96 protein-coding genes, 1 other RNA gene and 3 pseudogenes (2 of these 100 running past the window's edge) are annotated in these 115,343 nt (G+C 65.2%); 39 read left to right on the plus strand and 61 right to left on the minus strand.

What is annotated here, in order from left to right:
- From FLG15_RS16485 to gap, 8 genes are all read right to left on the minus strand, one after another.
- Positions 1-741: the 5' portion of a class I fructose-bisphosphate aldolase gene (locus FLG15_RS16485; RefSeq protein ID WP_003487259.1), read on the minus strand. It extends 264 nt beyond the left edge of the window; 741 of the gene's 1,005 nt are visible here — the first part of the coding sequence; it begins with the start codon at positions 739-741; the stop codon falls past the left edge of the window.
- Between the two features lie 702 nt (positions 742-1,443).
- Entirely contained in the window at positions 1,444-2,910 is a 1,467-nt protein-coding gene (gene pyk / locus FLG15_RS16495; RefSeq protein WP_011348424.1) for a pyruvate kinase, read from the minus strand.
- Between the two features lie 258 nt (positions 2,911-3,168).
- Positions 3,169-3,813 carry an HAD family hydrolase gene (locus tag FLG15_RS16500; RefSeq protein WP_008574673.1) on the minus strand — a complete coding sequence of 215 codons (645 nt, stop codon included), beginning with the start codon at positions 3,811-3,813 and terminating at the stop codon, positions 3,169-3,171.
- A complete protein-coding gene (locus FLG15_RS16505) occupies positions 3,810-4,985 on the minus strand; it encodes a phosphoglycerate kinase (RefSeq protein WP_017159180.1) in 1,176 nt (391 codons plus the stop codon). The genes FLG15_RS16500 and FLG15_RS16505 overlap by 4 nt, the downstream gene beginning before the upstream one ends.
- Before the next feature lie 319 nt (positions 4,986-5,304).
- Positions 5,305-6,660, minus strand: coding sequence for a DUF3999 domain-containing protein (locus FLG15_RS16510; protein WP_150146826.1), 1,356 nt, complete (start codon positions 6,658-6,660; stop codon positions 5,305-5,307).
- Positions 6,657-9,503: a DUF2339 domain-containing protein gene (locus FLG15_RS16515; RefSeq protein WP_209228189.1), complete on the minus strand. Its 2,847-nt coding sequence runs from the start codon at positions 9,501-9,503 to the stop codon at positions 6,657-6,659. Before FLG15_RS16515 ends, FLG15_RS16510 begins: the two co-directional genes overlap by 4 nt.
- Before the next feature lie 181 nt (positions 9,504-9,684).
- Positions 9,685-10,155: a hypothetical protein gene (locus FLG15_RS16520; protein WP_057677514.1), complete on the minus strand. Its 471-nt coding sequence runs from the start codon at positions 10,153-10,155 to the stop codon at positions 9,685-9,687.
- Between the two features lie 209 nt (positions 10,156-10,364).
- Positions 10,365-11,366 carry a type I glyceraldehyde-3-phosphate dehydrogenase gene (gene gap, locus FLG15_RS16525; protein WP_057677526.1) on the minus strand — a complete coding sequence of 334 codons (1,002 nt, stop codon included), beginning with the start codon at positions 11,364-11,366 and terminating at the stop codon, positions 10,365-10,367.
- A 465-nt stretch (positions 11,367-11,831) separates the two neighbouring features.
- Between gap and FLG15_RS16530 the strand changes: the two genes are divergently transcribed.
- The 8 genes from FLG15_RS16530 (at position 11,832) to modC (ending at position 18,051) form a co-directional block, all read left to right on the plus strand.
- Positions 11,832-12,344 (plus strand): SgcJ/EcaC family oxidoreductase, encoded by a 513-nt coding sequence (locus FLG15_RS16530; RefSeq protein WP_057687087.1) that lies wholly within the window; start codon positions 11,832-11,834, stop codon positions 12,342-12,344.
- Positions 12,345-12,628: 284 nt separating this feature from the next.
- The gene (locus FLG15_RS16535; protein WP_057678796.1) at positions 12,629-13,252 is read left to right on the plus strand and encodes an OmpW/AlkL family protein; all 624 of its coding nucleotides are present in this window, start codon (positions 12,629-12,631) and stop codon (positions 13,250-13,252) included.
- A gap of 117 nt (positions 13,253-13,369) precedes the next feature.
- A complete protein-coding gene (locus FLG15_RS16540; RefSeq protein WP_039571106.1) occupies positions 13,370-13,984 on the plus strand; it encodes an OmpW/AlkL family protein in 615 nt (204 codons plus the stop codon).
- A gap of 286 nt (positions 13,985-14,270) precedes the next feature.
- Positions 14,271-15,044, plus strand: coding sequence for a S1/P1 nuclease (locus FLG15_RS16545; protein ID WP_335338819.1), 774 nt, complete (start codon positions 14,271-14,273; stop codon positions 15,042-15,044).
- A gap of 13 nt (positions 15,045-15,057) precedes the next feature.
- Positions 15,058-15,882 carry an MBL fold metallo-hydrolase gene (locus FLG15_RS16550; RefSeq protein WP_057678809.1) on the plus strand — a complete coding sequence of 275 codons (825 nt, stop codon included), beginning with the start codon at positions 15,058-15,060 and terminating at the stop codon, positions 15,880-15,882.
- Between the two features lie 75 nt (positions 15,883-15,957).
- Positions 15,958-16,734 carry a molybdate ABC transporter substrate-binding protein gene (gene modA / locus FLG15_RS16555; RefSeq protein WP_057678798.1) on the plus strand — a complete coding sequence of 259 codons (777 nt, stop codon included), beginning with the start codon at positions 15,958-15,960 and terminating at the stop codon, positions 16,732-16,734.
- 16 nt (positions 16,735-16,750) lie between these two features.
- Positions 16,751-17,437, plus strand: a complete 687-nt coding sequence (gene modB / locus FLG15_RS16560) for a molybdate ABC transporter permease subunit (RefSeq protein WP_017156905.1) — start codon at positions 16,751-16,753, stop codon at positions 17,435-17,437.
- The gene (gene modC / locus FLG15_RS16565; protein ID WP_057678799.1) at positions 17,437-18,051 is read left to right on the plus strand and encodes a molybdenum ABC transporter ATP-binding protein; all 615 of its coding nucleotides are present in this window, start codon (positions 17,437-17,439) and stop codon (positions 18,049-18,051) included. The genes modB and modC overlap by 1 nt, the downstream gene beginning before the upstream one ends.
- 94 nt (positions 18,052-18,145) lie before the next feature.
- On the opposite strand, the gene FLG15_RS16570 is transcribed toward modC, so the two are convergent.
- The 10 genes from FLG15_RS16570 to FLG15_RS16615 form a co-directional block, all read right to left on the minus strand.
- Positions 18,146-18,730 carry a hypothetical protein gene (locus FLG15_RS16570; protein ID WP_057678800.1) on the minus strand — a complete coding sequence of 195 codons (585 nt, stop codon included), beginning with the start codon at positions 18,728-18,730 and terminating at the stop codon, positions 18,146-18,148.
- Complete coding sequence (locus tag FLG15_RS16575) at positions 18,727-20,025, minus strand: TonB family protein (RefSeq protein WP_057678801.1); 1,299 nt, start codon at positions 20,023-20,025, stop codon at positions 18,727-18,729. The genes FLG15_RS16570 and FLG15_RS16575 overlap by 4 nt, the downstream gene beginning before the upstream one ends.
- A complete protein-coding gene (locus tag FLG15_RS16580) occupies positions 20,015-20,380 on the minus strand; it encodes a BlaI/MecI/CopY family transcriptional regulator (RefSeq protein WP_057678802.1) in 366 nt (121 codons plus the stop codon). The genes FLG15_RS16575 and FLG15_RS16580 overlap by 11 nt, the downstream gene beginning before the upstream one ends.
- A gap of 100 nt (positions 20,381-20,480) precedes the next feature.
- Complete coding sequence (locus FLG15_RS16585) at positions 20,481-21,842, minus strand: ATP-binding protein (RefSeq protein WP_150147721.1); 1,362 nt, start codon at positions 21,840-21,842, stop codon at positions 20,481-20,483.
- Positions 21,843-21,859: 17 nt separating this feature from the next.
- A complete protein-coding gene (locus FLG15_RS16590; RefSeq protein WP_057678803.1) occupies positions 21,860-22,558 on the minus strand; it encodes a response regulator transcription factor in 699 nt (232 codons plus the stop codon).
- Between the two features lie 22 nt (positions 22,559-22,580).
- Positions 22,581-23,243: a tetratricopeptide repeat protein gene (locus tag FLG15_RS16595; RefSeq protein WP_057678804.1), complete on the minus strand. Its 663-nt coding sequence runs from the start codon at positions 23,241-23,243 to the stop codon at positions 22,581-22,583.
- On the minus strand, positions 23,224-24,063 hold the full coding sequence (locus FLG15_RS16600; protein WP_057678805.1) for an SDR family oxidoreductase: 840 nt from the start codon (positions 24,061-24,063) through the stop codon (positions 23,224-23,226). Before FLG15_RS16600 ends, FLG15_RS16595 begins: the two co-directional genes overlap by 20 nt.
- Entirely contained in the window at positions 24,063-24,737 is a 675-nt protein-coding gene (locus FLG15_RS16605) for an iron-containing redox enzyme family protein (RefSeq protein WP_057678806.1), read from the minus strand. The genes FLG15_RS16600 and FLG15_RS16605 overlap by 1 nt, the downstream gene beginning before the upstream one ends.
- A complete protein-coding gene (locus FLG15_RS16610; protein ID WP_057678807.1) occupies positions 24,734-26,233 on the minus strand; it encodes an AMP-binding protein in 1,500 nt (499 codons plus the stop codon). Before FLG15_RS16610 ends, FLG15_RS16605 begins: the two co-directional genes overlap by 4 nt.
- Positions 26,230-26,877 (minus strand): thermostable hemolysin, encoded by a 648-nt coding sequence (locus tag FLG15_RS16615; protein WP_057678808.1) that lies wholly within the window; start codon positions 26,875-26,877, stop codon positions 26,230-26,232. The genes FLG15_RS16610 and FLG15_RS16615 overlap by 4 nt, the downstream gene beginning before the upstream one ends.
- Before the next feature lie 175 nt (positions 26,878-27,052).
- Here FLG15_RS16615 and FLG15_RS16620 point away from each other — a divergent pair, with 175 nt between their 5' ends.
- From FLG15_RS16620 to FLG15_RS16640, 5 genes are all read left to right on the plus strand, one after another.
- Complete coding sequence (locus tag FLG15_RS16620) at positions 27,053-29,011, plus strand: acetyl-CoA hydrolase/transferase C-terminal domain-containing protein (protein WP_150146829.1); 1,959 nt, start codon at positions 27,053-27,055, stop codon at positions 29,009-29,011.
- Between the two features lie 134 nt (positions 29,012-29,145).
- The gene (locus FLG15_RS16625) at positions 29,146-30,321 is read left to right on the plus strand and encodes a phosphatidylinositol-specific phospholipase C1-like protein (protein WP_150146832.1); all 1,176 of its coding nucleotides are present in this window, start codon (positions 29,146-29,148) and stop codon (positions 30,319-30,321) included.
- Between the two features lie 116 nt (positions 30,322-30,437).
- Positions 30,438-33,152 carry a TonB-dependent receptor gene (locus FLG15_RS16630; protein WP_057679426.1) on the plus strand — a complete coding sequence of 905 codons (2,715 nt, stop codon included), beginning with the start codon at positions 30,438-30,440 and terminating at the stop codon, positions 33,150-33,152.
- A gap of 384 nt (positions 33,153-33,536) precedes the next feature.
- Positions 33,537-34,466 (plus strand): L,D-transpeptidase family protein, encoded by a 930-nt coding sequence (locus FLG15_RS16635; protein ID WP_039572088.1) that lies wholly within the window; start codon positions 33,537-33,539, stop codon positions 34,464-34,466.
- Between the two features lie 2 nt (positions 34,467-34,468).
- The gene (locus FLG15_RS16640) at positions 34,469-35,188 is read left to right on the plus strand and encodes a M23 family metallopeptidase (RefSeq protein ID WP_057679427.1); all 720 of its coding nucleotides are present in this window, start codon (positions 34,469-34,471) and stop codon (positions 35,186-35,188) included.
- A gap of 475 nt (positions 35,189-35,663) precedes the next feature.
- Here the strand turns inward: FLG15_RS16640 and fhuE are convergent, their stop codons facing one another.
- Both fhuE and FLG15_RS16650 read right to left on the minus strand, forming a co-directional pair.
- Positions 35,664-37,844, minus strand: a complete 2,181-nt coding sequence (fhuE, locus tag FLG15_RS16645) for a ferric-rhodotorulic acid/ferric-coprogen receptor FhuE (protein ID WP_057679428.1) — start codon at positions 37,842-37,844, stop codon at positions 35,664-35,666.
- 119 nt (positions 37,845-37,963) lie between these two features.
- Positions 37,964-38,186: pseudogene (locus FLG15_RS16650) on the minus strand (hypothetical protein).
- 45 nt (positions 38,187-38,231) lie between these two features.
- Here FLG15_RS16650 and FLG15_RS16655 point away from each other — a divergent pair.
- Positions 38,232-38,672, plus strand: coding sequence for an alpha/beta fold hydrolase (locus FLG15_RS16655; protein WP_150146834.1), 441 nt, complete (start codon positions 38,232-38,234; stop codon positions 38,670-38,672).
- Between the two features lie 171 nt (positions 38,673-38,843).
- Here FLG15_RS16655 and tkt read toward each other — a convergent pair whose 3' ends face one another.
- The 13 genes from tkt to FLG15_RS16725 form a co-directional block, all read right to left on the minus strand.
- Complete coding sequence (tkt, locus tag FLG15_RS16660; protein WP_057679431.1) at positions 38,844-40,844, minus strand: transketolase; 2,001 nt, start codon at positions 40,842-40,844, stop codon at positions 38,844-38,846.
- Between the two features lie 253 nt (positions 40,845-41,097).
- Entirely contained in the window at positions 41,098-42,378 is a 1,281-nt protein-coding gene (locus FLG15_RS16670; protein WP_081023038.1) for a dicarboxylate/amino acid:cation symporter, read from the minus strand.
- An 841-nt stretch (positions 42,379-43,219) separates the two neighbouring features.
- Positions 43,220-44,968: a BatD family protein gene (locus FLG15_RS16675; RefSeq protein ID WP_057679433.1), complete on the minus strand. Its 1,749-nt coding sequence runs from the start codon at positions 44,966-44,968 to the stop codon at positions 43,220-43,222.
- Entirely contained in the window at positions 44,965-46,782 is a 1,818-nt protein-coding gene (locus tag FLG15_RS16680; RefSeq protein WP_057679434.1) for a VWA domain-containing protein, read from the minus strand. The genes FLG15_RS16675 and FLG15_RS16680 overlap by 4 nt, the downstream gene beginning before the upstream one ends.
- Positions 46,770-47,786, minus strand: a complete 1,017-nt coding sequence (locus tag FLG15_RS16685; protein WP_057679435.1) for a vWA domain-containing protein — start codon at positions 47,784-47,786, stop codon at positions 46,770-46,772. Before FLG15_RS16685 ends, FLG15_RS16680 begins: the two co-directional genes overlap by 13 nt.
- Entirely contained in the window at positions 47,783-48,250 is a 468-nt protein-coding gene (locus FLG15_RS16690; protein ID WP_150146837.1) for a DUF4381 domain-containing protein, read from the minus strand. Before FLG15_RS16690 ends, FLG15_RS16685 begins: the two co-directional genes overlap by 4 nt.
- Before the next feature lie 2 nt (positions 48,251-48,252).
- Entirely contained in the window at positions 48,253-49,215 is a 963-nt protein-coding gene (locus FLG15_RS16695; RefSeq protein ID WP_057679437.1) for a DUF58 domain-containing protein, read from the minus strand.
- 20 nt (positions 49,216-49,235) lie between these two features.
- Positions 49,236-50,255, minus strand: a complete 1,020-nt coding sequence (locus FLG15_RS16700; RefSeq protein WP_057679438.1) for an AAA family ATPase — start codon at positions 50,253-50,255, stop codon at positions 49,236-49,238.
- Positions 50,256-50,689: 434 nt separating this feature from the next.
- Entirely contained in the window at positions 50,690-52,639 is a 1,950-nt protein-coding gene (locus FLG15_RS16705) for a type IV pilus secretin PilQ (protein ID WP_057679439.1), read from the minus strand.
- 19 nt (positions 52,640-52,658) lie between these two features.
- Positions 52,659-53,192, minus strand: a complete 534-nt coding sequence (locus FLG15_RS16710; protein WP_007974439.1) for a pilus assembly protein PilP — start codon at positions 53,190-53,192, stop codon at positions 52,659-52,661.
- Positions 53,189-53,854 (minus strand): type IV pilus inner membrane component PilO, encoded by a 666-nt coding sequence (locus tag FLG15_RS16715; RefSeq protein WP_017156875.1) that lies wholly within the window; start codon positions 53,852-53,854, stop codon positions 53,189-53,191. Before FLG15_RS16715 ends, FLG15_RS16710 begins: the two co-directional genes overlap by 4 nt.
- Positions 53,851-54,633: a PilN domain-containing protein gene (locus FLG15_RS16720; protein WP_017156874.1), complete on the minus strand. Its 783-nt coding sequence runs from the start codon at positions 54,631-54,633 to the stop codon at positions 53,851-53,853. Before FLG15_RS16720 ends, FLG15_RS16715 begins: the two co-directional genes overlap by 4 nt.
- Complete coding sequence (locus FLG15_RS16725; RefSeq protein WP_011348458.1) at positions 54,633-55,691, minus strand: pilus assembly protein PilM; 1,059 nt, start codon at positions 55,689-55,691, stop codon at positions 54,633-54,635. The genes FLG15_RS16720 and FLG15_RS16725 overlap by 1 nt, the downstream gene beginning before the upstream one ends.
- A gap of 212 nt (positions 55,692-55,903) precedes the next feature.
- Between FLG15_RS16725 and FLG15_RS16730 the strand changes: the two genes are divergently transcribed.
- Positions 55,904-58,330, plus strand: coding sequence for a penicillin-binding protein 1A (locus tag FLG15_RS16730; protein ID WP_057679440.1), 2,427 nt, complete (start codon positions 55,904-55,906; stop codon positions 58,328-58,330).
- Positions 58,331-58,553: 223 nt separating this feature from the next.
- Here FLG15_RS16730 and FLG15_RS23560 read toward each other — a convergent pair whose 3' ends face one another.
- Positions 58,554-58,796 carry a hypothetical protein gene (locus tag FLG15_RS23560; protein WP_342344121.1) on the minus strand — a complete coding sequence of 81 codons (243 nt, stop codon included), beginning with the start codon at positions 58,794-58,796 and terminating at the stop codon, positions 58,554-58,556.
- On the opposite strand from FLG15_RS23560, the pseudogene FLG15_RS16735 reads away from it, so the two are divergent.
- Positions 58,728-59,319: pseudogene (locus tag FLG15_RS16735) on the plus strand (hypothetical protein). The gene FLG15_RS23560 and the pseudogene FLG15_RS16735 sit on opposite strands and share 69 nt — an antisense overlap.
- Positions 59,320-59,611: 292 nt before the next feature.
- Here FLG15_RS16735 and FLG15_RS16740 read toward each other — a convergent pair.
- The 9 genes from FLG15_RS16740 to FLG15_RS16780 all read right to left on the minus strand — a co-directional run bounded on the left by FLG15_RS16740 (position 59,612) and on the right by FLG15_RS16780 (position 69,637).
- Positions 59,612-60,901: a citrate synthase gene (locus tag FLG15_RS16740; RefSeq protein ID WP_003486167.1), complete on the minus strand. Its 1,290-nt coding sequence runs from the start codon at positions 60,899-60,901 to the stop codon at positions 59,612-59,614.
- A 229-nt stretch (positions 60,902-61,130) separates the two neighbouring features.
- Positions 61,131-61,373, minus strand: a complete 243-nt coding sequence (locus FLG15_RS16745) for a type B 50S ribosomal protein L31 (protein WP_057680147.1) — start codon at positions 61,371-61,373, stop codon at positions 61,131-61,133.
- A 71-nt stretch (positions 61,374-61,444) separates the two neighbouring features.
- Positions 61,445-62,383, minus strand: coding sequence for a nucleoside hydrolase (locus FLG15_RS16750; protein WP_057678151.1), 939 nt, complete (start codon positions 62,381-62,383; stop codon positions 61,445-61,447).
- Positions 62,384-62,521: 138 nt separating this feature from the next.
- Positions 62,522-64,675 (minus strand): ATP-dependent DNA helicase RecG, encoded by a 2,154-nt coding sequence (recG, locus tag FLG15_RS16755; protein WP_057678150.1) that lies wholly within the window; start codon positions 64,673-64,675, stop codon positions 62,522-62,524.
- A 20-nt stretch (positions 64,676-64,695) separates the two neighbouring features.
- Entirely contained in the window at positions 64,696-65,076 is a 381-nt protein-coding gene (locus tag FLG15_RS16760) for a RidA family protein (protein WP_005911914.1), read from the minus strand.
- A gap of 79 nt (positions 65,077-65,155) precedes the next feature.
- Positions 65,156-67,327, minus strand: coding sequence for a RelA/SpoT family protein (locus FLG15_RS16765; protein ID WP_008575831.1), 2,172 nt, complete (start codon positions 67,325-67,327; stop codon positions 65,156-65,158).
- A gap of 128 nt (positions 67,328-67,455) precedes the next feature.
- The gene (rpoZ, locus tag FLG15_RS16770) at positions 67,456-67,755 is read right to left on the minus strand and encodes a DNA-directed RNA polymerase subunit omega (protein ID WP_002812428.1); all 300 of its coding nucleotides are present in this window, start codon (positions 67,753-67,755) and stop codon (positions 67,456-67,458) included.
- 263 nt (positions 67,756-68,018) lie between these two features.
- Positions 68,019-68,630, minus strand: coding sequence for a guanylate kinase (gene gmk / locus FLG15_RS16775; RefSeq protein WP_005996765.1), 612 nt, complete (start codon positions 68,628-68,630; stop codon positions 68,019-68,021).
- 152 nt (positions 68,631-68,782) lie between these two features.
- Positions 68,783-69,637, minus strand: coding sequence for a YicC/YloC family endoribonuclease (locus FLG15_RS16780; protein ID WP_150146840.1), 855 nt, complete (start codon positions 69,635-69,637; stop codon positions 68,783-68,785).
- 109 nt (positions 69,638-69,746) lie between these two features.
- On the opposite strand from FLG15_RS16780, the gene rph reads away from it, so the two are divergent.
- The 8 genes from rph (at position 69,747) to FLG15_RS16820 (ending at position 77,737) form a co-directional block, all read left to right on the plus strand.
- Entirely contained in the window at positions 69,747-70,472 is a 726-nt protein-coding gene (gene rph, locus FLG15_RS16785) for a ribonuclease PH (protein ID WP_008575825.1), read from the plus strand.
- Entirely contained in the window at positions 70,469-70,861 is a 393-nt protein-coding gene (locus tag FLG15_RS16790) for a VOC family protein (RefSeq protein ID WP_017156863.1), read from the plus strand. Before rph ends, FLG15_RS16790 begins: the two co-directional genes overlap by 4 nt.
- The gene (rdgB, locus tag FLG15_RS16795) at positions 70,858-71,457 is read left to right on the plus strand and encodes an RdgB/HAM1 family non-canonical purine NTP pyrophosphatase (protein ID WP_057678147.1); all 600 of its coding nucleotides are present in this window, start codon (positions 70,858-70,860) and stop codon (positions 71,455-71,457) included. The genes FLG15_RS16790 and rdgB overlap by 4 nt, the downstream gene beginning before the upstream one ends.
- 15 nt (positions 71,458-71,472) lie before the next feature.
- Entirely contained in the window at positions 71,473-72,630 is a 1,158-nt protein-coding gene (gene hemW / locus FLG15_RS16800; protein ID WP_057678146.1) for a radical SAM family heme chaperone HemW, read from the plus strand.
- A gap of 298 nt (positions 72,631-72,928) precedes the next feature.
- Entirely contained in the window at positions 72,929-75,358 is a 2,430-nt protein-coding gene (locus FLG15_RS16805; protein ID WP_057678145.1) for a DUF1631 domain-containing protein, read from the plus strand.
- Complete coding sequence (locus FLG15_RS16810; protein WP_017156859.1) at positions 75,355-75,702, plus strand: PilZ domain-containing protein; 348 nt, start codon at positions 75,355-75,357, stop codon at positions 75,700-75,702. The genes FLG15_RS16805 and FLG15_RS16810 overlap by 4 nt, the downstream gene beginning before the upstream one ends.
- Before the next feature lie 203 nt (positions 75,703-75,905).
- Positions 75,906-77,228 (plus strand): Xaa-Pro dipeptidase, encoded by a 1,323-nt coding sequence (pepQ, locus tag FLG15_RS16815; RefSeq protein WP_150146842.1) that lies wholly within the window; start codon positions 75,906-75,908, stop codon positions 77,226-77,228.
- A gap of 110 nt (positions 77,229-77,338) precedes the next feature.
- Positions 77,339-77,737, plus strand: coding sequence for an XVIPCD domain-containing protein (locus FLG15_RS16820; protein WP_150146845.1), 399 nt, complete (start codon positions 77,339-77,341; stop codon positions 77,735-77,737).
- Positions 77,738-77,899: 162 nt separating this feature from the next.
- Here FLG15_RS16820 and FLG15_RS16825 read toward each other — a convergent pair whose 3' ends face one another.
- The gene (locus tag FLG15_RS16825) at positions 77,900-79,228 is read right to left on the minus strand and encodes an aminopeptidase P N-terminal domain-containing protein (protein WP_057687084.1); all 1,329 of its coding nucleotides are present in this window, start codon (positions 79,226-79,228) and stop codon (positions 77,900-77,902) included.
- A gap of 9 nt (positions 79,229-79,237) precedes the next feature.
- Entirely contained in the window at positions 79,238-79,780 is a 543-nt protein-coding gene (locus FLG15_RS16830) for a YecA/YgfB family protein (RefSeq protein WP_017156855.1), read from the minus strand.
- A 236-nt stretch (positions 79,781-80,016) separates the two neighbouring features.
- On the opposite strand from FLG15_RS16830, the gene FLG15_RS16835 reads away from it, so the two are divergent.
- The 8 genes from FLG15_RS16835 to FLG15_RS16870 all read left to right on the plus strand — a co-directional run bounded on the left by FLG15_RS16835 (position 80,017) and on the right by FLG15_RS16870 (position 84,594).
- Positions 80,017-80,238, plus strand: a complete 222-nt coding sequence (locus tag FLG15_RS16835) for a TIGR02449 family protein (RefSeq protein ID WP_003486122.1) — start codon at positions 80,017-80,019, stop codon at positions 80,236-80,238.
- Positions 80,235-80,534 (plus strand): cell division protein ZapA, encoded by a 300-nt coding sequence (locus tag FLG15_RS16840; protein ID WP_003486119.1) that lies wholly within the window; start codon positions 80,235-80,237, stop codon positions 80,532-80,534. Before FLG15_RS16835 ends, FLG15_RS16840 begins: the two co-directional genes overlap by 4 nt.
- Before the next feature lie 95 nt (positions 80,535-80,629).
- A non-coding RNA gene (ssrS, locus tag FLG15_RS16845) (6S RNA) lies at positions 80,630-80,813 on the plus strand.
- A gap of 314 nt (positions 80,814-81,127) precedes the next feature.
- On the plus strand, positions 81,128-81,718 hold the full coding sequence (locus FLG15_RS16850; RefSeq protein WP_057677949.1) for a 5-formyltetrahydrofolate cyclo-ligase: 591 nt from the start codon (positions 81,128-81,130) through the stop codon (positions 81,716-81,718).
- Positions 81,715-82,191, plus strand: a complete 477-nt coding sequence (locus tag FLG15_RS16855) for an EVE domain-containing protein (RefSeq protein WP_039572009.1) — start codon at positions 81,715-81,717, stop codon at positions 82,189-82,191. The genes FLG15_RS16850 and FLG15_RS16855 overlap by 4 nt, the downstream gene beginning before the upstream one ends.
- Positions 82,192-82,285: 94 nt before the next feature.
- Positions 82,286-82,933, plus strand: a complete 648-nt coding sequence (gene rpiA / locus FLG15_RS16860; RefSeq protein ID WP_057677950.1) for a ribose-5-phosphate isomerase RpiA — start codon at positions 82,286-82,288, stop codon at positions 82,931-82,933.
- Between the two features lie 161 nt (positions 82,934-83,094).
- A complete protein-coding gene (locus FLG15_RS16865; protein ID WP_057677966.1) occupies positions 83,095-83,544 on the plus strand; it encodes a DUF192 domain-containing protein in 450 nt (149 codons plus the stop codon).
- 168 nt (positions 83,545-83,712) lie between these two features.
- Entirely contained in the window at positions 83,713-84,594 is an 882-nt protein-coding gene (locus FLG15_RS16870) for a SirB1 family protein (RefSeq protein WP_014090972.1), read from the plus strand.
- Positions 84,595-84,739: 145 nt separating this feature from the next.
- Here the strand turns inward: FLG15_RS16870 and FLG15_RS16875 are convergent, their stop codons facing one another.
- The gene (locus FLG15_RS16875; protein ID WP_057677952.1) at positions 84,740-84,979 is read right to left on the minus strand and encodes a rubredoxin; all 240 of its coding nucleotides are present in this window, start codon (positions 84,977-84,979) and stop codon (positions 84,740-84,742) included.
- A 23-nt stretch (positions 84,980-85,002) separates the two neighbouring features.
- Here FLG15_RS16875 and thiE point away from each other — a divergent pair, with 23 nt between their 5' ends.
- Positions 85,003-85,620: a thiamine phosphate synthase gene (gene thiE, locus FLG15_RS16880; protein WP_057677953.1), complete on the plus strand. Its 618-nt coding sequence runs from the start codon at positions 85,003-85,005 to the stop codon at positions 85,618-85,620.
- Between the two features lie 911 nt (positions 85,621-86,531).
- On the opposite strand, the gene FLG15_RS23565 is transcribed toward thiE, so the two are convergent.
- A complete protein-coding gene (locus FLG15_RS23565; RefSeq protein ID WP_209228191.1) occupies positions 86,532-89,711 on the minus strand; it encodes a TonB-dependent receptor domain-containing protein in 3,180 nt (1,059 codons plus the stop codon).
- A 302-nt stretch (positions 89,712-90,013) separates the two neighbouring features.
- Here FLG15_RS23565 and hemL point away from each other — a divergent pair, with 302 nt between their 5' ends.
- Both hemL and FLG15_RS16900 read left to right on the plus strand, forming a co-directional pair.
- On the plus strand, positions 90,014-91,303 hold the full coding sequence (gene hemL / locus FLG15_RS16895; RefSeq protein WP_057677955.1) for a glutamate-1-semialdehyde 2,1-aminomutase: 1,290 nt from the start codon (positions 90,014-90,016) through the stop codon (positions 91,301-91,303).
- Between the two features lie 504 nt (positions 91,304-91,807).
- On the plus strand, positions 91,808-94,579 hold the full coding sequence (locus tag FLG15_RS16900; protein ID WP_150146847.1) for a winged helix-turn-helix domain-containing protein: 2,772 nt from the start codon (positions 91,808-91,810) through the stop codon (positions 94,577-94,579).
- Between the two features lie 81 nt (positions 94,580-94,660).
- Here the strand turns inward: FLG15_RS16900 and azu are convergent, their stop codons facing one another.
- From azu to FLG15_RS16930, 6 genes and pseudogenes are all read right to left on the minus strand, one after another.
- Positions 94,661-95,110, minus strand: a complete 450-nt coding sequence (azu, locus tag FLG15_RS16905) for an azurin (protein ID WP_017156846.1) — start codon at positions 95,108-95,110, stop codon at positions 94,661-94,663.
- A gap of 202 nt (positions 95,111-95,312) precedes the next feature.
- Positions 95,313-96,496 (minus strand): annotated as a pseudogene (locus FLG15_RS16910) (pyridoxal phosphate-dependent aminotransferase).
- A 30-nt stretch (positions 96,497-96,526) separates the two neighbouring features.
- Positions 96,527-97,030, minus strand: a complete 504-nt coding sequence (locus FLG15_RS16915; RefSeq protein WP_057677958.1) for a RidA family protein — start codon at positions 97,028-97,030, stop codon at positions 96,527-96,529.
- A 24-nt stretch (positions 97,031-97,054) separates the two neighbouring features.
- Complete coding sequence (locus tag FLG15_RS16920; RefSeq protein ID WP_057677959.1) at positions 97,055-97,480, minus strand: c-type cytochrome; 426 nt, start codon at positions 97,478-97,480, stop codon at positions 97,055-97,057.
- Positions 97,477-99,084: a flavin monoamine oxidase family protein gene (locus FLG15_RS16925; protein ID WP_057677960.1), complete on the minus strand. Its 1,608-nt coding sequence runs from the start codon at positions 99,082-99,084 to the stop codon at positions 97,477-97,479. The genes FLG15_RS16920 and FLG15_RS16925 overlap by 4 nt, the downstream gene beginning before the upstream one ends.
- Positions 99,085-99,153: 69 nt before the next feature.
- Positions 99,154-101,436 (minus strand): TonB-dependent receptor, encoded by a 2,283-nt coding sequence (locus tag FLG15_RS16930; protein ID WP_057677961.1) that lies wholly within the window; start codon positions 101,434-101,436, stop codon positions 99,154-99,156.
- A 297-nt stretch (positions 101,437-101,733) separates the two neighbouring features.
- Here FLG15_RS16930 and FLG15_RS16935 point away from each other — a divergent pair, with 297 nt between their 5' ends.
- On the plus strand, positions 101,734-102,351 hold the full coding sequence (locus FLG15_RS16935) for an HAD-IA family hydrolase (protein WP_150146849.1): 618 nt from the start codon (positions 101,734-101,736) through the stop codon (positions 102,349-102,351).
- A gap of 183 nt (positions 102,352-102,534) precedes the next feature.
- On the opposite strand, the gene FLG15_RS16940 is transcribed toward FLG15_RS16935, so the two are convergent.
- Positions 102,535-103,761 (minus strand): acetylornithine transaminase, encoded by a 1,227-nt coding sequence (locus FLG15_RS16940; RefSeq protein WP_057677963.1) that lies wholly within the window; start codon positions 103,759-103,761, stop codon positions 102,535-102,537.
- A 72-nt stretch (positions 103,762-103,833) separates the two neighbouring features.
- Here FLG15_RS16940 and FLG15_RS16945 point away from each other — a divergent pair, with 72 nt between their 5' ends.
- Positions 103,834-104,706: an ion transporter gene (locus tag FLG15_RS16945; RefSeq protein WP_057677964.1), complete on the plus strand. Its 873-nt coding sequence runs from the start codon at positions 103,834-103,836 to the stop codon at positions 104,704-104,706.
- A 296-nt stretch (positions 104,707-105,002) separates the two neighbouring features.
- On the opposite strand, the gene FLG15_RS16950 is transcribed toward FLG15_RS16945, so the two are convergent.
- The 3 genes from FLG15_RS16950 to FLG15_RS16960 form a co-directional block, all read right to left on the minus strand.
- Positions 105,003-105,944: a YiiG family protein gene (locus tag FLG15_RS16950; protein WP_237377039.1), complete on the minus strand. Its 942-nt coding sequence runs from the start codon at positions 105,942-105,944 to the stop codon at positions 105,003-105,005.
- A gap of 392 nt (positions 105,945-106,336) precedes the next feature.
- Positions 106,337-107,152 (minus strand): SDR family oxidoreductase, encoded by an 816-nt coding sequence (locus tag FLG15_RS16955; protein ID WP_057687083.1) that lies wholly within the window; start codon positions 107,150-107,152, stop codon positions 106,337-106,339.
- Positions 107,153-107,286: 134 nt separating this feature from the next.
- On the minus strand, positions 107,287-107,946 hold the full coding sequence (locus FLG15_RS16960) for a serine/threonine-protein kinase (RefSeq protein ID WP_039572695.1): 660 nt from the start codon (positions 107,944-107,946) through the stop codon (positions 107,287-107,289).
- Positions 107,947-108,097: 151 nt separating this feature from the next.
- Between FLG15_RS16960 and FLG15_RS16965 the strand changes: the two genes are divergently transcribed.
- The gene (locus tag FLG15_RS16965; protein ID WP_057679821.1) at positions 108,098-110,179 is read left to right on the plus strand and encodes a bifunctional DedA family/phosphatase PAP2 family protein; all 2,082 of its coding nucleotides are present in this window, start codon (positions 108,098-108,100) and stop codon (positions 110,177-110,179) included.
- A 591-nt stretch (positions 110,180-110,770) separates the two neighbouring features.
- Here the strand turns inward: FLG15_RS16965 and FLG15_RS16970 are convergent.
- The 4 genes from FLG15_RS16970 to FLG15_RS16985 all read right to left on the minus strand — a co-directional run bounded on the left by FLG15_RS16970 (position 110,771) and on the right by FLG15_RS16985 (position 114,689).
- Complete coding sequence (locus FLG15_RS16970; RefSeq protein ID WP_057679820.1) at positions 110,771-111,655, minus strand: bestrophin family protein; 885 nt, start codon at positions 111,653-111,655, stop codon at positions 110,771-110,773.
- 148 nt (positions 111,656-111,803) lie between these two features.
- On the minus strand, positions 111,804-112,400 hold the full coding sequence (locus FLG15_RS16975; RefSeq protein ID WP_057679819.1) for an LON peptidase substrate-binding domain-containing protein: 597 nt from the start codon (positions 112,398-112,400) through the stop codon (positions 111,804-111,806).
- On the minus strand, positions 112,400-113,767 hold the full coding sequence (mpl, locus tag FLG15_RS16980) for a UDP-N-acetylmuramate:L-alanyl-gamma-D-glutamyl-meso-diaminopimelate ligase (protein WP_170922378.1): 1,368 nt from the start codon (positions 113,765-113,767) through the stop codon (positions 112,400-112,402). Before mpl ends, FLG15_RS16975 begins: the two co-directional genes overlap by 1 nt.
- A gap of 358 nt (positions 113,768-114,125) precedes the next feature.
- Positions 114,126-114,689, minus strand: a complete 564-nt coding sequence (locus tag FLG15_RS16985; protein WP_003483308.1) for an adenylate kinase — start codon at positions 114,687-114,689, stop codon at positions 114,126-114,128.
- Positions 114,690-114,849: 160 nt separating this feature from the next.
- Here FLG15_RS16985 and FLG15_RS16990 point away from each other — a divergent pair, with 160 nt between their 5' ends.
- On the plus strand, positions 114,850-115,343 hold the 5' portion of the coding sequence (locus FLG15_RS16990) for a 6-phosphofructokinase (protein WP_057679818.1). It continues 763 nt past the right edge of the window; the window shows 494 of its 1,257 coding nt (coding positions 1-494); it begins with the start codon at positions 114,850-114,852; its stop codon lies off the right edge, out of view.

Consider the following 115,343-nt stretch of genomic DNA (forward strand, 5'->3'; position numbering starts at 1 on the left):
CTTCAGGCACATCACGGTGGACTCGGCCACCTCTTCGATGCTGGCCTGCTCTTCGCAGCTCTTGCCGGAGATGACCATCGACGCCTTCAAGATGGTGCCTTCGAGCACGACGTTCTGCTCATACAGCGCACCGAACAGCGAGCGCAGCGTGGCTTCGGTCACTTCATAGCAGGTTTCGATGTCGTGGCTGCCGTCCATGATCACTTCCGGCTCGACCATCGGCACCAGGCCCTGCTCCTGGCACAGCGCGGCGTAACGCGCCAACGCATGCGAGTTGGCCTCGATGCAGGTACCGGACGGGATGTCTTCGCCGATGTTGATGACCGCACGCCATTTGGCGAAGCGCGCACCCAGCGTGTAGTACTCCTCCAGCCGTGCACGCAAACCGTCCAGGCCTTCGGTGACCAATTCGCCCGGCATGCCGGCCAGCGGCTGCGCGCCCTTGTCGACCTTGATGCCCGGGATGATGCCGTGGGCAGTCATGTACTCGGCGAACGGCACGCCATCCTTGGTCTTCTGACGGATGGTCTCGTCGAACAGGATGGCGCCGGAGATGTAGTCGCTCAGCTTGGGCGTGGTCAGCAACAGTTCGCGGTAGGCGCGACGGTTCTCTTCGATGTTCTCGATGCCGACGCTGGCAAAACGCTTGGCGATCGTGCTGGTCGATTCGTCGATGGCGATGATGCCCTTACCCGGGGCGACCATCGCCTGGGCGGTTTCAGCAAGCTGTTCGATGCTCATGTAGTTCCTGTGGCAGCTGCGGGGGAGAACGAAAGTATAGCGACGAAAGTCGTACACATTCCTTCACGGAATGCCTGCAACCGATTACACGTGATCTGCGTGACAGGATGTGTGGTGATGCTCGCATCGCGGGAATCGGGAATCGGGAATCGGGAATCGGGAGTCGGGAGTCGGGAGTCGGGAGTCGGGAGTCGGGAGTCGGCAAGCAGAGCATGAGGTGCTGCTTGTTGCTTGCAGTGCTGATGCATTGCTTACATGACGTGCGCTGGCGCGGCTGGAACTGCGCCACGTCTGCGTTGATTGGCGTTTGTAGGTGTTGGCCTGTTGCATAGAGCCGGCTGCGGCCATAGAGCCGGCTACGGCGCGTGCTACGTCACGACGAGCACCTGCTAAGCGTCTATCCGGTCGTACCGCGCGTCGTTCAGCGTTGTTCCGTTTCGTCGACGCGCAGGAAAACCGAATCGCCGTCGTGGGTGGGCGTCGCCTTGCGGCATGCATGGCGCGCCATACCAGCGCCGTTATGGCGCGGCGACGATGCTGGGCTGGCTTTGCAGCCGCCGAACCCGGTCGTTGAGCAATACGCCGACCCGAGCACTCGCCGGTGCCCGGCAGTTCCACACAGCACGACGGCGGCCCTGGGGCCGCCGTCGTGTGTCGCGTCTGTTCCGGCTCAGGTCATGCGCCGGATGCAGTCGACAGGCGTTAGAGCTCGCCCAGACCGGTGGCGCGGCCGTCTTCGCCCACTTCCAGCAGGCGCAGCGTATTGGTGGCGCCGTGGGTTTCCATGTGCTCGCCACTGGTAAAGACCACGCGGTCGCCAGGCCCCATGCGCTCGTTCTCCACCAGCAGGCGGATCGCCGCACGTGCGGCCTCGCGCGGGGTCAGGCCGCGGCTGTCGAAGCTGATCGGGAACACGCCACGCATCATCGCCATCTGACGGCGCGCGCCATCGTGACGGGTAAAGGCGTAGATCGGCATATTGGAGCGGAAGCGCGACAGGAAGCGCGGCGTGCCGCCGGATTCGGTCAACGCCACCACGCCGCCCAGGCCGATGTGCTCGGACAGGAACATGGTCGCCATCGCAATCGCCTGGTCGGCGCGCTGCAGATTGCGTTGCGCCGCTTCGAAGTCGGTGTCGAATTCGAACTGGTGTTCGGCCCCCAGGCAGATGCGCGCCATCGCTTCCACCGCACGCACCGGATAGGCGCCGGCGGCGGTTTCGGCCGACAGCATCACCGCGTCGGTGCCGTCGATGACGGCATTGGCCACGTCCAGCACTTCGGCGCGGGTGGGGATCGGGCTTTCCACCATCGACTGCAGCATCTGCGTGGCGGTGATCACCACCTTGTTCTGCGCCAGCGACTCACGAATGATCTTCTTCTGCAGGCCCGGCAATTCGGCGTCGCCGATTTCCACGCCCAGGTCGCCACGCGCCACCATCACCACATCGGAGGCTTCGACGATCTCGACCAGGTTTTCGATCGCCTCGGTGCGCTCGATCTTGGACACCAGCTGTGCATCGCAGCCGTGCTGCTGCGCGATCTGACGCGCGTCGTGCATGTCCTGCGCATTGCGACAGAACGAGACCGCGATGAAGTCCACGCCGATCTTGGCCACGATACCGATCAGTTCCTTGTCGCGCTCGGTCAACGCGCCCAGCGACAAACCGCCGCCCTGCTTGTTGAGACCCTTGCGGTCGGACAGCACGCCATCGTTCAACACCTTGGTGACGATGCGCTCGCCCTGCACATCGGTCACCTGCAACTGCATCAGGCCATCGTCGAGCAGCAGCACGTCGCCGGCGGTCACGTCCTGCGGCAGACCCAGATAGCTGACACCAACCTGCGTCTGGTCGCCAGCCGGCGCGTTGGCATCGGCCACCAGGTCGAAGCGATCGCCCATGGTCAGCTTGATCTTGCCTTCGGCAAAACGTTCGATACGGATCTTCGGGCCCGGCAGGTCGGCCAGGATGCCGACTTCGGCACCGACGCGGGCCGCAGCGGCACGTACCTCGGCGGCGCGCTTGGCCTGGCCGGAGGGGTCGCCATGGCTGAAGTTGAGGCGCACCACGTTGACGCCCGCCTTGAACAGCGTATCCAGCACACCGGGCGCATCCGTTGCCGGTCCGAGGGTGGCGAGGATCTTGGTGCGGCGTTGACGTTCTTTCATGATGGCCTCCCTGTAAAAGCCGCGAAACTTAACACACACGTCACGTACCGAGGATGGCATTGCGGCATAGCCTTCCTCCGATTCCGGCATGTCTTATAGACAGTGCGGGACAGTACGTACGCCTGCGCCCGCGCTGCCATGAGCAATGCGAACGGTCGCCACCCTAACCCGGCAGCGGTGAAGCGTGTTCTGCGCGCTGCGAACCGCAGCTGCGGGCGCGGCGACCAAGCGAACACAACGGTCGACGCGCACCGCTCATCACTGCAGCAACGCCGCCAGTTCAGCCGGCGTGCGTGCCAGCGCACCGGCGCCGGCGGCGCGCAATTCGCCCTCGTCGCCGAAGCCCCACAACACGCCAATGCTGTGGATGCCGTGGTGATTGGCGCCATCGATATCCATGCGCCGGTCACCGATCATCACGCAGCCAGCCTTGTCGATCTGCAAACGGCGCAGCGCTTCGGCAATGAGGTCCGGCTTGAAGCGACGTTCGCCATCTTCGCTGGCACCGATCACCTCTTCGAAGCACGCGCCGAAGGGCAGGTGCTCGACGATGCGCCGCGCATAGCGCTCATTTTTCGAGGTCACCACGGCCAGACGATGACCGGCACGCTGCAGGCCGGTGACAACCTCGCCGATGCCGTCGAACACGCTGAGTTCGGTCCAGCCCACCGCGTCGTAGCGTGCGCGGTAGAGCCCGAGCGCGCGCTGCACCAACTCCGGATCGTCCGGGAAACATTCGGTGAAGCTGTCGCGCAACGGCGGGCCGATCCAGGCGCGCAAGGTCTGCGCCGACGGACGCGGCTGGCCGAGTTCGTCGAAGGCATGCACGATGCTGGCAACGATGCCTGGCTCCGAATCGACCAGCGTGCCGTCCAGATCGAAAAACAGCGTGGCTGCACTCACTGGCCGCGGGCCTGGAGTGCGGCCACCGCCGGCAAGGTCTTGCCTTCCAGAAACTCCAGGAACGCACCGCCACCAGTGGAAATGTAGGTCACGTCCTTGGCGATCTCGTATTTGTCCACTGCGGCCAGGGTGTCGCCACCGCCGGCGATCGAGAACGCCTTGGAACTGGCGATCGCGCGCGCCAGCGTCTCGGTGCCGTGGCTGAAGGACTCGAATTCGAACACGCCGACCGGCCCGTTCCACACCACCGTCCCGGCATTGGCGATCAGCTCGGCGTAGCGCTGTGCGGTGTGCGGGCCGATATCCAGGATCAGATCGTCCGCGTCGACCGCATCCAGCGACTTCACGCTGGCTTGCGCCTCGGGCAGGAACTGCTTGGCAACGACCACATCGGTGGGCAGCGGAATCTCCGCGCCACGCGCCTTGGCATCGGCCACGATCTGGTTGGCGGTCGGGATCAGGTCCGGCTCGTTCAACGACTTGCCCACGGCATGCCCGGCTGCGGCGATGAAGGTGTTGGCGATGCCGCCGCCGACGATCAACTGGTCGACCTTGTTGACCAGGTTGGACAATAGCTCCAGCTTGGTGGAGACCTTGCTGCCGGCCACGATCGCCAGCAGCGGCTTGGCCGGGTTGTCCAGCGCCTTGGCCAGGGCGTCGAGTTCGGCCATCAACAGCGGGCCGCCTGCTGCGACCGGCGCGAAACGGATCACGCCATGCGTGGAGGCCTGCGCACGGTGCGCGGTACCGAAGGCATCCATCACGAACACGTCGCACAACGCGGCGTACTTGCGCGCCAGCGTCTCATCGTCCTTGCCCTCGCCAACGTTCATGCGGCAGTTTTCCAGCAGCACGACCTGGCCAGGCGCAACGTCCACGCCGTCGACCCAGTCGCGCACCAGCGGCACGTCCACGCCCAGCAATGCGGCCAGACGCGTGGCCACCGGCGCCAGCGAATCTTCTTCGGTCCAGCTGCCTTCCTTGGGGCGGCCCAGGTGCGAGGTCACCATCACGGCCGCGCCTTTTTCCAGCGCCAGCTTGATGGTGGGCACCGAGGCGGTGATGCGCTGTTCGGAGGTGATCTGGCCGTTGTCGATCGGCACGTTGAGATCCTGGCGGATCAACACGCGCTTGCCGGAGAGATCGAGGTCGGTCATGCGGACAATGGACATGGGCTCAGCTCGTTCGGTCTAGGGAGGGGGAATGGGAAATGGTCAGGCAGAAGCACCCAGGACGCGCGCCCGGGCAACCAGGTGAGCGCTGTGCCGTTGGCGGCAACTGGCCGTAAAACGCCAGCGCGATGTCGTTGCGCCCGCGGGCGGATCGCGTGGCGCGCAGCTTGCCCAGCACGCGCGAGGCCGCCAAGACGGTCGGCGAGGCGCGGGATGCTTGGTCGAACACGACGGGCAATACGGCTGCCTTGGTCACGGGGGACGCCCATTGTCCGACCTTCGCGCTGCAGCGGCAAACCGCGATGCGAAGCGGCCGCAATCAGCCGTTGCGATTGGCCGATGCGCTACGCAACAGACTCACCGCGAAACCGCCGACCAGCAAGGCGCCGCCGACCAGCAGGCCCCACAGCAACCAACGCTTCCAGTCGCGCGGCGTGGCGGCCGCTTGCAGCGCGGCATCGCCGGCAAGCGGCTGCGCCTGCGCAGCCAGACTGGCCTGCGCCGGCTGCCACTGTGCGCCGCGTTCGCGCCGCAGTGCCTGCAGCATTGCGCCCAGCGGTGCGTCGGTGCGCTGCGCACGCGCACTGCCGGCGACCAATGCATAGGGTGGCTGGCCTTGGGCGAGAAACATCAGCCGCTCCGGCCGGTAACCGACGCGCAGCGTCGGCACGGCGGTGCTGCGACCCTGCGCAGCGACCAACCGCCATTGGCGATCGCGCACGGGCGCAGACAGCAGTTGCGGCGGCGACGCGGCGGCCGCGCCCTGGCCCAATCGATACGCCAACCATGGGCCGGCACGTTGCAGCCACGGCGCATCGTCGGAATCGCGACTTGCCACGATCCACTCGACCGCCTCGGCCTGACTGCCGCCGACATCCAGCTGGCTGATCGGAAAGCGACCAGGCAAGGCATACACCAGCGCCGCATCTTGCGTGGTGCCGGGCAAGTCCAGCCACTGCGGCGGTGTGGACATGGCGATGCCCTCCAGCTCCGCCTCGACCACGCGTAGTGCCGGCAGCGCGCCGGACGCGGTGACCAGGCGCAGGTAACGCGCCCCATCGTCCAGCGCGATACGGCGCTGCTGCAGTCGCTGCGCCTGATTGTCGAGTGCCATGACCATGGCGTTGGAGGCGAGCACGCGCCAGTCGCGCAGATCGTCGCTGCCTTCCACACGCACCTGGGCCTGCACCGGCATGTCGCCCTCCCAGTCCAGCACTAGCGCACGCGGGCGATCGCGCAGCGCGCTGGCATCGATCAGCCAGCTGACACCGCGGCCCGCAGCGACAGCTCCGGTCGCAAAGCGACCTTCCAGGCGGCGCACCGCACCACTGGCATCGCGCTCGGCAATCAACTGCAGATCGCCGTTGGCCGGCGCGGCACCGGCGGGCAGCGCAAACAGGGGCAAGCGCTGACGGCGTACCGCAGCCGCCGGTGCCGCATCCATCGGCAGCCAGGCGGTGGGCAGCTCTTGTCCACGCGCATCGATCACCGTGACATCGCGCAACGCCGCGTCGTGCGCAATGCGATACACCGCCGCATCCAAGGTCAGCTGATAGAGGCCGGCATCCGAGCCGGTGACCTGCAGCGGCCACTGCCGGCGGTAGTCCTGCCGCACATCGGCGGCCTGCGCCAGCAGCGGTACCAACAGCAGCAGCGCCCATCGCATCGCGTTCATGCCTGATCCTTTTCGACGCCGTTCTCTTCGGCAGCACGACCTTCGGTCGCGACCGCCCGTGGCGGCGCCGGCGCCAGATAGCCCACCACGGTGCACAACAGGCCATAGGCCATGAACGAGCCGATGCCGAGAAGATTGCCCAGATGCTGGCGGTCGACCAACACCAACTTCGCCAGGACCAGCCCCATCAGCAACGCGCCGCCCAGCCACAGCCCGCGTTGCCCACGACGCGAGCCGATCACCCAGCCCAGCACGCCAAGCACGCTCCAGACGATGGTGAGGCTGGTCTGCGACAAGGTGGCGCCGATCAGCGCCCGATCCCACGCCACACCGCCCCAGTGATGCACGCTGTGCAAGGTGCTGCCGGTGATCAACGCCCACCCCAGCACACCCAGCGCACCCACGCGCGAACGCTGCAGCACTGTCGGCGCAGGTGCGGACCAGGCCCAGCGCGCAAGCAAGGCCAGGACCGCCAATTGCGCCAGCTCGGCGGGATTGAGCAACGGCAGCCAGGGCAACGGCGCGGCGCTCACCGGGTCCAGCAACGCGAGCAGCCAGCCGAGCCCCAGTACCGCGAACAGGCAGCTCAGCAGCGCGTTGCGTGCAGGATCAAAGCCGGTTCCCTGCGGCCAGGCCAGCCACGGCCAGCGCAACAGCCCCAGCGTCGCCACCAGCAACCATGGCGCCGCCAGCAAGGCGCAACGCCAGCCATTGGCCAGCGAGAACGCATCGGCCAGCCAGGCCGCGCCCAGCGAAATGACCAACGGCCACAGCAGCCACCAGATGAACTGCGCCGCCATCGCACCAGCGCCCTGCTGCGTGCGCAGGCACCACAGCGCACGCGCGCCCGCCACCGCAAATACACCCCATGCCAGCGCGCCCCAATGCGCGAATGGCTGGGTGTGCGCTGCGTCTTGCCACAGCGCCAACGGCGCCGCCAGCGCCAGCCCCGACATCACCGTCCATACCAACGCCGCTGCAGGACGGCGCCGATGCACTTCCGCCGCCAGCCATACACTGAGTGCGACCAAGCCCAGCAGCAGATCCGGTTCGCTGCGCAGGTCGGCAAAACGCACGATCTCGTGCACGCCGCACAGCGTCCACCAACCCAGTCCCCACAGATATGCCAGCAGCGCACGCCGCCGATGCCCGGCATCGCGCAGAAACCAGGCACTGGCCCAGCCGGCCAGCGCCAGCAGCATCGTGCTCATGCAGGTTGCATTGGCCACCGCAACCGCATCGTGGCGCCAGGCATCCACGCCGAAGGCGACACCCACCGCCGCAAACACCTGCAGCGCAACACCGCTGACCTGCGAGACCCGTCGTTGTTGGCGAAGCCCCAGCCACAGCAAACCGACGCCTTCCAGCGCAAACACGCTCGCAGTGGCACGTGCCGACAGCGCCAGCGGTACGGCCAGGGTTGCAAACCCGACCGCCAGCATCGCGTGCGCCTGGCCCAGCACGCGGGTAGACGCGCGGCGCAGCAGCCAGCTGCCCAGGCCCGCATACAACGCGGCCACCGCCACCGCGCACAACGCCAGGGGCAGCCGGTCGCCCTCAAGCAGGCGCGCCTGCAACGCAAACGCCACCAGCGGCGTTCCGAACAACAGGCTGCCATCGATGAGCCTGCCGGCACTGCCGTCGCCGCGGCGCGCATGCAGCACCGGGATCGCCACGTACATCGCGAAGAACAGCAACAGGAACGGCTCGGTCGTGGCGAATTTCGCCGGGGAATACTGCAGCGCCCCCCACACGGTGCCGATGCCGAAGGTGAAAGCAAACCCCAGCAGGTTCAGCACGCGCCACGGACGTGTCCATGCAATCGCCACGATGCCGGCGTTGAGCACGGCGTAATACGAAAACAGCGCCACGTGATTGCCGCTGCCGGTAGACAACCAGATCGGCGCAAGAAAACCGGCCAGCACGCCCAGCACCGCCAACGTGCGCGAATCCTGCAGCACCGCCAGCACGCACATGCCTGCGATCAGCACCACGCTGATGCCCAGCGCCATTGCGGCATCGAGCAAGCCATACAACTTGAACGCCGCGAACACCGTCAACAACAAGCCACCGATGGCGCCGCCCTGCAACGCCAACGCAAAGCCCGGCCGCTGCGCGCGCTGCGTCCAACCGAAGATCAGGCCGGCTAATGCCAGGACGCTGATGCCGGCCAAGCGCAGCTCGATCGGCATGCGCATCCAGCCCTGGTCGCTGGCGTACTTCAACAGCGATGCCACGCCGGCCAGCAACACCAGCATGCCGACCTTCACCGGCACATTGCCCTCGGTGAACCAACGCTTCAAGGCGCTGGCTGCGCGCGCGATGGCGCTGGGCGCGGCCGGAAGCTGGGGCGGTTGCGGTTGCGCCGATTGCGGTTGCGCCGGCTGGGCGCGCGTTGCCTGCGCTTGCGGGCTGGGACGTTCCGACGCCGCGATTGCACTGCGCGCCATCGCATCTGCAGGCGCCTGCGCCGGCAACGGCGGCGGCATCGCCGAGGCAGACACACCAACCGCCTCGTGATCCGCGCCCGGCGCATGCCAACCGTCGTCCTGACGCGCCGCATCGGAGGTGCGGTACCCCGAAAGATCGCTGTCGGCCACGACGCCCGGACCAGTGCCGGCAGCGGGAGCCTCGTCAGGTCGCTCCCATGCCCTGCCCTGCGCGTCCGCGGGTGCTTGCGCCTGCGCATCCGCACGCCCGGCACCACTGCCCTGCCACTGCGCGAGCCGCTGCTCCAGCGCCGCCACCCGTCGCCGCAGCCCGGCAATCCACACCAGCGCAATCACCACACCCACCGGCACGGCGAGCAGCACCAGGGCCACCAACACGATTATCGTTTCCAACGCAGCAATCCCCGAACCGGCGTCCAGCCGAATGCGCGCACCATACAGCCTAGGGCTGCGGCTGGGCAGCTAGCCTATCGCTTGGACGACGGATGGAGCGTCGGCAAGCATGCGGTCGCATGCGTGCTTGCGTGGATGCCTCACACAAGAAAACGCCCGGAGAACCGGGCGCTTTGAACGGTTATTCGCGGTAGCCGCTGTCGTTCTTGTTATGGATGATCCAGATCAGGTTGCCGCCGGTCCCCATCGACTTGCCAGCGAACACCAGGCGTCCCTGGCCCTTATAGGCCATTTCGTAACGGTAGCGGTCGCCACCGAAGAAAAACGGGATAAATGCCTTGCCGGTCACGTAAGCACCCTGGTCGTCCGGTTGACCAATCAGGTCGGTGACCTGCTTCATCGGCATACCGATTTTCAGCTGGGTGAACTTGCTGCCAGGCGCCGGCTTGCCGGTGATCTCGCCTTCGTAATCATTGACGCCCTTGACGGTCTCGCCGTAGCCCGCCTCGACATCGGACGACTTGATCACCTCGCCATCGGCATTCATCCAGGCCGGCGTACCGGTCTGCTTTTTTGCAGCCCAGCTGGTCGACGGCACGGAAAACGCAACAACCACACTCAGCGCCAAGGCGCCTGCAAAAAACTTATTCATCACTTTTCTCTCGATCCATGGAGTTCCCCGATCCTTCGTACACGACACGGGAACGGCCGCCGTGCGTGCAAATTAGCGCACGTGAGTCCCGCAAAGTCCACTTCCGGGCAGCCGCCGAAGGCGTCGCAGTGCAAGAAACGCAACATCCATCGCCTACGAATGAAAAAGCCCCGGCATGCCGGGGCCTGTTTCATCACTGCACCAGAAACTTACTTTGCCACAACCCGCACCATCTCCAGGCACTTGTTGGAGTAGCCCCACTCGTTGTCGTACCAGGACACCAGCTTGACGAAGGTGGAGTCCAGCGCGATGCCTGCGTCGGCGTCGAACACCGAGGTGCAGGTTTCGCCGCGGAAATCGGTGGCCACGACCTTGTCTTCGGTATACCCCAGCACACCCTTCAGTGCACCTTCGCTCTGTGCCTTCACTTCGGCGCAGATTTCGGCGTAGGTGGCCGGCTGTTCCAGCTCGACCGTGAGGTCGACCACCGAGACGTCGGAGGTCGGCACGCGAAAGCTCATGCCGGTGAGCTTCTTGTTGAGCTCGGGGATCACCACGCCCACGGCCTTGGCCGCGCCGGTGGAGGACGGGATGATGTTCTCCAGGATGCCGCGGCCGCCGCGCCAATCCTTGTTGGACGGGCCGTCCACGGTCTTCTGCGTCGCAGTGGCCGCATGCACGGTGGTCATCAGGCCGCGCTTGATGCCCCACTTGTCGTTGATCACCTTGGCCAACGGCGCCAGGCAGTTGGTGGTGCACGAGGCGTTGGAGATGATCGCTTCGCCCTTGTAGGTCTTGTCGTTGACGCCGTAGACGAACATCGGGGTGTCGTCCTTGGACGGCGCCGACAGGATGACTTTCTTGGCACCTGCATCGATGTGCTTCTGTGCGGTTTCCTTGGTCAGGAACAGGCCGGTGGACTCGATCACCACGTCGGCGCCGACGGCATCCCACTTGAGGTTGGCCGGGTCGCGTTCCTGGGTCAGGCGGATCTTCTTGCCGTTGACGATCAGCGTGTTGCCGTCGACCGAGACATCGGCCTTGAAGCGGCCATGCACCGAGTCGTACTGCAGCATGTAGGCCAGGTAGTCGGGCTCGAGCAGGTCATTGATGGCCACGATCTCGATGTCATTGGCGAAGTTCTGCACCGCAGAGCGCAGCACGTTGCGTCCGATGCGACCGAATCCGTTGATGCCAACCTTGATTGCCATGTTCACTAGCTCCTGCGGCCGCGACAGCGCGGCGGATGGAAAGGGGCTGTCATTCTAGCAGCGTCACTTGTCTGCAGCCGTGTTGGTGTGGGCCGTGATGGGGGAATGGGCATTCGGGATCGGTGAGCGGTTCGCCAGTGAATGAGCTCTGTGCGTCGCTTGGTGAGCCATCGGACCGCAAACGCGCTCGGCCTCTGCGGGAACGCGCGTGAGCGGCCGATCCGCGCGCCATCGCATCGATGACCGACGGTTTCCGGATGAGCTCATGCCAGCCGCATCAAGCGCCGCTGCATCGAGCATGGTGAAAGAGGCCATACCTCCATATATTTCATCCACTTAAAGACGAATCGAATACGCTGAAAAGCATATTCACCGCTATGCCGAACAGCAGAATTTCGGCACTCCGTGGATTTCGATACTGGCGCTGCCTGCTGAGGCAACCCATCAATCACACGGAGATTTCCCATGCGTCGCACCCTGTTCTCTCTGGTTCTGGCTGTGGCTGCCACCCCGGCGCTGGCTGGCGGCGTGATGCATTACACCGACAAGGCCAAGCTGCCGGCCGGCGGCGAAGAGCGCGAAGTCGCTGCGCTGTTCGACACCTGGAACGCGGCGCTGGCCACCGGCAACCCGCACAAGGTGGCCGACCTGTACGCACCGGACGGCGTATTGCTGCCGACGGTCTCCAACGAAGTGCGCGCCTCGCGCGAGCAGATCGAAAACTACTTCGCGATGTTCCTGACCAAGAAGCCGCAGGGCGTGGTCAACTACCGCACCGTGCGCGTGCTCGACGACGACAGCGCCGTGGATGCCGGCGTGTACACCTTCACCTTGACCGACGAGGCCGGCAAGAAGAGCAACGTGCAGGCCCGCTACACCTTCGTCTACGAAAAGCGCGACGGCAAGTGGTTGATCATCAACCACCACAGCTCGGCGATGCCGGAAGTGGATGCACCCAAGGTCGCCAAGGTCAAGTAAGCGGTACATCGCACCGGCGATCGATCGCTGTCGACGCCACTGCGCACGCAACCGTCGGCGCTCCTCCCGCGCCGACAGCCGCGGCCAGCCCATCGCGCGATGCCGCACGTGCGATCCCGCTGCGAGCATCGGCATAGCGCGTATCGCGGTCGTGCGCGCAGGGTGTGACTACAGCCATTGCAGGCCCGCACACCCGAGCGCACGGCCAAATTGATCAGGATCAAGGCAGCGGCGACGCCAAGCGCGAAGACTTCCCACGTCCATTGCACCCCACGAGGCTTCCCATGCATCTTCGCTCTACCTTTCTGTTCACCGCGCTGGCCGCTTCTTGCGTCAGCCTCCCCGTACTGGCGCAATCCAAAGGCGACTGGACCGTTGCCGTCGGTGCCCACCAGGTCGCCCCCAAATCCGACAATGGCCGCCTGGTTGGCGGCACGCTGGAAGCAGACGTAGGCAAGGACATCAAGCCGACCTTCACCGCCGAATACTTCATCGCAGACAATCTCGGCATCGAGGTCCTGGCCGCGCTGCCGTTCGAGCACGACATCGCGCTGCGTGGACTGGGCCGCGTTGGCAGCACCAAGCACCTGCCGCCGGTGGTGTCGCTGCAGTACCACTTCAACAGCCAGGGCAAGGTGTCGCCCTTCCTCGGCGCGGGCATCAACTACACGCGCTTCTTCGACACCGATACCCGCGGCGCGCTGGCCGGCAGCACGCTGGAGCTGGACGATTCCTGGGGCCTGGCACTGCATGCAGGCGTGGACTACAAGCTCAGCGACCGCGGCGCGCTGCGCGTCAACCTGCGCTGGATCGATATCGATACCCAATCGCGCCTGGACGGCAACCGTATCGGCACGGTCAATATCGACCCGCTGGTCTACGGCGTGGCCTACGTGCACCGGTTCTGATCCTGCGGCGTGGGCGGCGCATCTCTGGCACACTTGCCGTCCAGGGACGTGCATCCACCGCCGGAGTTGCGGACAGGTCGGTCACGTCGCCCGTCTGTCCGACCTACCGGGGATTCCATGAACACGCTGACTCGCACCGCCCTCGCCATCGCACTGGCCGCCTCGGCCGCACCCGCCCTTGCACAATCGGCCGGTCACTGGACGACCGGTTACGGTGCGGGCTATGTCTCGCCCAAGTCCAATAGCGGCACCTTCGGCGGCACCCAGGCCGAGATCAAGGGCGCGCCGGCACTGTCGTTCACCTACGAATATTTCCTGCGCAACAACCTGGGTATCGAAGTGCACGCCGCAGTTGCAGGCAAGCACGATCTCGAACTGCAGGGCATCGGCAAGGTGGGCAGCTATTGGTCGGTGCCACCGAGCGTGCTGCTGCAGTACCACATCAATGGCTACGGCACGGTGTCGCCGTTCGTGGGCGTCGGCATCAACTACACCGCGTTCCTGGGCGAAGACACCGAGCCGACGGTGGCTGGCGGCGATCTGCGTTTCGACGATTCGGTCGGCGCCACTGCGCATGTCGGTGTCGACTTCATCTTCAACGACCGCAGCGGCCTGCGCGTGGATGCGCGCTGGACCGATTCGCGCAGCAATGTCGACCTCAACGGTGCGCGGCTGGGCAAGGCACGGATCGATCCGTTGACCTTCGGCGTGTCGTACCTGGTGTATTACTAAGAGCGTCTGGCAATAAGAGCATCTGGCAACACGACTGCGTTCATCGCCAAATGGGCGCGGCCGGCACCGGTGCGGCATGCCCCATGCGAATGCTGCAGTTGCCGCGTTGCGTGCAAACCCGCCCGACGACTGCCTGCACCATCCGGGCGTGCTCCAGGCACGCATTGGCGCCATGCTGAGGCGTGGCTGTCGCAACTGCCGGATGGCCATCAAACCGTCCCGGATCGATGCGTACAATCGCCGGATGAAGACACTTTCCCTCTCTGCATTCGTAGTTGCCGCGGCAATGGCCGCCGCGATCCACCCCAGCACCGCCCTGGCCTGGGGCCCGCAAGGCCACCGTCTGGTGGCGCGTATCGCCGAAACCGAACTGAGCCCGCAGGCACGCACGCAGGTGGCGCAATTGCTGGCCGGCGAGCCGGACCCGACCCTGCACGGCGTGGCCACCTGGGCCGATGAGTTGCGCGAGCACGACCCGGACCTTGGCAAGCGCTCCGGGCCATGGCACTACGTCAACCTGGGCGAACACGACTGCACGTACGTGCCACCGCGCGACTGCCCGGACGGCAACTGCGTGATCGCCGCGCTCGACCAGCAAGCCGCTCTGCTCGCAGATCGCAGCCAGCCGTTGGACGTCCGCCGCCAGGCCTTGAAGTTCGTGGTGCATTTCGTCGGCGACATCCATCAGCCGATGCACGCCGGCTATGCGCACGATAAGGGCGGAAACGACTTCCAGCTGCAGATCGATGGCAAGGGCAGCAACCTGCATGCGCTGTGGGACAGCGGCATGCTCAACGACCGCCACCTGGGCGACGATGCGTACCTGCAACGCTTGCTGGCATTGCCGGCCGCCACTGCGGTGTCTGCGGCCCTGCCGCCGCCGGCTGCGGCATGGGCGCAGGCGTCGTGCAAGATCGCCATCACGCCCGGCGTTTACCCGAGCGCACACGTGCTGCCCGCCACCTACATCGCCACCTATCGCCCGATCGCCGAAACCCAGCTGCGCATCGCAGGTGACCGGCTCGCCGCCATCCTCAACGCGGCACTGGCCAACCCCTGACGTGGAGACGCAGATGCAGCCCCAGGTGCTTGCCTTCTTTCATGCCGACAGCAACACCTTCACCTACCTGGTCGCCGATGCGGCCAACGGTGCGGCGGCCGTGATCGACCCGGCGCTGGACTACGCGGCCGAGAGCTGCGTCGTCGGCAGCCAGGCGGCGCAGGCCATCCTTGCGGCTATCGAGCAACACGGATGGCAGTTGCAGTGGCTGCTGGAAACCCATGCGCATGCCGATCACCTGTCTGCGGCGCAGTGGCTGAAGCAGCATTGGCCGCAGGCGCGCATCGGTATCGGCGAGGGTATTTGCCAGGTGCAACGCACCCTTGCCCCGCAGTACGCGTTGCCGGACGACTTCCGCGCCGATGGCTCGCAATTCGATCATCTGTTTGCCGACGACGAGCGCTTCAAGCTAGGCGGTGTCGAAGCACGCGTCATCGCGGTGCCCGGCCACACCAGCGACAGCATTGCGTATCTGATCGGCGATGCACTGTTTCCTGGCGATTCGTTGTTCATGCCGGATGCGGGTACGGCACGTTGCGACTTCCCCGGCGGCGATGCACGCCAGCTGTTTGCGTCGATCCAGCGCCTGTATGCGCTGCCGGAAAGCACCCGCGTGTTCGTCTGCCACGACTACGGCCCTGGCGGGCGCGCGGTGGCGCATCAGACCAGTATCGGCGCGCAGCGGCGCAGCAACATCCACGTGCGCGACGGCGTGGACGTGGAGACCTTCGTGGCGCAGCGGCAGGCGCGCGATGCCACCTTGCCCGAGCCCAAGCTGATCCGCCCGGCCCTGCAAACCAATCTTCAGGCCGGGCGTTGCGCCGGAGTGGTCCTGTAGCGCGCGCAGGCTCGCCACGCGGTGCGCATCGCGTAGCCGCTATGATCGGGGCCCTGTCCTGGTGAGGAGCATTCGATGCGCATGATCGGTTTCTGGCAGCGCGCGTTGTGCGTGCTGATGCTGGCGTTGCCTATGCTGGCAAGTGCGCAGACCGCCCCGGTGACGGTGTTTGCGGCCGCCAGCCTGAAAGAATCGATGGACGAAGCCGCTGCCGCGTACGAAAAAGCGACCGGCACGCCGGTACGGGTCTCGTATGCAGCCAGTTCTGCGCTGGCACGCCAGATCGAACAGGGCGCACCGGCGGACGTGTTCTTTTCGGCCGACCTGGAATGGATGGACTATCTGCAGCAGCGTGGGCTGGTGCTGCCGGCGCAGCGGCACAACCTGCTCGGCAACACGCTGGTGTTGGTCGCGCCGGCGAGCAGCAGGCTGCGCGTTGACCTGCGTGCGCCCGGCGCCATTGCCAAGGCGCTTGGGCAGGGCGGGCGCCTGGCCGTGGGCCAGACCGCCAGCGTGCCGGCCGGCAAATACGCCGCCGCTGCGCTGCGCACGCTCGGCCAATGGGACAGCGTCAGCAACCGGCTTGCCGAATCGGAGAGCGTGCGCGCGGCATTGATGCTGGTCTCGCGTGGCGAGGCGCCGCTGGGCATCGTGTATGGCTCGGATGCGCGCGCCGATGCCAAGGTGCGCGTGGTCGCCACCTTTCCCGACGACAGCCATGAGGCCATCGTGTATCCGGTGGCTGCATTGAAGAACAGCCGCAATCCCGCCGCCGCAGCGTTCGTCACCTGGCTGGGAAGCAAGCCGGCCAAGGCGATCTTCGCGCGCCGTGGTTTTTCGTTGAAGGATTGAGGCACACCGTTTGTCGATGTTTACCCCAGAAGAGCTGACCGCGATCGGCTTGAGTCTCAAGGTCGCGATCGTGGCAGCGCTCGCCAGCCTGCCGCCGGGCATCGCCTGCGGCTGGCTGCTGGCGCGCCGCCGCTTCCCCGGCAAGGCCCTGCTGGACGCGTTGCTGCATCTGCCCTTGGTGATGCCGCCGGTGGTCACCGGCTATGCGCTGCTGGTGGTGCTGGGCACGCAGGGGCCGGTGGGCAGCTGGTTGCTGGAACACCTCGGTATCCAGTTCGCCTTCCGCTGGACCGGCGCGGCACTGGCGTGCGCGGTCATGGGATTTCCGCTGATGGTGCGCGCGATTCGTCTGTCCATCGAAGCCACCGATCGTCGCCTGGAAGCGGCGGCCGCCACGCTCGGTGCCGGGCCGTGGCGGGTGTTTTTCAGCATCACCTTGCCGCTGGCCTGGCCGGGCCTGGTCGCCGGCATGGTGCTCGCGTTCGCCAAGGCGCTTGGCGAGTTCGGTGCCACCATCACCTTCGTGTCGAATATCCCTGGCGAAACGCAGACCTTGTCGTCGGCCATCTACGGGCTGATGCAGGTCCCGGGGATGGAATCGGGCATCTGGCGGCTGGCGGGCGTGGCGCTGGCGATTTCGCTGGCGGCGCTGTTGCTGTCCGAATGGCTGGTGCGTCGGCCGCATCCGCGCGAGGACACGTGATGCTGGATATCGACCTGCAGCTGCAGCGCGGCACCTTCGAACGCCGCATCCGCATCCATGACGATGCGCGTGTGGTGGCGCTGGTGGGGCCCTCCGGCGCGGGCAAGACCACGGTGCTCAACGCAATTGCCGGCCTGGTGCGCCCGCAGGCCGGGCATATCCACATCGATGGGCGCTGCCTGTACGACGCCGGGCAAGGCATCGACCTGCCGACGCACCAGCGCCGGATCGGTTACGTGTTCCAGGATGCGCGGCTGTTCCCGCATCTGGATGTGCGGCGCAACCTGCGCTACGGCCGGCATGCGCGCGGCACGGCGCCGTTCGGTTTCGAAGATGTGGTGGCCCTGCTCGGCATTGCCCCGCTGTTGCAACGCCGGCCGCGCAACCTCTCTGGCGGCGAAGCGCAACGCGTGGCGATTGGCCGCGCGTTGTTGGCGCAACCGGCGATCCTGCTGTTCGACGAACCCCTGTCGGCCCTGGATCAGGCGCGCCGCGAAGAATTGATTCCTTATCTGCAACGCGTGCGCGACGAGATTCGCCTGCCGATGCTCTACGTCAGCCATAACCCCGATGAAGTCCAGCGCATTGCCGACAGCGTGCATGTGCTGGATTGAAGGCGGTGTGGGCTAAATAGCGCTTGGGTGTGACATGTCGTGAGAGGACGCAGTGTTGCTGGTGACTGGACACACTGCGCCACGGCTGCAGCAGCTATCGCACCACCTTCCCGGTCCGCACGCTCACCTTGCCCTGTCGCATCTCGAAGGTGAACGCGAACGACAATGTCACCGGCACCGGCTCGATCTGCGTCGCATCAGTGCAGTCGTCTTGCGCTGCCGGTTGCGCAACCCCTGAGGGGTAGGTGCACATCGCTGCCGGAACAAACTGCCATCGCAGCGCGGTCGTGCGCACTGCTTGCATGAGGTCGGCGTTGTCCGGCAGCAACCCGGCGGCGCATTCGTCGCGGTCGGACATCGGATCCACGCGTTGCACCGAACCCTCTGCGCTCAGAATGAGATGTGCGCAAACCGTGGTGGGCGCCAGGCTCTGGCGCGGCGAATCGGCGGGCAGCATCGGGGCATCGCTGCGCACCGCGCGTGGCATGCGGAAGCGTTGCGTTGGTGCCCGCGTGTAGGGTTGGACACCCGCAGCGCCGGCGCCGTCCGGCTGTGAGGGCAGCATGCGTTGATCCACCGAATCCTCGCGCTGGCTGCGCTGCTGCTCCGCGAGTTGACGCGTGGCGCAACTACTCAGGGCCAGCATCAGGGCGAGGCTGCCGATCAGGCAGCGGTTCATTGCAACGCACCGCGTAAGGCGCATCCCGCTGGTGCACAGCTGGCAATACGTTCGGACTGGTCGGCAGCGTGTGGGCTTGCGGTGGTTTCGGGACCGGAATGGATATCCGCAACCGCCGATACCGTCTCTGGCGGATCCAGTTCGAACTTCACCGGCACGCGCACCTCGGACGCCACTGCCTTGCCATCCTCCAGCGCAGGTGTGAAGCGCCAGTGGCGTGCTGCGTCGAGCACGGTCTGATCGAACACACCCGTGGGCGTGCTGCGCACGATGGCGATGTGCTCGGGCGCTCCAGTCGCGCTCACTGCGATCTGCAGTTCGACAAATCCCGCCAGGCCTGCAGCGACCGCGTCAGGCGGATACCTGGGCGGCTGCATGGTGCGGAAATCCAGCGCGTTGCCGGGCACGCGCATACCCTGCATTTGTGCAGGTTGGAACGCCCAGCAGAAGCCACTGACCATCACCGCCAATGCCACTACCATGCGCAGGTTCCATCGCGCACGGGGCGCCTCTACGGCAGGCTTCAGCAAGGCAGCCACGCGTTGGGTGAGCGCGTGCGGCGCATTCCAACGGCAGGCCACTGGCGTCCAGCCGGCACCAGCGTGGGTCTTGAGCATCGCGGTAGCGTAACTGCGGCGCTTGCCCGGGTAACGCATCAGCACCTCCGCGTCGCAGGCCAGTTCCTGATCCAGCCGGAACGCGCGCCATGCCAGATGCATCAATGGATTCCACCAGCCGATGCACAGCAACAGTGCGGCCAGCAGGTTGGCATGCAGATCGCCGCGCCGCAGATGCAGGCGCTCGTGCGTCAGGATCAAGGTGCGTTCGGCGGCGCTGTAGCGCGTATCGAAATCCATCGGCAGCACGATGCGTGGGCGCCAGATGCCCAGCGACACTGGTAAGCCCACGTCATGCATCGCAGTCCACACTCCAGCGCCGACCGCATGCAATGCGCCCATGCTGCGCACGAAGCGCCGTTGCCGCCAGCAGAGCGCTACAGCCATCGCAGCTGCACCAGCCAACCACGCAGTCAGCAGCCCCGCCGCCCATACGGATTCGCTAGCTTGCAGGTTGAGCGGCATCGCGACCAACGCCGGCATCGTCGGCAATGCGCTCGTTATCGGCGGCCCCGGCATCACAGCTGCCAATACGGCAAGCGGCACGGCGGCCCAGATCGCATACGCCGCTGTTGCGCCCAGCCATGCACGCAGTGCACGACGTAGCACCAGACATGCCAGCAACGCGGCGCTGCTGTACAGGGTGACGTGCAAGAGCAATTGCAGGTCAAGGTGCATCGTCCAACTCCTTGAGCAGACGCTTCAATTCCGCGATGTCCGACGCGCTGAGTTGCCCGCGCTCGCTGAAGTGCGCGACCAGCGGCGCCACTCGCCCGCCGAACAGTCGCTGCAGCAACCCTTCGCTCTGCTGCTGCACCCAGTGCGCGCGTGTCAGCAGCGGCGCGTAGTGATATTTGCGACCGTGCTTTTCCGCCGCGACGGCACCTTTGGTGAGCAGCCGATTGAGCAAGGTCTTGATGGTCGGCTCGGCCCAGCCGGTGTGCGACAGCGCGGCGATCACCTCTTCTGCCGTGCGCGGTGCGCCATCCCAGAGCACCTGCATCACCACTGCTTCGGCATCGCTGATGGACATACGATTACACCCGTAATTTTTACCGATTACGCGCGTAATTGAATCCGATGTCAAGCACCGTTCGTCGGTGCGTTACCGCACCTGCCCTACGGATCGTTGGTCAACTGGCCGCGTCGCCGGCAAATTGCACGCTGACGCGCAAACCGCCCAGCGCGGGCGCCTGGTCCAACTGCACGCGTGCTGCATGTGCCACGGCGATGTCGTGCACGATCGACAAGCCTAGCCCGCTGCCCTCCACACCGGTGCCCAGTTCCCGATGGAAGCGATGAAACACCCGCGCGCGCGCCGCTTCGGGGATGCCGGGACCGGAATCTTCCACCACCAGCGTTGGCGACGGCGCGCTGTGCGTGCTGACCAGAATGCGTCCACCGGGCGGTGTGTAGCGCACGGCATTCTCCAGCAGGTTGCGCAGCAGCAACGACAACGCGGTTTCGTCGGCGATGACCTGCACCGGTTGCAGTGCCAGTTCCAGGGTCTGCTGTCGCTGCGCTGCAATCGCCAGCACGTCTTCGGATTCACTGCGCACCAGGGTGTCGAGGTTCACGCTGCGGCGGGGCAAGGCAGCCACCGCTTCGACCCGGCTCAAGGCCAGCAATTGCGCCACCATGCGTTCGATGCGCAGCACGTTGGCATCCAGCTGCTGTTGCGATTCGTCGCGTTCCCGCGCATTGGCGGCCAGGCGCAGATTGGCCGCATGCACCTTCAATGCCGCAATCGGCGTGCGCAGCTCGTGTGCGGCATCGGCGATGAAGCGACGTTCGCGTTCCAGTCCCTCCTGCACGCGGTCCATCAAACCGTTGACCGCACGCACCAGGCCGTGTACTTCGCGCGGCATGTGCTGCGGCTGCAGCGGTTGCAGACGCTTTGGGTCACGCTCGCCGATCTCGTCGGAGACGCGCACCAGCGAACGTGTGGCCCAGTTCACCACCGCCCAGATCAACAGCCCCATCAATGGCAACGCCATCAGCAACGGCAACAAGGTTCCCAGCGCGATATCTTCGGCAAGCTCTTGACGAATATCGGCGCGTTCGGCCGATTGGAACCAGCGCCCGCCCGGCGAGCGCAAGGTAAATGTGCGCCATTGGCCATCGGCAAGTTGCACGTCTGCATAGCCGGCACGCAGCGGTGCCAGTGGTTGCGCCGGTGCGCTGTCCGATCGCAAGAGCAGCGCGCCGGCCGCATTGCGCACCTGGAATGCCAGTTTGGTTTCGTAGGCATGGCCGTCGTTGAACGCCAATGCTTCGCCCACGCCTTGCGCCTGCCCATGCCATCCGCGGATCACGATCGGCTCGCCCGCTCGCAGATTGTCCAGGGGTTGATCCACCAACGAGAGCAGCACGCGCGCGGACTGCACGAGCCGTGCATCGAACATCTCACCGGCTTCCTGCAGGCCTGCGCGATAGCTAAAACCGGCTGCGGCCAGCATCAGCAACGACAACACGCCCAGCAAGGCCAGCAACAACACACGCCGAATCGAATTCATTGCGGTGCCTGCGGCGGGGCCGCGGCCGCCTCGGCGGCCTGCTCGTCCAGCGCGTAGCCAATACCGCGAACGGTGCGGATCACGGCTGCCGACAGCTTGCGACGCAGCTGGTGCACATGCACGTCCACCGCATTGCTGGCGACGTCTTCGTCCCAGCCATAGAGATGCTGCTGGATGCGTTCGCGACCGATGGGCCGGCCACGCTGCTCCATCAACAGCCACAACAGTGCGAACTCGCGACGGGTCAGGTCCAGATCGCGGCCGTGCCAGCGCACCGACATGCCGGCCGGATCCAGCCGCAATGCGCCGGCCTGCACTGCCGGCTGCGCGCGCCCGGCCGAGCGGCGCAGCAAGGCACGCGTGCGCGCCAGCAGTTCATTGGTGTCGAAGGGCTTGCCCAGATAATCGTCTGCACCGACATCCAGGCCCAACGCGCGGTCGGCTGCACGCTCGCGTGCGCTGAGCACCAGGATCGGCGTGTCCACCGCACGTGCGCGTGCGGTGCGAATGACCTCGATGCCATCCATGCGCGGCAAGCCCAAATCCAGGATGACCAGATCCATGGTCTCTTCCTGCAAGGCCATCAACGCACTGACGCCGTCATGCACCCAGTCCACTGCATAGGCGGCACGCCGCAGCGCGGTGCGAATGCCCTCGCCCAGTGAAAGATCGTCTTCAACCAGCAGAATGCGCATGCAGTGCAGTCTGGAAGCCCGCTCAGTGCTTGGCAAGCTGCGCCCGCACATCTGCCAGCTTGGCGGCCAGTTCTTTGCGGCGGCCGGCGTCGGCAACTTGCCGGCCAGGGCGCGGCGCTGCGGCCGCGGCCTTCTCGAAGGCCTTCTCCGCGCCAGCCCAGTCCTTTTGGTCGCGCAGGAAGTCGCCGACGAAGTAGTTGCTGTCCAGTCCGTCAGGGTCGATCGCCAAGCCCTGATAGAGCAAGGTGCGTGCCTTGGCATCGTCACCGAAGCCGATCGGCCAACCAGGCACCTGGTAATACAACGCGCCCAGACTGGTGTAGGCCGCGCCGTCGAGCGCACGCGGTGCGCGCTTGATGGCCTGTTCGAAATCCGTGCGCGCGAGCTTGACCTGCGCCAGGGCACCCAGGCCGCCTTTTTCTCCCGCAAGACTGGAGCGCACGATGCCGTCCCAGATCAATGCATCTGCATCCTCTGGCAGGGCATGGCGCACCTGATCGGCTTGCTGTGCCAGCGCCTCCAACGCGGCAACCCGCTGCGGTTTTGGCAGTTGATAGGTGATCACTGCCCAGCGGTCCTGCAGCTGCGCCACCTGTGGCGACAGGCCTGCCGCCCAGCCGGCACCGGCGATCACGCACAAGCCCAGCGCAGTGACGATGCGCGACTTACGGCAACTGCGGTTCATGCGAAAACTCCTGGTTGGCGGCAGTGCCGCTGGGCCGCGCATGGCGACGGATGAGGTGAAGCTGTTTGTACAAGGCGCGATCCACCAGTTCGGGCAGCAGCCCGTTGAGCCGGGCGAACAGCTTTTCCGGCCATCCCAACTGACGCCGTGCATCGCCGCGCACGATCGATTGCAAGAGCGCTGCGGCCACGTCCTCGGCACGATCCACCGCCGTCCCCAACTCTGCATTGAGCGCATCCACCGCCGCCGGATTGAACGTCGTGGCCGTGGCACGCGGCGATAGATACTGAAAACGCACGCTGGTCCCGGCATGCTCGCGCGCCAGTGCCTCGAACAGACCGCGCAGACCGAACTTGCTGGCGCTGTAGCCGGCAAAACCGGCAAATCCAATGCTGCCGAAGGTGGAGCCCACCGCCACCATCGCTGCCTCCGGCTGACGCGCGAAGGCCGGCAGCAACGCCTGCACCAGCAGCATCGGCACGGTGAGATTCAGATGCACGACGGCCGCCAAGTCCGCCGGGTCTTGATCCTGCAGCAATCCGAAATGGCTTTGCGCATGCGCAAGCACCAGCACCGACGGTGCCGGGCGCATCTCATGCGTGCGTGCCAGCAACACGGCACGGCCCGAGTCGCTGGCCAGGTCCGCGACCACCGGCACGACGCGCCCAGGCGCATGCGCGGCAGCCAGCCGCTGCAAGGTCTGCTCTGTTCGCCCCACCGCGACGACGGTTGACCCCGCCTCCACCAGGCCGGCGCAAAGTACGCTGCCGATGCCGCCAGTGGCGCCGGTCACGATGACGCACTTGCCATGGAGATCCATTACGCCGCCTCCGCCAGGCGCACGCCGTCACTGCGCAGCGTGCGAAACAGATCGCCGTACAGCACGTAGAAACGCTTGGCTGCATGCACCACCGCCTGCTGGTCGAGTGGGTCCTCGAGCCGGTTCATGAGTTTCTCGAAGAAGCCGGCATGTTCGATATCCAGATCGCCATGCGACAACAAATAGCTGAAGGCATTGCGTGGCAATTCCAGCGACTGCGCAATGCTATTGGCCGCACGCGTGGCCAACGCCACGCTGGTGCCTTCCAACACCAGCACCATGCCGAAGAAGCCGACCGGGTTGCCGCGCTGGATGGTGTCGTAGGCGTAGCTGACCAACAACTCGGTGGCCAGCGACGGGCCGGCCAGCACAGTGGCTTCGCGCGCCTGCCCGCACGCCACAAGATCATCCAGGATCCACTCCTGGTGCCCCATCTCTTCCTCGATGTACTCGCCGATGGCTTCGCGCAGCCATTCCAGCCGCGCCGGCAGGCGTGCACCGCAGGCCATCAGCAACGGCACCGTATGCCGCACGTGATGATAGGCCTGGCCGAGAAACGCAACGTAGTCGGCGCGCGCGATGTTGCCGGCCAGGGCCGCCTGGATGATCGGCACCTGGGTCATGCGCTCGCGTTCGGCCTGGGTCTGCGCCAGCAGGGATGCATAAAACGTCATGGAGAAATTCCTTGAGAGACGACGGTGGCCGGCGACAGATAGCTGCGATCGACGGCAGATTGATAGCGCGCGAGGATCGCGTCGCGGCGGGGGCGCCCGTTGGCCGTGAGCAGGCCTTCGCGTGCGCTGAAAGGTGCATCGGCGCGGACGAAGCGCGCCACCCGTGCGTAGTCGGGCAAGCCGGCATTGACCTCGGCCAGTGCTTTGACGAGCGCTGCGTCGTCGCTGTCGGGCCGGCGCGGCCATAGCACTGCGACGTTGTCGGCCTGCGCCTCGCCCCACACCACTGCCTGTGCAAGCAACGGGTGCTGCAGCAGTTCGCTTTCCACCCATTCGGGCGAGACGTTGCGGCCGAAAGCGGTGATGAAGACATGCTTGCGACGCCCAGTGATGTGCACGAAACCGTCCTGGTCCACGTGCCCCAGATCGCCGGTGCGCACCGGCCCTGGCGGTGGCGCGTCCTCACCCAGATAACCAAGTGCCTGCACGCCATCGACCTGAATTTCGCCATCGACAATCTGCACCTGCGCATGCGCCAAGGGCTGACCGACGCTGCCGGCACGCACCGCACCCGGCCGGTTGAGGCAGACCACCGAGCCGCATTCGGTCAAGCCATAGCCCTCGAACACCGGCAGCCCCAATGCGGCGGCACGCGCAAGCAAACTGGGGCCGATGTGCCCGCCACCGACGGCGATATAGCGCAGCGATGCCGGCAGTGCCACGCCTTGTTCGGCAGCACTGACCAGGGCCAGCAACAACTGCGGCACCAGGATGACGCTCTCGGGTTGATACTGGTGCAGGCAGCGCAGCAGCGTCGGCACATCCAGGCCGCTGGCACCGGTGTACCCGATCTGCGCCAGCGACGGCAGCGCCACCTGCGCACCGGACAACAAGGTCGCATATAGCCCGGCCACATTTTCCAGCAAGGTGGACAACGGCATCAGGCACAGATGCCGACGCGGGGCGATGGCAGCGGAGGCATCCACCAGCGACGCTGCCACCGTGAGCAAACTGTCAGCGGACAGGCACACGCCCTTGGGGCGGCCGGTGGTGCCGGAGGTATAGGTGATGCAGGCCGTTGCATCCGGCAACGTCGGTCGCTCGACGGCCGCAGCCACCCGCCACAAGCGCAGCCCATCGTGCTGCAGCGCCGGGAGCGGGCCGCCGGTACCGGGTGGCGCAGCAGCGGCCGCGTCGGTGACCACGCATTGCGCGCCACTGGTGGTCAGCGCGTGCACTACCTGGGCGTCGGAGAAGAACGTCGGCAATGGCACATGCACGGCATCGACCAGACGAAGCGCCAGATCCAGGATCAACCAGTCCGGGCCGTTGTCGAGCCGGCTCGCCACCCGCGTCAACCCCGCGGCCTGCAGGCCAGCGGCCAACCGCGCGACCGCATCGGCAAGCGTCTGCGCGTCCAGCGCGCCGGTAGCGCTCAACACCCGCGGTGCCTGCGCAGGTGGCTCACTGAGCAACTGGGCGAAACGTGCATTCATGCGCTCACTCTCATCAGGTAAGGCGTGGGTTCGACGCCCAGGCGTGCGGACTGCGGGTGCAGCGCCTGTCGCTCCAGCAAGAAGGCATGGCCGGCGGCCACGTCGCCGCATACCACCTGCGGGTGCGTGGCGTAGTAACTGCCCCAGTCGGTGCCATCGTCGCGAAGGCGCGACTGCAGGGCCGGCGCCAGCACCAGCGGCCGAAGCTGCAGCCGGTCGAAGGTATTGCGTAGGCCACGGGTCGCGGCGAACAACACCCAGCGCACGCCGGCGTTGTGCAGCGCATGGGTCATCTGCGGAATCAGTGCGCGTGCGCTGCCGGAGCTGATCGCCGCGAAGTTGCCCACCTCGGCCAAGCCAGAGCGTGATACCGGCGCAGCCATGCGGGCCGCCAGGGCCGACTCGGCAGGTTCGTCCAGGTACTGCTCCACGAATAACGCGCCAGCACTGCCGATCCGCATGCCCACGGCGGCCATCAGCGCGCCATCAGCATCGCGATAAACCAGCAATTGCGGCAGGAAACTGTGTAGCTGCGCGCCGTAACGCCGCAGGTAGACCGCTGCGATAAAGCGTTCCACCTCCTGGCGCTGCGGGTGCCCCGCCTTGACCAGGCTGGCACTGGCAAAGCCGTGGCGGGAATACAACCTGGAAGTTGTGGAAGTGATCATGCAGCGCATGCTGGGCCAGCTCGATTAAGTGACCATGAGCCATGTGTTATCGAGTTGTAATTTCTGCAATAGCAATTCGTTGCGCGGTGTCGGGCCTGGCCTGAAGGCTGTCGGTGCCTGCCCGACAACACTTTCGGCTACGCTTTCGCGCATGAGCACCTATGTCAGTGATTTGAGCACGGCGGTTTCGCACATCCTGCAGCGCATCGACGGCCCGCTGCGCGTGGGCGCGCCGCTGGGCATCGGCAAGCCGCACCGTCTGTTGAACGCGCTCTACGCAGAACTCAAGGACACGCCGGCGCGACCACTGGCAATCTACACGGCGCTCTCGCTCAATCCCCCCAGCCCGGGTGCCGGAATCCAGGCGCGCTTTGCCGCACCGTTCATTGCGCGTCACTTCGGTGAGAATTTCCCTCGCCTTGCCTATGTCGACGCCATGCTGCGCGATGCATTGCCCGCGCATGTGCAGGTGGAAGAGTTCTACATGCAGTCCGGCGGGCTATTGCATTCCACCCAGGCCCAGGCCGACTACACCAGCCTCAACTACACGCATGCCGCCGCAGCGGTGGCGCAGCGCGCGCCCAACCTGATCGTGCAAAAAGTGGCGCGCGAACCGGGCAGCACGCGGCTGTCGTTGTCGTGCAACAACGACATCACCCAGGACACGCTGGATGCGGTAGAGGCACTCGGCCTGCCGCGCCCGATGCTGGTGGCAGAAGTCGATCCGCAACTGCCATGGATGGGAGGCACCGCAGCGGTAGATGCGGCGTTCTTCGATCTGATCATCGATGTGCCAGGCCCGTTCCCCCAGCTGTTCGGCTTGCCGCGGCAAGCGGTGAGCAGCGTCGACTACGCCATCGGCTTGTATGCCAGCGCCCTGGTGCGCGACGGCGGCACCTTGCAGATTGGCATTGGCACGCTGGCCGATGCACTGAGCCATGCATTGGTGCTGCGGCATACCGACAACACGACCTACCGCCGCGTGCTGCATGCGCTGGATCCTGCACTGGAACAGCACCCGGCCGTGCAGGCCAGCGGTGGCCTGGAGCCGTTCGCCGTCGGCTTGTACGGCTGCAGCGAGATGCTCAACGAAGGCTTCAAGCAACTGGTGGACAGCGGCGTGATCCGTCGCAAGGTGCACGACGATCTGCCACTGATGCAACGCATTGCCGATGGAAGCGCCGACTTCGCCGACCACGCACGTCTTGCTGCCGAAGGCGAGTTCCTGCATGGCGCGTTCTATCTCGGTTCGCCTGCGTTCTATCAATGGTTGCGCGATCTGGATGCGCCGACACGTGCGGCGATCGGCATGCGCCGCATCAGCGAGATCAACCAGCTCTACGGCGGCAACGAGACATTAAGCCGGCTCAAACGCAAGGACGCACGCTTCTTCAACTCCTGCATGATGGCGACCGCGCTGGGTGCGGCAGTCTCCGACGGGTTGGAAGATGGCCGCATCGTGTCCGGGGTTGGTGGGCAGTACAACTTCGTGGCGATGGCGCATGCGCTGCCCCACGCACGCAGTGCCTTGATGCTGCGCGCCACGCGCGAGGCTGGTGCACACACCGCCAGCAACGTGCGCTGGAACTACGGCCACACCACCATTCCACGTCATCTACGCGATCTCTACATCACCGAATACGGCATCGCCGATCTGCGCCACAAGACCGACCAGGACTGCGTGCTGGAAATGGCCGCCATCTGCGATGCCCGCTTCCAGGATGAATTGCTCGTCCAGGCGGAACGGTCGCGCAAGCTGCGTACCGCGCCGGAATTGCCGCCACGCGCGCAGCGCAACACACCACGTGCACTGGAACAGGCACTGGCGCCATTTCGACGCGACAGCAGCTTGCCCGACTACCCCCTCGGCAGCGACTTCACGGAGATCGAACAGCGCCTGCTGCCCGCATTGGGCTGGCTCAAAGGCGCAACCGCCAGCACTGGCGGAAAGATCGCCACGGTGGCCCGCGCACTGCTCGCGCGCGACGCGTCGGATACTAACCAGATCGCCTGCCTGCAACGCATGGCACTGGATGCGCCAGACAGCCTTGGCGATCGCCTGCAGGCCCGGCTGCTGACCTATGCCTTGCGACAGACCGCCGCTTCATAAAAAACAGTGCCGCGCTTTGCCACCGGCACGAACACATCGCGGCAAGCACTGACGCATCACGGACACACAGCGGAAAGATATGCGTCAAACTGGGCCGTGATGATGGCGACCTCGTCGCTTTCCGGCTGTGCTGCATGCATCTTTTTCGCGCGTTTACTGCTGTCACGTCAGGCATCAATCGCAAAACGAAGTTGTTGCGTGCAAAGCGAAGAAAGACGCCGCGCCCCGCCATTTGCGCCGCGTTGTTGCTGAGCAGTCTTGTCGCGCAAGCCGCGCCGCGCCTGAGCGACCTGCAGTACATCGGCAGCCACAACAGCTACCACGCCGGCTTTGCGCCCAGCGAAGCGGCGTTGTTGAAGCAACTGGACCCAGCCCTGTTTGCCGCACTGGATTACCGCCATCCCGCCTTGACGCAGCAACTTGACGATGGCGTGCGCCAACTCGAACTGGACGTCTTCGCCGATGCACAGGGTGGGCGCTACGCACACCCGGCCATCGTCGCGCAGATCGCCAAGGCCGGGCTGCCGACCGCACCGGCGAGCGCGCCCACTGGAGTGATGGACAGGCCCGGCTTCAAGGTCATGCATGTGCAGGATCTGGATCAACGCAGCAACTGCCAGCCCTTGATTGCCTGCCTGCAGGAAATCCGCAGCTGGTCGAAGCAGCACCCGGGCCACGTGCCCATCTTCATCTTGCTCGAAACCAAGCAGGCGCCGATCCAGTTGGCGTTTCCCACCGTGCAACCCGAACCCTTCGATGCAAAGGCGATGGATGCGCTGGATGCCGAAGTGCGCTCGGTCTTCAAACCCGGCGAATACATCAGTCCCGACCAGGTACGCGGCCGCGCGCCGACGCTAAACGCGGGCGTGCTCGCGCATGGCTGGCCGTCGTTGGCCCAGGCTCGCGGCAAGGTGGTGTTCCTGCTCGACCAACGCGCTGCCGGCGCCAGTTACCTGCCCGGCCACCCGTCGCTGCGCGGCCGGGTGTGTTTCACCAATGCGGTGCCGGGCGAAGACGATGCGGCCTTCGTCGAGCGCAACGACGGCCCTGCCGATGACATCACCAAGCTGGTCAAGGCCGGCTACCTGGTGCGTACGCGCACCGATGCGGATTTGAAGGAAGCGCAGCACAACGACACTGCCCGGCGCGACGCTATGTTGGCCAGCGGCGCACAGTTGCTCAGTACCGACTTCCCGATCAATGAGCCGGCCGATAACGGCTACGTGGTGCGCTTCGAGGGCGACGCGGTGGCGCGTTGCAATCCGCAGCGACCCGATGTGGGCTGCGACAGCATCGACCTGCACCACTGAGGGCAGCGCACGCGGTCCGACACATCAGCCCTGTAGCAATGGAAGCGTCGGCGATCCATGACCGTGCCCGCTGACCGGGCGCGCGCCCCACCTCCCCCATCACGCGAGCCTCCAAGATGCAGTTTTCCCGCCCCCTCCATCGCTTGAGCTGCGCCATTGCCGCGGTGCTTTGCGCACCATCGCTTGCATGCGCTGCAGAGATGACCACCACCACGTTGGACTCGGTCAATGTGCAAGCCACCCAGGCCGCGGCGCCGGGCTCGCTCAACGAACAGCGCCTGTCCAATAGCGTCAACAGCGTGATGAGCAAGCAGCAGATCGACGCAATCCCCTCTGGCGGCATTGCCGATGTGATGGCGCACATGCCGGGGTTGTCGTCCTACAGCGACATGCATCTTGGCCAGGCGACCACCGGCGAGAACGCCTACATCAGCATCCGCGGCATGGACGCCAGCTATAACGCGTACACGCTCAATGGGTTCGGCATGCCGGAAACCGACTCCTCCACACGCGCCATCTCCTTGAACATGCTGGCACCGTTCGGCATCCAGTCGGTGCAGGTCTCCAAATCGCCAACGCCCGACATGCCCGGCGATTCGATCGGCGGCGCGATCGATATGCGCACCCCCAATGCATTCGATTTCGACCAGGACGTCTATGCCAAGAGTACCGCGCAAGGTCAGTTCAACGCATTGGCCCACCACCTGGGTGGCAAGGACAGCGGCGGCACGTTCCAGCAAGAGCTGGCCTGGAAGTTCGGGCAGGGCGATGCCTTCGGCATCTACGCATCGGCCTATTACGGCAAGAACAACAACATGGCGCAGGCCCCGGCGCCCAACAGCAAATACGTACCCGCCGACCCTGCGCTCGCCGCAGCCACCGATTTGCGCGATGTCGGCCCGTTGATCAGCACGCGCTACAAATACAGCGTGTACGCCAGCCAGATCGAACGCTATGGCGGCAACCTGTCGATGGATTGGCAGGGCGAGAGCAGCGCGCTGTATGCACGTGCCATCTACGGCAGTTACGGCGTCACCGGCACGCAGGACCAGTCCAGTGCGCGCCTGGAGACCTATCGCAACCAGCCCACGGCGGTGCGTGGCGGATACTTCAATACACACGATATCGACGAGACCCTGGCCACGGTGCAGTTGGGTGGGCAGACCACGTTCGACCGCCTGCATTTCGACTACGGCACCTCGTTCGGCCGCGGCACCCGCAGCCGGCCGGATTACGTATCCGCCAGCCTGTACGGGTTCACCCCGGGCAGCTTCGCCTTCGACCTCAGCGACCCGACCTACCCGAGCATCGGCCCAAGCTCGCCGGCGTTGAAGGACTTCTTCTACAACCTGGATTCTTCGCTGTTGTGGAAGGTGCAGGGCCACGACGCCGGCAGCCACGATAACCGCTTCAACGCGCATATCGATATCGCGTACCAGGTCGATGGCGCGGTGCTGGACAGCGTCAAACTTGGCCTGTCGGCCGATCACTCCGCGCGCGACGCCTATGACCACCCGTTCTTCCACAAGGATGGCAACTTCGTCACCAACGGCCCGTACTTTGGCGGACCCAATTACGCGTTTCCCACCGCCGGCGGCCCGCCACTGAGCGCGATTCCCGGCCGCATCACGTACAACGCATTCGATGGTCATTACGCAGGGCCATTCAAGCTGCTGGATCGCGGCTGGATGCGTGCGCAGGCGCTGCCCTACAAATACGTCGACGACCCGAACGGCGCAGGCATCTATACCGCCAACGATTACAACGCCAACACCACTTCCAGCACCGAGGCGATCTATTCGGGCTATGCAATGGCCGCGCTGCATCTCGGCAAGATGAGCATCCTGCCCGGCGTGCGTTACGAACTGACCCAGTATTCGGCCGACTCCTGGCAATCCAGCGGCGATGGCAGCACCGGCAGTTTCGTCGGCAGCGGCAGTACCTACGGCAAGGTCTTGCCCGGCATCAGCGTCAATTATCGGCCGGACGATCTCACCGTGTATCGCGCATCGTTGCGCCGCAGTTTCAGCCGCCCGGCATTCGGGCTGATTTCCGGCGAGACGGTGTACTCGATCGACGACACGCAAAAAGTGGTCGGCATCTCCAAGCCCAACCCCAACCTGCAGGCCAGCACCGCCGACAACGCCGACCTGTCTGCCGAGTTCTACGACCACGCGGGCGGCGTGCTCAGCGCCTCGACGTACTACAAGCGCATCAATGGGTTCATCTATACCTCGCAATCGGCCACCAGCAACGACAGCACCCTGGGCGGCCTGGTGCCAACCGGCACCACTTTCGAAAATGGCGTGCCGGTGACCATGCCGCAGAATGGCGGCACCGCAAAGCTCTATGGGCTGGAGTTGGCAGCGAGCAAGCGGCTGCAGCAGTTGCCCGGCCTCTGGAGCAATTTCGGCGTCACCGCCAACCTGACGCTGCAGCACAGCCAGGCAGATAGCAAACGCAGCGACCAGCCGGAAACGACCTGGCTGCCGCGCGCACCGGAGCGCATCTACAACCTGGATCTGTTCTACGACGACACGCACCTGCGCACGGACCTGAGCTACAACTACACCGGCCTGCAACTGCTGGGACTCACCACCGACCGTCTCAATTACTACCTGCAGCCGGTGAAGTCGCTGGATTTCAACGCGACCTATCACCTGCCGCACCATATCGATGTCGGTGTATCGGCAAAGAACCTGCTCAATGCCGCCACGTTCTACGAAACGCAGGGCAAGTCCAAGCGCTACATGGCCTACGATCCCGGCGCCGACGGTGCCTATGTGCAAACCGGGCGCACCTACATGCTGACCTTGGGCTACACGTACTGATCGACAACGCCGGGTACGCTGCAGCGGCGATCTTTCAACGGAACGTGCGCCGCTGCGGCGATTGCCTACGTACTACTTGGCGGTTGGCGCAGCGCGATCGCGCGATAGGCGAGTGCACGGCCGCATGATCGCGCCGCGGTACCGGTAACGGTATCGGCTCGTGGAGCTCCATCACGACGGTAGGCTGCGTCAGTCGATTGCGCGGCGGCAATGCCCTCAGCAATGCCGCATCGCCACGCTTGCCCAGTCAGTACCGGTGCAGCGATTTCACGCCGAAAACGCAGGCAGCTGCGGCAAGGTGCGCGCATGCCTCTTACGGACCTGCACATGCCACCACGCTCCTACGCTCGCGTCTGCCTGCTTGCCCTTGCATTGGGCGCTTCCTTGTCTGCGCTGGCGCAAGCGCAGCAGCCCGCGCCTGCCGCTGCGCCTGGATCGGCCGCCGCTCCTGCGGCCAAGGTCGTCCCGACCGGCGCACGCTCGGATCTGCACGCGCAGGTGTTGCTGGATCGCGCGCATTTTTCGCCGGGCCAGATCGACGGCGAGCGCGGCTCCAATCAAAAGCGCGCAGTGTCCGGGTTCCAGGCCGCCCACAACATCAAGGTCACCGGCGAGCTGGATGACGCGACCTGGCAAGCCCTGCAGGCCGACACCACGCCGGCCCTGGTGCAGTACACGCTCACTGACGCCGATGTTGCCGGCCCCTTCCAACCCATTCCCAAGGGGCCTGCCGAACAGGCCAAGCTGACTGCGCTTGGCTACGCCTCCGTCGATGAAGCTCTGGGCGAACGTTTCCACGCAGACCCGGCGCTGCTGCGCCAACTCAATCCTGGCGTGGATCTGAGCAAGGCCGGCAGCGTCATTCAAGTACCCAACATCGACGGCGTGCCGCCGCTGGCCAAGCCAGCCAAGCTGGTGGTGGACAAGTCCGATTCGACCCTGCGGCTATTCGACGCCGACGGCAAGGTCTATGCGCAATTCCCGGTGTCTTCCGGCAGCAAGCATGATCCGCTGCCCATTGGCCGGTGGAAAATCCTCGGCATCTCGCGCGACCCGGTGTTCAAGTACAACCCCAAGCTGTTCTGGGACGCGAAAAAGGGCGAGCAGAAGGCTACCTTGCCCGCGGGTCCGAACAATCCGGTCGGCCGCGTCTGGATCGATCTGTCCAAACCGCATTACGGCTTGCATGGCACGCCGGAGCCCGGCCATGTCGGCAAGACCGAATCGCACGGCTGTGTGCGCCTGACCAATTGGGACGTGGTCAACCTCGCCAGCGTGGTGGGACCGTCGGTGCCGGTGGTGATGCAGGAATAAACATGAAACTGCTGATGACCTTGGTGGTGGGCGTTGTACTGGGTGCGGCCGGCTACTGGTGGCTGGAACGCACCGCGCCGGAAGCAAACGTAGAGCCGTCATCGGGCGCTGCACCCATCGCAGCAGACCGCAACGCAGCGAGTTCCGCGCCGGTGGCGGCCTCGACACCGGCGGCCGCGCCGGCACCGATGGTTGCCTCGGCGCCAGTCGCCGACGTCGCGCCTGCCAGCATGCCGGTCGCCACCACGCCGACGCAGTCGCCCGACGCCGCCCCACCGGGCAGCGGCTTGCTGATTCCGGTACAAGGCATCAGCGCCAACCAGCTGCAGGACACCTTCACCGATGCGCGCAGCGAAGGCCGCGTGCACGATGCCATCGACATCCTCGCTCCCACCGGCACACCGGTTGTGGCAGTTGCTGACGGCACGGTGGAAAAACTGTTCACCAGCGACCGGGGCGGCCTGACCGTCTACCAGTTCGAGCCCGGCGGCAAATACTGCTATTACTACGCGCACCTGGAGCGCTATGCCGACGGCCTGGCGGAGAAGCAATCGATCAAGCGTGGCCAGGTCATCGGCTATGTCGGCAGCACCGGCAACGCCAATCCCGCCGCACCGCATCTGCACTTCGAGATCCATCGGCTGGGGCCGGAAAAACAGTGGTGGAAAGGCGAGGCGCTCAACCCCTATCCGGTATTGCATGGGGACCAACCCCTGCAATGAAGCAGTCGCACCAGTGGGTCTGGCTAGGGCCTGCGCCTGTGGCTCAGCGCCGCCATCGGCCGCAACGCGTGCGCGCCTGCGGGGCCTGGATGGCAGAAGTGATGGGACCGCATCTGCAACCGCTTTTGCGATAAGCAGCACGTACATCGGCGCAGCGTGCTGCGCCGATCGGCAGTCATGCACAGCGAGCCCTTTGCATTGTGTACTTCGCAGCACATGTGCGGCGCTGATGTTGAGTGCATCGCATGCCGGTCGACTCGATGACGCAGCAAGCTACCTCACGACAATTGATGTCTCCATGCATGACGTGCCGGTTTGCGCACTCAGCGCGGCTGACGAACGTCCCTGTTCGGCAGCGCGATTTCCTGCAGTCGGCTGAAAATCGGAATACGAAAAAGCACAGGCACCTTTCGCAAGATGCCTGTGCCCTAGCGCAATCGCAGCGAGCGTTGCAAACGCCCGATGTCGCTTCAGATCAGAACGTGTAGTTGAAGGTCAGCATGCCGTTGCGCGATGCGCCCCACGCGCCATAGCCATTGTTGAACTGCGCGTAGTAACGCTTGTCGAGCAAGTTATCGATGTTGAGCTGCACCGAGAACTGCGGCGACAGGCGATAGCGCGCAAATGCGCTGACCAGTGCATACGCGCTCTGCTGGAAAGTGCCATACACAGGGTCCACATAGTACGAACGGTTCTGCCAGTTGACCCCACCACCGACGGTCAGATCGCTCCACGCGCCCTGCGGGGTGTAGCTACTGAACAGCTTGATGGTGGTGCGCGGCAGTTGCGTGTTGATCGAGGCACCGCTGTCGTCGCGTGCGGTGTAGTGCGAGGCGCCCAAGGTCGCGTTCCAGCCCTGGGCCAGGCGGCCGGAGAGTTCGAAATCGAAGCCTTCGCTGACCACACCGTTGGCAGCGACGTAGGCAAAATCGCTGCTGCCCGGCACCAGGGTGCTCGTCGCCACACCCAGGTTGTCCTGCTCGATGCGGAACAGGGCCAGCGAGGCATTGAGCTGATCATCGAACCAGGCCGCCTTGACGCCAGCTTCGTAGCCCTTGCCACTCAACGGATCCAGGTAGCCGCCAGTGGCATCGCGCAAGGTCTGCGGATTGAAGATCTCGGTGTAGCTGACGTAGGTCGACCAGACATCGTCGATGTCGTAGACCAGTCCGGCGTATGGAGTGACTTCGGTCTGGGAGTCGGAGAACGGCACAAGCCCCTGGGTCCCGGCGTTACGGCCATCAATCTGCCAATCGGTATAGCGCGCGCCCACCAGCAAGGTCAGCGGATCGGCCAGCGAGAACCGTGCAGCCACGTAGGCGGCTTTCTGCGTGACGGTGCCTTCGCTCTGTACCGTGCGCGGGCTCCAATTGGGCTCCGGGTACGCGCCGTTCCAGCCCAGGTAGCTGTCCAGCGGTGCTGGGAAGTCGAAGGTACCGTTATTGACGTACTCGCGCCGGTTGTAGCTGGCGCCGGCCACCAGCTGATGCTCGCGGCCGAACAGCTGGAACGGACCTTCCGCATAGACATCGGCACCATCGGCCTTGCGCTCGGTCTGGTAGTTGCCCGAATACGGCACCACGCCACCGCCGGTGGTGCGGTCGAAACCAAAGATCGTGTAGTACGGATAGAACAGGTGGTTCGTCGCTTCGGTCTTTTCGTGGCTCACATTGGCCTTGAGGGTCCAGCCGCTGTCGAAGCTCTGCTGCAGGCTGGCGAAGGTGCGCTGCAGACGCGTGTCCCAGAACGTCCAGTCGGCCGCCGGATTGAACGAGCGCTTGTAGTCGGTACGCGTGCCATCGCTGTAGAACAGCGGGAAGCCGCCCCAGGTGACATCGTCCGATTCCTTCTTCTGGTACTCGTAGCCCACGCTCAACAGCGTGCTCTCGGTGAGGTCGGCATCGATGATCGCCGAGCCGATCTTCTTGCGCAGATTGTAGCGATCCATGTCCGATTCGCCGTCCTGATACACGCCTACCACGCGTGCGCGCACGGTACCTTCAGGGCTCAGCGGCACGGTGACATCGGCCACGCTGCGGGTCTTGTTGAAGTCGCCGCCGCCCACCGACACGGCGCCGGTGAAGTTGCGGCTCACTGCATGCTTGCGCACCAGATTGATCGAGGCCGACGGGTTGCCCGAGCCGGTCAGCAGACCGGTCGCACCGCGCACCACTTCCACGCGGTCGTACAACGCCAGGTCCAGCGCCGAATCGCCGTAGCTCCACGCCTGCTCCATGTAGGCCGGGATGCCATCGAATTGGTAGTTGTCGATGTAGAAACCACGCGCATAGAAGTCCAACCGTTCGCTGTCATTCTGCGAAGCGGAGATGCCCGTGACGTTATTGAGCACGTCGGTGATGCTCTGCAGGTTCTGGTCGTCCATGCGCTCGCGGGTGATCACGGTGACCGATTGCGGAATCTCGCGCAGCGCCAGGTTCATGCGCGTCCCGGCGGAGGTTTTTTCCACCGTGTAGCCCTTGGCCTGCTCGCCCTGCACGGTCATCCGGTCCAACGTGGTGACCTCCGCATCGCCGGCCGGCGTATCGGCCAACGCCTGCCCTGCCGACAAGGTGCACAGCGCGGCGAACACCGCATGCGACAGCGCGCGCGGGCGCAGCGCAATGGGAAGGAGACGCATTACGGTAGGACGATTCATCACAGCTCCGGCACAGGCAGTCGAGGGCATCCATCACGGCAGGGCCGGACGGCGAACAAAGGGGAGGACGCACCACGCAAGCGTGGCAGCGCACCATTTTAATGGGAATGATTCACATTTTAAATAGCCAGATTGGCATGCGGCAAGCAAACCTGCCGATGGCGAGCCACCGACCATGCCGCGGCTGACCCAGGACGGCAGCGAGGTCGCACGCCATGCCTCGCAACCGCTGGGCAAACCCCAGCGCATCCTGGTGGGCGGACCGTCGGGCTCAGCACTGTCGCGGTCGCTATCGCCAAGGCAAATCCGAACCTGTTCCACGCGGATGTCGGCACGGCGCAACTGGTCAATTACCAGGACGTCCTGGCGTTTAGCTACGTCAGGACGTTGAGCCAGCCCCGCGCAGCCAGCGATGCAGATGCGGTCGGCAAGCCGGAGAAGATCGGCCCGCCGCAATGGACCAACCCACGCAACGTCGGAATCCTGCGGCGCATCACGCAAGTACGAAGCCCTGAGTACCGACCGCCACCGGAAGACTGGTTTACCTTCGCAGCGGAGTACAACACGCCCGACTACCGCGCAGCCGATGCGGCTGGGGAAGACGCTTCCTTCCTGCAGTTCGTCGGGCTGGCAGGCGACAGCATGAGCCCGCTGATCGACCTGCGCGCACTCTGGCCGCAGTTCGCCATTCCGGTCTATCTGATTCAGGGCGAACAGGATCTGGTGACTCCGGCGCACATCAGCACAGTCTATTTGGATGCTCTTTCTGCACCGAGCAAGGACTGTCTCCTGCTGCCACGCACAGGACACGACTCCATCCGCCGATGATGGGCGCACAGCTGAACGTGCTGACCAGGATCCGTGCAGCGGCGCTGGCCAACGATGCGCACTGGAACACGCAAGGCGTCCGTTGAACGATGACCTACCGCGCATCGCTTACGAGATCCAACAAAAAAGCCGGCTTTCGCCGGCTTTTTCTTTCAAGCACCACGCAAGGCGTTACAGCGCCTTGGCTGCCGCAACCACGTGCTCGGCGGTGATCTTGAAGTACGCGTACAGCTGATCGGCCGGTGCCGAGGCGCCGAAGGTATCCATGCCGACCACATCGCCATCCAGGCCCACGTACTTGCGCCAGAAGCCGGTCACGCCCGCTTCCACCGCCACGCGCTTGCGCACGGCGTTCGGCAGCACCGACTCGCGGTACGCCGCATCCTGACGATCGAACACGTCGGTCGACGGCATCGACACCACGCGCGTCTTCAGGCCGGACGCATCCAGCGTCTTTTTGGCTTCTACTGCCAAGCCGACTTCCGAGCCGGTGGCGATCAGGATCACGTCCGGCGTACCGCCTTCGGCATCGGCCAGCACGTAGCCACCGCGTTCGATCAGCTTGATCTGCTCGGCGCTGCGCGGCTGATGCTGCAGGTTCTGACGGCTGAAGATCAGGCAGCTCGGGCCGTCCTTGCGGGTGATCGCAGCCTTCCAGCTCACTGCCGATTCCACCGCATCGCCCGGGCGCCACACATCGTTGTTGGGGATGTAGCGCAGCGAGGCCAGATGCTCCACCGGCTGATGGGTCGGGCCATCTTCGCCCAGGCCGATCGAGTCGTGCGTGTACACGTGGATGGCGTGCGCCGGGTTCAACGCGCTCATGCGCACGCCGTTGCGCGCGTAATCGCTGAACACCAGGAAGGTGGCATCGAACGGAATGAAGCCGCCATGCAGCGCCAGGCCGTTGGCAATGGCGGTCATGCCAAATTCGCGCACGCCGTAATACACATAGTTGGCGTCCGGGTCGTCGGTGGCCACCGACTTGCTGGCCTTCCACAAGGTCAGGTTGGAATGCGCCAGGTCCGCCGAGCCGCCGATCAACTCGGGAAGCAGCGGTGCGAAGGCTTCGATGGCCAGCTGCGAGGCCTTGCGCGAGGCAATGGTCTGGCCTTCTTCCTGCGCCTTGGTGATGTAGGCATCGGCCTTGGCGATGAAGTCGGCCGGCAACTCGCCGTGCGAGCGACGGGTCAGCTCGTCGGCTTCGCTGGCGTACTGCTTGGCATACTTGTCGAACAACTGTTCCCATTCGGCCTGACGCAGCGTGCCGGTGCCGCCGGCGCGCCAGCCGGCGTAGATCTCTTCGGGAATCTCGAACGGGCCGTACGGCCAATCCAGCGCCTTGCGCGCGCCTTCCAGCTCGTCCTTGCCCAGCGGTGCGCCATGCGAGGATTCCTTGCCGGCCTTGGTCGGCGCACCGAAGCCGATCTTGGTGCGGCAGCAGATCAGCGTGGGCTTGTCGGTGTTTTCCAGCGCCGTCTCGATGGCGGCCTTGATCTTGTCGGCATCATGCCCGTCCACATCGCGGATCACGTGCCAGCCATAGGCCTCGAAACGCGCCGGCGTGTCGTCGCTGAACCAGCCGGCCGTATTGCCGTCGATGGAGATCTGGTTGTTGTCCCAGAATGCCACCAGCTTGCCCAGGCCCCAGGTGCCGGCCAGCGATGCGGCTTCGTGCGAAATGCCTTCCATCAGGCAGCCGTCGCCCATGAACACCCAGGTGCGGTGATCGACGATTTCCAGTTCCGGGCGGTTGTAGCGCTGCGCCAGCAACTTCTCGGCCAGCGCAAAGCCCACCGCATTGGCAAACCCCTGCCCGAGCGGGCCGGTGGTGGTCTCAACGCCGGGAGTTTCGCTGCGCTCGGGGTGACCGGCGGTCTTGCTGTGCAGCTGGCGGAACTGCTTGAGCTGTTCGATCGGCAGGTCGTAGCCGGACAGGTGCAGCAAGGCGTACTGCAACATCGACCCATGCCCGTTGGACAGCACGAAACGGTCGCGGTTGAACCACTGCGGGTTGTTGGGGTTGTGCCGGTAGAAGTCGTTCCACAGCACTTCGGCGATATCGGCCATGCCCATCGGCATGCCGGGGTGACCGGACTTGGCGGCTTCGACCGCGTCTGCGGCAAGAAAACGGATGGCGTTGGCCAGCTGGCGGCGGGTGGGCTGGGTCATGGGCGTCTATGGAAGCGGAGGGGAACACCGCTGGAAGCGGAGATGCCTATTCTCCCATACACAGCGTTATGGGAATCGGAGGTCGCGAATTGGGAATTGGGAATCGGGAATCGGGAATCGGGAATCGGATGCAGCGTTGCGAATTGGTCGCTAACGCCGCTCGCACCGCAACTGCTGCCGCGGTGCGGCATGACCTCCCATCGCACGTCCTGATCGCAACAGCCCGCTTTACCCATTCCCGATTCCCGATTCCCTAATCCTCGCCCTTGGCGACCAAGGTCGTCAGCGCCAGGTCCCCGGTGACGTTCAGCGCCGTGCGGCACATGTCCAGGAAGTGGTTGACGCCCAGGATCATGCCGATCCCCACCGGGTTGACCCCGACCATCGCGCAGATCAGCGCCACCACCGGTAGCGAGCCGGAGGGCACGCCGGCCGTGCCGATCCCGCCCAGGATGCAGACCAGCATCACCATGAACTGCTGGCCCAGGCTCAGGTCCACGTTGAAGAACTGCGCCAGGAAGATCACCGTGACGCCTTCGAAGAGTGCGGTGCCGTTCTGGTTGGCGGTGGCGCCCACGGTCAGCACGAAACGCGACACCCGCGGCGGCAGGCCCATCTCATCGGCCACGCGCAAGGCCGTCGGCAGGGTCGCGTTGCTGGAAGCGGTCGAGAACGCCATCACTGTCGCTTCCTGGGTCTGGCGGAAAAAGCCCAGCGGCGAGCGCCCGGCGAATTTCACCGCAATGCCGTAACTGACCACCATGTGCAGGCCCAGCGCTAGCACCACCACGCCCACGTAGGCGCCCAGACGAATCAGCAGATCGAAGCCGAACAGCGCGGCCAGGTTGAACATGAAACACGCCACCGCATATGGCGCCAGACGGATCACCAGCCCGATCAAGGTCATCGAAATTTCGAAGATGCCTTCGATGCCGCGCCTGAGCGTGGCGACCTTTTCGTCTTCGGTCAGCACCATGCCCACGCCGAACATCACCGCGAAAAACATCAGCGACAGAATCGCGCCATTGCTCGACGCGGCGGCAATCACGTTGCTGGGCACGATCGACAACAGCATGTCCATGCCCTGCGCCTGGGTGCCGGAGCTGGAAATGATCTCGCGGGTGCGCTCGGCGTTTTCCTGGATCAGCTGACTGGCCAGTTGCGGGTCCACGCCCGCGCCGGGCTTGAGCACGTTGACCAGCACCAGCCCCAGCAACACCGCCACGCCGGACAGCACCACGGTATAGCCCAGGGTGCGCCACCCTACTCGCCCGAGCGCGCGGATGTCGCCCATCTCGGAAATCCCCATGACCAGCGCCGAGAACAGCAGCGGCACGATCAGCATGAAGATCAGATTGAGGAAGACCTGCGAAAACGGCGTGGTGACGTACTTGGTTGCCAGGCGCACCCACTCAGCGTCGCTGCCGGCCAGGTAATAGACAGCCAGGCCCAACAACAGGCCAACGGCGAAGCCAATTCCCATCTTCCAATGCAGGGGCAGGCCCGGGCGGCGCGTGGCTGGGGATGCTGTCATCTGGCCAGGCCTTGGTGGACACAAAGACCGGAGCTTAACAAACGCCATGGATGCGGCCACCTACCCGGGATGCTCCTGCGCAGCTGCTGCGGGTAGGTGGGGCTCTCGATGTCGGGGGCGGCAAGCACTTGCGGCTGGCTGGAAGCTTCGCTTTTTAGCGACGAAGACAGTGCAGCCGGCCTTTCGAGTCGTCGCGACGGCTCAGTGCCATCCGATGCTATTGGTCGCAGCCTGGTCTATCGAGTGCGCGGTGCCCTCGCCGCTCGCCGGACACGCCGTGAACCCGTCCATGCGGCCAAGACAGCGCACCAGCACGCTGTCAGGCCGCTTAGTAAAAGGCTTAGCGTCTCGTAGCTAGCGCTCATGGTGGTGCAAGTCGCAGAACACGTGCGCGCTAGCGAACCAGGAACATGTAATGCAGTGCCTGCACCAACTACCGACTCTCTCGACTGGTCCTTGCCCGCTCACCGTCGCGGGACCCTTGGCGGCATGAATGCCGCCGAGGCGCTTACAAGGATGTGCTTGCAGCGTGGCCGGCAAGGGTGGCCGGCAAGGGCCCAGCAGCAACGCCGCAGCGCTATCGCGCTTCGCACTTTTCTGCACAGCGGCAGATCACGCGCAATTAAAATCAATGCGATATCAGCGCGGCAAGGCAGTGTCGCCGCTCAGAGCACGTGAGCGGCCAACGACATCTAACGAGCCACTTAACCGAGTGCAGATCTCACACGCGGAATCGAAGTACCGTTGTTACAGGCCCCTCGTCACACCGGCTGCGGCCGCGCGGCAACTGCGCAACCACTATGTCAGTCGGTCCAGGCCGGCACCCATACAACGCTCTCAATCAAGGCGCAGGCGGATACAGCGGCGCCAGCACCTCCGGTTCGGCTGCGCTGGCATGGTGCCACCGCGGCCCCTTGGCGAACGCTTCGCGCAAGGCGGCGCGTGCGCTGGTCACATCGCCATCGCCGCCCCAGCGTGCGCGCTGCATGCGCGCCACGGCTGCACGCTGGGCCGGGTCTGCCAATGCCGCCATGACCGCATCGATATCGGCAACGCCGGCCATGCCGCAGAGCACCGCCGCCACATCGTCCATGCCGCCGGTGTCGAGCGCGCGGCGCAGCTCGGCCACGCCGTGGGTCGCACGCCTACCCTCGGCTGGCACATTGCTGCCGTTGCCCTCATTGCCGCCTGATGCACCGCGCGGAACACCGCGCCGACGCGCTAACGCCCATACCAGCGTGGCCATCCACAACAGCGCGAATCCGATCGCCGCCGCGATCCATGCCCACGGCGGTCGCGCGGGCGATGGTGCTTGCAAGGTGAGCGTGCGATCCGGTGTCGGCGCCGATTGATCGGGTGTCGGATTCGGCGCCGGTGCCGGCGCAGGTGTCGCAAACGCACCGCTACCCGCCGCCACATCGAGCGTCAGATCGGGCAGTGACGCGGTCTTGGCTGCGCCTGCCCCGACATCCCACCATGCCATCTGCAGCCCGGGCACCACCAACGGACCGGCACGGTTAGGCACGATCGAATAGCGCCGGGTCAGTCGCAGTTGCGGCGAGCCGTCCACGAAGCGCTCCTCGAATTGCGGCGGCTCGGCAAATACCTGCGCATCGGGCACGCTGGGCGTCGGCAATTCGGGAAACTGCGCCTGGGTCGCGCCGCGCGCACTGGCTTCCACCACGAATTGGGCCGCCTCACCGGCTCTCGCTCGCTGTGGCGTGGTCGTGTAGCGCAACTGCAGGCTGCGCAACGGCAGCCACGGCTGCGGCGCATTGGCCGGTTGCGCGCGCACCTGCAGCGGAATGCTTGCACTGCGCGCACTCAGCTCACCATTGCCGCGTCCGAAATAATCGTCGAAAAACCCGCCCACCGAACGCCCATTGAAACGTGCCGGCGGCAGCACCAGACGACCGCTGCGCTCGGGCACCAGCAGGTAGCGCCGCTCCACCACGTTGTATTGGCGTCCATTGACGACCTTGACCGAACTGACGTCGTCGCCGACGCGCTGCATCGATGCCCCGTCGGGGGCCTCAAGATCCAGCTCGCCCGATGCCAGTTGGGTAGCGAAGTACAACCGCACCACCACGCCCACGCTTTGCTGCACGTAGGGCTGCGCGTCGTCCACCTGGGTTTGGACGAACGCTTCCTCATTGCCCTGCGCCGCACTCGGCGCGCCGGCAGCGTTGCCGGGACTGCTTGCGGGATCGTTCGACGCCCCAACCACCTGTAGGCGCAGCGGTTCGGTGCGTTCATTGCCCACGCGGATCGCCGGTACGATCAGCTCGCCGCTCTTGCGCGGCGTCAGCACCACGCCGAACAGGGCGCGCACCGTCACCGAACCATTGGCCACCTGCATCTGCTGATTGGCGCTCTTGGCGCCCAGCACGAAGTCGGTGCGCAACGGCGTGTAATCCGGGTCGACGCCGCGTTGGTCGGTTTCGATATTCAACATCGCCACATCGCCGGCATTGACGCTGTCGCGATCCAGCCACGCGCGCGTGACCGCACCCACCGGCGCGCACGCCAACAGTGCCACGCTGGCCAGCATGCCGATTGCCGCACGACGTAAGTGCTGTCTGCCGATCATCGTCCGTCCCGTTGCCTGCGTTCGTATTCCAGCCTGAATTTGGTACGCAGCAGACTGCCCGGATCGTCCGGTACCCGCCGCAGCCACGCGTCCACCGCCTGACGTTGCTCGCGTTGTTCCGGCGTCTCACTGGCGACGGCGGCCTCCGGCTTGTCGCTGCCATCGGCCTGCTTGTCGCCTGCCTGCGCCATGGCCTGCTGCATCTTGCGACGCTGTGCCTCATCGGCCTGCTGCTGCGCCTTGGTATCGGCAGATTGCGGCGGCGTGTCTTGCTTGCGTTGCTCGCCCTGCCCGTTCTTGGACTGCGCGTCTTGCGAACGACTGTCCTGTGGCGGCTGCGCCTCGGAGGGCTGGCTCTTGCTGTCCTGCTGGTTCTGCCCATCCTGGCCGGATTGCTTGTCCTGCTGGTTCTGGCCGGCCTGCTGTTGCCCCTTTCCATCCTGACCGGATGGCTTCTGGTCCTTGGACTGACCCTTGCCATCCTTGTTGTTCTGCTGCTGACGCTTGCGCGCCGCGTCGACCGCCGCGCGATTGGCGATGGCATCCTGCTGATTGGGATGTTGCTTGAGCGCACGGTCGTAGGCCGCGATCGCCGCGTCGTACTGGCCTTGTCGCGCCAGCGCGTTGCCGAGGTTGTACAGCCCCTCATCGGTGGGCACCGCTTCGAAAGCCTTCTGCGCCGACGCAAAATCGCCCTTGCGATACGCCTGCACGCCGGCATCCAGGCGCTGTTGTTGCACCTGATCGGCACGCTGCCACAAGGTGCCATCGGCCGCGTGCGCGGGCTGCGCCAGCGGCAGCACACAGACCATCGTCAGCACGGCCACCACCGCGCGGCGGCGAAACGCCAGCAGGGACAGCAGCATTACTGGCAGCACCAGCCAATAGCCTTCGTCGAGCCAGCTCTTGCCGCCATCGGACTCGGCGGTTTCATCTGCCAACGGCTGTTGCGATGGATCGAGCACGCCCAACGCCCGCAGATCCGCATCGTCCGGCGCAATGCGCGCATACCGCCCGCCGCCCCGCGCGGCCAGGCTGCGCAGACTGCCTTCGTCGAGCTTGGCCTGGGCAATTTCACCGCTGGCCATGCGATACGCCGCACCGCGCTCGCCGCCCACGCCAAGCGCAGAGACGCTGAAACCGCGCGAACGTGCCACCCGTGCCGAACTTTCGGCGGAGCTATCTGCGCTATCGCTGACAAGCAGGATCTCGCCTTGCTTGAAGCCGGCTTGCTGCAACAGCTGCGCGGCCGCATCGATCGCCCGGTCCGCACGCTTGCCATCGACCGGCATGACCGACGGCGACAGCGCATCCAGAAACAAGGCCACGTTGGCGCTGTCTTCGGTCAACGGCGCAACCGTGAAACTCTCGCCTGCATAGACCAGCAATGCCACCTCGCCACCGGCACGTTTGCGCAGTAGCGTCGCCAGCTTGGCGCGCGCCTGCAGCAGGCGCGATGGCGGCAGGTCGGTTGCGTTGGCACTGGACGACAGATCCAGCACCACCACCAGCGGCATGCTCGACTGAAACACCGGACGCTCGGTCTGCCGCCAGCTCGGCCCGCTCATCGCAATCACGGCCAACGTATAGGTCAGCGCGGCCAGCACGAATCCCAGCCATCCGCGCCGACCGCCGGAGGCCAACAGCTTCGGCAACAGATGTGCATCCACACTTTGCCGCCAGACGTCGGCGTCGCGGCGACGCCAGTGCCACAGCGCTGCCGCCGGTAAGATCGCCAGCAGCGCCCACAACAGCAGCGGGCGCAACAGATGTAGCGACTGCAGCCACCCCGCCAGCTCGGTCAGCGCGTCCATTGCCACCTCCGCGGCAGCACATAGGCCACCAGGGCAATGACGATTGCCGCGCCCAATGGCCAGTAGTAACGCTCCACGCGCGGCTGCACCGAAGGCCCCAGTCCCTTGACCGGCTCCAGCCGATCCAGCTCGGCGTAGATGCCGGCAAGTTCCTCGGTATCGCGGGCGCGGAAGAAGCGTCCGCCGGTCTGCTGGGCAATCTTGCGCAGCCCGTCTTCGTCGATGTCGTCGTTGCCGCCGGCCGGAATCGGTACCCCGAACAAGGAATAGCCGCCACTGCCGCCGAACGCAATGGTGTGCACGCGTACGCCTTCGGCCTTGGCCAGTTCCGCGGCCTTCAAGGGATTGAGCACGCCAGCGGTGTTGACGCCATCGGTGAGCAATACCACCACGCGCTGGCCCTGCTTCTGTTCGCGCAGGCGCTTGACCGACAAGGCGATCGCATCGCCAATCGCGGTTTCGCGCCCGGCCAGGCCCACCACGCTGTCGCTCAACTGATCGCGCACGGAGGTCAGATCTGCGGTCAACGGGGTCAGCGCATACGCACGTTGGCCGAACACCAGCAGACCGACGCGGTCGCCGTCGCGCCGATCCAGAAAGTCCGACAGCACGGCCTTGGCGGCGGTAAGCCGGTCCACCACCCTTCCGCCGAGCACCATGTCGGGCTCGCTCATGCTGCCCGAAAGATCCACCGCCAGCATCATCTGGCGCGCCTCGCGTGGCGGTTGAATCACCTCACCCAGTTGCTGCGGACGTGCCAGCGCGGCGCACAACAAAAACCACGCCAGCCACGCCAGCCAACGCGGCATCCGCAGCACCGGCGCGCTTTTTGCCTGCGCCACCGCCTGCAACTGCTCTGCGTACGGCACGCGGAGTGCAGCCGCATCGGCGCGGCGTTGCGGCCAGAACCACATCAGCAACGGCAAGGGCATCAACCACCACGCCCACGGCCAGGCGCAGTGCGCCAACGCATCCTGCCATTGCGACCACTGCAACCAGTTCATCGCCGGCCTCGCATCAGCGCCACAAAGCGCTGCCGCGCCAACGCTTCTACCGCGGGCAGATCGCTGACTGCGGGTGCGCGCTGGAAGCCGCCTTCCAGCACAGCCCGGCCCGGCCCCTGCGAGAACACCTGGTCCTTGCGCTTGCGCCCATCCAGAAATTGCAACCATGCCTCGCCCTGCAAGCGGTCGGCCTGCGGATCGACGCGACGCGCGGCACGTCGCAGCAGGACCGACACGGCCGCCAAGCGCTGCGCCGGCATCGTGGCGCGCGCGAGTTCAGCATCGAAAGCAGCCAGCCAGCGGCGCTGGCGCTGGCGCTGTCGCCGGCGCCACCACCAAAAAAATGCACTCCCCACCACCAGCACGACCATCGCGATCACCAGCCACCAGCCCGGCGCCAGCGGCCACCACGACGGCGACGGCGGCAAGTGCACATCACGCAGCGGCAGCGACTGCGGGGACACCGTCAGCGACTCCGGGCGGCAGGGCTGCCGCCCAGCCAGGCATCGCTGGCATCGTCGGTGGACAGGCGATGCAAGCGCACGCCGCGTGCCTGCAAGAGCGCGCCCAAGTGCTCCAGCGGCGCGACAAATTCGGCCTGCCAGCGCGCACGCCCGGCCTGGGTGGACAGATCGATCGCGATGCGCTCGCCACGCACGTCGAAGGTGACTGCACGTGCCGGCGGCGCCAGTTCCAGCGGATCGACCAGCACGATCACCACCACCTCGTGATGCAGGGCCAAGCCCGACCAGCGCGTGGCAGAAATCCGGCTGGCGCTGCGCGCATCGGCCAGCACGGTCAGGCGCGCGCCGGGACGTAACAGGCGCGCCGCGTGATCCAGCGCCACCTCCAGTCCCGCATCGCCGGACGGCGGTTGGGCATACCAACGCGCCAGGGCATCCAACACCGGCAGTACACCACGCTGACCGGACCGCGGCGCAATCGGCGCCTCGCTCGCGGTGCCACGCAAGGCTGCGATGCGATCGCCCTGGCGCTGCGCCAGCCATGCGGCAACCGCGCCGGCGCGTGCGGCCTGCACCGATTTGTAGCGTACGCGCGTACCGAAAAAGAGCGCAGGCGAGGTATCGGCCACGATCAGGCTCAAGCGCTCGCGCTCTGCCTGGAACAACTTGGTGTGCGCCCGTCCGGTTCGCGCAGTGACGCGCCAATCGATATGCCGCGCGTCATCGCCGGCCACGTACTCACGCGACTCGGCATATTCCATGCCGCGCCCGCGCGTGGCGGCCGGCACCGGCCCCACCACTCCGTGCCGGCCACGTCCCGGTTGACCGCGATGGATTGCGGTACCGCGCAGCGCAATCAATTCTGCAAGCATTGGCCGCACCCCATCGCCAGCGACGGGCGAGGGGGCGGTTGCAGGGGACGAGAACGGCATCGAAGACATCGGCGTCTGGCGAGAGTGCGGCATACCTCGGCGACGCTGCCCGATCAGGGCAGCGGAATCTTTTCTAGCAATGCAGCGACCAGGCGTTCGCCATCCCAGCCCTCGGCGGTGGCCTCATAGCTGGGCAGCACGCGATGCCGCAATACATCCGGGGCAATGGCGCGGATATCGTCCGGCGTCACGTAGTCGCGCCCGGCCAACCATGCACGCGCGCGTGCGCACCGTTCCAGTGCGATCGAACCACGCGGGCTGGCACCCCAGGCGATCCGGCGCGCCAATGTCGGGTCGTAACGCTTGGCATCGCGCGAGGCCAGCACGATCTCGATCAGATAGCGTTCCAGCTGCGGCGCCAGATGCACGTCAAGCACAACACGGCGCGCAGCGAAGACATCTTCCAACGGAATCTTGTCGGGCACGGTCTCGTGCTTTTCCAGCGTATCGCGGGCGGTCTCGCGTGCCAGGCGCAGGATTTCCGCCTCGGCGTCGGCCTGGGGATAGCCGATGCGCACATGCATCAGGAAGCGATCCAACTGCGCTTCGGGCAGCGGGAACGTGCCCTCCTGCTCGATCGGGTTCTGCGTGGCCATCACCAGGAACAACTGCGGCAGCGCATAGGTATGCCGGCCGACCGTCACCTGCCGCTCGCCCATCGCCTCCAGCAGCGCGGATTGCACCTTGGCCGGTGCGCGGTTGATTTCGTCGGCCAGCAGGATCGGGTGGAAGATCGGCCCGGGCATGAACTCGAACCGGCTGTCCTGCGGCCGCCAGATTTCGGTACCGGTCAGATCGGCGGGCAGCAGGTCCGGGGTGAACTGCACCCGCGCAAAATCCGCTTCCAGCCGCGAGGCCAGCGCACGGATGGCGGTGGTCTTGGCCAACCCCGGCGCGCCCTCGACCAGCAGATGGCCATCGGCCAGCAAGGCAATCAGCAGTCGCTCCACGAGCGCTGCCTGGCCAACGATGCGCTGCGCAAGCGACTCGCGCAGCGAGGTGAATTGACGGTGCAGCCGGTCCTCGGCGGGCGCGGCAACGGCTTCGGGGGGGAGCAGTGGCGGTGCGTTCATAGGTCCAGTGTGACCGATTCGAACGCGATTGGTTCACTTGGCGATTGGATCAGGTTCAGTCAAGGCCCAACATCTGCTCTGGATCACAAAGATCACTGGGTAGTGAAAATTCGTTCCGTCGGAAGGCAACCTCTGTTTCGTATCAGACAGATTTCGACCGCAGTGGTTAGAGCACCCTCGGCGCCGACGCAAACAGTCCTTATTGCTGCGCAGCCTGAAGCTCACCCTTTTGCGCTGTATCAGCTGCCAAGCTGCCACTGACCCTTGCGAACCTGTACGTCGGCATGGACATCCTCACGACACATCCTAGCCGCCACCTTGACTACACCACGGTCGACGGATATCAAACTCGGACAACCACACTAACTATTTCCAAAATTTACGTTCTATACGAGAAAGGCCGCTTTCGCGGCCTTTTCCGGTAAACATTTCAATTACGGATTCGCGCTGGCCACGCGAAGCACCTTGGGAGTTACAAATACCAGGAGCTCGGCCTTCTCCTTGCTGCGCCCACGCTTCTTGAACAGATTTCCGAGGAAAGGAATATCACCAAGAAACGGAACTTTGGAGACGCTTTCGCGATCGGTAAATTCGTAGACGCCACCAATGACTACCGTCTCACCGTCGCCTACCAGCACAGCAGTGTTGACCTCGCGGCGATTAATCTCGGGAACTGTTCCGTAGCCTTCCAAAATAATGAATCGAGCCACCTCATCCTTCTTGACGTTCATATTCAAGAAGACGCGATTATCGTTAGTTATGGTGGGCGTAACCTTCAATTCAAGCAAAACTTCCTTGAACTGCACATTCGCCTGCGCGGCGGAACCTGCCGCACCACCGCCACTGATTGTCACATAGCCGATCTCCCGGCCTTGCTTGATGACACCCTCACGCTGATTGGCCGTCACGATGCGCGGATTTGAGACCACCTCGCCTCGCCCCTCCTCTTGCATTGCCGAGAGCTCTATATCGAGGTTGAAATTTGATCCAAGCAGGGTATAAGCCAAACCGGCCGCCCTGCTATTGGTAAAGCCACTGGCCCCCAGATCGACATTCAGTCCCGAAGGGAACAAATGCGAAGCCAGCGTTGTACTGGTACCGGTATTAGCGATTTCGTTAGCTCGTTGAGCTGCAGTGTTCTGGAAGTTGACGTTACTCTCCAGCGCCCCGCTCAAAATTCCACGTCCGGTCGCGCCAGTGATGCCAAAACGTGCACCCAAATCACGAGCGAAAGTATCCGTCGCAATGACAATCCGGCTCTCGATCAGCACCTGATCCACCGGGCGATCGATATGCGAAATCAGCTCGCGCATCTGCGCAACTTTTTTCGGGATATCGCTGATCATCAATGTATTGGTGCGTTCATCGGCAACCAACCGACCGCGTGGCGAAAGGAAACCATTGTCCTGCTGCCCCGCACCACCTTGTCCGCCCTGGCCACCCTGGCCGCCACCGCCGCCACCGATTCCTTTGGCCTCTGTCAGCGCTTTGAAGATCACCGCAGCATTGTGGTAATTGATCTGCACATAATCGGTGATCAAGTCCTCGCGGTTCTCGATCGCGATGCGGGCGTCTTCCTTGTCCTGCTCGAACTTGGCCAGCTCCGGTTGCGGGGCGACCCACACCACGCCGCCATCGCGACGCTTGTCCAGGCCCTTGGCACGCAGCACGATGTCCAGCGCCTGGTCCCACGGCACGTTCATCAGGCGCAGCGTGACGTTGCCCTGCACGGTGTCGGAAGCGACGATATTGAGGTTGGACTCCTCGGCGATCAGCTGCAGCACCGTGCGCACCGGCACGTCCTGGAAGTTGAACGTCACCGGGCGACCGCTATAGCCGCGCGCGGCGATCTGCGCGGCAGCCTGCGTGACCGCCGCCGGGCTTACGCCGCCCACCGCCGGCTGGCCCTTGCGCGGGGTGATTTCCACCACGTATTCGTTGCCGGTCTGGTAGGCCAGCGAGTCGAAGGCACCCTTGGTCGACAGCACCAGCTGCGAACCGGAGCCGGACGGCTTCACTTCAACGCGCTGCACCGGCGTGGCGAAGTCGGTGACATTGAGCGGGCGTTGCAGCTCGGCAGGCAGCTTGGCATTGCTGATGTCCACCAGCACGTTGTCGCCCTGCGTCCGCAGGTCCGGGCTAGCGCCCTGGCCGTCGAACTGCAGGATCAGACGGCCAGCGCCGTCTTCGCCGCGCTTGAAATCGATTTTGGACACCGCCAGGCTCGCCGGAGCGACCTTGGCCGGATCCGGCGCGGGCTGAGTCAGCGCCGCGGCGGCGAACGCGCTGCCGCTCGCCAGCGCCAGCGCGAACCCCAACGCGCAGGCCTGGAAGATCGCGTGGCGTCGTACCGGACGCAGCCGCTGGGCATTGGAAAACGTCATCGTGCTATCCCCTATCACTTTATTGATCATCCAATGCGAGTGCGGCCGGCCGTTCAAGCCATCCACCCGCACCGTCCGGCACAAGTTCAATCAGCTCGATGCGGTCTTCGTAGACCCCGGTCACCCGGCCATCGCTCTGTCCCAGATACACACCCGGCCGCACCCGGTAGGTCACCTTGTCAGGCGCCATCACCAACGCGATCAGGCCCGAACCGCCGCCAATGGTCCCCACCATGTCGAGGGCGTCGAGCGGAAAGGCTTCCAACGGTTCCTTGCGCCGGTTCGGATCCGGGCGTGTGCCGTTGCCACCTTCCGCGCTGACCCAGGCATCGCTGAACGGGTCGCGCATCGCCTGCGCTGCATATTCGAAGGTCTCGAATTGCTGCATCACCGGCAATGGCTCCAGCGGCGGCGCAGGACGCGCGCGCACCTCGGCAACCCAGGCTTCCAGATTCGGCGCATCGCCCGGTGTGCTGGTCACACCGCGCGTGCACGCCGGCAATACTGCAATTAACGCCACACAGGACAGAATCTTGAGCAATTTCATGGTCATTGGCCGCCCTTCTTCGCAGCGTTGGCCGCAGCCTTTTCCTGCTCGGCCATTTCCTCATCGTCCAGATAACGATAGGTCTTGACCGTTCCGGACAGCTCCAGCGCACCGCGCGGGCCGATGCCGGCCTTGGGGTCCTTGGGCTTGAGGTTGATGTCGTGCATGGTCAGGATCACCACGCGCGGCAGCGAGGCCACACCGCTGACGAAGGCACCGAACTGGTGGTAGCTGCCCACCATGCGCAGAGCGATCGGCTTTTCGGCGTAAAACTCCTTCGGCGATTCCGGACCGGGCTGGAACAGCTCGTTGGACAGGCCGCTGGACAACGCGGTCTGCGAGATGTCGATGATCAAATCCGGCATCTCGGTCTTGCTGGGAAGCTGACGCAGCATCTGCTGCAGCACCTGTTCCATCTGCGCGAGCTGCTGCTTGAGCGGCTCCAGGTTCACCGCGCGGCCCTGTTGGGTCTCGAACTCGGTGCGCAGCTGAGATTCGGTGCTTTCCAGGCTTTCCAGTTCATCGCGCTTGCTGCTGATCAACAGGAACCAGGCCAGCACCATGATGAACAGGCCCACCACCACGCAGAACACGATGCGTGCCTGCTGCGGCCAACCGCCGATGTTGTTGAAATCCAGATCGCTGAGCTTGAATGATTTCTTACTCATGACGCCGCCCCCTCCTGCGGCCGATTGGCTGGCGCCGGTGCTGCCTGCGTCGGTGCAGGAGCAGCGGCCGGCGGCGTTGCGGGCGCCGGCGCCGCTGCCGGAGCAGCGGGCGTCGCGCCAGCAGGTGCAGCACCCGGTGCTGCGGTGCCCGGCGCAGCCGGGTCCACTGCGCCCGGCGCGGTGCCGTTCTTGTCAGCCTCGTTCGGATTGGCCAGCTTGACCTTGAGCGTGAACACGTACGGCAGCGTCTTGGTGTCCATCGACGACGCGGCAGGTTGACCGGCCTTGTCCTGACTCTTGGCCTCGATGATCGACAGGTCCGGATTGGTCATCCAGCCCGAGCTTTCCAGGTTGCGCATGTACGCACTGACCCGCGCATTCGATTGCGAGCGACCTTCCAGCGTGAGGATGTCGCCATCCTGCTTGATGTTGGTCAGCGCCACGCCATCGGGAATGGTGCGTACCAGCGAATCGAACAGGTGCACCATCTGCGAGCGGTTGGCTTGCAGTTCCTCGATCACCTTCTTACGGGCAAGCAGGCGGTCCTTCTTCTTGTCGAGTTCCTTGATCTCTTCGTTCTGCGCCTTGACCTTGTCGATCTCGGTGGTCAGAAACGCATTGCGCTCGGTCTGGCCGCTGATCTGCGCGTCGTAATAGAACCAGATCAGCGCCGACAGCAGCACGCCGCCCAATGCGGCGAAGCCCAGCATCGAATAGAACTCGCGCTCGCGGGCCTTTCGGCGCTCCGCGCGCCAGGGCAATAGATTGATTCTTGCCATCAGTCGAAGCTCCTCAGGGCCAGGCCGGTGGCGATCATCAATGCAGGCGCATCCAGCGCCAGCGCATGGGCCTGGACCTTCGGGCCAAGCGTCATCTGGGCAAGCGGATTTGCAACGACCGTGGTCACGCCCAGTTGCTCTTCCACCATCTCCGGCAGGCGCGCCAGCGCAGCGCAACCGCCGGCCAGCACGATGCAGTCGACGCGGTTGAACTCACTGCCCGCATAGAAGAACTGCAGCAGACGGCTGATCTGCTGCACCGTGGCTTCCTTGAACGGCTCCAGCACCTCGACCTCGTAGCTTTCCGGCAGGCCGCCCTGACGCTTGGCAAGGCCAGCCTCTTCATAGGTCAGCCCGTAACGGCGCATCACTTCGTCGGTGAGCTGCTTGCCGCCGAACACCTGCTCGCGGCTATACAGACTGCGACCGGAGCGCAGCACGCTCAGCGTGGTCATGGTCGCGCCGATATCCACCAGCGCCACCACCGCATCGGCGGCCACCGGCAATTCGCTGGCAACCAGCGCGAAGGCGTTTTCGACCGCAAAGGCCTCCACGTCCATCACCTTGGCGGTCAAACCACCGAGTTCCAGCGCCGACTGGCGCAGTTCCACGTTCTCCGAACGCGAGGCGGCCAGCAGCACCTGCACCATGTCCGGGCTGTTGGGCATCGGGCCCAGCACCTCGAAATCGAGATTCACTTCCTCGATCGGATACGGAATGTAATTGGTGGCTTCCAGTTCGACCTGGGCTTCCAGGTCGCTATCGTCCAGATCGGCCGGCATCGGGATCAACTTGGTGATCACCGCCGACCCGGCTACAGCAGCTGCCGCGTTCTTGGCCTTGCTGCCGGAACGGTTGATGGCGCGGCGAATGGCTTCGCCCACCGCCTCCACTTCGACGATGTTCTTTTCCACCACCGCATTCGGCGGCAATGGCTCCACCGCGTAATGTTCCACGCGAAAACGGTTCCCGCTGCGCGATAGCTGCAAGAGCTTCACGGCAGTAGAACTAATGTCGACACCAATCAGTGGCGACTGACTCTTGGGTAAAAGCCCCACGGTAACTCCCCTGCCGACGGGCACTTGGACGCATGTGCGCCCTCGTATTAATAATCAAATTTTAACAGTTGACAAGCCCTTCACGCGCTAGGCAATGACCCGGCGACGCGACCCCAGTGCTGTCTTCTGCGATCCCCAGAGTTCGGCCCCAGCCAAACTCGGCGTCATCTATACTCTGTGACCAAGAAATCTGCAATCGGAATCTCTCTTACATGCCCCGTATTCGCCGTTGGCTGGGCTGGATCCTGGCCACGATCGTCGTGCTCGCACTGCTTGGCGCTATTGCTGCCGGCGGCCTGTATTACGCCATTTCCTCGAAGTTGCCGGACGTTCAATCGCTCAAGCAGGTAGAGCTGCAGGAGCCGATGTACGTCTATTCCAGCGATGGCCGGCTCATGGCCGTGTATGGCGAGACCCGGCGCTACCCCATCCAGATGAAGGACGTGCCGCTGCGCCTGAAGCAGGCCTTCCTGGCCACCGAGGACGCGCGCTTCTACGAGCATGGCGGTGTGGACTACAAGGGCATCGCCCGCGCGGTATGGCTGCTGACAACCACCGACGCCAAGCGCGTGCCGGGGGGTTCGACCATCACCCAGCAGGTGGCGCGGCAGTTCTTCCTGAGTTCGGAGTACAGCTACACCCGCAAGCTGGCGGAGATCCTGCTGGCCCGCAAGATCGAAAGTGAGCTGAGCAAGGACGAGATCTTCGAGCTGTATCTCAACAAGAGTTTCTTCGGCAACCGCGCCTATGGCGTCGGGGCCGCTGCCGAGTACTACTACGGCAAGAAGATGAGCGAATTGAGCCTGGACGAGATGGCCTCGCTGGCCGGCATCCCCAAGTTCCCGTCCAGCGGCAACCCGATCAGTAACCCTGAGCGTGCGCAGGAGCGTCGCGACTATTACGTCCTGCAGCGCATGGCCGACCTGGGCTTTGTCAGCCAGGCCGAAGCCGACGCCGCCAAGGCGGTTCCCATGCATGCCAAGCCGCATGAGCCGCCGGTGGAGGTGTACGCCCCTTACGTGGCCGAGCTGGTGCGCCAGGAAATGATCGCCAAGTACGGCGGCGATGTGCTCAACAAGGGCTACCACGTCACCACGACCATCGATGCGACCCTGCAGACCGGTGCGGACGTGGCGGTCGCCGACGGCTTGCGGGTCTACGATCATCGCCATGGCTGGCATGGCGTCGAGCAGCACTTCGACGTGGCCGCCGATGTGGACGCGCCCGCGCTGGCCAAGCACCTGGCAGGCGCGTTCACCCAGGGTGGACTGCGTGCGGTGATCGTGGCGCGCACCAATCCCGATGGCGGAGTCACGGTCGTGCAGAGCGACAAGACCGAACTGACCCTGCCCGCCAGTGCCAGCCGCTGGACCGGCAAGACCCCGGCCAAGCTGCTGACCCGCGGTGACCTGACCCGCATTCGCGCCGGCGAAAAAGACGGCGAGTGGATCATCGACCAGTTGCCGCGCGGCCAGGCGGCGTTGGTGTCGCTGGATGCCAACAGCGGCGCCCTGCGTGCGCTGGTGGGCGGCTTCAGCTTTGCGGGCAACAAGTTCAACCGCGCCACCCAGGCACGGCGCCAGCCAGGATCGAGCTTCAAGCCGTTCGTCTACGCCGCCGCATTCGAAAAGGGCTTCAACCCGGCCTCGATCGTGCTGGACGCGCCGGTGGTGTTCCGCGACCGGCGCGGCAAGACCTGGTCGCCGCAGAACGATGGCGGCGGCTTCCGCGGGCCGATGCGCCTGCGCGAGGCGCTGGTGCAGTCGCGAAACCTGGTGTCGGTACGCCTACTGGATGCGATCAGCGTCGATTTCGCACGCAAATACATCAGTCAATTCGGGTTCCAGGAGGCCGAGTTGCCGCCCAACCTGTCGATGTCGCTGGGCACCGCCTCGCTGACGCCGCTGTCTGTGGCACGCGGTTATGCGGTGTTTGCCAATGGCGGCTCACGGGTAGATACCTGGATTGTGGATGAGGTCAAAGACCGCGAGGGCAATGTCATCTTCAAGGAAGTGCCGGCGGTGGCCTGCCGCACCTGCGCCCTGCAAGGCGGCAATGTGGCGCCCGTGAGCCAGGTCGTGGATGGCTTCAACTTCGGCGCACAGGCACCGGAAACACCGCCTGCCGCACCGGCCACGGCCACCGCGGCGCCGGCACAGACCGCCCCTGCTGCAGCCGCGCAGACCAAGATCGCGCCGCGCGCGATCGACGAGCGCACCGCCTACCAGCTGGTGTCGATGATGCGCGACGTGGTCCAGCGCGGCACTGGCACCGCGGCCAAGGTACTCGGCCGCGAGGACGTGGGCGGCAAGACCGGCTCCACCAACGAGCACCGCGACGCCTGGTTCTCCGGCTTTGGCGGCCCCTACGTCACCACCGTGTGGGTAGGCCGCGACGACTTCCGCTCGCTTGGCTATCGCGAATACGGTGGCAAGGCGGCGCTGCCGATCTGGATCGACTACATGCGCGTGGCGCTCAAGGACAAGCCGATCGCCGCCAACGACCCGCCCGACGGCATGACCCAGGCCACCATCAATGGCGCGGTCGAATGGGTGAAGAACGAAGATCTGGACCGCCTGCAGGATTACGACTACGGCCTGCAGGAACAGCAGGACGAGAAGGCGTTCGACATTTTCTGAGAGCCGGGATTCGGAAATTGGGATTGGGGAATCGGAACGGCATGGCTGTTCGGTTCCCCAATTTTTTTTGCCACCGATTGAATGCGCGCCGGCCATGGCAAGCCTGGTGGATCGCTGGCGGCATTGTTACCGGTTCGGCGCAGTGCCCGCCTGCCCGCCACCGAGATTGCACGCGCAGTGCGCCTCGCCCGTGCATATCCGCGCCTGGACCATCCGGTCACCGCTACGTGATCGTTCCTTTGCAATGACATGACGCATTCGCCATGTCTTCATGCAGCTGTTGTAGAGTCCAGATCAGGTTCATTAGGGGAGCCCGGTCATGCACCACGCACGCGCGCACGCCGATACACGCACCCGGGAACGTCGCCATCGTCTGGCGCACGAAGCCGCACGCCTGATGGCCGAAGGCGGCATCCGCGATTTTCATCAAGCCAAGCTCAAGGCTGCCAGCCGGCTCGGCATTCACGACGATGCTTCGCTACCACGCAATCGCGAGATCGAAGATGCGTTGCGCGAGTACCAGCGCCTGTTCGCCGGACCTGCGCATGGCGCGCGTCTGCGCCAACGTCGCGAAGCCGCGTTGCGGGCGCTTGATTTTCTCAGCCCCTTCCAGCCACGACTGACCGGCCCGGTGCTGGACGGCACCGCCGACGCCAATGCGCCGGTCCGACGCCAATGCGCCGGTGCACCTGCAGCTGCACAGCGACGATGCCGATGCCGTGCAGCGATTTCTGGAAGAACACCGCATTCCGGCCGAGTCGCGCACGCGCCGGCTGCGCCTGGATCGCGAGCGCAACGGCGAGTTTCCGGTGTGGCTGTTCAGCGCCGAAGACCTCACCTTCGATCTCACCGTGCTGCCCTACGACGCGCTGCGGCAGGCGCCGCTATCGCAGCTGGACGAAAAGCCGATGCCGCGGGCGTCGGCCGCGCAGGTGCGACAGTTGCTGACAGACGGCGACGGTTCCGACGGCTCAGCACTGCTGCGCTGAGTCGATCATGTGACGCGGCTTGCCTGTGCGGGCGAGCTCTGCACTTCATTTAAATCGCGTCACGAAGCCACTGCACCGCGGTCGCTTTACTCGGACCTCGCCACTGCCGGACGAACCGTTGTGCCATGCGCCGCCGGTCGCCGGTCGCCGGTCGCCGGTTGCCAATCGCCACGGCAGCGGCAGCGGCAGCGGCAGCGGCAAGCGTTGTTGGAAGATCGACCGCCGCGCAACTGTTCAAATGCAAACGCCCCGCAATGCGGGGCGTTTGTTTACGCAGGTACGCGTGGACCGATCAGCGCTTGGCGCTGTCGGTGTAATCGCGCTTGTCGTAACCGGTGTAGATCTGGCGCGGACGGCCGATCTTCATCTCCGGGTCGACCTGCTGCTCCAGCCAATGCGACACCCAACCTGCGGTGCGTGCGATGGCGAACATCACGGTGAACATTTCCACCGGGATATTGAGCGCCTTGTAGATGATGCCCGAGTAGAAGTCGACGTTCGGGTACAGCTTGCGCTGCACGAAGTAGTCGTCCTTCAGCGCGGCCTCTTCCAGCTTCAACGCCACTTCCAGCAGCGGGTCGTTGACGCCCAGCTCGCCCAGCACCTTGTGGGTCATCTCACGGATGATCTTGGCGCGCGGATCGAAGTTCTTGTAGACGCGGTGACCGAAGCCCATCAGACGGAACGAGGAATTCTTGTCCTTGGCCTTGGCCACGGCAGATTCGACGTTGTCGGCGGTGCCGATTTCCTCGAGCATCTTCAGCACCGCTTCGTTGGCGCCGCCGTGTGCCGGGCCCCACAGCGCGGTGATGCCGGCGGCGACCGACGCATACGGATTGGCGCCGGTCGAACCGACCAGACGCACGGTCGAGGTCGAGGCGTTCTGCTCGTGGTCGGCGTGCAGGATGAACAGCAGGTCCAGGGCCTTGGCAACGACCGGATTGATCTCCAGCGGCTCGCTCGGCACCTCGAACATCATGTGCAGGAAGCGGTCGACGTAGTTCAGGTTGTTGCGTGGGTAGCGGATCGGCCAGCCGATCGAATAACGGTACGCCGCAGCTGCCAAGGTCGGCACCTTGGCGATCAGACGGATGGCAGCCTGACGGCGCTGCTCCGGATCGTTGAGGTCCAGGGTGTCGTGGTAGAACGCCGACAGCGAGGCGACCGAGCCGGCCAGCATGGCCATCGGGTGCGCGTCATGACGGAAACCACCGAGGAAGTTCTTCAGCGACTCGTGCATCATCGTGTGATGCGTCACTTCGTGGTCGAACTTCTTGAATTCGTCCGCCGTCGGCAGTTCGCCGTTCATCAGCAGGTACGAGACCTCAAGGAAGCTGGACTTTTCGGCCAGCTGTTCGATCGGGTAACCGCGATACAGCAACACGCCATTGTCGCCATCGATATAGGTGATGGCGGACTTGCAGCTGGCGGTGGCGGTGAAGCCCGAGTCGTAGGTGAACAGACCGGTTTCTTTGGTCAGCTTTGAGATATCGACGCAATCATTGCCAAGCGTGGGCTTGAGAACCGGCAGAACGACCGACTTGTCGCCGGCGTTGAGCGTGACCTGATCAAGATCGGACACTGTGTACGCTCCTTCAGTGGAAGGCGCCTGATCCCACATGGGCAGGCACGTGATGGAAGTCCAAGGCATCGCCTCGGATCAGGCCATTATCGCACAGCAGCATTTTGGCCGTCGCTTGGACAGAAGTCGTAGACGCGTTGCGCCAGGCATACAGGCGGGGCGTTCAGCGCCCCAAAAAACAACGGCCGCGCAATGCGCGGCCGCTGCCGGTACAGCCCGTCCTACAAGTTCAGCGCGCGTAGCGCTTCTGGAACTTGTCGATACGGCCGCCGGTGTCGATCACCTTGTGCTTGCCGGTATAGAACGGGTGCGAGGACGAGGAAATTTCCACCTTGATCAGCGGGTATTCCTGGCCGTCTTCCCACCTCACGGTCTCTTTCGAGGTCATGGTGGAACGGGTCAGAATCTTGAAATCGGACGTCACGTCGTGAAAGACGACGTCTTTGTAGTTGGGATGAACGTTATCTTTCATGGACTTGGCGCCGGGCTGCCTGGATAAGCCGGGCATTATAGCTGCGCCCAGGCAGCCGGCGCAAGGTCGCCTCAGTTCGCCGCCAGGGCGGCCCCTACCAGCCCATAGAACTGCTGGAGGTCATAGGCCAGCAGCAGATTGGCATTGTCGGGCGCCCCGCCCTGCCGGTTCCAGTCCACCAAGGTCATGCCACGGGTATGCGCACCGGACAGTTCGATGTGTACCGGGCGCCGCTCCAGCCGCTGCGCGCCTTCCGGGTGCAGTGCGAACGCCATCGCCAGCGCGTCGGCGGCATACCAGTACTCGCCGCGGCTGTCTTCGGACCACAGCCGGGTCTTGCGCGAGATTTCCTCGTAGAACCGGGCGCGGCCAGAATCGGCCGCCAGCCATTGCTCCACGTCCCGGTGCAGCAGGCCGTGCGCGATAGTGGCTTCCCAATCGGCCACGTCGAACTGCGGAAAGCCGCCGAACACGATATGCGCCGCTTCCGGGTCGAAACCGATATTGAACTCGGCCGCAGCGGTGATATTGCCGTGCCCGGTCAACGCCCCGCCCATCACCACCAGCCGCGCGACGCGCTGCGGCAAGGTCGGATCCAGGGTGAGTGCCAGGGCAAGATTGGTCAGTGGGCCGAGCGCCACCAGCAGCAGCTTGCCGGCGTGCTCGTGCGACAGACGCAGGATGGCGAGCGCGGCGTGTTCGGCCTCGGCAGTGCGCTTGGCCGGTGCTAGGCCCACATCGCCGAATCCGTCGAGACCGTGCACGTGCGCCGCATCCACCGAGGGGTGCAGCAACGGCTGCGGGCAGCCGGCGTAGACCGGCACATCGGTACGGCCAGCGATCTCGCAGACCTTCAAGGCATTGCGCACGGTGTGCTGCAAGCCCACGTTACCGGCGGCGATGGTCAGGCCGACCACCTCATGGCGGGTGTCGTTGAAGGCCATCAGCAGCGCCAACGCGTCATCCACGCCAGGGTCGGTATCGATCAGCAGCGGTATTCTTTTTGTCATGAGATTCGGGATTGGGCATTCGGGATTCGTTGTGGCATCTCCGCAAGGATCGGCGAGCCGCGCGAATTCCCGGAACGTGCAGGTCGCAGCAACCCCGCTTTGACCAATCCCCAATCCCGACTCCCGAATCCCCGCCGCTCAAGCGGCCGCATACCGCACCGCACCGCCGATCCAGCGTTCGACCACGCGGTCGGCGATTTCCGGCGCTTCGTCCAGCAGCCGCTCGGCCAATACCTGCACGCGCGGCAACAGGCCGGCGTCGCGTGCCAGATCGGCAATGCGGAAACTGGCCAGGCCGGTTTGCCGGGTGCCCAGCAATTCGCCCGGGCCACGTAACTCCAGATCCTTCTCCGCGATCACGAAACCATCGTTGGTCTGGCGCATGGTCTCCAGGCGCTGGCGCGCCATCATCGACAACGGCCCCTGGTACAGCAGCACGCAACTGGAGGCAGCTGCACCACGCCCGACCCGACCGCGCAACTGGTGCAACTGGGCCAAGCCCAGCCGCTCGGCGTTTTCGATGATCATCAACGATGCGTTAGGCACGTCCACGCCGACTTCGATCACGGTGGTGGCCACCAGCAGGTCGCTGCGGCCTTGCTTGAAATCCAGCATGGCCTTCTGCTTTTCGGCCGGCTTCATGCGGCCGTGCACCAGCGCCACCCGCACGCCCGGCAACTGCGCCGACAAGGTCTCGAAGGTAACTTCGGCGGCCTGCGCTTCGATGCGTGGCGGACCGCCTTGCTGGCCTTGCGCGCCCTTGCCGGGTTCTTCGCTTTCTTCGATCAGGGTGCACACCCAGTACGCCTGGCGCCCTTCGGCGCAGGCGGCGCGGATGCGTTCGACCAATTCGGGGCGGCGTTCTGCGCTCAGCACGATCGTCTGCACCGGCGTGCGGCCAGGCGGCAGTTCGTCGATGGCCGAAACATCCAGATCTGCGTAAGCCGACATCGCCAACGTGCGCGGAATGGGCGTGGCAGTCATCACCAGCTGATGCGGCACGCTGCCCGCCGCCGCTCCCTTGTCGCGCAACGCAAGGCGCTGATGCACGCCGAAGCGGTGTTGCTCGTCGATGATGGCCAACGCCAAGTCGTGGAAGACCACCGCTTCCTGCATCAACGCATGCGTGCCGACCACGACCTGCGCCTGACCGGAGGCGACCTCGGCCATCGCTGCAGCGCGCGCCTTGCCGGTGACCTTGCCTGCCAGCCAGACGATGCGAATGCCCAACGGTTCCAACCAGCCGCGCAGATTGGCGAGGTGCTGCTCGGCCAGCAGTTCGGTAGGCGCGGCGAGTGCGACCTGCTTGCCCCGCTCCACCGCCAGCATCGCCGCCAGCGCAGCAACCACGGTCTTGCCGCTGCCAACATCGCCCTGCACCAGCCGCAGCATCGGCGATTGCTGCGCAAGGTCATGCGCGATCTGCTCGAACACGCGTTGTTGCGCGCCGGTCAGCTGGAACGGCAGCGCCTTGCGCAACTGCTGCACCAACATGCCGTTGCCGGGCAGGCTGGGCGCGTGCAGACGCTGCAACGCGATGCGTTGCCGGCGCAGGCTGAGCTGATGTGCCAGCAATTCCTCGATCGCCAGGCGTTGCTGGGCCGGGTGGCCTCCGGCGAGCAGCTGCTGTGGATCCGTACCAACCGGCGGCCGATGCATGGTCAGCAACGCCGCGCGCAACGAGGGCAGTCGCTCGTCCTGCAGCCAGTGCGGCGGCAACAATTCCAGCGCACTTTCGGGCGGCAGACGCTCCAGCGCCTGGCCGATGAGCTTGCGCAACGTCGCCGGGCCAACGCCTTCGAGCACCGGATACACCGGATCCAGACTGTCGCCCAACCCGGCATCCTCGTCCGGCGCGAGCACGCGGTAACTGGGGTGCACGATTTCCCAGCCGTGCTGGCCGGGCTTGGGTGTGCCGAATACCCGCACCCGCGTGCCGACCGCAAACTGCGCCACCTGCGCCGCACGAAAATGAAAGAAGCGCAGCACCAGCGTACCGTGCGATGCGTCGGACACTGCCACGCGCAGCACCGGCCGGAAGCGGAAGCCGCGCTCGACTGCCTCCACACGTCCTTCGATCTGCGCCGGCACGCCACCTTGCAGCTGCGCGATGGTGGTCAAGCGCGTGCGGTCTTCGTAACGCAGCGGCAGATGCAGCCACAGGTCCTGCACGCTGAGGATGCCGCGCGCAGCGAACTTGTCGGCCACTTTCGGGCCGACACCGGGCAGGCTGGACAGCCGGGCCTGGCCGGCGACGGCCAGGCTGGGCGTGACGACGCGCGTGCGCGACACGGCCGATCAGCGGCGCAGGATCACTCGATCACCATCACTGCATCCACTTCGAAGCCTGCGCCCTTGGGCAGGCCGGAGACTTCGATGGTCGAACGCGCCGGGAACGGCGCCTGGAAATATTCCTGCATCACCGCGTTGACGGCGGCGAACTGCCCCAGGTCGGTCAGATACAGGCCCAGGCGCACGATCTTGTCGAGCGAGCCGCCGGCCGCTTCGGCCACCGCCTTGAGGTTGTCGAATGCACGGCGCGCCTGTGCACCGATGTCGCCCGGCACGATCTCGCCGGTGGCCGGGTCCAGCGGGATCTGCCCCGAGAAATACACGGTGTTGCCGGCACGCACGGCCTGCGAATACGGGCCGATGGCGGCAGGCGCCTGGTCGGTATGGATGATCTGTGACATGGACGCTCCACTGCAAAGGGTTGCTGCAGTTTAGGCCTTTGTGCGGATTTGCTCGACTGTTGCGCGAGCGCGCCAGACGCTACTGGCGTCCGACGCTCTGCACCACATGCAGGCGGCGCAGCCGACGCATCACCTCGGCCAGGTGGCGGCGGTCGCGCACCTGGATGTTGAAGCGCAGCACGGCTGCGTTGAAGTCGCGGTCCAGATAGTCCACGCGCTCGATATTGGACTGACTCTGCGCGATGGCGGCCGCCAGCTGCGCCAGCACGCCGGTGCGGTTTTCCACTTCGACCACCAGCGCGGTGTCGTAGTCGCCGGTCACGTTGGAGTCCCAGTCGATCGGCACCCAGCGTTCGGGCGATTTGCGCAGTTCCGCCAGGTTCGGGCAGTCCAGGCGGTGCACCACGATGCCCTTGCCGGCGGTGTGGTAGCCCATGATTTCGTCGCCGGGAATCGGCTGGCAGCAATTGGCGAAACTGATCACGCCGCGCTCGCTGCCGTCGATCAGGATCTTCTCGTGCGAATGCTTGGACAGGCCACCGCCACGCAATTCTGCGTAAGCCATCAGTGCCTGCGCGGCCTGATTGGGCATCCAGTTGCCAAGCGCCACATCGGCCAGCAGCGCTTCCAGACGCGGGTAGCGGTGCTCGGCAAGGAAGGCGTCCAGGCGACCCTTGGGCAGCCGTTCCAGCGAGGAGTCCATCGCTTCCAGCGCGCGGTCCAGCATGCGGTGGCCCAACTGCACGGCATCTTCGTGCTCGAGTTGCTTGAGCTGATGCCGGATGGCGGTGCGCGCCTTGCTGCTGACCACAAATTCCAGCCACTGCGGCTTGGGCGTGGCCGAGCGTGCGGTGATGATCTCCACCGCCTGCCCGCTGACCAGCTTGGTGCGCAGCGGCACCAGCTTCTTGTCCACGCGCGAGGCCACGGCGCGATTGCCCACGTCGGTATGCACCGCGTAGGCAAAATCCAGCGCGGTGGAATTGCGCGGCAACGCCAGGATCTTGCCCTTGGGCGTGAACAGATAGACCTCGTCGGGGAACAGGTCGACCTTGACGTTGTCGAGGAATTCCAGCGACGAGCCGGCGGCGCGCTGCGAATCGATCAGTTCCACGATCCAGTCGTGCGCACGGCTCTGCGCGCTGTTGGGCGAGGCCGAACCTACCTTGTAGGTCCAGTGCGCCGCCACGCCGCGTTCGGCGATCAGATCCATCTCTTCGGTGCGGATCTGCACTTCGATCGGCGAGCCGTACGGTCCGAACAGCACGGTGTGCAGCGACTGGTAGCCGTTGGCCTTGGGGATCGCGATGAAATCGCGGAAGCGCCCGTCCAGCGGCTTGAAGCTGGCATGCACCGCGCCGAGTGCGTGATAGCAATCGGCCACCGTGCGCACCACCAGGCGAAAGCCGAACACGTCCATCACCTGGTCGAAGGACTTGTTCTCTTCGTGCATCTTGGAATAGATGCTCCAGGGCGTTTTGATGCGGCTGACCAGCCGATGCTCCAGCCCTTCCTTGGCCAGGCGCTGGGACAGCTGCACTTCCACTTGCGCCATCGATTCGCGCCGCACCACCGGCTGGCTACGGATGTGTTTCTCGATGATGGCGTGGCGCCACGGATACAACGCGCGGAAGCCCAGGTTCTGCAATTCGGACTTGATCAGGCTCATGCCCAGCCGCTGCGCGATGGGTGCGTAGATCTCCAGCGTTTCGCGTGCGATGCGGCCGCGTGCCTCGGTGCTCTGGGCGCCGAGCGTGCGCATGTTGTGCAGGCGGTCGGCCAGCTTGATCATGATCACGCGCAGATCGCGCGACATCGCCAGCAGCATCTTGCGGAAACTTTCCGCCGCCGCTTCCTGGCGGTCGCGGAACTTGAGCTTGTCCAGCTTGGTCACGCCATCGACCAGCTCGGCCACCGCTTCGCCGAACTCGGACGCCAGTTCTTCGCGCGTCAGCGGCGTATCTTCAATGGTGTCGTGCAGGATCGCCGCGATCAGCGATTCCATGTCCAGGCCCAGTTCGGCCAGCACGCCAGCCACCGCCACCGGGTGGGTGATGTACGGCTCGCCCGACTTGCGGGTCTGCCCGGCATGCGCGCTGGCGCCCACTTCCCAGGCACGGCGCAGGATCGGCAGTTGCTCCTTGGGCAGGTAGCTGGCCGCGCGCTCGAGATGCAGGACGTAGTCGGGGATGGCCTGGTCGGAAGACGGAGACGTCACGACGGTCGCCTGGGCAGTGGGGCCTGGGTTCATGCCGGAAGACTATGCCAGCCGTGCAGTCTCGGCAAACATTTGCACACGCAGGCGTATTGCCGGGACCGAAAACGAAAACAGCCCGCATCGAGGCGGGCTGTTCTGATCGATCGCAGCAATGCTGGAAATCAATCGTCGTTCTTGGACATGTCTTCGTCGGCGACCACTTCGGCGGCGGCCCATTCCAGCGCTTCGCGCTCGGCGCGCTCGCGTTCGGCCTTCTCGACTTCATCGATCAGCGCGTTGTCGATCCGGCGTGCGGCGATCTCGCGCAGTGCCATCACGGTGGGCTTGTCGCTGGCGTCGGCATTCTCGATCAGCGGCTGCACGCCGTTGGCGAGCTGACGGGCGCGCTTGGAGGCCATCATGACCAGCTCAAAACGGTTGTTCACGACTTCCAGGCAATCTTCTACGGTAATGCGGGCCATGCGGGCTCCCGGCGACCAGCAACGGCCGCGCATCGAATGAGGGAAAGGGGACGGAGTGTACGCCCCGACCGGCGCCACAGCAACCGCCACCCATTCAGTTTCCTTTGGAATCAGCGGTTTGAGTCGCTTGGAGCGGACGGAAAACCGTCTTGGCGATCGCTTGTGCAGCCGGCGCGTTCAGAACCGTCGTCCACGCGTGGTAGATGCTGTGGGCACGGCAGCGGCGCCTGCCGGGTAAAGCAGCCCTACCCTGCCAGCTGCGCTCAATCCAGCAGCGCCTGGATCAATCCGGCGTGCCGCTGTTGTTGCGCCTGCCGCCGCAACCGGCTGGCGGTGAAGATGGCGCACATCTCCGAAACCGCCGTATCGAAGGTCTCGTTGATGATCACGTAATCGAACTCTTCAAAATGCAGCATCTCTTCACGGGCGGCGGCCAGGCGTTGCGCCATGACGTCCTCGCTGTCCTGCCCGCGCTTGCGCATGCGCTCGTCCAGCGCCTGGCGCGACGGCGGCAGGATGAACACGCTGACCGCATCGGGCACCTTCTGGCGCACCTGGCGTGCGCCCTGCCAGTCGATCTCCAGCAGGACGTCGTGACCGGCGGCCAGCTGCGGCTCCACCGACTGCCGCGCGGTGCCCTTCCAGTCGCCATGCACCAGCGCGTATTCGAAGAAATCGCCCGCCTCGATCATGCCCTGGAACTCGTCGGCGGAGACGAAATGGTAGTGCTCGGCATGCCGTTCGCCCGGCCGCGGCGCGCGCGAGGTGAACGAGATCGACAGGGCGATCTTGGGGTCGCGCGCCAGGGTGGCGTTGACGATGCTGCTCTTGCCGGCGCCGGAGGGGGCCGCAACGATATAGAGAGTGCCGCGCATAGGGTCAGGGATTCGGGATTGGGGAGTCGGGTTTCGCGAACAGACTGCGGACCGGTACCACCGGGGTCGACATGCTACCGGGATTGGCCGCAGCCCGCAGACATCCGGAACTGGCAGCTGCCACATCCCGAATCCCGAATCTTCACTCCCAGCTACTCGATGTTCTGCACCTGCTCGCGGATCTGGTCGATCAACACCTTCAGATCCACGGCGGCATTGGAGGTGCGGCTGTCCACCGACTTGGAGCCCAGCGTATTGGCTTCGCGGTTGAATTCCTGCAGCAGGAAGTCCAGGCGGCGACCGACCGGCTCGCGCTGGGTGAGCACGCGGCGGATTTCGGCGATGTGGCTGGACAGGCGGTCCAGCTCCTCGTCCACATCCAGCTTCTGCAGCACCAGCTCCTGCTCGGCACGCCCCGGATCGACCGGATGCGGCAGGTCGGCCAGGCGCGCGGCCAGCTTGGCGCGCTGACCTTCGCGAATCACCGGAATCAGCAAGCGCACCTCGGCAGCGATGCGTTCGATGGCATCCACCCGTTCGCTGATCGCCTCGGCCAGCTTGGCGCCCTCGCGCTCGCGCGCGATCACGAAGCTGCTCACTACTTCTTCCAGCAACGCCAGCGCTTGTGCCTGCAACGCGGGGGCATCCACGTCCTGCACCTGCAGCACGCCGGGCAGCTGCAGCAGGTCGGTGAAGCCAACCTGCAATTTGGGAAACATGCCATCCAGCCGCGTGGCCAGCGCACCCAACTGCTGTAGCAGCGACTCGTTGACCGCCAGCGTTTGCGCATTGTCGGGCGCGCGCAGGCGCAGGGTCAGATCCAACTTGCCACGGCTGTTTTTCGCCGCCACGCGCTCGCGCAGCAGCGGTTCCAGCGCACGCAATTCCTCGGGCAGACGCACACCCACTTCCAGAAAGCGGTGGTTGACCGAGCGCAGCTCGCAAGCGAGCGTGCCCCAGGGTGTGATGCGTTCGCTGCCAGCGAACGCAGTCATGCTTCGGATCATCGTCAATCCCGTGCCGTCAAAGCGCGAATGGTACCCTAGCCGCCCTCGCCGCCTGCCTGCACGCTGCGCAGTGGCGCCAGACCCACCTCCCGACTTCCGGACTCATTGCATGACCTTTTCCCGTCCCAGCGGCCGCACGGCCGACCAGCTGCGCCCGGTGCGCATCGAACGCGCCTTCACCCGCCATGCCGAAGGCTCGGTGCTGGTCAGCTTCGGCGACACCCGCGTGCTGTGCACCGCCAGCGTGGAAAACCGCGTGCCGGGCTTCCTGCGCGGCAAGGGCGAAGGCTGGGTCACCGCCGAATACGGCATGTTGCCGCGCTCCACCCATACCCGTTCCGACCGCGAAGCAGCACGCGGCAAGCAGGGCGGACGCACGCTGGAAATCCAGCGCCTGATCGGCCGTGCACTGCGCGCCTGCGTGGACCGCAATGCGCTGGGCGAGCGCACCATCACCCTGGACTGCGACGTGCTGCAGGCCGATGGCGGCACCCGCACCGCGGCCATCACCGGCGCGTACGTGGCGCTGGCCGATGCGGTGAACCTGCTGATCAAGCGCGGCGACATCAAGAAGCACCCGCTGATCGGCGCGGTGGCTGCGGTGTCGGTCGGCATCTATCGTGGTGAACCGGTGCTGGACCTGGATTACCCGGAAGACAGCGACTGCGATACCGACATGAATGTGGTGATGAACGACGGCGGCGGCTTCATCGAGCTGCAGGGCACGGCCGAAGGCCACGCCTTCCGTCGCGACGAACTCAACGCGCTGCTGGCCCTGGCCGAAAAGGGCATGGGCGAGCTGTTCGCACTGCAACGCGCTGCGCTGGCCGGATGAGCCGCCGCATCGCCCTGACCACCTTGCTGGTTGCCGACTACGATGCGGCCATAGCCTGGTACACCGGCGCGCTGGGTTTCCACGTGCTGCAGGATCGCCCGCTCGAGGATGGCAAGCGCTGGGTCGTGATCGGCCCGGGCGGTGCAGACGATGCCGCCCTGCTGCTGGCGCAGCCGGCCGACGCCGCGCAACGCGCGCGCATCGGCGATCAGACCGGTGGGCGGGTGGATCACTTTCTCTACACCGATGACTTCTGGCGCGACCACGCGGCCATGCAGGCGTTCGGCGTGGAATTTCTGGAAACCCCGCGCGAAGAGCCGTACGGCACGGTGGCAGTCTTCCGCGATCTGTACGGCACCAAGTGGGATCTGCTGGAGCCCAAACGATGAAACAACTGGTCCTGGCCAGCGGCAACGCCGGCAAACTGGAAGAACTGCGCGCCATGCTCGCCGACCTGCCGCTGCGCATCGTCGCGCAAGGCGAGCTGGGCGTGGAAGATGTGCCGGAAACCGGCCTGACCTTCGTCGAGAACGCGTTGATCAAGGCACGTCATGCCAGCGCGGTGACCGGCTTGCCGGCGCTGGCCGATGACTCGGGGCTGATCGTGGATGCATTGGATGGCGCACCCGGTCTGTACAGCGCGCGCTATGCCGGCAGCCCCACCAACGCGCTGGCCAACAACGCCAAGTTGCTCGACGCGATGCGCGAGGTTCCGAGCGATCGCCGCAGCGCGCGGTTTTATGCGGTGATCGTGTTGCTGCGGCATCCGGAAGATCCGCAGCCGCTGATCGCCGAAGGCAGCTGGGAAGGGGTGATCACGACCGAACCGCGCGGCGATGGCGGTTTCGGCTACAACCCGGTGTTTCTGGATCCGGTGTATGGACTGACCGCGGCGGAGATGGACACCGCGTTGAAGAACCGCCTCAGCCATCGCGCGGTGGCCCTGGCCACGTTGCAGCACAAGCTGCATGCGCTGTCGTTGTAAGGCACACCTCGCGCAATGCCCCAGCTGATTCCGCCGCCGTTGTCGCTCTACGTGCACCTGCCCTGGTGCGTGCGCAAATGCCCGTACTGCGATTTCAATTCGCATGCGGCCAAGGGCGCATTGCCGTTCGAGGAGTACGTGGACGCGCTGATCTGCGATCTGGATGCGGACCTGCCATTGGTCTGGGGTCGCGTGGTGCACTCGGTGTTCTTCGGCGGCGGCACGCCCAGCCTGTTTCCGCCGCAGGCGATCGACCGCTTCCTGCAGGCAGCGGCGGCGCGGCTGCGTTTTGCGCCGAACCTTGAAATCACCCTGGAAACCAATCCCGGTACCGCAGAACACGGCCGTTTCGAGCACTACCGCGCTGCGGGCGTCAACCGCCTGAGCTTCGGCGTGCAGACCTTCGACGATGCGGCGCTGCAGCGACTTGGCCGCATTCACGACAGCGCCGAGGCCGAGCGCGCGATCAAACTGGCGCAAGACGCCGGCTACGATAATTTCAATATCGACCTGATGTACGCGCTGCCCGAGCAGACGCTGATGCAGGCCGAGCACGACCTGGAGCGTGCCTTCGCGCTGCAGCCGGCGCACCTGTCGCATTACCAGCTCACGCTGGAGCCGAACACGGTGTTCTTCGCGCGGCCGCCCAAGGGCATTCCCGACGACGATGCCGCCTGGGATATCCAGGAGCACTGCCAACGCCTGCTCGCCGACGCCGGCTACGCCCAATACGAAGTCAGCGCGTACGCCAGGCCGGGGCGACAGTGCGCGCACAACCTTAACTACTGGCGGTTCGGCGATTACCTGGGCATCGGTGCGGGCGCGCACGGCAAGATCAGTTCCGGGGCCGAACAGCACGTGCTACGGCGCTGGAAGCACAAGCATCCGCAGAGCTATCTGGCCAGCGCCGGTACCGCCGCATCCATCGGCGGGGACGAAATCGTGCCGAGCGAACGGCTGCCGTTCGAATACATGCTCAACCTGCTACGCCTGCATGAGGGCTTCCGGCTAAGCGATTTCGAGGCTTCCACTGGCCTTGCGGCCAGCGTCATCGAAGCGCCGCTGGCGCGCGCGGTGGCACAGGGCTGGATGACCCAGCAGGACGGGCGCGTGGTGCCGACCGAGTTGGGTCGGCGCTTTACCAATGATGTGGTCGAGCTGTTCCTGGTCTAAGCGCAGCGAAGAGCTGCGTTTACTGCCAGATCGGCGCGGTCGGGCGCTTGGCATCGGCATGTACCGCCTTGCGCACCGTGCGCCATCCACGCCTGGCTGACGCGCGTGCGCGAGGGGTGTGAGCGGATTGGGGCGCGCCGGCAGAACCGGGGCATCGGCCATACGCACTTGGCGCAGGCCCGCATGACCACTGGCTGACACATCGCGGGCCGGACACGCCGGCGCGGGCCGATGCCGCGCGGTCAGCGAAAAAACATGCTACATAGCTCACGCTTCGAACCAAGCCAGCCTCCCCCGGATGTCCATGCACGTGTCTCCCATGCAACCTGCAGTTAGCGGCCCGATTGCCGATGCGCCGGTATCCGCGCGTGGCCGGCGACTGCTCGGCATGCTGCACGCGCACTGCGTGCAGGCGTTGAGCGGACCGCTGCGACTGACCGTCGTCGAGCTGGAACGCGAGCTGTTGCATCAGGCCGAGCATGCACGCAATAGCCAGATCCAGGCCGAAACCTACGCACAGATGCGCGGCCTGCGCGACCACATCGACCGCTTCCCGCAGGCATTCCTGCAGGAACTGGCGCAAGCGCTGGCCAGCCTGCGTGAGCGCCCGGTGCTGACACCATTGACCGATGCGCCTGCGCCAGCACAGATGCTGACCCTGGTCGAAGACACCGATATCGACCGCGACATTGTCTTGAGCGACATCGCACGCCGCGAAACCTCGCGGCGCGCCGATGCCCTGCACCTGCTGGCGCAGCGCCTGGCGGTGATCGGTGCGGTGGCCGAATTCGAGCTGGAAGAATTGCCGCTTGGTCCCTACGCGCTGTGCCGCATCGTGCGCCAGTGCGGTCAGACGCTGGGGCTGAACCTGGATGGGCAGCTGACGCTGTACAAGGTGTTCGAGCGCCAGGTGATGGACCGACTGGGCGACCTGTTCGAAAGTGCCAACAGCGCGCTGGCCCAGGAAGGCATCCTGCCGGGATTGATCTATCACCCGTATCTGGTCAAACCCACGCAGGTGCAGACGCGGCGTGCGCCACCGGCAGCGGCGCATGGGTCGAAGGACGCTGTCGCACCGAATACGCCTGGTGCGGGCCCGCGCACGCCGCGACCGGCCACCGGCTGGGCAGGCCAAGCCGCACCGACGGCGTGGCAGAGCGCCTTGCTGGATCCCGCTGCCGCGCCACCAGCAATGGCAATCGCCCCGCCTGCGCAGGCACTGTCGCCGGCGCTCAGCGACGCAGTCCAGGCGCTGGGCGGCTTGATGGCGTCGGCACGGCAGTCGCAGGCAGCGGCACACGCAAGCCACGCAGGCGCGAGGGCGCCCGCCCATCACCAGATCACGGCGCCCTCTCCTAGCTCGCTCGCCGCGGTGGCCCAGGCATCGCAGCACAGTGCGGCCGTTGCGGTGCCCAAGGCAGCGCTTGGCGATGCATTGGCCAGCCTGCAAGGTGCGCTGGCCACGCAGGCGGCAGCAACGCCACAGGCATCCGGCATCGATGCGCTGCAGCGGCAGGTGCTGGAAGTGCTGCGCCGTCAGCACGGCCCCGATGCCACACTATCGCCGCAGGACAACGACACCTTCGACCTGCTCGGCCTGCTGTATGCGCAGATGCAGCGCGAGGTGCGTGAGCAAGCTCCCGCCCAGGCGCTGCTTGCCAAGTTGCAGGTGCCGGTGGTGCGCGCGGCGTTGGCCGATGCGCATTTTTTCGTGCGCGACCAGCACCCGGTGCGCGAATTGCTCAACACCGTTGCCGAGTCCGGGGCCGTGTGGCTGGGCGAGGACGATGCCGACCCGCAACTGCTGCACAAGCTGGGCAGCGCGGTCGACAAGATCGTCCACGACTATCAAGGCGACGAGGCTGTTTTCGCCGCGGCCAACGACGACATCCAGGCCCATCTGCGCACCCTCGCGCGCAAGGCCGAGGTGGCCGAGCGGCGGCATGTGGATGCTGCGCGCGGGAAGGAGCGACTGGAATCTGCCAAGCAGCAGGCCCAAGCGCGCATCGAGCAGCTGTGCGAACAAAGCGCGCCACCGCGCTTTGTGCAATCGCTGCTGCGCCAGGCCTGGTCGGACGTGCTCACGCTGACCTTGCTGCGGCAGGGCGAGCAGTCGCCCGAATGGGAGGAGCGCCAGGCGCTGACCGCACGCATTGGCGAGGTCACCTGCCTCAGCAAGGGCCAACCCACCGACATCGCACTGGGCACCGACGTGGAAACCGCGTTGCTGCAGGTGGGGTATCACCACGACGAAGCAGCGGCGATCGCACGGCGCTTGTCCACGCCCGGTGGCGAGGACGAGGTGACCTCGCGCACCGAGCTTGCCGCCAAGCTCAAGGCACGCGCGCGGCTTGGCGAGCAGGGCGACAACGCTCCGCGCAAGCAGGCGGCCACGCCACGCACGCCTGCCGAAGAGGAGTGCTACCTGCAGGTGCGCAGCTTGCCGTTCGGCACCTGGTTCGAATTCGTGGTCAACCAGCAAGGCGACCTGCGCCGGCAACGCCTGTCCTGGTACAGCCCGATGACCGGCAACGCGCTGTTCGTGAACCAGCGCGGGCAGAAGGTTGGCGAGCACTCGCTGGACAGCCTGGCGCGGCTGATGGCCGGTGGGCAGGCACGTTTGGTGGTGGAAGAAAAATCGCGTCTGATCGATCGCGCCTGGCATGCCACCGTGCGCACGCTGCGCAGCCTGGCCGGCCAGTCGCCTGTTGCCGAGGCCCAGCCATGATCCAGGACACCCGCCGTGCACCGCGCCGCCAGCCAACCGACCTGCTGCCGGTCATCGACATGCTCAGCGAGGCGCAGATCGGCCGGGTCGGCAATGTGTCCGAAACCGGCATGCTGTTGTTGGCCTCGGTGCCGCTGCACGACGACGCCTTGTACCAGTTGCGCTTCTCCCTGCCCGAGCGGGTTGGCCGCGCGACCGAGATCGATGTCGGCGTGCACCTGCTATGGTCCGAAGCCGCACACGCACCCGGGCAGGCCTGGGCGGGCTTCCGCTTCCTGACCATGTCCGAGCCGCACCGGCAACGCCTGCGCGCCTGGATCGCCGAAGAACACATGGCCGGGTAAGCGCGCCGTCACACGGCGCCGCAACGGCCAAGCGGGCGCTGCCGATGCGTGGCGCTGCAGGCATATGCGTTCACTGTTGTTCCGTCGCGCCGGCGGTTGCCCACTGGCAATTGCGCCTTGGTTGTTGGCCATATCAGACACAGCGCCGTTGCAGGGATTGCGGCAAACTGCGCATCGCCTTTGCATTGCCGATCGAGCCCCGCATGCCCCAGCCCTCCTTGAGCAGCCTGTACTCCGACCACCTGCGTACCCTCACCGCGCGCGCCGACCAAGCGCTGCAGCGCGGCGGTTTCGAGCATCTGGTGGTTCCCAGCGGCAGCACGCATTACCAGCTGTTCGACGACCGCGATTATCCCTATGCGGTGAACCCGCAGTTCAAGGCCTGGGTGCCGCTGACACGGGTCCCCAACAGCTGGCTGGTCTACACGCCGGGCAAGCGCCCGACGGTGATCTTCCATCAGCCATTCGACTACTGGCATGTGGTGCCCGACGCGCCCAGCGGCTGGTGGGTCGACCACTGCGACATCCACATCATCCGCACTCCGGAGCAGGCGCTGGCGCTGCTGCCCAAACACGTTGAGCGCTGCGCGATTCTCGGCGAGCCGCAAAGCACGATCGGTGCATATGTGCCGAACAACCCGCAGCCGGTGCTGGATTACCTGGAATACCAGCGCGCGTTCAAGACGCCCTACGAACTGGCATTGCTGCGCATCGCCCAGCAGCTGGCGGTGCGCGGCCATCGTGCTGCGGAAGCCGCGTTCCGCGCCGGACAAAGCGAATTCGGCATCCACATGGCGTATTGCGCGGCCGTGGGCCAGGACGCCAATGAATTGCCTTACGGCAACATCATCGCGCTCAACGAACACGGCGCGGTGCTGCACTACACCGAACTGGGCCAGCAGCCGCCGCCGCTGCGTAGCTTCCTGATCGACGCCGGCGCCTCCGCATACGGCTACGCCAGCGACATCACCCGCACCTACGCCGCCGACCCCGGCAGCGACTTTCAGGCGCTGATCGACGCGGTGGATGCCGCCCAGCAGCGCATGGGTCAGAACGTGCGCGCCGGCGTGGATTACAAGCAGCTGCACATCGACGCGCATCTGGCGTTGATGGGCATCCTCAAGGAGTTCGACGTGCTGACCGTCTCGCCGGAAGCGGCGTTGGCCACCGGCGTCAGCGCCGCGTTCTTCCCGCATGGGCTGGGCCACCTGATCGGCCTGCAAGTGCACGATGTGGCCGGTTTTGCCGCCAGCGACCGCGGCGGCCGCATCGAACGCCCGGCCGGCCACCCGTACCTGCGCCTGACCCGCGTGCTGGAACCGGGCATGGTGGTGACCATCGAACCTGGCGTGTACTTCATCGACATGCTGCTGGACCAAGTGAAGAAGAATGGCCACGCCGCCAGCGTCAACTGGCAGCGCGTGGAAGCCTTCAAGCCCTACGGCGGCATTCGCATCGAAGATGAGGTGGTGTGCACCGACGGCAACGCGGAAAATCTGACCCGCCCGGTCTTTGCCGCCGCCTAAGCACCAGGCGCAACTGACCACACCACGGTTGCGAAGTGGGTTTTCAGCCGCGCCATCCACCGCCCGATCATGCCCCGCGACGTTTGGGCACCACCACACGGAATACCGCCATGAACGACCCACGCCAGAGCGCGCACCCGGACCACGCGATGTATCAACAGATCGAACGCGGCGTACATGCGATCGACGCGGCGCACGGCCGCGTCCCCGATCAGGCCAGCGCACGCCTCACCGCCGCCTTGTTGCCACTGGCCAAGGAAGGCGGGCTCTCGCGCGTGGATCATGTATTGATGAGCGAAGCGAACAATCGCGGCGTGCACGGTGGCGAGAACGTGTTCGTGGTGCAGGGCGACCCGGCCAACCCGGCGCATCTGCGCGCGCACATGAAGACCGAACAGGCGCTGGGCACGCCGGAAGAGCAATCGTTCGAGCGCGCGCGCCAGCTCGGCGGGCAGAGCGCGCCAGTGCAACAGCCCGAGCGCACGCAGGTGCCGCAGCTGGGCCAATAACCGCGGCCGACACATGCCCGCCCAGCTGCCCGGTGTGCGCGGCCGATGCCCAATATCGGCGTGCACCACAGCGCGACGGCTGCGATTACGCTGCGCCTGCGCCTGCGGTCATGACGCCCGCTGCAGCGTGTCGGTCCTTGTCAATTCCCCGCGCGCCGGCGCTCATGCGCCGCCGGCCATCTCCGCTTCGATCTCGTCGGCACTGCGCGCCAGCGCACCGGTCAGTACACGGTGGCCATCGGCCGTGATCAGCACATTGTCTTCGGTGCGAATGCCGATGCCGCGCCACTTGGCCTCTACCGAGGTGTCGTCGGCCGACACGTAAAGCCCCGGCTCGATGGTGAACACCATGCCGGGCTCGAGCAGCCGCGAATCGCCGGCCAGCCGATAGTCGCCCACATCGTGCACATCCAGGCCCAACCAGTGGCCGGTCTTGTGCCGATAAAAACGCTTGTAGTGTCCATCGGCGATGTTGCGTTCGAGCTTGCCCTTGAGCAGGCCCAGCCGTAGCAGGCCTTCGGTCAAGGTTTCCACTGCAGCCAGATGCCCTGCCTCGTACGCCACGCCCGGGCGCGCCTGGGCAAGCGCAGCCGCCTGCGCAACACCGACCAGATCGTGCAATGCACGCTGCGCTGGCGTGAAGCGGCCGTTGACCGGAAAGGTGCGGGTGATATCGGCCGCATAGCCGCGATATTCGGCACCGGCATCGATCAGCACCAGCTCGCCGTCGCGGCTGCGCGCAGTGTTGGCGCGGTAATGCAGCACGCAGGCGTTGCTGCCGGTGCCGACGATGCTGCCGTAGGCCGGCCATGCATCGGCAGCGCGGAATTCGCGCTCGACCTCGGCCTGCAGTACGTATTCGTGCACACCCGGCCGCGCCAGCCGCATCGCTGCACGGTGCGCGCGCACGCTGATGTCGGCAGCTTGCTGCATCAGCGCGATTTCGTCGCGTGATTTGAACAGGCGCTGCTCATGCAACAGATGCCCGAGCTCGAGGAATTCGTGTGGCGGCTGCGCCCCGTGGCGCACCTGCTCGCGCACGCGCTTGAGCCAGCCGATCAATTTGAGATCGAAATCGACATCGCGCCCGAAGTGGTAATACACGCGGCTACGCCCTTCCAGCAGGCCGGGCAGGATCTCGTCGACATCGTCGATGGGGTACGCATCGTCCATGCCGTAGCGCTCCACCGCACCTTCCTGGCCCTCGCGCGGGCCATCCCAGGCTTCGCGCTCGGCATCGCGTTCGCGGCAGAACAGAATCGCCTCGCCATGCTTGCGGCCGGGCACCAGCACCAGCACCGCTTCGGGCTCCGGAAACCCACTCAGATACCAGAAATCCGAATCCTGTCGATACGGGTAATGCGTGTCGTGGCTACGCACGCGCTCAGGCGCGGCCGGCAAGATCAGAATGGCCTGCTCGCCCGCCATCTGCATCAGCTGCTTGCGCCGGCGCGCGTACTCGGCCGCGCCAATCCCGGTGAGCTTCTTCATGCAGGGCAGTCAGTTCAGACGTTGGCGAAAGCGCGGCCCCATCACGCAGTCGCCATGCAGCAACAGCACCGCCACGCGCACGAATTCTTCGATCTCGGCCAAGGCGGTGTCGTCCTCGTCGGCCGCGTCGAAGTCCTCGCTGGAGGCCTGCGCCAGACGCGCCAGATCCTGCAGCGCTTCCTCGCCTTCTTCGCTCAGTGCCGGACGCTGCTGCGCAGCCAGGCCGAAGCCGCCCAGGAAGGCCCGACACCAGTCGAACAACGCATCGGTGCGCGCCGGCAACGGGGCGCCGTCTTCCACGAGCAGCAGCTCGAAGGCGAAATCGCGGTCTTCCAGTTGCGCCACGGTGGCCTGCCGCAGCTGATCCAGCGCTCCACCCTGCTTGGGCGCCACCTGCCCACTGTCGGCCAGAATGCGCGCCAGCCAGTCGGCGCTGTCGGCACCGCCGCCGGAGAGCCACCCGCACAGCCCGCCATGCAACTCCGCCGCAGAGGACGCCAGCGCGAGCTGACGGCTTTCATTTTGCACAGCGGTTACGTCGGGCAGATCCATCGGGTCATCCAGGCTGAAGAGCGAAAGGTGCCGGCGCACGGCCGGCGATATGACTTGCCAGTGTACCAAGGCGGCCTGCGTGGGCCGCGATCTGCGCGTTCCAGCGCGCGTTCCACGCCTGCAATGTCGACCTGCCTGGATCCTGTGGCAGGCCTTGCAGGGCTTGGGCCGACGCCAGGGATCGGGGCAGGCGTGGGCGCTTGACCACCCCGCGCACGCGCCCCTATCGTGAGCGCATGGACAACGCTGCCGCCCTCGCTCAGATCCGCGCACTCGCCGCCCGCGTGGAGGCGTTGGTGGAGCGTACCCAGCGGCTCACCGACGAAAACCGCAGCCTGCGTCACCAGCAGGAGCAACTCATCGGCGAGCGCTCGCAACTGTTGACCAAGAACGAGCAGGCGCGCTCGCGGGTGGAAGCGATGATCGCCCGCCTGAAGTCATTGGAGCAGCACACGTGAGCAACAACGAACCGGTCAGCGTGCGCATTCTGGATCGTGAATACACGGTGGGCGTGACGGCAGACGAGCGCGAAAGTCTCACCGCCGCCGCGCGGCTACTGGATCTACGCATGCGTGAGATCCGCGGCAGCAATCGCATGGCGGCAGTGGATCGTGTCGCGGTGCTGGCCGCGCTCAATCTGGCGCACGAATTGCAGCAACTGCGCGAACAGCAGGCGCTCTACGATCGCGAACTGGCAAATACGCTGGACACCTTGAATCGCCGGCTCGACAGCGTTGCCGACACGCCGCGTTGAGCGGAATTCGCACTGCCATCGCAAATATGAATCTTCAAGTCCGCTGACCGATGAATGGGCTAGCCATCGCGGCACAGAGGTCTATAATTCGCCTGCGTTCTCTGCTGTAAACGACAGCGTGCAAAACATTCGCCTTGTCCCTTAATTACGACCACGGGGGCGCGACGAAGCCGGGTGTGCAAGTCCGCCTTGTAGCGGGAAGCCCGATGGCCTCACAACGTCCCCACTTGAACCCCGGGTTCAAGGTCGTTTCGCCCGCATCGTCACGGCGGAGAATGCAAATCTGAAACGGCGCCTTCGGGCGTCGTTTCTTTTTGCGCGTCTGGAGGTCTGACGTGCGGCAGTTGAAGCGGCACGGCGGGCCCGTTGCGCTCGCGATGCTGGTGCTGTGTCGGTGGCGTTGCCGCGCGCGGCGATGCGCATATCGCCCACGCATGTGCAGATGCAGCGGAGATGTCCGGGCAGCGTGCACCCCGTACGGCTCTCTCGGCATGCCCGCAGTGCAATCGCAGCTGTGGGCCGCATCGCACCCACGCTAGGCAGGCGCGTGCGCGCATTCGACAATGCAACTCCGATTGCGCTGCGAGACACCGATGACCGAGGACCGAGATGCGTTGCGCCAGCAGTTGCGCGCACACCGCCGCAGCCTGCCGGCGGCGCAGCGCCTGGCCGCCGCCGATGCATTGGCACAGCGTTTGCTTGCGCTGCCGTTCGCACCGCACAGCGGTGCCGTGGCGGGGTACTGGGCGATGGACGGCGAAATTGCGCTGCATCGCTGGCAGCTGACCCTGCCGGCGGGGGTGCGCTACTGCCTGCCGGTGCTGGATGGGCGCGTGCTGCGCTTTGCACCGTGGCGACCGGGCCAGCCACTGGTGAGCAATCGCTACGGCATTCCGGAGCCGGATGTGGCGCGCGCCGACACGTTGGCAGCGGAGGAGATGGCACTGGTGGTCGCGCCGCTGACCGGTTTCGATGCGGCGTGCCGTCGGCTGGGGATGGGAGGCGGCTGGTATGATCGCAGCTTCGCGTTCCGGCATCGCCAGGCGCCGCCTCCCTGGTTGGTCGGTGTTGGCTTCGCTGCGCAGCAGGTGCCCGCCCTGGATTCCGAAACATGGGATGTGGCGGTCGACGCCATCTGCACCGAACACGCCACCTTCCTGAAAGACGACACCGTTTCCGAATGACTGCCCGCAAGCGCTACTGGTTGATGAAGTCCGAGCCGGACACCTTCTCCATCGATGATCTGGAACGCGTCGGCACCGAGCCGTGGAACGGCGTGCGCAACTACCAGGCGCGCAACTTCATGCGCGATGGCATGCGGGTAGGCGATGGGGTGTTTTTTTATCACTCCAACTGCAAGGTGCCCGGCATCGTCGGCATCGCCAAGGTGGCGAGCGAGGCGTACCCGGACGACACCCAGTTCGACCCGTCCTCCGACTACCACGACCCAAAATCCACGCGCGAAGATCCGCGCTGGATGCTGGTGGACGTGGCCTTCGAGCGCAAACTCACACGCACGATTTCGCTGGATGAAATCAAGCAGCAGGCCGATGCGCTCGGCGAAGGCTTTGCGCTGATCGCACGCGGCAACCGCCTGTCGATCCTGCCGGTCACCGCCGCACAGTGGAAGCTGTTGTTGGCGATGGAAACGCCGTGATTGGGGATTGGGCAGTTGGGATTTGCCCATTGCCCCCGCGTGACCGGCTCTTCCGAATCCCAAATCCCCAATCACCCATCCCGAGCTCCTACCCATGTCCGAAGCAAAACGCCTGGCCGCCGAAAAAGCGATCGATTACGTGGAAGACGGCATGATCGTCGGAGTGGGCACCGGCTCGACGGTGGCTTACTTCATCGACGCGCTTGGCCGCATCGGCCATCGCATCAAGGGCGCAGTGTCCAGCTCCGAACAGAGCACCGCGCGCCTGCGCCAGCATGGCATCGAGGTGTTTGACCTCAATCACACCGGCAACCTGTCGCTGTATGTGGACGGCGCCGACGAATGCGACCCGAACCGTTGTCTGATCAAGGGCGGCGGCGCAGCGCTGACGCGTGAGAAGATCATCGCCGAAGCCAGCGAGCGCTTCATCTGCATCGTCGACCCCAGCAAGCAGGTGCCGGTGCTGGGCAAGTTCCCGCTGCCGGTGGAAGTGATTCCGATGGCGCGCAGCCTGGTCGCCCGCCAGATCCTGGCGTCGACCGGCGGCCAGCCGGTGTGGCGCGACGGCGTGGTGACCGACAACGGCAACGTGGTGCTGGACGTGCACAACCTGCAGATCACCGACCCGGTGGCGCTGGAGCGCAGCTTGAACCAGATTCCCGGCGTGGTCTGCGTGGGTTTGTTCGCGCGCCGGCCGGCCGATGTGGTGATCGTGGGCGGCGAGCCACCGCGGGTGATCTGAAGATCGCGTGCGGGCCTTCGCATGCGCAGTGACGGCTCGCATTGCGAAGCGATGGCGGATCGCACTATCGTGCTTGCAGCAACCGCACGACGCGCCGCGGCAGCTTGACGCGCGCAGCCGCTTGGCAGATGGTGCGGCATCCCCGCCAGTTGGTATGCCGCATGCGTTGTTCGCGTTTTCTCGTCCTTGCGCTTCTGGCCCTGCTTGGCGGCTGCGCCAGCAGTGGCGACAGCTGGGTAGAACTGGCAGGCACGCGCTACAAGGTGGAACTGGCGCAGAACGATGCCGATCGCGCCAAGGGGCTGATGTTTCGCGATGCCATGGACCAGGACCGCGGCATGCTGTTCATCCACGACCGCCAGGAGCCGCTGGCGTACTGGATGAAGAACACCAAGATCGCGCTGGATATCCTGTATTTCGATGAACAGCGCCGGCTGGTTTCCCAGCAGCGCGACGTGCCGCCGTGTTCGGCCGGCGATGCCTGTCCGCCCTACCCCAGCAGGCAACCCGCACGCTATGTGCTGGAGCTCAACGCGGGCCAGGCCGCCAAGCTTGGCCTTCAGGACGGCGCCGCGCTGCGCCTCAGCCCGGACATCCCGACGCTCAAATAAGCGGCTGCGACCAGGCGCCGGGGCCAAACCAGCCGCGCGCGTGGGGCCTGACGACGGGCTAGACCCGCGCGTCACGTCCCCGAACGGCGTTGGCGGCCATCGGACGCAGAGCCGCCTTCCAGCGTTACGTGTTCATGCGGCCGGCGTCCCTGTCAGGAAGTACCGGACTTGAACCCTGCGCCGCTTGCCGACACTCTTGGCAGCATGGTCGACATGCTCCCACTTCCCCATTGGACCGCGCTCGCCAGCCTGGACGACGATGCGGTGCCGTTGATGTCCACCGCGCTGCTGATTGCGCGCGACGAGTATCCGCAGCTGGATGCCGAGCTGTACGACACGCTGGTGCAGAGCCACGTCGAGCATCTGCGCCGCGAAGTGGACGCAATCGATCTTTGGCCGCTGAAGATGGCGGCGGTCAATCGCTACCTGTTCGACGAGCTGGGCTATTCGGGCAACCACGACGAGTATTACGACCCGCGCAACAGCTACCTCAACCAAGTGTTCGAGCGCCGGCTTGGCAACCCGATTTCACTGGCGATGGTGCAGATCGAAGTGGCGCGCCGGCTGGGCATCCCGTTGGCCGGGGTGTCGTTTCCCGGCCATTTCCTGGTGCGTCTGCCGGTAGATGACGGCGTACTGGTGATGGACCCGTTCAATGGCGGCCGTCCGCTGGGCGTGGATGAGCTGCGCGAACGTGCCCGCCCGCATCTGGGTGGCGAGATTCCCGACGACCGCGCGCTGGCGCAGATTCTCGACCCCGCCCCGCATCGCGCGATCTTGATCCGCATCCTGCGCAACCTGCACGGCGTCTATGCCGATGCCGAGCACTGGGACCGCGCTGCCCGCAGCGCCGACCGCATCCTGAAGCTGGTGCCCGACCAACCCGAGGCCCTGCGCGACCGTGGCATGGCCTATCTGCATCTGGGCCACCGCAACGGCGCACGCCACGATCTCTCGCGCTACCTGGTGCTCAACCCGGGCGCGCAGGACGCGGCGCATCTGCACGAACACCTGGTGGAATTGAACAGCCAGCGCGCGCGGGCGCATTGAGCGGATAGACGCGCCGGCTGGCTAGGCCGGTCTGCGCGGACAAGGCACCGCCGCGTGGTTCTCGGCAACCCAGGTACTCGCCTGCCCCCATCGCAGCGGCATCGTGGTCGGGCACATTGCCTGATTGCACACCGTTGGCGGCAGCTCAGTCGATCTCCACCATCTCGAAGTCCTTCTTGGTCACGCCGCAATCGGGGCAGGTCCAGGTGTCGGGCACGTCCTGCCAGCGGGTGCCCGGGGCGATGCCTTCTTCGGGGATGCCGTCGGCCTCGTGGTAGAGAAACCCGCAGACGACGCACATCCAGGTGCGGTAGGTGGTCGTGGATGTCTCGCTCATCGGATAATCGCGGTCATGCAACAGTGGGCCTGCATTGTCCCATCCCATCCACCGCTTTCGGAAGCGTTGCCATGCCCAACCGTCTTAACGTTCGCGGCGTCTATCTGATCACCCCCGACGAGCCCAACACGCAGCGCCTGTTGCTGCGCACGGCGCCGTTGCTGGGGTCGATCACCTGGCTGCAATACCGCAACAAGCAGGCGGATGCGGCGCTGCGGATGCGCCAGGCCGGCGCCTTGCGCGAGGCCTGCGCGGCCCATGGCGTGCCGTTGATCATCAACGACGATGCGCAGCTGGCGGCGCAGGTCGGTGCGCAAGGCGTGCATCTGGGCGAAGACGATGGCGACGTGGCGGCAGCGCGCGCGCTGCTGGGCGAACAGGCCATCATCGGGGTGTCGTGCTACGACGATATCGAGCGCGCGCGCGCCGCCGCAAGAGCGGGCGCCAGTTATGTGGCCTTCGGTGCATTTTTCCCGACCACCACCAAGCAGACCACCCGGCGTGCGACGCCTGCATTGCTGCAGCAGGCCGCCGAACTCGACCTGCCGCGCGTCGCGATCGGTGGCATTGCGCCTGCGCAGGTGCCTGCGCTGGCGAGTGCGGGTGCGGACTTGATTGCCGTGGTCAGTGGCGTTTACGCGGCGCCTGATCCGCTCGCCGCGGTGCAGGCGTATCGCGCCGGGTTTTGATCAAAAGCGGCGAACGACACTTTTGCGCAGCCGCCAGGTGCACGGCCGATGCTGGAATCGGCATGTCCCGCCCGTGCGCTGCGCTCACTCCGCCGTCCGCGCCCACCTGACAACGGCTCGCGGCGTTTGTTCGCCGCGATGCGGCAGCGTTGCAGGCAATGAAGCTGACGTCTGGCGCTTGGTCGTCCAGCCTTGAGTCCGCTTGAACAGACAGCGCGCTCTTGCTGTATTCGCTTGCTTGCAAGCGCTAGCTGCTCGAGTGCGCGGCGCCCTCGCCAGACAGTTGGCTGGCGGCCAACCGAGAGCGGGTCATTGCATCGGCGGCCACGCTGCTGCCGATTGCTTCGTTACGGCACTTGCCAGGCACGACGAGACAATGACAAGAGAAGCTGGTGATTGACCGATGTGGAAAGCGCCTCAAGCGCTGCTCTCACATGCACATCAACCAACGCGACAGGCCCTTGCCCGCCTACCGTCGCGGAACCTTACGCGGCATGGATGCCGCGTAAGAGCTTACATGGACGTACTTTCAGCGTGTCCGGCGATGATAGGCGGGCAAGGGCCCTGCAGCCAAGAAGCAGATCTAGGCTCCTAGGCGTGGCCATGCAAACCGTCCAATCCACTTCAAGACCGCGACATGTATTTCGCTGCATCGCGTTGCCTCGAACGTCGCGTGCGCGGTGCGTTCGCCAGACAGTTTGCTGGCAGTTTTATTGAAAGCGATGCGTACACGCGATCATGACGCCCCCCTGCTAGCCGAACGCCGAGATCAAGTGCACTGCGCTCAGCAAGCCGGCTGTGTGTCTTCACTCAGCAGAGCCGCCCCAATTCGACCGCCATCCCCGAAACAAAAAACAGCGACGCGTGCCATCACGCGTCGCTGCCGGGACTGTAGTTATCAAATGACGCGATTAGAAATCGTAGCTCAATGTCACCCGACCAGAGCGTGGTGCCTGATAGGCGACGACCTGGTCCCATAGCGGGTTGGTGGTGTTGTCGGGCAATTGCGAGAACGGGTAGATGTTGGTCGCGGTCTGCTCGTTGGTGATGTTGAATACGTCCAGGCGCAACGCCAGCTTGCCATCCGCAAATGCCGGCTTGTAGGTCACGCCCATGTCCAGCTGCGCGATCCAGCCCAGGCGCCCCTGCGAGCCGGGAGGCGATGCCACGCCGGTGCCGGTGGCCGGGTTGTAGCAGTAGTGGTACGGCCCACCGGTAATTGCACTGCCGCCATAGCCGGCCGGATCGCGGCCGCTGTATTCGGTCCCGTAGTAGTTGCCCAGGCAGTTGTGCGGCGCGCCGGAAATCAGGCTGAAATTGGCCGATGCGCCCCATTGCGGGGTGAATTGGTAGAAGCCGAACAACTTGAGCTGATGGCGATGATCGTTGGATTGATCGCCGTTGAAGTGCTCCATCAACGCAGGGTGGTCCCAGCTCTGCGTGGTCGAGACCGAAGCCTGTCCCTGATAGCTGCCCAGCGCGCCGCCGGTGCGCCACAGATCCGAACGCACCTGGCCCTCGGTGGTGCCGTAGCTGTGCGACCAGACGTAATTGACCTTGGCATACCACTTGCCGTCGAACGGACGCTCCAGATTGAATTCCACCGCCGAATAATTGCGCTTGAACTTCGGGAAACCCGCCGCCTCACGGCTCACCGAGACTTCGTGGAATTGGCCATCGGTGCCGATCACTCCCCAGGTATTGGTCTGGCCCGGATTGATCAACGATGCGCCCGCCACCTTGGAGAAATCGATGGTCACGCCTTGCGCCGCTGCCGCATCGATCAACGCGGTGTTGGAGACATCGTAGTTCTGGTCGTCGATGCCGGCATTGAGGCGGCGATGCGTGCCGCGTACGCCCAGCACCCAGCCGCTATCGAGTTGCTTGGTAAACCCGAGGATGAGTTCGTCCTGGTTTTCGCCTTCGATGTCCTTGGCCACCGCGGTGCGGACATCGGCGATGCGACCGAAGCGCGAATTGGCCGACACTGCCGAACCCAGCTGCTGGGCCAGGATCGGCGTGCCGTCGGCATTGATGCCGCTGTAGGTGAAGTAGGTATCGGTGGTCGTGGCCGGGGTGAACAGACTCACCGCCGATAGCGGCAGACCGAGGTAGTAACGGCCAAGATTACCGAACACCTTCAAGCTGGAATCGCCGTTGACGTCCCAGCTGAAGCCCATGCGCGGCGCCCACGCGTTGTCGATTTCGATGTAGGGATCGCCGAACGGGGTGTAGTTGGTGAACTCGTCCTTGCGCAGGCCCAGGCTCAGCAGCAGGTTGTCGGTGACCTGCCACTTGTCTTCGATGTAGTAGGCGCGTTGCTTGGCCTCGTACGAATACAGGCTGGTGTTGATGTTGCGCACCACGTAGTAGCCACTGGATCCGTTGACCGGATCCACCAAACCCGGGCTCGGCGCACCGATGCCGCCGGCTTCGTTGGCCGACTGGCTGACCAGACCGCCGGTGGCCAGCCCGTACGGGTCATTGGTCTGTCCGTAGGTCCAGGCAAACCCGGGGCCAGAGAGGATCGAGCCGACATCGATGCCTTCTGACTTCTGGTTGTCGATACCGAAGTTGAGCGTGTGGTGGCCGATGCGCCATTCCAGATTCAGGCGCTGGTTGTCTTTTTTGTACTCGCGGTCCGGGGAGCTGACCGAGGTGACCAGCTGGTTGCCGATGCGCGGTGTGCCGCCGGTGTAGGCAGGATTCTGCAATGCGGCGCTGTTGATCACTGGGCCACCAGCCGGGTCGTAGTTGAACGGCGTCAGTTCGTCGGGCGTTCTCATCTTGCCGTATAGGGCGGTCACGGTGAGGTTGTCGCTCAAATAGCCGGTGTACTTGCCGGTGAACAGCGTCGGCCCGGTTTTCCAGGTGGATTCGTCGGTGAAGTAGGCGCCACGCTCACGCGCGACATAGTCGTAGCGATAGATCGAGCCATTGGTTTCGGCGACGTCGCTGGCACCGGTCACCTCGATCAGGTGGTTGTCGGTGATGTTCCAGTCCACCTTGGCGTACCAACGTTTCTGCGTGTAGTCGTAGTCGGTGAGGCCGCCGGTGCGGCCGTTGTCGGTGTCGCGATTGGTGCCCACGCGCACGCCGTCAGAGTTCACCTGCTCGGCGGCCAGGAAGAAGAACAGCTTGTCCTGGATGATCGGTCCGCCGACATAGGCGCTGTAGGTGGTCTGGTTGGCCTCGGCCTCGCTGGCGGGCTGGTACAGGCCATTGGCCGCACGCGCATAACGGTAGGCGGCGTTGTTGATGGTGCTGCCCTGGCTGTCCGGGCGCCAATAGATGTCGCGCTGGTTGGCCTTCAGGCCGTTCGGCTCCCAGATCACTGCAGCGCCGAACTTCCACTCATTGGTGCCGCGCTTGCCGATCTGGTTGATCACCCCGCCGTTGGCGCGGCCGTACTGCGCGCCGTAGCCGCCGGTAAAGATTTCCTGCTGGTCGATGGCGCCGTACGGCAGGGTCAGGCCGCCCAGGTTGTTGCTGATGGTGGTGGTGTTGAAACCGTTTAGGTAGTACGTGTTTTCGCTGGCGGCCGAGCCGCCGAAGCTGGGGAGCGAGCCGCCGAGCGGGCCGTTGTCGAAGCCGCCGCTGTTGACCACCACCCCCGGTGCCAGCAGCGCAATCGCTTCGGCGGTGCGGCCCAGCGGCAGTTGCTGCAACTGTTCGGCGGTGACCACGGTGCGCGTATCCACGCTGCTGACGTCGATGGTGGTCAGGCTGGCGGCGCTGACGGTGACGCTGTCCAGGGTCTGCACGCCGTTCCCCGCGGCGCTGGCGGCGAACGACACGTCGGTATTGGCCCCGACGGTGATGGCGACGTTCTCGCGCGTCTCCACCACGGCGCCATCGCGCTTGACCGTCACTTTGTAGGTGCCCAGCGGCAGATTGCCGGCGGTGTAGCGGCCGCGTGCATCCACCGGCACCTCGCGGCTGAAGCCGCTATTGTTTTCCACCAGCACGCTCGTGCCACTGCCCTGCCCCACGCTGCCGACAATGCTGCCGGTGGTGGACTGCGCGTGGACGCTGCCCATGGCCACGACCAATGCCAATGCCAAGGCACGTTTCTGGATACTACGGTTCATGCTCTCTCCCCAGGTCTTGAACTGTCGGCAAGGCGACAAAAGAACGGTGCCAATGGCCACCGAAATCACACTTTCTGAACATCTGCAGCGCGATGCCAATGACTGCGCGCCATCAGCTCATTCCAAACTGTCGATCACGTCGCGTTCGATCATAGGCAGCCAAGTTCCCCTACCCGCCCACTTCGACGGGTAGGCGGGTGTCCGACGGGTAGGCGCGCAAGGCCGCAGGCCTGACAATGGCGCACGCGATGCCCGCTGCCGGGCGTCGATGCCCCCCATCGGTACTCCTCAAGGATCTGCGCATGAACCATTCCCGCTCCCACGCCCTGTTCGCCCAGGCGCAGACCTTGCTACCGGGGGGTGTCAACTCGCCGGTCCGGGCGTTCAAGTCGGTCGGCGGCGAGCCGTTCTTCGTGGCGCGCGCCGATGGCCCGTATCTGTTCGATGTCGACGACAACCGCTACATCGACTATGTGGGCTCGTGGGGGCCGATGATTGCCGGGCACAACCACCCGGCCGTGCGCGAAGCGGTCGAGCAGGCGATCGGCAACGGGCTGTCGTTCGGTGCACCGTGCGCAGCCGAAGTGACGATGGCGCAGACCATTGCCCGGCTGGTGCCCTCCTGCGAGATGGTGCGCATGGTCAACTCCGGCACCGAAGCCACGCTGTCGGCGGTGCGCCTGGCGCGTGGCGCCACCGGGCGCAACCGCATCATCAAGTTCGAAGGCTGTTATCACGGCCACGGCGATTCGTTTCTGGTCAAGGCCGGCAGCGGCATGCTGACCTTGGGTGTACCGACCTCGCCCGGCGTGCCCGCAGGGCTGAGCGAGCTGACCGCCACGCTGGGCTTCAACGACTTCGAGGGCGCCACCGCGCTGTTCGACGAGATCGGTGCGGAGGTGGCGGCGGTGATCATCGAGCCGGTGGTCGGCAACGCCAACTGCATTCCGCCGCAGGCCGGCTATCTGCAGCATTTGCGCACGCTGTGCACGCGGCATGGCGCGCTGCTGATCTTCGACGAAGTGATGACCGGTTTCCGCGTCGCCCTGGGTGGGGCGCAGGCGCTGTACGGGGTGACGCCGGACTTGACTACCTTTGGCAAGATCATCGGCGGCGGCATGCCGGTGGGCGCGTATGGCGGCCGCCGCGACTTGATGGAACAGGTTGCTCCGGCCGGGCCGATCTACCAGGCCGGCACCTTGTCGGGCAACCCGGTGGCCATGGCCGCCGGTCTGGCGATGCTGGAACTGGTGCAGGAGCCGGGCTTCCACACGCGCTTGAGCGAGGCCACCAGCATGCTGTGCGAAGGCCTGGAAGATGCCGCGCGCGCGGCCGGCATTGCCGTCACCACCAACCAGGTCGGCGGCATGTTCGGATTATTCTTCACCGACGAGATCGTGGAGAGCTACGCACAGGCCACCGCATGCGATATCACCAGCTTCAACCGCTTCTTCCACGCGATGCTGCAGCGAGGCGTGTACCTGGCGCCCTCGGCGTACGAAGCCGGCTTCATGTCCAGTGCGCACGACCAGGCGGTGATCGACGCCACCCTGGCAGCAGCGCGCGAGGCGTTTGCGGACGTGGCGCGCTGATTGGCGGGGAATGGAGAATCGGGAATGGGGAATCGGTGGGCAGTTGGCGGTGCGGTGTGATCGTGCCGCACTTGCGGCTGCCCAGGCGGCTGGCCAGGTACGCTTCACCTGAGTTGCATGTGGGCTTGACGGTGCCGGAAGCGCGTGTCGTTCGCGACAGCAGCAGCTGCAAGGCGGTGCGCGTGACGAGGAGACACTGAAGCTGTGCGGTGTTGTTTCTGAGCCGGTGCCAGGCGACCTCTAGCGCTGCTTGACCTGCGCAAATGCAGGCGCATCTGCCGCGATGAAGTCCTCAACGCGGCGCAGCCCACTTTGCTTTTGTCCCGTGCCTGTCATATGTTTCTGAAAGGTGCTCAGGGACGGGCATGGGTGGGGACCCTCGAAGCAGCCGCTGCACCTTCGTCGCCGAATCCGGTGATTACGCTGCATTGCCGCTGTTTCACCCCGATCAGCAGCGTGTCGAGCTGGCACGCTGTCGACGCTCGATACGGCCGCCCTCGCCTCATGCTCAAGCCTGTTGCGCTGCTCACCCCGCGCCCGTCACCGTCGCGCGACCCTGCGATTCCCGATTGGCTGCTTGCCGGCAAGCTGGAGCCTGCGTTGCCGCGCCCCGGCGCGGTGGTGCGTGGCGCACTGCTGGCTGCGCTGGATCAGGCACAGGCACGTCCGTTGACGCTCTTGCTCGCCCCGCCCGGATTCGGCAAGACCACGCTGCTGGCGCAGTGGCACGCGCACCTGAGTACGCGCGAGCAGGGCGCGGTGGCATGGCTGTCGCTGGACGAAGAGGATGCCGACGCCGGGCGTTTTCTCGGCCATCTTGCGCTGGCGCTGCAGCACGCAGGCGCCGACCACGCGCTGTGCGCCACCGTGCTGCACAACCGCGAGCACGACCCGCGCGACGCGGTCGCATTGCTGATTCGCGCGCTGCGCGCGGCGCCCCGCCGCATTAGCGTGATTCTCGACGACTACGACCGACTCTGCAGCAGCGCTGTGGACGAACTGGTGCTACGCCTGATCGAACACGGTGGTGGGCGTTTGCATCTGGTGCTCGCGACCCGCCGCGTACCCAACCTACCGCTGGCACGGCTGGATCTGCACGCGCAGCTCAGCCGCATCGGCAGCACGCAATTGGCGCTCGACGACACCGAAGCGCAGGCGTTGCTGGGCCCGCACGTGCCCGCTCCAGTGGCGGACGAACTGCGGCGCTACACAGAAGGCTGGCCGGTGGCGCTGCAACTGGCGCGGCTGTGGCTTGAAGGCGATACCCAACGTCAGCAGGACGTCGCCGCACGGTTCTCCGGGCGCAGCGCGCAGATTGCGGCGTATCTGGCAGAGCAGGTGGTCAACGATCTGGACCCGGACACCCGCGAGCTGCTGTTGCGCACCAGCCTGCTGGAACGCTTCAACGCCGCGCTCGCCGACGCGGTGCGCCAGCGCGCCGACAGTGGCCGCTTGCTGGCGCGGCTGGAGCATTTCCATGGCCTGCTGGTGCCGCTGGATGGCGAGCGCGAATGGTTCCGCTACCACCCGCTGTTTGCCGACTTTCTGCAGCAATTGCTCGACCGCGAACACCCAGGGCAGAGCGTGCAGCTGCATCAACGCGCAGCGCGCTGGTTCGGTGATCATCAACATCTTGCCGAAGCGGTGCGGCATGCCTGGCGCGGCGACTGCGGCGATCTTGCCGCCAGCTACATCGCACGCGCCGGCACCTGGCAGCTGCTGCTGACTCACGGCACGCACCAAGCGCGGGCACTCCTACGCCATTTCGACCACCGCACGATCCGCGATACGCCCGCGCTCAATCTCACCCAGGCGCATCTGCACATCAGGCTGGGCGAATTCAGCCACGCGCGCCTGCTGCTGGAGCGCTTCCGCGATTTTTCGGCTGCGCTACGCGAACCCCTGCAGCGCGACTACACCGTGGTCGTGGCGCTGCTGCGCGACCGTCTGGATGAAATCTGCGGCAATCCGCATGGCCTGACCCAGATTGCCGCACAGGCAGGCGCACTGGATGAAGACGACCATCTCGGTCGCGGCATGTTGCTCTGCATCTGCGCCACCACCGCGATTGCGCAAGGTGCGTTCGCGGTTGCCGAGCGCTACGCGCGCAACGCGCGCGACACCATGCAGCGCGGCGGCAGCGACATCGGTGCCAGCCAGGCAACGTTGTCGCTGGGGCAGAGCCTGTTCTATCGCGGCCGGCTCAGCGATGCGGAAGCCTGCTATCAACAGGCACTGAGCTGGTGTGCACGTGCCCCGCAACCGGATCGGGTGCTGGAAGCCGCCGCTCAGTGCCTGCTTGCACAGGTGCACCACGAACGCGGCCACCATGACGACGCAGCCGACCTGCTGCATCCGGCGCTGGAATTGCTGGAGCAACACGATGGCGGCATGGACGTGCTGGCCGCCGGATACGGCACCGCGCTGGGGTTGGAACGCGTGCGCGACCACAGCGGACGCAGTGCGTTGCTGTTGCTGGAGCATATCGAACAGATCGCACACGGACGCAAGCTGGCGCGCTTGTCGGAACTGGCTGCGGCATGGCGGCTGATGCTGTTGCTGGAACATCCAGGCAACGCTGCCATCGATGTGCTGATCGCACGTACCGGCGGCGAATCCGGCCTGGCGCACACCTTACGCTCGCCACACCGCTGGCACGATCGCGCGGCGATGGGCTTCGCGCTGGCGCGCTGGCATCGCCTGGCCGGGCGCAGCAGCGCAGCGCTGAGCATCCTCGGGCAGATCGAGCAGGCGTGCCTTGCCAACGACAATGTCTGCCATCTGGCACGCACCCGCGCACGTATCGCGTTGGTCCTGCAGCAACGCGGCGAACTGGTCGCCGCCCTGCCGTATCTGTACAGCGCGCTGGACCATGTCGCCCTCACGCAAAGCTGGCAGGCGATCGTAGAACTGGGCTTGCCCGCCAAGGCGATGCTGCGCTCGCTACGCCAGCACGACCCGCAGACCGTGGGCGGCACCACGCGTGCGTTGACCATCCAGGCGTTGCTCGAACGCCTCAGCGGCGACGACGACCCGGCCGGCGACATCTTCAGCGAGCGCGAACTGGAAGTGCTGGCGCAACTGGCGCGCGGCTATTCCAACAAGCAGATCGCGCGCTGCCTGCACCTGTCGGAAAACACGGTCAAATTCCATCTGAAAAACCTGTACCGCAAGCTCGACGCGCGCAGCCGCGAAAGCGCGCTTGCGCAAGCATTGCAGCGCGGGTTGTTGCGTGGAAGCGACCAGCATGCAGACCAGCCGCTGCAACGTCACTGACCCGGATCCGCCTGTCTCCCGTGTTCAACACAGGTTGCACGTGTGGCGGCCAGGCCTGACAGCATTGGCCACCCCAATGCATCACCCGAACGTCAGCGTGCCCTTCATCATCGCCCAGTGACCGGGGAACGAGCAGAAGAACGTGTAGTCGGCGCCCTTGCTCAGCTTGCTGGTGGGAAAACTCACCGTGGTGCTGTCGCCGCCGCCAATGACCTTGGTATGCGCAATCACGCGCGCGTCGGCCTTGGGCAGATAGCTGTCGGCGATGGTCGAACGTACGCCGGCATTGGCCACCGCCTGGAAATCGGCAGACTTGGTCAACACCCAGTTGTGCCCCATCACGGTGGCAGCCATCTTGCCGGAGTGCTTGAGCGTGAGCTCCACCTGCGTGCACTCGGGCGCAAGCTTGATCGCGCTCTGGTCGAACTTCATTTGATCGTTGCCGGTGATGGTCACCGCGCACGTCCGTGCCCATGCCGTCGGCGCCATCAGCACCAGCGCACACACGGCAATCGTGGAAAACAGCTTCAAGAGAACACTCCTGCGTTGGGAAGTTGCGGCACAGCGGATGCGGCGCACGGATGAGGCGGTAATGGTGATAGGCCGACAGTGCCAGAGTATCCGATACGCAATCAGCAGCACATCACGCCCGCATCAGCTGCGCAGCGGGCGCATCGACCAAGGTGGCCGATGGCTCGGCCGTCTGCGACCGAGCGCTCCGTCGCATGCCGGCTTACGCGTAACGGAAAAACGCATCCATCGGATCGGCCGCGGCAGTCTCCCTGCCCGGCACCGGCAACGGGCCGCGTTTGCCGGCAATCACCTGCACGAACGCGTGTTTGAAGCGCGCCATTTCCGCATCGGTGCCCACGGTAATGCGCGACCAGGTTGGCCACACCGGCCAGCTGCGGCCGATGAACACGCCGTGGGTGGCCATCTCATCCTTGAAGCTTGCTGCCGGGCGCTTCACATCGACCATAAAGCAATTGCTCTCCGAGGCAGTACACGCATAGCCCTGCCTGGCGAGAAAGTCCATCACGTCCGCGCGCGCCGTTGCGGCACCAGTGCAGGATCGCGCAGGCTGGCCAGTCCGGCAGCAGCGGCGGTGACCGGCAAGCTGTTGACGCTGTAGAACTGCAGCTTGGCCAGCAGGTCTGGACGCGCGGCCGCATAGCCCAGGCGGATGCCAGCCATGCCATAGAGCTTGGAGAAGGTGCGCAACACCACCACGTCTTCGCCTGCGGCAACCATGTCGACTACGCTGCGCGTGCTCTGCGCAAAATGGATGTAGGCCTCGTCCACCACCAGCACGCTGCCTTTGGGCTTGTGCGCCAACGCGTAGTCCAGATCCTTGCGGGCGGTGACCGAGCCGGTGGGGTTGTTGGGATTGCAGATGTAGATCACGCCTGCGTTGGCATCGGCTGCGCACATAGCCTGTACATCGTGCGAAAAGTCCTTGCGCAGCGGCACCTTGATCAAGCGCGCGCCATTACGGGTTGCTGCACGCCAGCCGGATTCGTAGGTGGGGTCGGCGGTGACCAAGGCAGCGCTGGGCGAGGTGAATGCCAACATCGTGTAGTCGAGCGGTTCAGTGGACCCGGCATACGCCATCAAATGATCCACCGGCAGCGTGAGCTCGGCAGCCAGGGTGGTCATCAATTCCATCTGTACCTGGCGCAGATAGCGCCCGCCCTGCGGTGCGATCTGCGCGATGGCCTTTATTGCGGCAGCCGACGGTCCATCCGGAAATTCATTGGAGTCGATCATCACCGGCGCCAGCGCCGTTGCCGGTGCGGGCGCAATGGCAGTGGAGCGTTCGACGGCGCTGGCCAGCAGCGGCAAGCTGCCGGCACCGGCGGCGCCGGCAAACAACGCGGAGTCGCGTAGAAAGGCGCGGCGCGAAAGAGCAGTGTTCATGACAACCTCCAGCAGGATGACAACGCGGATTCAGGGACGCACGGCAACCACTTCGATCTCGACCCGGTACAGCGGGTTACCCAATGCGGCGATCTGGAATGCCGAGCGCGCCGGCAGGTTGGGTTGCTCCTTGGTGCCGAAGAACTGGCGATAGCCTTCCATGAAACCGTTGAAATCCATCTTGCCGCCCATCGCCGGATCGCCGACCAGAAACACCTGCATCTTCACCACATCGCCCATGCCCAACCCCAGCGTGGCCAGCTGCTGCTTGATCTGGTTCAACACGCTCACCGTTTGCGCCTTGGTGTCGCCATAGGCGGCAGCGGAATCCTTCGGCGCACTGGCATCGATCACCGCCGGCACCTTGCCGCTGACATACACCGTGGCCTTGCCGGCGGGAATTTCCACCGCGGCAGCGATGGGAAAATCGCTGTTGGGAATCTTGTGGCGGATCACCTCGGCGGCGTGTGCGGCACCGAGACTGGCAGACCACAGCACTGCAGTGGTGAGAACGGTCGTGATGGGACGGAGCATGGCAATTCCTTGTAGGAGAGAAGATCAGCGGCGAAGCGATTTGACATCGTCGATGGTCACGCGCTCGGCATAGTCGTTACCGAAGTGCGTGCGCACATAGCTCACCACTTCGGCCACCTGGCGGTCGTCGAGCATGTCGGCGAACCCCGGCATCCCCGCGTGGCCGTCGAGCACCATCATGGTGACGTAAGGGCCGGCAGCCAGCTTGGGATTGCCGGCAAGCGCAGGATAGCCGCCGGCACCTTGCGCGCCATGGCCGGCCGACATATGGCAGCCTTGGCAGATCCCCTGGTAAACGTCCTGACCGGAGGCCTTGGCAAAGCCTTGCTGCGGAAACAGCTGGGTCGCATCGGAACTCTGCGCCTGCGCATCGCGCACGGTGGGCGGCAGCAACAAGGCGGTAATGGCAAGCGCTACGATGGCACCGAACGCTCTTGGCAGCAGACTCATGCGCGTGCTCCCTGGGCAATGACCTTGCGATGCAGGCGGCCAACGACATCGTGTGCCGACAGAATGGCACCCTCCTGCCAGGCCGGAATGTACGACACGTGCTCGCCGGCCAGCGCCAGGCGCCCGTCGATCTGGCACAGCGGTTCGTAATGCTCGGCGCGAGCCTGCTCGGTCCACATGCCGAAGCAGCCATGCGTGAACGGCACGCGGTGCCAGCCGACCGCAATGCCGTTTTCGAATTCGCGCGGATACTGCGGATGCAACTGGGCACCGTATTCCACCGCCTTGCGCACGCGCTGTTCTGGTGGCATCGCGGTGAACTGGTAGGCATCCAGTCCCCACACATAGGCACCGAGCAGCACGCCCTTGCCCGGGCTGTGGTAGTTGGTGCTGGGGTAACTGATCAAGGTGATCGGCAGATCGGTGTAACTGATGCCGCCGTAGATCGCCTCGTCTTCTTCCCAGAAACGGCGCTTGAATTGCAGGCCCACTTTCACCGAGGCCGCATACGGCACCTTGCCGATCGCCGTGGTCATCGCATCGCTGGCGGTGACCGATATGCGGCTGAGCACTGACAATGGAATCGTGCAGACGCACCAGTCCGCGGTAGCGAGGCGTTCTTCGCCGCCACGCGTCGCATCCTGCCAGGACACGCGCACGCCGCTGCCGTCCTGATCGATCTTGGTGACCTTGGCGTTATAGGTGATGGCATTGCCCAGTTGACGCGCGAATGCCTTGCCGATCTGGTCCATGCCTCCCACCGGCTGGAACATGGTGGTCTGCATCTCGTAGTTGTTGCCGGCTGCCAATGTGGTCCACAGGCGTGAGCGCAGCACGTCCTGCACGCTGAAAGGATCGGAAAATTCCGGCCTTCCCGACAGGCCGCCACCGGGATAGCGCGCAAACCCGCGCCGCTCGCTGCTGTCCTTGCCTTTGACATACCCGAACTTCTGGTCGAGCGCGCCCCAGGTACGCAGCGATTCCAGCAGCAGTTCCTGATCCTCGCGGCTGACGGCCGTGTCCAGAACGTGTTGCTGCGTGCACTTGGCCAACAACTCGGACACGTGGCCCTTGTAATCGGCGTCGATGGCGCGAAAGCGCTGCGGTTTGCCGCCGAAGCCCTTCTGGCTGTGCAGCAGCGCGTTGTAATTGACCTGATTAAACGCTTCCAGCGCCACGCCGAACTGCTTGCAGTAGCTCAGCACCGCCTTGTGATGGTGCGGAATTCGCCACGGCCCGGGATTGAGATACAAGCCCTCGTCGAACTGGCAATGCTGGGTGGCCCCGCCCAGCTCGGCATAGCGGTCGCCGCCGCGCAGGGTCCAGTTCCGCCCGCCGGGGCGGTCGTTGTATTCGAGCAATTGCACGCGGTAACCGGCCTTGCGCAACTCGAACGCCGCGCTCATGCCCGCTAGCCCGGCACCGAGGATCAAGACCGACGCCCCCTTGGGGTCGCCATCCAATTGCAGCGGCCCTTTGAAGGTGGACTCGGCCGCCATGCCTAGGCTGCTCATCGCCTGATACATCATTGCGCCGCCGGCGGTCATGCCGATGCGCGCCAGCAATTGCCGCCGCGTCATCGCTCCCGTGTGATTGCCTTGCATCAACGCACGTCCCCTGCATGTCATGGACCAACGCACGCAGCCGGCAACCCTGCCGGCCGCGGCTGCACCTCAGAATGTGTAGGCCAGGCTCGCGAACAGCTGGCGCGGTGCGATCAACTGATACGAGCCGGAGCTTTCGTTGGGAAACACCGCACCGATCGCATCGTCCTTGTCGAACAGGTTGTAGACCGACAACTGCAGCCGGCCGCCGGCAAGAAACCCGCTGTCCTCGCCCTGATACCCGACGCTGCCGTTGACGATGAAGGTGGCATCCACCCGATCGGTGTTGAGCGTGTCGCCGTAGCGCTTGCCGGTGTACTTGGTATCGAGGTTGGCAAAGAAATGCGTGCCTTCCCAACCGCCGTTGACGCTGAACATCACCTTCGGCGCGTCCGGCACCTCGTTGCCTTTCACCTGCACCAGGTTGCCGCTGACCGTACCGAAATAGTTGTCCTGGAATTCGGATGTGTTCCAGGTCAGCGATGCGCCCAACCGCCAGCCTGGCGCCGGTTTCCACATGCCCGAGACTTCCGCGCCATAGGTCTGTACGTCGCCGACGTTGGCGTAGACGGTCGGTGCAACCACCAGCGGGTCCGGGTCTGTGAGCGCGATGATGCGGTTTTCGTAATCGATCCTGTAGGCGGCCAGATAGCCGCTCCACTGCGTGGATTCGGCGCGGATGCCGATATCGATGTTGGTGGATTCTTCCGGTGCGATATCCGGATTGAAGGCACCGGAGGTCAGTGCCAGCCGCGGCGCCGAGCTGAAGTTCTCTGCGTAGTTGGCGAACACCTGCACCCCGTCGGCGAGCTGGAAGCTGGCGCCCACCTGCGGCTGGAACCAATCGCTGTTCTTGATGGAGACATCGCGCCGCACGCCAGCGTTGAAATCGTCGAGATTGGCGATGCCGTTGTAGTCGCGTTTGACATCGAGCCCCTTGGCGCCGAATTCCATCGTAAGCCGGCCCTCGAGCAGGCGGAGTGTGTCCTTGATGTAGAGCTGCTTCACTTCGGTGGAGAAGTGGTTGTCGTAATAGATCACGATCGGCAGCGCGCTTTTGAGCAATGCGCCGGTGGCCGGGTCCAGGTTGTACAGCGGGCGCACCTGATCGAAATCGTAGTTCTCGTACCACGCACCGACTTCGAGTTTGTTGTGCTCGGTCTCCCACGCCACCGCCGTGGTGAGGCCATAGCGATCGCCGCCCATGATTTCTTCGCGCCGCGTCATCGCACCGACATGGGTGACATTGCCGCTGGCGTCGACGATCTGCGGGTCGTTGATGGCGATATCGGTGCGCCCCGGCGTGCCGGCGATGGCATCGTTGTACAGACCTGTCGCCGTGCTCGGCGGAGTGCCGCCGACGCCATACCCATGCTTGTTTTCGTAATAGCCGGTAAAGGTGAAGCCGATTGCATCGTTGAACAGAAAATCGCCGTGCAGGCTCAGCAGCGAGTCGCGTCGCCCGTTCTGCCATTCGCTGTAATGCTCGGCATCCACTTCCGGGTTGCCGGTGATGCGCTCGTGCAGATCCCAGGACACCGAACCATCGGAGTTGTACGACTGCACGTCGTAGTCCTTGCGGTTGTTGTAGATCCAGCCCAGCGTCAGGCTGCCTGCATCCCAGGCCTGGCGAATCTTGGTTTCGAAGTGGTCGCTCTTCTGCGTGGCCGGCTCCATGTCCCACACCCCGCCTTGCGTGCGCGAGGCAGACAGATACGCACTGGGGCCGCCCTCCCACCAGTCCGGGGTATCCAGGCGCACGAAGCTGCGCACCAGATCGTTCGAACCAATCGTCTGGGTGAGATTGCCGCTCCAGCTGTCGCCGCCCTTCGGTGGCAGGCTGGTGTAACGGATCGCACCGCCCAACGCGTGATACGACGGCTGGGTGACGTCGCCCGAGCCGGCCGACACGGTGACATCAAGCAGATTTTCGCTGGACACGTACCGCGTAATCGGCCCGCCTTCGCGGGTGTCGAAGGTTTCGATCGGAATGCCGTCCAGGGTCACGCCGATCTGGTTGGCGGAAAACCCGCGGATGGTCATCGAATCACCGAACTCATACAGCCCGAACGGGTCGGTGGTCTGCACGTTTACGCCGGGCAGGCTGGCCAACAGCTGCTGCGGCGCAACGCCGGGCACCTGCGCCTGGATCTCGTCCACCGAGATGGACGCGGTGGTGCGCGTGGAACCGGTCCCCACCACGCTGACCGCATCGAGCGTGCGTGCGTCTTGCGCCAGTGCAGGCAAGGCCTGCGCACCGGCCAGCAACAAGGTCATTGACGCCAGCGCGTGGCGCGGGCGGGCGGTGGCGAGGATGTCGGCGACCGAGGCCGCCAATTGATCGGTGTTCAAGCACTTTGGCATGCAATCAACCCCTGGAGACGTGTGGCGTGCTGAGTGACCGGGCGCTCCCCCGAGACCGGCTGAGACCGCGGATGCGGCGTGCAGTGACCATAACCAGCACGCTTGCTCGGCAATCACGGTGCGGCGGGTGGGGTCTGTGCAGGCGGGTAGGTCGCTACCGAATTCAAAACTCTGAATAGGTAGCGACACCACCTACCTGCGCGGAGATCCTGCATTGCAGGTCTTGCGCGCTTGCCATGCCGCGCCGAATCGACAACGCTGCGCAGCCACCGTACGAGCACTCACATGTCGCCCGCACCACCATCGCTGCTGTTGCTGGATTTCGACGGCGTGCTTGCGCACTACGCGCGGCCACGGCGCCTGGCCGCGCTTGCAGCAGCGGCGCGTTGCTCACCGCAGCGCGTGCAGGAGGTGCTGTTCGTGCAAGGCCTGGAGCGCGCCTACGATGCTGGCGCGATCGACACGCAGGCGTATCTGGCGCGTTTGAGCGAAGGGCTGGGGCAGCCGATCGATCGCGCGACCTGGATCGATGCGCGCGTAGCGGCCTGTCGCGCCGACCCGTCGGTGGTGACACAGGTGCTGGCGGTGTCGACGACCACGGCGGTGGCGGTGCTCACCAATAACGGCCCGTTGATGCAAGAAGCGATCGAGCGGATCGTGCCATCGCTCTTTCCGTTGTTGCAGGGCCGCGTGCTGTGCAGCGGCGCACTGGGCGGCCGCAAACCGGATGTGCCGGTCTATCGGCGCGCGCTTGCACAACTGGAGCAACGCGCCGAAGGCACGTTGTTTGTCGACGACCTATTCGTCAACGTGCGCGGCGCACGCGCGGCCGGCCTGCATGCCGACACCGTACGCGACGCCCGCGGATTGCGGCGGGTGCTGAAGCGGTACGGACTTGCATGAAACCAAGCCCCTCCCGTCGGGGGAGGGGTTGGGGGTGAAGGTACGGTGGAAGACAGCCATCCCATCCGGGCAAGGAAAAGACCGGGCACTGCGTCAGCACGCTACATGCCACACACCACTCATCTCCAACACCCTGCCAGCCGGCACGGTGCCGGCCAGAGGGCGCGCCAGCATGGCCAGGCGTCAGGGCTTCTCGACATACTCGGCAATGGCCAGCCGCAAGCGCGCCAGGCCATCGGCCAGTTCGGCATCGGTCAGATTCAGTGCCGGCACGAAGCGCAATACATCCGGGCCGGCCTGCAGCAGCAGCAAGCCATGCGTGGCCGCCAGGTCGAGGATCGCCCCGGCCTGCCCCGCGTGCGCAGGAGCCAGTACCGCGCCCAGCATCAAGCCACGCCCACGAATCTGCGCAAACAGGCCGAACTCGGCATTGAGCGCTTCCAGACCGGCGCGCAATGCCGCCGATTGCCGCACCACGTTCTCGGCGATCTGCGGCGAAGCCAGCTTGCGCAGCGCCACGCGCGCCACCGCCGCGGCCAGCGGGTTGCCGCCGAAGGTGGTGCCGTGCGCGCCGAACTGCATGGTTTCGGCCACCTTGGGCCCGGCCAGCATCGCGCCGATCGGGAAACCGCCGCCGAGCGCCTTGGCCAGGGTCACGATGTCCGGCGTCACCTGTTCCTGCCAATGCGCGAACAGCGTGCCGGTGCGGCCCATGCCACATTGAATTTCGTCCAGCACCAGCAGCGCATCGTGCTGGTCGCACAGCGCGCGCACCCGGCTCAGGAAGCCCGGCGCGGCCGGCATCACCCCGCCCTCGCCCTGGATCGGCTCGACCATCACCGCAGCCACATCGCCGCCGGCCATCGCCGCTTCCAGCGCCGCGACGTCGTTGAAATCCACATAGCGAAATCCACCCGGCAGCGGCTCGTAGCCTTCCTGGTACTTGGGCTGCGCAGTGGCGGTGACCGATGCCAGCGTGCGGCCATGAAAACTGCCGCGGAAGGTGACGATGACGCGCTTGTCGGCCGGACGGCCCTGGCTGCTGGCCCACTTGCGCACCAGCTTGATCGCCGCCTCGTTGGCCTCGGTGCCGGAATTGCACAGGAACACCTTGTGCGCGAAGCGCGAGGCGTTCACCAGTTCCTCGGCCAGTTTCAGCGGCGGCGCGCTGAAAAACACGTTACTGGTGTGCCACAGCTTGCCGGCCTGCTCGGTGAGCGCAGCCACCAGGTCGGGATCGTTATGGCCGAGCCCGCTCACCGCAATGCCCGACGACAGATCCAGATATTCGCGCCCGGCATCGTCCCACACGCGGCTGCCCTGGCCGCGCTCCAGCACCACCTGGCGCGGGCGATACACCGGCAGGTAGTAATGCGCGAGGGACAGGGGCGAATCGGCAGCGGTGCTCATGAGGATGGGTCGCAGAAGCGGAGGGAGAAGCGGCATTCTCGCGCATTCGCCGGCCTGCGGCACAATGGACGCATGCGCCCTTTCTCCGATCCGCAACTCACTGCCGCCACCGACGATGGCTGGCGCCGGCAGTGGTTCGACATCATTTACCGCCACGACACCCGCCCCTCGCGCAATTTCGACCTGATGCTGGTGGTCGCGATCCTGGCGAGCGTGGTGGTGATCATGATCGACAGCGTGCCGCGCATCCATTCGCATGCCGCGGACTGGCTGGTACCGCTGGAATGGGCGTTCACGGTGATCTTCACCATCGAATACGCGTTGCGTCTGGCCGTGGTGCGGCGCCCGCTGCATTACGCACTGAGCGTGTGGGGCGTGATCGATCTGCTGTCCATCCTGCCCAGCTATCTGTCGTTCTTCGTGCCCGGCGCGCAGACGCTGCTGGTGGTGCGCGTGCTGCGCATCCTGCGGCTGTTCCGCATTCTCAAACTCACCCGCTACATCGAAGAAAGCGGGCAATTGCTGGATGCGCTGTGGCGTAGCCGTCGCAAGGTGTTGGTGTTCCTGTTCACCGTGCTCACCATCACCGTGATCGCCGGCGCCACGATGTACATCATCGAAGGCCCGCAGCACGGCTTTACCAGCATCCCCACCAGCATGTACTGGGCCATCGTCACCATGGCCACGGTGGGCTTCGGCGATCTGGTGCCGCAGACCACGCTAGGCCGTTTCGTCACCTCGGCCCTGATCCTGATCGGCTACAGCATCATCGCCGTGCCCACCGGCATCTATACCGCCGAACTGGCCAGCTCGTTGCGCGAAGGAGGCCATACCGGCAAACGCGACGCGCGCAACTGCGCCCGCTGCGGGCTGGAAGGCCACGCGGCCGACGCACGCTATTGCCGCCAATGTGCCGAGCCGCTGGCGGAGGTGTCCAATGGCTGATGCAGAGCTGCGGACTGGGACCAGGCCAAGATGGCCTCGCAATTGCCAAGCGGCCATAGTCCTTGCGTGAGGCGGCCTGTGGCGGACCTGCATGCCGGCACCGGGGCCGCCGCCGGACACCTTGGCACTGCGCGCGAAGTCGATCGCAGGGCAGTGTGCCGTAGCTCGGCTGCGGGACGGTTGCAGGCGTGCGGAGCGCTGATGCGCGACTGTCGTTCGTAGAACAACGACGACGTCACCCACACGATCAGCGGTTCAAGGCACTCGCAGGATTCCGCAGCGATGCGTGCACAGCGTCACTGCGACATGCGGTTACTCATGTCGATCAGATCGTTGTAGCTGGCAAGCACTGCCTGACGGGTACCACCCGGCGGGATCGAACCGCTTTCCAGCAGCATCTGCTCGCTCTTGCTCAGCGGGGTCTTGCTGCGAATGCGTTCGACAAGGCGCCCCGATTCACGCGCAAGCTTGTCTGCAGCGCGTTCCATGTGGCCCCACATCGCATCGCCCTGGCCTGCCTTGGCTTTCTGCGCATCTTCCAGAATGCGCTGGTAGCGCGCCAATTGCGCTTGCGCTGCGGCAAGATCCGGCGTGTCGCTGTCGAGCACCTGCACCAGCTGCTTGCCCTCGCCGATGATCTTCAAGTGATACCACGCTGCGCTGTGGCCCTCTGCTTTTTCGATCGCATCGATCTGCGCCTGGCGGCGTGTGTCTTCGTTGTGTTCCAACGCTGCGTTCATCGCTTCGCTGGCATCGAAGAAAGCGGCGTAGGCTTGCATCAGCGGTGCGTGCAGTGCCCGCATGCCCTTGCCGTCGTCGCGCAGATAATCCTCGCGGTCGTAATAGCGCACCGCCTCCCCGATACGCTCATTGAGCGTGGTGAAGCGTTGCTGATACGTCTTGGCCGCCGGGTCGAGCTCGGCGTTGACCGGTTGCTGAGCCAACGCTGCGGTCATCGGCGCACCGCATGCCTCGACCCGATGCGACAGCACCGTGCCTGGCGCACGAATACCGCGTTCCTTGCCGGTGGGGCCGGCCTGCGGGTCTTGCATCCAGCCGATGTAGGTCTGGTAACTCTCATGGATCGGCTGCTCGACACCATTGAAGCAGGCGATGTAGGCATTGATCTTGTCGGCGCCCTCCACCGCAGCGGCGGGTGCGTGTTTCTGACAGCCGGCAAGCAATGCGGCAAGGACGACCGCCGCAGTCAGCGGCGCATAACGAAGGCGATGAGTCATCTGGCTTTCCATGAGAAGTGTCTGGGGCATGGCTTGCGGATTCACCGCAAGCACGACCATCAAGGGTGCTGACGGAGGCTTGCCCTCGCCTATCGGTCGTCGTTGTCGTCCTGGCGCGTGTCATCACCAGCCGGCGTGCGGCCGAGTGAGCGTGAGACGTTGAGAGTCACGTCGAACATCCTTGTTGGAAGCGTTTTCAGGCGCGCACGGTAGCAGACCGGACTGTGAACTTTTGGTGCATGCCACAAGCGTGCCTGGGACGGCGACGTGTAACGCCCGACGGCGCAAGGCGGTATGTCGCACGCATGCTGGCCGCCATGCGCCGGCTGTGCACGCCCCCTCGCGGACAGCAACTGCGCTGCCGACATCCCACCGCCCGGTTGTCGGCGGACTCAGTCCAGGAACAGATCCGGCAATAACGCATGCGACGGATCCACTGCATAACCGCTCAAGTCGGTGATGCCGGCCTGCGCGAGCACCTCGTCATCAATCAGGAAGTGCCCATGAAACCCGGCCGCAGCGCGCGTCAGCACCGCATGCGCGGCGTCGGCCATGATCTGCGGCCGGCGGCAGGCCGCTGCGTCCACACCCGGAATCATGTTGATCGCGTCGGTGGCGATCACGGTGCGCGGCCACAACGCATTGATCGCCACGCCTTGCGGGCCGAATTCTGCCGCCAGCCCCAGGGTGACCAGGCTCATGCCCATCTTGGCCAGCGTGTAGCCGGTATGCGCGCCCCACCATGCCGGGTTCAACGACGGCGGCGGGGCCAACGTGAGGATATGCGGATTGGCTGCCTGCAGCAGATGCGGCAGGCACGCCTGCGCGCATAGAAAACTGCCACGCGCGTTGACCTGCTGCATCAGATCGAAGCGTTTCATCGGCGTGTCCAGCGCGCCGCGCAACCAGATCGCACTGGCGTTGTTGACCAGGATGTCGATTCCGCCGAATGCATCGACCGTCGCCGCCACCGCCGCGCGCACCTGATCTTCTTCGCGGATATCGCACTTGAGCGCCAGCGCCTGCCCACCGGCCGCAGTCACCGCTGCGGCCGCGCTATGGATGGTGCCGGGCAACTTGGGATTGGCCACCGCCGACTTGGCCGCAATCGCCACATTGGCCCCATCGCGCGCCGCCCGCAACGCAATCGCCAAGCCGATTCCGCGCGAGGCGCCGGTGATGAACAGGGTTTTGCCCGATAACGTCATGGGAATGGGGAATGGGGAATGGGGAATGGGGAATGGCAAAAGCTTAGCGCCTTGAACACCTCGCAACCGACGAACAAACAGCTCTCGCGACGCGCTCTTCCGATTCCCACTCCCGATTCCCGATTCCCAGCCCTTCAGGGCTTCGGTCCCTGCCCTTCATTGTCTTCCCAGTGCAGCACGCGGCGGGTCACGAAGCGGTAGACCGGTTTGCCGGTGGCGAACCACAGCTCGCGCACCCAGGAAGTGCGCTTGAGCACGCGGCGTTCCACCGGGGTCAGCGCGGCCGGGCAGTACATGCGCTTGTGTTTGAGCAGGTGGCGCAGATCCTCGCGGGCAAGCAGACGCATCCAGCGCGCGCGCGGGTTGCCGCGCACCGCCAGCTGGAAGTCGATCACCGCCGGGCTGCCGTCCTCCTGCACCAGCCAGTTGGCTTCCTTGGCCAGATCGTTGTGGGCCACGCCGCGGCGATGCAGTTGCTGCAACAGCCTGCGTGCGCTGCGGAAGTAGGCCAGATCGCCGCGCGGCGGGCGCTGGTACATCGCAGCGCCGTCCAGATAACTGCGGTCCAGGTGCCGCCCGTCCCAGTGCAGCAGCCGCGGTGTGCGCGGCACGCCATCCAGCTGGCGCAAGGCCAGCGCTTCGCGGCGTGCCAGCCACCAGGCCACGCCACGCAACAGCCACGGCGCCACGCTCAGGTCGCGACGCACGAACATGCGTTCGCCATCGCGGACCAGCAGGATGCGCCCGAACGTATCGGACTTCAGTGGCAGGTTGGCTGCAGGGTCGTGAGTCATCCCCCATTGTAGGCGGCAGGTCTGTCTCGCCGCGCGCATCTATGGCATGCGCGCGTGCGGCAGCTGCAGGGCTGCAACCTCAGGTGAAGCCGATCCCCCGATGTGAGGACGATGCAGGTCAGGCACCGCCGCGCCCACCTATAATTCAGGGATGAACTCATGGATCGACGCCACGCTGGAGTGGATCGGACACCACCCCACCTTGGCTGGCGTGGTGATCTTTGGCATCGCATTTTGTGATGCGGTGATCGTGCTGGGCGCCATCGTGCCCGCGTTGCCGTTGCTGTTCGCCATTGGCGTGCTCATCGGGCTCGGGCAGATCAACGGCCCCTATGCGGTGGTATGCGCCACCCTGGGCGCCTTCGTTGGCGATGCGTTGAGCTTCTGGGTCGGCCATCGCTGGGGCCATCAGTTGCACACCTACTGGCCATTCCGGCGTTACCCGCAATTGCTGGAGCGCGGCGAGCTGCTGTTCCGGCGCAATGCCTTCAAGAGCATCCTGATTGCGCGCTACGTGGGTGCAGTGCGCCCGTTCGTGCCGGCGATTGCCGGCATGTCGCACATGCCCTTCAAACGGTATCTGGTCGCCAGCGGCCTGGCCTGCGTGTCGTGGGCGTTGTTGTTCCTGGTGCCTGGCTGGGTGCTGGGCACGGCCTACGACGCAGTGGCCGCGGTGGCCGGGCGGCTATTTGTGGTGGTTGCATTGCTGGCGGCGGTGATCGGGCTTGCCTGGGCGGTGGTGCTGTATTCGTACCGCTGGTCGGCCGGTCACCTGGATGCCTTGCTGGCGCGCCTGCTGGAGTGGTCGCACCGGCATCCGGTCCTGGGGAATTGGTCGGTCGGCGTCTTCGATCCGCGCCGTCGCGAATCGGTGCCGCTGGCCATGATGGCCTTGATGCTCTTGCTGCTCGGTTGGGGCTGGTTTGTGCTGCTGATGGTGGTGCTGGCGCATGGCGAGCCGCTGCGCGTGGACCTGGCCGTGCACGACCTGATGCTGGCGCTGCGCAACCCCTTGGCCGACTACCCGATGGTGGCGCTGGCCTCGTTGGGCGACTGGCAGGTGCTGTTGCCGGCCATTGCCGCCGCGATGGGCTATCTGGCTTGGCGCCGTCGCTGGATGGCCGTGGCCCATTGGGTGATCGCGCTGGCCTTCGGCCTGGCGCTCACGCAGCTGCTTGGCGCCACCGTCCAGGTAGTGCGCCCGCCTGCGGCCAGCAGCGGTTTCGGCTTTCCGTCGGTTGCGGTCACCATGGCCACGATCGCCTTCGGGTTTTTTGCGCTGTTGATCGCACGCGAGTTGCCTGGCCGCCGCCGCGTGTGGCCGTATCTGGTCAGCGGCGCCATCGTGTCGCTGATCGGTTTTGCACGTTTGTACCTCGGTGCGCACTGGCTCAGCGATGTTATCGGCGGCATGTTGTTCGGCATCTTCTGGCTGCTGGTGCTGGGCATTGCCTATCGCCGCCGTGCCACGCGCGCGTTCTGGGTCAAGCCGGTGTCGTGGATCTTCTACGGGGTGTTCGTGAGCTGCGCAATTTATTTTGCGCCGCGCAACCTCGACATCAAGCTAGCCAAGTTCGAACCACCGCCGCCGGCATTGATGGAGTTGCCCGCAAACGCGTGGTGGGAAGACCAATGGCGCCTGCTGCCGGCACGCCGCAACGAATTCGACGACGATCAGCGTTGGCCGCTGGACGTCCAATTGGCCGGCCCGCTCGCCCCGCTGCAGCGCCAGCTTCAGGCGCGCGGCTGGCGGGTCCAGCCGCAGGCTGGCTGGGAACAGGCGCTGCACTTGCTCGATGTCAGCGGCCGCCCGGACGAAGTACCGATTCTCCCGGCCACGCTGGATACCCAGGTCGAAGCCCTGTTGATGGTGCGCCGCGCCGCGCCCGGCCACGTGCATGTGCTGCGCTTGTGGCCGGCGGCCGCACACCTGCAGCCGGATGCACAACCGCTGTGGGTGGGCAGCACCCAGACCTTGCGCTACAGCCGCCATTTCAGCCTGATCGGGCTGTGGTATCCGCTGCGCGGCGTCGATCCTGCATTGAGCGCGTTGCGCGAGGCGCTCGGCCCGCTACCCCATCGCATGGAACAGCGTCGTCGCTCGCAGGTGCCGGTGATCCTGATCGACAGCACCTCGGGCAGTGCGGTGCGTGGCGAGGACAAAGCTGCACCGCAGACGGAAACCACTGCGTCCAAGCCTGCCGTATCAGATCCGCCACAACGGCGCCGTTGATCGATCAGGCAACAGGCGATCGCGCGGTCGTGTCGGTGTGGGATGTCAGCAACGGCCGTTGAACCCTGTCTCGATGGTGACGTGCTGGCGCCGTCTTGAGGCTGCTGAATTTTCAGGGTGAACGCTTGGCTAGCCGAGCGCGCGGTGCCCTCGCCGCTTGCGGGACATGCCGTGAACCCATCCATGGGGGCTCGATGGCGGCATCCATGCCGCCCACGGTTCCGCAAGCGGCGAGGACACTGCACCAGGACGTTGTCGGTGATCTACCAAAGAGCAAAGAACAGTGCGCCGCCTGGTTACTTGCGTCGCATGGTTGCTATCGCTTGAACACTCTGCGCACCCACCATCTCACTGGTCCTTGCCCGCTCACCGTCGCGGGACCGTACGCGGCATGGATGCCGCGTAAGAGCTTGCAAGGACGCCCTTGCAGCGTGTCCCGCGATGGTGGGGGGCAAGGGCCCTGCAGCCAAGCCGCAGATCATCAGCTCTGCAACTGTCTGCGCCGTTCAATCTCCTTTCAAAGCGACTGGGGCACCGGGGATCAGCGCCGTTCGGATATGCAAACGCCGCGTTGAACCAGCGCACGATATCTCACCACAACACGCCATCCACCGGCTGCATCGGCTCCGGTGCCTGTTCGCCAATCGCCTGCAGCGCATCGATTTCCACCGTGCGGCACATGCTGTCCAGCGGCAGGTCGTGGATGGTGTTGGCGAATGGGTCCACCAGCTCATCGCCGATCTTGAGCACTGCCAAAAACATCAAACCAGCCACGGTCGAACCGACCGGCGTGGCGTATTGCAGCGTCTCCACCAGACCGATCGGCAGCAGCACGCAGAACAGCCGCGTAAACAGCGTCGGATAAAAACGGTATTGGTACGGCAACGGGGTATTTTTCAGGCGCTCCATGCCGCCCTGCGCGTTGGCGATATCCACCAGAATGCGCTCCACGCTGGCCTGCTGGATGCTATCGATCCAGCCATCGCGCCGCGCCTGCTCCACGCTGCGGCCGGTGATGTCGAGCAAGCCGTTGGCCACATTGGTGCGGGTGATCACCGTGGTCACCTCATCGGCGTCCAGACGCGGCTGCAATGCCGTGGCAACCGGCAATCGACGCAACTGGCAGCGCAAGGTATTGACGTAGGCGATCTGGCGTAGCGCGGTCGTGCGCCCGAGCGCTGCGGCTTCCGGCGCGGACAGAATGCTCACGCTCAAACGCACCAGGTTGCGCGATGCGTTGATCATCTGGCCCCACAGCACACGCCCTTCCCACCAGCGTTGGTAGGTCGAATTGGCCCGAAAACCCAGGAATAACGCCAACGCCGAGCCGAAGATGGTCAGCGGCAACGCCGGCGCGCGGAACGGCAGCACGTAGTAGATGATCGTGATCAACACATCCCATACGAACAGCACCGCCAGGGTCCGCCAGACCTGGTTGAACACATCCGCTACACGCGGTTTGACATCGATGATCAAGGCTCACTCCCGTGGATCGATAGCGAGTGCGGCCAGTGCACGCATCCAGTGCGTGGCTGCCATCGACAGCGCACTCAAGCGGTGCGAGTGTGCCGTTGTATGGGTGCAAGTGCAGTGATGGGCTCGCCTGCGCCATTGCGTCGGCGCGTTATGGCATCCACGCGAGCAATTGATCCAGCCGCCGATGCGGATCGTCCTGCTGCAGCAAGGACAGACGCTGTTGTTCGGTCAGCGGCAACAGCTCGGCCAACCGCCAGCCGACCCAGGCGGCTTGATCCAGCAAACCCGGCCCCACCGAAGCGAATTCACCCCCCACCTGTTCGAGCATCCGCTCGAGCACCGTGGCCAGCAAGCTGTGCTCGGGACGCAATTCGTCGTCGCTGTCGGGCTCGCACCAGCTCACCTGGCCGACGACCAGGCCGTTGTCGCGGATACGCGAACGCTGCACACGGAAGCGGCGCGTACCGCGCAAGCGCAGCACCAGCACGCCATCGGCCCCGACATCGAAATCTTCGATACGCACCTCGGTGCCGAAGGCAGCCGGCGTTGCCGGCGCACCAACCTCGGTGCCGTCCAGAATCAGGCAGACACCGAAGCTGGTGCCGTTGCGGCCGCTCTCGCGTACCAGATCCAGATAGCGTCGCTCGAACACGCGCAAGCCCATCGCCGCACCGGGCAGCAACACGCTGTGCAACGGAAACAGCGGCAGGGGGCTGGTCTCGCCGGCAGGCATGAGCGGCACCATCAGGACAACTGCGCCAGGAAGCGACGCGGCGCACCGTCGAAGCCACCGTTGGACATGAACACCACATGGTCGCCGGGCTGGGCAATCTCGCCCAGCGCGCGCAGCAGGGCATCCACGTCCTGCACCACGCGTGCCTGGCCGCGTACCTGCGCAATGATCGGTGCCGCGTCCCAGGCCAGCTCCGGCCGATGCAGAAACACCACTGCATCGGCATCGTGCAACGACGGCGCCAGCGCCTGCGCATGCGCGCCCAGCCGCATCGAATTGCTGCGCGGCTCCATGGCCACCACAACACGCGCCGCACCGACCTTCGCACGCAGCCCCTGCAACGTCGTCGCGATGGCGGTGGGGTGGTGCGCAAAGTCGTCGTACACGGTGATCGCGCGCGCGCTACCGATGACTTCCAATCGCCGCTTGACGCTCTGGAACTGCGCCAATGCCGGCATCACTGTCGCCGGGTCCACACCTACCGCTCTGACTGCCGCCAGCGCCGCCAACCCGTTCAGGACGTTATGCCGCCCCACCAGCGGCCACCGCACCTGGCCGATTTCCACGCCACGATGCAGCACCGCAAACGCGCTGCCATCGGCCGCGATCAACCGCGCGCTCCAGTCCAGCGACGTATCGAACCCGAACCGCTCCACCGGCGTCCAGCATCCCATCGCCAGCACCTCGGCCACATGCGCGTCTTCGCCGTTGACGATCAGGCGACCGCGCGCGGGCACCGTGCGCACCAGATGGTGGAACTGACGCTGGATGGCCGCCACGTCCGGGAAGATGTCGGCGTGGTCGTATTCCAGGTTATTGAGGATTGCCACCAACGGCCGGTAGTGCACGAACTTGCTGCGCTTGTCGAAAAAGGCAGTGTCGTATTCGTCGGCTTCCACCACGAATTCGCGCCCCTGGCCCAGTCGCGCCGACACGCCGAAATCTTCGGCCACGCCACCGATCAGAAACCCCGGCGCGCGCCCGGCCGCCTCCAGCAGGTAGCTCAGGATGGTGGTGGTAGTGGTCTTGCCGTGGGTGCCGGCCACGGCCAGCGTGTCGCGGCCGGGCAGCACCTGCTCGGCCAGCCATTGCGCGCCGGAGGTATACGGGCGGCCGGCATCCAATACCGCCTCCACCGCCGCGTTGCCGCGCGACAGGGCATTGCCGACCACAACTTCAGTCGCGTCCGGCGAAATATTGGACGGCGCATAGCCCTGCGCCAGCGCAATGCCCAGCGTTTCCAGCTGTGTGGACATCGGTGGATAGATGGCCTGGTCGCTGCCCTCCACCTGCCAGCCCAGCTCACGCGCCAGGGCGGCGACACCGCCCATGAAAGTTCCGGCGATGCCGAGAATGTGGAGTTTGCTCATGCCGCCCATTGTCGCCGATCGTCGCAGTTGCCGGACATTCCGATCCAATGCAAGCCCAAGTGTCGGGAATTTCCTACCGTACTGTCGGGAATTTCCCGATGTGCGAACCCGATCACATCCCTCACTATGCTGAACGCCAGTCGCAGCATCCCTTTGGTCCTACTCCCCAAGAGGCCAAATCCCCAGGGAGCTCATGCTGTCGGGGCTCTGAGCAAGCCTACTACTGGCGTTATTCTGCCCCGGGCGTCTTGTACGTCCGGGGTTTTTCTTTTGGGGCACCGTCCGGGCGATCATGGCCAGAACGCAACGCCGCCAGGCGCCGCGCCTGCCCACGGCCGGGCCTTGCGCCCGGCCGCCCATTGCCGACTCAGCGGCCGAGCGCCTTGCTGATGCGCTCCAGCACTTCGTCCAGCGAACCCACGCCGTCCACGCGCGCCAACTTGCCGCGCTGCTCGTAGAAGCCGATGACCGGTGCGGTGGAATCGGTATAGACCTGCAGACGCTTGCGCACCGACTCCGGGTTGTCGTCTTCGCGGCCTTCGGCCTTGGCACGACCGGCGATGCGCTCGACCAGCAGCTCGCTGGCCACATCCAGCTGCACCACGGCATCCAGCGGCTGACCGATCTTGCCGAGCAGCTCGTCCAGCGCATTGGCCTGGGCCACATTGCGCGGGTAGCCATCCAGGATGAAACCCTTGGCCACATCGGCCTGGCCGAGGCGCGCCTCGAGCATGCCGAGCAGGATGTCGTCGGACACCAGGTCGCCGCGTGCCATCACTTCCTTGGCCTTCAACCCCAGCGGCGAGCCAGCGGCCACTTCGGCGCGCAACAGGTCGCCGGTGGAAATGTGCGGAATATCAAACGTGTCTTTGAGACGTGTCGCCTGGGTGCCCTTGCCCGAACCGGGCGGTCCCAATAGAACCAATCGCATCAGTGGACTCCACTTTCGAATAAAAACGCGTTGCGGTGGGCGGCGTTAGACTCACGTCTTCGCCGGCGCTGACCGTATGGTCGTGCAGCTTACCGCATCCGGGGAATGTCCCGGCACTGTCCCCCTGCGCCATGTTCCCATGTGAGGAGTCTGTCCCCCTATGACCACTGGCAACCTGCTCTATGCCCAATCCGGCGGCGTCACCGCCGTCATCAACGCCACCGCAGCCGGCGTCATCGCCGAAGCGCGCGCGCGCAAGATCAAGGTGCTGGCCGCACGCAACGGCATCCTGGGCGCCTTGCGCGAGGAGTTGATCGACACCTCCAAAGAGTCCGCCGCCGCCATTGCCGCCCTGGCGCAGACGCCCGGCGGTGCATTCGGCTCGTGCCGCTACAAGCTCAAATCGCTGGAAGAAGACAGCACCAAGTACGAGCGTCTGCTCGAGGTGCTGCGCGCGCACGACGTCCGCTGGTTCCTCTACAACGGCGGCAACGACTCGGCCGACACCGCCTGGAAGGTCTCGCAACTGGCCAAGGCCTATGGCTACCCACTGCACTGCATCGGCGTGCCCAAGACCATCGACAACGATCTGGCGGTGACCGATACCTGCCCCGGCTTCGGTTCGGCCGCCAAGTACACCGCGGTGTCGGTACG

The sequence above is a fragment of the Xanthomonas phaseoli pv. dieffenbachiae genome, assembly GCF_008639345.1.
GTDB lineage: Bacteria > Pseudomonadota > Gammaproteobacteria > Xanthomonadales > Xanthomonadaceae > Xanthomonas > Xanthomonas phaseoli.

Excerpts from the sequence above, each read along its gene's own strand:
- pyk (WP_011348424.1), bottom strand. The coding sequence starts at position 2,910 with ATGAAAGAACGTCAACGCCGCACCAAGATCCTCGCCACCCTCGGACCG.
- FLG15_RS16505 (WP_017159180.1), bottom strand. The coding sequence starts at position 4,985 with ATGTCCATTGTCCGCATGACCGACCTCGATCTCTCCGGCAAGCGCGTG.
- FLG15_RS16510 (WP_150146826.1), bottom strand. The coding sequence starts at position 6,660 with ATGAACGCGATGCGATGGGCGCTGCTGCTGTTGGTACCGCTGCTGGCG.
- FLG15_RS16520 (WP_057677514.1), bottom strand. The coding sequence starts at position 10,155 with ATGAATAAGTTTTTTGCAGGCGCCTTGGCGCTGAGTGTGGTTGTTGCG.
- gap (WP_057677526.1), bottom strand. The coding sequence starts at position 11,366 with ATGGCAATCAAGGTTGGCATCAACGGATTCGGTCGCATCGGACGCAAC.
- FLG15_RS16530 (WP_057687087.1), top strand. The coding sequence starts at position 11,832 with ATGCGTCGCACCCTGTTCTCTCTGGTTCTGGCTGTGGCTGCCACCCCG.
- FLG15_RS16535 (WP_057678796.1), top strand. The coding sequence starts at position 12,629 with ATGCATCTTCGCTCTACCTTTCTGTTCACCGCGCTGGCCGCTTCTTGC.
- FLG15_RS16540 (WP_039571106.1), top strand. The coding sequence starts at position 13,370 with ATGAACACGCTGACTCGCACCGCCCTCGCCATCGCACTGGCCGCCTCG.
- FLG15_RS16545 (WP_335338819.1), top strand. The coding sequence starts at position 14,271 with ATGGCCGCCGCGATCCACCCCAGCACCGCCCTGGCCTGGGGCCCGCAA.
- FLG15_RS16550 (WP_057678809.1), top strand. The coding sequence starts at position 15,058 with ATGCAGCCCCAGGTGCTTGCCTTCTTTCATGCCGACAGCAACACCTTC.
- modA (WP_057678798.1), top strand. The coding sequence starts at position 15,958 with ATGCGCATGATCGGTTTCTGGCAGCGCGCGTTGTGCGTGCTGATGCTG.
- modB (WP_017156905.1), top strand. The coding sequence starts at position 16,751 with ATGTTTACCCCAGAAGAGCTGACCGCGATCGGCTTGAGTCTCAAGGTC.
- modC (WP_057678799.1), top strand. The coding sequence starts at position 17,437 with ATGCTGGATATCGACCTGCAGCTGCAGCGCGGCACCTTCGAACGCCGC.
- FLG15_RS16570 (WP_057678800.1), bottom strand. The coding sequence starts at position 18,730 with ATGAACCGCTGCCTGATCGGCAGCCTCGCCCTGATGCTGGCCCTGAGT.
- FLG15_RS16575 (WP_057678801.1), bottom strand. The coding sequence starts at position 20,025 with ATGCACCTTGACCTGCAATTGCTCTTGCACGTCACCCTGTACAGCAGC.
- FLG15_RS16580 (WP_057678802.1), bottom strand. The coding sequence starts at position 20,380 with ATGTCCATCAGCGATGCCGAAGCAGTGGTGATGCAGGTGCTCTGGGAT.
- FLG15_RS16590 (WP_057678803.1), bottom strand. The coding sequence starts at position 22,558 with ATGCGCATTCTGCTGGTTGAAGACGATCTTTCACTGGGCGAGGGCATT.
- FLG15_RS16595 (WP_057678804.1), bottom strand. The coding sequence starts at position 23,243 with ATGAACCGCAGTTGCCGTAAGTCGCGCATCGTCACTGCGCTGGGCTTG.
- FLG15_RS16600 (WP_057678805.1), bottom strand. The coding sequence starts at position 24,063 with ATGGATCTCCATGGCAAGTGCGTCATCGTGACCGGCGCCACTGGCGGC.
- FLG15_RS16605 (WP_057678806.1), bottom strand. The coding sequence starts at position 24,737 with ATGACGTTTTATGCATCCCTGCTGGCGCAGACCCAGGCCGAACGCGAG.
- FLG15_RS16610 (WP_057678807.1), bottom strand. The coding sequence starts at position 26,233 with ATGAATGCACGTTTCGCCCAGTTGCTCAGTGAGCCACCTGCGCAGGCA.
- FLG15_RS16620 (WP_150146829.1), top strand. The coding sequence starts at position 27,053 with ATGAGCACCTATGTCAGTGATTTGAGCACGGCGGTTTCGCACATCCTG.
- FLG15_RS16625 (WP_150146832.1), top strand. The coding sequence starts at position 29,146 with ATGCATCTTTTTCGCGCGTTTACTGCTGTCACGTCAGGCATCAATCGC.
- FLG15_RS16630 (WP_057679426.1), top strand. The coding sequence starts at position 30,438 with ATGCAGTTTTCCCGCCCCCTCCATCGCTTGAGCTGCGCCATTGCCGCG.
- FLG15_RS16640 (WP_057679427.1), top strand. The coding sequence starts at position 34,469 with ATGAAACTGCTGATGACCTTGGTGGTGGGCGTTGTACTGGGTGCGGCC.
- fhuE (WP_057679428.1), bottom strand. The coding sequence starts at position 37,844 with ATGAATCGTCCTACCGTAATGCGTCTCCTTCCCATTGCGCTGCGCCCG.
- tkt (WP_057679431.1), bottom strand. The coding sequence starts at position 40,844 with ATGACCCAGCCCACCCGCCGCCAGCTGGCCAACGCCATCCGTTTTCTT.
- FLG15_RS16670 (WP_081023038.1), bottom strand. The coding sequence starts at position 42,378 with ATGACAGCATCCCCAGCCACGCGCCGCCCGGGCCTGCCCCTGCATTGG.
- FLG15_RS16675 (WP_057679433.1), bottom strand. The coding sequence starts at position 44,968 with ATGATCGGCAGACAGCACTTACGTCGTGCGGCAATCGGCATGCTGGCC.
- FLG15_RS16680 (WP_057679434.1), bottom strand. The coding sequence starts at position 46,782 with ATGGACGCGCTGACCGAGCTGGCGGGGTGGCTGCAGTCGCTACATCTG.
- FLG15_RS16685 (WP_057679435.1), bottom strand. The coding sequence starts at position 47,786 with ATGAACTGGTTGCAGTGGTCGCAATGGCAGGATGCGTTGGCGCACTGC.
- FLG15_RS16695 (WP_057679437.1), bottom strand. The coding sequence starts at position 49,215 with ATGCCGCACTCTCGCCAGACGCCGATGTCTTCGATGCCGTTCTCGTCC.
- FLG15_RS16700 (WP_057679438.1), bottom strand. The coding sequence starts at position 50,255 with ATGAACGCACCGCCACTGCTCCCCCCCGAAGCCGTTGCCGCGCCCGCC.
- FLG15_RS16705 (WP_057679439.1), bottom strand. The coding sequence starts at position 52,639 with ATGACGTTTTCCAATGCCCAGCGGCTGCGTCCGGTACGACGCCACGCG.
- FLG15_RS16710 (WP_007974439.1), bottom strand. The coding sequence starts at position 53,192 with ATGACCATGAAATTGCTCAAGATTCTGTCCTGTGTGGCGTTAATTGCA.
- FLG15_RS16715 (WP_017156875.1), bottom strand. The coding sequence starts at position 53,854 with ATGAGTAAGAAATCATTCAAGCTCAGCGATCTGGATTTCAACAACATC.
- FLG15_RS16720 (WP_017156874.1), bottom strand. The coding sequence starts at position 54,633 with ATGGCAAGAATCAATCTATTGCCCTGGCGCGCGGAGCGCCGAAAGGCC.
- FLG15_RS16730 (WP_057679440.1), top strand. The coding sequence starts at position 55,904 with ATGCCCCGTATTCGCCGTTGGCTGGGCTGGATCCTGGCCACGATCGTC.
- FLG15_RS16745 (WP_057680147.1), bottom strand. The coding sequence starts at position 61,373 with ATGAAAGATAACGTTCATCCCAACTACAAAGACGTCGTCTTTCACGAC.
- FLG15_RS16750 (WP_057678151.1), bottom strand. The coding sequence starts at position 62,383 with ATGACAAAAAGAATACCGCTGCTGATCGATACCGACCCTGGCGTGGAT.
- FLG15_RS16760 (WP_005911914.1), bottom strand. The coding sequence starts at position 65,076 with ATGTCACAGATCATCCATACCGACCAGGCGCCTGCCGCCATCGGCCCG.
- FLG15_RS16765 (WP_008575831.1), bottom strand. The coding sequence starts at position 67,327 with ATGAACCCAGGCCCCACTGCCCAGGCGACCGTCGTGACGTCTCCGTCT.
- rpoZ (WP_002812428.1), bottom strand. The coding sequence starts at position 67,755 with ATGGCCCGCATTACCGTAGAAGATTGCCTGGAAGTCGTGAACAACCGT.
- gmk (WP_005996765.1), bottom strand. The coding sequence starts at position 68,630 with ATGCGCGGCACTCTCTATATCGTTGCGGCCCCCTCCGGCGCCGGCAAG.
- FLG15_RS16780 (WP_150146840.1), bottom strand. The coding sequence starts at position 69,637 with ATGATCCGAAGCATGACTGCGTTCGCTGGCAGCGAACGCATCACACCC.
- rph (WP_008575825.1), top strand. The coding sequence starts at position 69,747 with ATGACCTTTTCCCGTCCCAGCGGCCGCACGGCCGACCAGCTGCGCCCG.
- FLG15_RS16790 (WP_017156863.1), top strand. The coding sequence starts at position 70,469 with ATGAGCCGCCGCATCGCCCTGACCACCTTGCTGGTTGCCGACTACGAT.
- rdgB (WP_057678147.1), top strand. The coding sequence starts at position 70,858 with ATGAAACAACTGGTCCTGGCCAGCGGCAACGCCGGCAAACTGGAAGAA.
- hemW (WP_057678146.1), top strand. The coding sequence starts at position 71,473 with ATGCCCCAGCTGATTCCGCCGCCGTTGTCGCTCTACGTGCACCTGCCC.
- FLG15_RS16805 (WP_057678145.1), top strand. The coding sequence starts at position 72,929 with ATGTCCATGCACGTGTCTCCCATGCAACCTGCAGTTAGCGGCCCGATT.
- FLG15_RS16810 (WP_017156859.1), top strand. The coding sequence starts at position 75,355 with ATGATCCAGGACACCCGCCGTGCACCGCGCCGCCAGCCAACCGACCTG.
- pepQ (WP_150146842.1), top strand. The coding sequence starts at position 75,906 with ATGCCCCAGCCCTCCTTGAGCAGCCTGTACTCCGACCACCTGCGTACC.
- FLG15_RS16820 (WP_150146845.1), top strand. The coding sequence starts at position 77,339 with ATGAACGACCCACGCCAGAGCGCGCACCCGGACCACGCGATGTATCAA.
- FLG15_RS16825 (WP_057687084.1), bottom strand. The coding sequence starts at position 79,228 with ATGAAGAAGCTCACCGGGATTGGCGCGGCCGAGTACGCGCGCCGGCGC.
- FLG15_RS16830 (WP_017156855.1), bottom strand. The coding sequence starts at position 79,780 with ATGGATCTGCCCGACGTAACCGCTGTGCAAAATGAAAGCCGTCAGCTC.
- FLG15_RS16835 (WP_003486122.1), top strand. The coding sequence starts at position 80,017 with ATGGACAACGCTGCCGCCCTCGCTCAGATCCGCGCACTCGCCGCCCGC.
- FLG15_RS16850 (WP_057677949.1), top strand. The coding sequence starts at position 81,128 with ATGACCGAGGACCGAGATGCGTTGCGCCAGCAGTTGCGCGCACACCGC.
- FLG15_RS16855 (WP_039572009.1), top strand. The coding sequence starts at position 81,715 with ATGACTGCCCGCAAGCGCTACTGGTTGATGAAGTCCGAGCCGGACACC.
- rpiA (WP_057677950.1), top strand. The coding sequence starts at position 82,286 with ATGTCCGAAGCAAAACGCCTGGCCGCCGAAAAAGCGATCGATTACGTG.
- FLG15_RS16865 (WP_057677966.1), top strand. The coding sequence starts at position 83,095 with ATGCGTTGTTCGCGTTTTCTCGTCCTTGCGCTTCTGGCCCTGCTTGGC.
- FLG15_RS16875 (WP_057677952.1), bottom strand. The coding sequence starts at position 84,979 with ATGGGATGGGACAATGCAGGCCCACTGTTGCATGACCGCGATTATCCG.
- thiE (WP_057677953.1), top strand. The coding sequence starts at position 85,003 with ATGCCCAACCGTCTTAACGTTCGCGGCGTCTATCTGATCACCCCCGAC.
- FLG15_RS23565 (WP_209228191.1), bottom strand. The coding sequence starts at position 89,711 with ATGAACCGTAGTATCCAGAAACGTGCCTTGGCATTGGCATTGGTCGTG.
- hemL (WP_057677955.1), top strand. The coding sequence starts at position 90,014 with ATGAACCATTCCCGCTCCCACGCCCTGTTCGCCCAGGCGCAGACCTTG.
- FLG15_RS16900 (WP_150146847.1), top strand. The coding sequence starts at position 91,808 with ATGCTCAAGCCTGTTGCGCTGCTCACCCCGCGCCCGTCACCGTCGCGC.
- FLG15_RS16915 (WP_057677958.1), bottom strand. The coding sequence starts at position 97,030 with ATGCTCCGTCCCATCACGACCGTTCTCACCACTGCAGTGCTGTGGTCT.
- FLG15_RS16920 (WP_057677959.1), bottom strand. The coding sequence starts at position 97,480 with ATGAGTCTGCTGCCAAGAGCGTTCGGTGCCATCGTAGCGCTTGCCATT.
- FLG15_RS16925 (WP_057677960.1), bottom strand. The coding sequence starts at position 99,084 with ATGCAAGGCAATCACACGGGAGCGATGACGCGGCGGCAATTGCTGGCG.
- FLG15_RS16935 (WP_150146849.1), top strand. The coding sequence starts at position 101,734 with ATGTCGCCCGCACCACCATCGCTGCTGTTGCTGGATTTCGACGGCGTG.
- FLG15_RS16940 (WP_057677963.1), bottom strand. The coding sequence starts at position 103,761 with ATGAGCACCGCTGCCGATTCGCCCCTGTCCCTCGCGCATTACTACCTG.
- FLG15_RS16945 (WP_057677964.1), top strand. The coding sequence starts at position 103,834 with ATGCGCCCTTTCTCCGATCCGCAACTCACTGCCGCCACCGACGATGGC.
- FLG15_RS16950 (WP_237377039.1), bottom strand. The coding sequence starts at position 105,944 with ATGACTCATCGCCTTCGTTATGCGCCGCTGACTGCGGCGGTCGTCCTT.
- FLG15_RS16955 (WP_057687083.1), bottom strand. The coding sequence starts at position 107,152 with ATGACGTTATCGGGCAAAACCCTGTTCATCACCGGCGCCTCGCGCGGA.
- FLG15_RS16960 (WP_039572695.1), bottom strand. The coding sequence starts at position 107,946 with ATGACTCACGACCCTGCAGCCAACCTGCCACTGAAGTCCGATACGTTC.
- FLG15_RS16965 (WP_057679821.1), top strand. The coding sequence starts at position 108,098 with ATGAACTCATGGATCGACGCCACGCTGGAGTGGATCGGACACCACCCC.
- FLG15_RS16975 (WP_057679819.1), bottom strand. The coding sequence starts at position 112,400 with ATGGTGCCGCTCATGCCTGCCGGCGAGACCAGCCCCCTGCCGCTGTTT.
- mpl (WP_170922378.1), bottom strand. The coding sequence starts at position 113,767 with ATGGGCGGCATGAGCAAACTCCACATTCTCGGCATCGCCGGAACTTTC.
- FLG15_RS16985 (WP_003483308.1), bottom strand. The coding sequence starts at position 114,689 with ATGCGATTGGTTCTATTGGGACCGCCCGGTTCGGGCAAGGGCACCCAG.